122 protein-coding genes and 1 tRNA gene (1 of these 123 cut by a window edge) are annotated in these 108652 nt (G+C 63.8%); 38 read left to right on the forward strand and 85 right to left on the reverse strand.

The window, feature by feature from the left end:
• Positions 1–336 precede the first annotated feature (336 nt).
• The 6 genes from AC2FLM_RS03145 to AC2FLM_RS03170 all read left to right on the forward strand — a co-directional run bounded on the left by AC2FLM_RS03145 (position 337) and on the right by AC2FLM_RS03170 (position 6522).
• Positions 337–2028 (forward strand): bifunctional helix-turn-helix transcriptional regulator/alpha/beta hydrolase, encoded by a 1692-nt coding sequence (locus AC2FLM_RS03145; RefSeq protein ID WP_496855494.1) that lies wholly within the window; start codon positions 337–339, stop codon positions 2026–2028.
• Between the two features lie 236 nt (positions 2029–2264).
• Entirely contained in the window at positions 2265–2864 is a 600-nt protein-coding gene (locus tag AC2FLM_RS03150) for a rhodanese-like domain-containing protein (RefSeq protein ID WP_234184534.1), read from the forward strand.
• 61 nt (positions 2865–2925) lie between these two features.
• Entirely contained in the window at positions 2926–3159 is a 234-nt protein-coding gene (locus tag AC2FLM_RS03155; RefSeq protein WP_496855496.1) for a helix-turn-helix domain-containing protein, read from the forward strand.
• A gap of 212 nt (positions 3160–3371) precedes the next feature.
• A complete protein-coding gene (locus AC2FLM_RS03160) occupies positions 3372–4625 on the forward strand; it encodes an adenylate/guanylate cyclase domain-containing protein (RefSeq protein ID WP_496855498.1) in 1254 nt (417 codons plus the stop codon).
• Positions 4626–4680: 55 nt separating this feature from the next.
• Positions 4681–5946, forward strand: coding sequence for an adenylate/guanylate cyclase domain-containing protein (locus AC2FLM_RS03165; RefSeq protein WP_496855500.1), 1266 nt, complete (start codon positions 4681–4683; stop codon positions 5944–5946).
• Between the two features lie 87 nt (positions 5947–6033).
• Positions 6034–6522 carry a thermonuclease family protein gene (locus tag AC2FLM_RS03170; protein ID WP_496855502.1) on the forward strand — a complete coding sequence of 163 codons (489 nt, stop codon included), beginning with the start codon at positions 6034–6036 and terminating at the stop codon, positions 6520–6522.
• A 31-nt stretch (positions 6523–6553) separates the two neighbouring features.
• On the opposite strand, the gene AC2FLM_RS03175 is transcribed toward AC2FLM_RS03170, so the two are convergent.
• From AC2FLM_RS03175 to AC2FLM_RS03205, 7 genes are all read right to left on the reverse strand, one after another.
• Positions 6554–7402 carry a phage BR0599 family protein gene (locus tag AC2FLM_RS03175; protein ID WP_496855504.1) on the reverse strand — a complete coding sequence of 283 codons (849 nt, stop codon included), beginning with the start codon at positions 7400–7402 and terminating at the stop codon, positions 6554–6556.
• A 4-nt stretch (positions 7403–7406) separates the two neighbouring features.
• Positions 7407–9086, reverse strand: a complete 1680-nt coding sequence (locus AC2FLM_RS03180; protein WP_496855506.1) for a vWA domain-containing protein — start codon at positions 9084–9086, stop codon at positions 7407–7409.
• Positions 9079–11562, reverse strand: coding sequence for a phage tail tape measure protein (locus AC2FLM_RS03185; RefSeq protein ID WP_496855508.1), 2484 nt, complete (start codon positions 11560–11562; stop codon positions 9079–9081). The genes AC2FLM_RS03180 and AC2FLM_RS03185 overlap by 8 nt, the downstream gene beginning before the upstream one ends.
• Positions 11555–11683, reverse strand: coding sequence for a DUF7697 family protein (locus AC2FLM_RS03190; protein WP_496855510.1), 129 nt, complete (start codon positions 11681–11683; stop codon positions 11555–11557). Before AC2FLM_RS03190 ends, AC2FLM_RS03185 begins: the two co-directional genes overlap by 8 nt.
• 98 nt (positions 11684–11781) lie before the next feature.
• On the reverse strand, positions 11782–12219 hold the full coding sequence (locus AC2FLM_RS03195; protein WP_496855512.1) for a phage-derived protein YdaY family protein: 438 nt from the start codon (positions 12217–12219) through the stop codon (positions 11782–11784).
• A 2-nt stretch (positions 12220–12221) separates the two neighbouring features.
• Positions 12222–13166, reverse strand: coding sequence for a phage tail tube protein (locus AC2FLM_RS03200; protein ID WP_496855514.1), 945 nt, complete (start codon positions 13164–13166; stop codon positions 12222–12224).
• Positions 13167–13190: 24 nt separating this feature from the next.
• Positions 13191–13610, reverse strand: coding sequence for an acyl-CoA transferase (locus AC2FLM_RS03205; RefSeq protein WP_496855516.1), 420 nt, complete (start codon positions 13608–13610; stop codon positions 13191–13193).
• Positions 13611–13800: 190 nt separating this feature from the next.
• Between AC2FLM_RS03205 and AC2FLM_RS03210 the strand changes: the two genes are divergently transcribed.
• From AC2FLM_RS03210 to AC2FLM_RS03225, 4 genes are all read left to right on the forward strand, one after another.
• The gene (locus AC2FLM_RS03210) at positions 13801–14964 is read left to right on the forward strand and encodes an MFS transporter (protein WP_496856313.1); all 1164 of its coding nucleotides are present in this window, start codon (positions 13801–13803) and stop codon (positions 14962–14964) included.
• 81 nt (positions 14965–15045) lie between these two features.
• On the forward strand, positions 15046–15906 hold the full coding sequence (locus tag AC2FLM_RS03215) for a hypothetical protein (protein ID WP_234184547.1): 861 nt from the start codon (positions 15046–15048) through the stop codon (positions 15904–15906).
• A gap of 230 nt (positions 15907–16136) precedes the next feature.
• Positions 16137–16439 (forward strand): SH3 domain-containing protein, encoded by a 303-nt coding sequence (locus AC2FLM_RS03220; RefSeq protein WP_496855518.1) that lies wholly within the window; start codon positions 16137–16139, stop codon positions 16437–16439.
• 276 nt (positions 16440–16715) lie between these two features.
• A complete protein-coding gene (locus AC2FLM_RS03225) occupies positions 16716–17507 on the forward strand; it encodes an alpha/beta fold hydrolase (protein ID WP_234184549.1) in 792 nt (263 codons plus the stop codon).
• A gap of 23 nt (positions 17508–17530) precedes the next feature.
• Here AC2FLM_RS03225 and AC2FLM_RS03230 read toward each other — a convergent pair whose 3' ends face one another.
• From AC2FLM_RS03230 to AC2FLM_RS03260, 7 genes are all read right to left on the reverse strand, one after another.
• The gene (locus tag AC2FLM_RS03230) at positions 17531–18163 is read right to left on the reverse strand and encodes a DUF6441 family protein (protein ID WP_496855520.1); all 633 of its coding nucleotides are present in this window, start codon (positions 18161–18163) and stop codon (positions 17531–17533) included.
• Complete coding sequence (locus AC2FLM_RS03235) at positions 18160–18471, reverse strand: head-tail joining protein (protein ID WP_496855522.1); 312 nt, start codon at positions 18469–18471, stop codon at positions 18160–18162. Before AC2FLM_RS03235 ends, AC2FLM_RS03230 begins: the two co-directional genes overlap by 4 nt.
• Positions 18471–19484 (reverse strand): major capsid protein, encoded by a 1014-nt coding sequence (locus AC2FLM_RS03240; RefSeq protein WP_496855524.1) that lies wholly within the window; start codon positions 19482–19484, stop codon positions 18471–18473. The genes AC2FLM_RS03235 and AC2FLM_RS03240 overlap by 1 nt, the downstream gene beginning before the upstream one ends.
• Positions 19485–19515: 31 nt before the next feature.
• Positions 19516–19881, reverse strand: coding sequence for a head decoration protein (locus AC2FLM_RS03245; RefSeq protein ID WP_234222048.1), 366 nt, complete (start codon positions 19879–19881; stop codon positions 19516–19518).
• Positions 19882–19884: 3 nt separating this feature from the next.
• The gene (locus AC2FLM_RS03250; protein ID WP_496855526.1) at positions 19885–20871 is read right to left on the reverse strand and encodes a head maturation protease, ClpP-related; all 987 of its coding nucleotides are present in this window, start codon (positions 20869–20871) and stop codon (positions 19885–19887) included.
• Between the two features lie 4 nt (positions 20872–20875).
• Positions 20876–22312 (reverse strand): phage portal protein, encoded by a 1437-nt coding sequence (locus tag AC2FLM_RS03255; RefSeq protein ID WP_496855528.1) that lies wholly within the window; start codon positions 22310–22312, stop codon positions 20876–20878.
• Positions 22313–22391: 79 nt separating this feature from the next.
• A complete protein-coding gene (locus tag AC2FLM_RS03260) occupies positions 22392–22607 on the reverse strand; it encodes a phage head-tail joining protein (protein ID WP_496855530.1) in 216 nt (71 codons plus the stop codon).
• Between the two features lie 48 nt (positions 22608–22655).
• On the opposite strand from AC2FLM_RS03260, the gene AC2FLM_RS03265 reads away from it, so the two are divergent.
• Positions 22656–23270: a plasmid pRiA4b ORF-3 family protein gene (locus tag AC2FLM_RS03265; RefSeq protein WP_496855532.1), complete on the forward strand. Its 615-nt coding sequence runs from the start codon at positions 22656–22658 to the stop codon at positions 23268–23270.
• 10 nt (positions 23271–23280) lie between these two features.
• On the opposite strand, the gene AC2FLM_RS03270 is transcribed toward AC2FLM_RS03265, so the two are convergent.
• Both AC2FLM_RS03270 and AC2FLM_RS03275 read right to left on the reverse strand, forming a co-directional pair.
• On the reverse strand, positions 23281–25944 hold the full coding sequence (locus AC2FLM_RS03270) for a terminase gpA endonuclease subunit (RefSeq protein WP_496855534.1): 2664 nt from the start codon (positions 25942–25944) through the stop codon (positions 23281–23283).
• Positions 25901–26266: a Hint domain-containing protein gene (locus AC2FLM_RS03275; RefSeq protein WP_496856315.1), complete on the reverse strand. Its 366-nt coding sequence runs from the start codon at positions 26264–26266 to the stop codon at positions 25901–25903. The genes AC2FLM_RS03270 and AC2FLM_RS03275 overlap by 44 nt, the downstream gene beginning before the upstream one ends.
• On the opposite strand from AC2FLM_RS03275, the gene AC2FLM_RS03280 reads away from it, so the two are divergent.
• A complete protein-coding gene (locus AC2FLM_RS03280) occupies positions 26223–26348 on the forward strand; it encodes a hypothetical protein (protein WP_496856329.1) in 126 nt (41 codons plus the stop codon). The two genes, AC2FLM_RS03275 and AC2FLM_RS03280, sit on opposite strands and share 44 nt — an antisense overlap.
• Here AC2FLM_RS03280 and AC2FLM_RS03285 read toward each other — a convergent pair.
• Positions 26325–26921 carry a terminase small subunit, Nu1 gene (locus AC2FLM_RS03285; RefSeq protein WP_496855536.1) on the reverse strand — a complete coding sequence of 199 codons (597 nt, stop codon included), beginning with the start codon at positions 26919–26921 and terminating at the stop codon, positions 26325–26327. The genes AC2FLM_RS03280 and AC2FLM_RS03285 overlap by 24 nt on opposite strands.
• A 117-nt stretch (positions 26922–27038) precedes the next feature.
• Here AC2FLM_RS03285 and AC2FLM_RS03290 point away from each other — a divergent pair, with 117 nt between their 5' ends.
• The 3 genes from AC2FLM_RS03290 (at position 27039) to AC2FLM_RS03300 (ending at position 28801) form a co-directional block, all read left to right on the forward strand.
• Positions 27039–27308 (forward strand): hypothetical protein, encoded by a 270-nt coding sequence (locus tag AC2FLM_RS03290; RefSeq protein ID WP_496855538.1) that lies wholly within the window; start codon positions 27039–27041, stop codon positions 27306–27308.
• A gap of 92 nt (positions 27309–27400) precedes the next feature.
• Complete coding sequence (locus AC2FLM_RS03295; protein ID WP_496855540.1) at positions 27401–27931, forward strand: DUF3489 domain-containing protein; 531 nt, start codon at positions 27401–27403, stop codon at positions 27929–27931.
• A gap of 603 nt (positions 27932–28534) precedes the next feature.
• A complete protein-coding gene (locus tag AC2FLM_RS03300; RefSeq protein ID WP_496855542.1) occupies positions 28535–28801 on the forward strand; it encodes a phasin family protein in 267 nt (88 codons plus the stop codon).
• Between the two features lie 72 nt (positions 28802–28873).
• Here the strand turns inward: AC2FLM_RS03300 and AC2FLM_RS03305 are convergent, their stop codons facing one another.
• The gene (locus tag AC2FLM_RS03305; RefSeq protein WP_496855544.1) at positions 28874–29140 is read right to left on the reverse strand and encodes a DUF7220 family protein; all 267 of its coding nucleotides are present in this window, start codon (positions 29138–29140) and stop codon (positions 28874–28876) included.
• Positions 29141–29168: 28 nt separating this feature from the next.
• Between AC2FLM_RS03305 and AC2FLM_RS03310 the strand changes: the two genes are divergently transcribed.
• Positions 29169–29720 (forward strand): CIA30 family protein, encoded by a 552-nt coding sequence (locus AC2FLM_RS03310; protein ID WP_496855546.1) that lies wholly within the window; start codon positions 29169–29171, stop codon positions 29718–29720.
• Here AC2FLM_RS03310 and AC2FLM_RS03315 read toward each other — a convergent pair.
• The 17 genes from AC2FLM_RS03315 to AC2FLM_RS03395 all read right to left on the reverse strand — a co-directional run bounded on the left by AC2FLM_RS03315 (position 29690) and on the right by AC2FLM_RS03395 (position 43399).
• Positions 29690–30937, reverse strand: coding sequence for a DNA modification methylase (locus AC2FLM_RS03315; RefSeq protein ID WP_496855548.1), 1248 nt, complete (start codon positions 30935–30937; stop codon positions 29690–29692). The two genes, AC2FLM_RS03310 and AC2FLM_RS03315, sit on opposite strands and share 31 nt — an antisense overlap.
• A gap of 499 nt (positions 30938–31436) precedes the next feature.
• Positions 31437–32120 carry a PAQR family membrane homeostasis protein TrhA gene (gene trhA, locus AC2FLM_RS03320; protein WP_496855550.1) on the reverse strand — a complete coding sequence of 228 codons (684 nt, stop codon included), beginning with the start codon at positions 32118–32120 and terminating at the stop codon, positions 31437–31439.
• Between the two features lie 128 nt (positions 32121–32248).
• The gene (locus AC2FLM_RS03325; RefSeq protein ID WP_496855552.1) at positions 32249–32671 is read right to left on the reverse strand and encodes a DUF6362 family protein; all 423 of its coding nucleotides are present in this window, start codon (positions 32669–32671) and stop codon (positions 32249–32251) included.
• Complete coding sequence (locus AC2FLM_RS03330) at positions 32664–32867, reverse strand: hypothetical protein (protein ID WP_496855554.1); 204 nt, start codon at positions 32865–32867, stop codon at positions 32664–32666. The genes AC2FLM_RS03325 and AC2FLM_RS03330 overlap by 8 nt, the downstream gene beginning before the upstream one ends.
• A complete protein-coding gene (locus AC2FLM_RS03335) occupies positions 32864–33211 on the reverse strand; it encodes a hypothetical protein (RefSeq protein WP_496855556.1) in 348 nt (115 codons plus the stop codon). The genes AC2FLM_RS03330 and AC2FLM_RS03335 overlap by 4 nt, the downstream gene beginning before the upstream one ends.
• Positions 33189–35489, reverse strand: a complete 2301-nt coding sequence (locus AC2FLM_RS03340; protein WP_496855558.1) for an AAA family ATPase — start codon at positions 35487–35489, stop codon at positions 33189–33191. The genes AC2FLM_RS03335 and AC2FLM_RS03340 overlap by 23 nt, the downstream gene beginning before the upstream one ends.
• A gap of 56 nt (positions 35490–35545) precedes the next feature.
• The gene (locus AC2FLM_RS03345; RefSeq protein ID WP_496855560.1) at positions 35546–36316 is read right to left on the reverse strand and encodes a PD-(D/E)XK nuclease family protein; all 771 of its coding nucleotides are present in this window, start codon (positions 36314–36316) and stop codon (positions 35546–35548) included.
• The gene (locus tag AC2FLM_RS03350) at positions 36313–36738 is read right to left on the reverse strand and encodes a DUF6511 domain-containing protein (protein ID WP_496855562.1); all 426 of its coding nucleotides are present in this window, start codon (positions 36736–36738) and stop codon (positions 36313–36315) included. Before AC2FLM_RS03350 ends, AC2FLM_RS03345 begins: the two co-directional genes overlap by 4 nt.
• On the reverse strand, positions 36735–38432 hold the full coding sequence (locus AC2FLM_RS03355; RefSeq protein WP_496855564.1) for a DEAD/DEAH box helicase: 1698 nt from the start codon (positions 38430–38432) through the stop codon (positions 36735–36737). The genes AC2FLM_RS03350 and AC2FLM_RS03355 overlap by 4 nt, the downstream gene beginning before the upstream one ends.
• An 11-nt stretch (positions 38433–38443) precedes the next feature.
• A complete protein-coding gene (locus AC2FLM_RS03360) occupies positions 38444–39112 on the reverse strand; it encodes a hypothetical protein (protein ID WP_496855566.1) in 669 nt (222 codons plus the stop codon).
• Positions 39113–39125: 13 nt separating this feature from the next.
• A complete protein-coding gene (locus tag AC2FLM_RS03365; RefSeq protein WP_496855568.1) occupies positions 39126–40019 on the reverse strand; it encodes an ATP-binding protein in 894 nt (297 codons plus the stop codon).
• Complete coding sequence (locus tag AC2FLM_RS03370) at positions 40016–40495, reverse strand: hypothetical protein (RefSeq protein WP_496855570.1); 480 nt, start codon at positions 40493–40495, stop codon at positions 40016–40018. Before AC2FLM_RS03370 ends, AC2FLM_RS03365 begins: the two co-directional genes overlap by 4 nt.
• On the reverse strand, positions 40488–41186 hold the full coding sequence (locus tag AC2FLM_RS03375; protein WP_496855572.1) for a hypothetical protein: 699 nt from the start codon (positions 41184–41186) through the stop codon (positions 40488–40490). The genes AC2FLM_RS03370 and AC2FLM_RS03375 overlap by 8 nt, the downstream gene beginning before the upstream one ends.
• Before the next feature lie 65 nt (positions 41187–41251).
• Positions 41252–41740, reverse strand: a complete 489-nt coding sequence (locus AC2FLM_RS03380; RefSeq protein ID WP_496855574.1) for a hypothetical protein — start codon at positions 41738–41740, stop codon at positions 41252–41254.
• A gap of 44 nt (positions 41741–41784) precedes the next feature.
• Positions 41785–42141 carry a hypothetical protein gene (locus AC2FLM_RS03385; RefSeq protein WP_496855576.1) on the reverse strand — a complete coding sequence of 119 codons (357 nt, stop codon included), beginning with the start codon at positions 42139–42141 and terminating at the stop codon, positions 41785–41787.
• A complete protein-coding gene (locus AC2FLM_RS03390) occupies positions 42135–42431 on the reverse strand; it encodes a helix-turn-helix transcriptional regulator (protein WP_496855578.1) in 297 nt (98 codons plus the stop codon). Before AC2FLM_RS03390 ends, AC2FLM_RS03385 begins: the two co-directional genes overlap by 7 nt.
• A 278-nt stretch (positions 42432–42709) precedes the next feature.
• On the reverse strand, positions 42710–43399 hold the full coding sequence (locus AC2FLM_RS03395; protein WP_496855580.1) for a hypothetical protein: 690 nt from the start codon (positions 43397–43399) through the stop codon (positions 42710–42712).
• A gap of 108 nt (positions 43400–43507) precedes the next feature.
• Between AC2FLM_RS03395 and AC2FLM_RS03400 the strand changes: the two genes are divergently transcribed.
• On the forward strand, positions 43508–44185 hold the full coding sequence (locus AC2FLM_RS03400; RefSeq protein WP_496855582.1) for an XRE family transcriptional regulator: 678 nt from the start codon (positions 43508–43510) through the stop codon (positions 44183–44185).
• Between the two features lie 73 nt (positions 44186–44258).
• Positions 44259–44963: a DUF1194 domain-containing protein gene (locus AC2FLM_RS03405; protein WP_496855584.1), complete on the forward strand. Its 705-nt coding sequence runs from the start codon at positions 44259–44261 to the stop codon at positions 44961–44963.
• A 49-nt stretch (positions 44964–45012) separates the two neighbouring features.
• Here the strand turns inward: AC2FLM_RS03405 and AC2FLM_RS03410 are convergent, their stop codons facing one another.
• Complete coding sequence (locus tag AC2FLM_RS03410; RefSeq protein ID WP_496855586.1) at positions 45013–45621, reverse strand: ferric reductase-like transmembrane domain-containing protein; 609 nt, start codon at positions 45619–45621, stop codon at positions 45013–45015.
• Positions 45622–45640: 19 nt separating this feature from the next.
• The gene (locus tag AC2FLM_RS03415) at positions 45641–46129 is read right to left on the reverse strand and encodes a peptidase associated/transthyretin-like domain-containing protein (RefSeq protein WP_496855588.1); all 489 of its coding nucleotides are present in this window, start codon (positions 46127–46129) and stop codon (positions 45641–45643) included.
• A 445-nt stretch (positions 46130–46574) separates the two neighbouring features.
• On the opposite strand from AC2FLM_RS03415, the gene AC2FLM_RS03420 reads away from it, so the two are divergent.
• From AC2FLM_RS03420 to AC2FLM_RS03440, 5 genes are all read left to right on the forward strand, one after another.
• Positions 46575–47027 (forward strand): DUF2924 domain-containing protein, encoded by a 453-nt coding sequence (locus tag AC2FLM_RS03420; protein ID WP_496855590.1) that lies wholly within the window; start codon positions 46575–46577, stop codon positions 47025–47027.
• Positions 47024–48331 (forward strand): recombinase family protein, encoded by a 1308-nt coding sequence (locus tag AC2FLM_RS03425; protein WP_496855592.1) that lies wholly within the window; start codon positions 47024–47026, stop codon positions 48329–48331. The genes AC2FLM_RS03420 and AC2FLM_RS03425 overlap by 4 nt, the downstream gene beginning before the upstream one ends.
• Positions 48328–48720 carry a hypothetical protein gene (locus tag AC2FLM_RS03430; protein ID WP_496855594.1) on the forward strand — a complete coding sequence of 131 codons (393 nt, stop codon included), beginning with the start codon at positions 48328–48330 and terminating at the stop codon, positions 48718–48720. Before AC2FLM_RS03425 ends, AC2FLM_RS03430 begins: the two co-directional genes overlap by 4 nt.
• A 183-nt stretch (positions 48721–48903) precedes the next feature.
• Complete coding sequence (locus AC2FLM_RS03435; RefSeq protein ID WP_496855596.1) at positions 48904–49515, forward strand: ankyrin repeat domain-containing protein; 612 nt, start codon at positions 48904–48906, stop codon at positions 49513–49515.
• On the forward strand, positions 49512–49991 hold the full coding sequence (locus AC2FLM_RS03440; RefSeq protein WP_176828217.1) for a YHS domain-containing (seleno)protein: 480 nt from the start codon (positions 49512–49514) through the stop codon (positions 49989–49991). Before AC2FLM_RS03435 ends, AC2FLM_RS03440 begins: the two co-directional genes overlap by 4 nt.
• A gap of 19 nt (positions 49992–50010) precedes the next feature.
• On the opposite strand, the gene AC2FLM_RS03445 is transcribed toward AC2FLM_RS03440, so the two are convergent.
• Positions 50011–52215 (reverse strand): adenylate/guanylate cyclase domain-containing protein, encoded by a 2205-nt coding sequence (locus tag AC2FLM_RS03445; RefSeq protein ID WP_093037787.1) that lies wholly within the window; start codon positions 52213–52215, stop codon positions 50011–50013.
• A 545-nt stretch (positions 52216–52760) separates the two neighbouring features.
• Positions 52761–52850 (reverse strand) — tRNA-Ser (locus AC2FLM_RS03450).
• Between the two features lie 207 nt (positions 52851–53057).
• Here AC2FLM_RS03450 and AC2FLM_RS03455 point away from each other — a divergent pair.
• The 8 genes from AC2FLM_RS03455 to AC2FLM_RS03490 all read left to right on the forward strand — a co-directional run bounded on the left by AC2FLM_RS03455 (position 53058) and on the right by AC2FLM_RS03490 (position 60216).
• A complete protein-coding gene (locus tag AC2FLM_RS03455; protein WP_234169480.1) occupies positions 53058–53939 on the forward strand; it encodes an SPOR domain-containing protein in 882 nt (293 codons plus the stop codon).
• Between the two features lie 17 nt (positions 53940–53956).
• Positions 53957–55123, forward strand: coding sequence for a D-alanyl-D-alanine carboxypeptidase family protein (locus AC2FLM_RS03460; protein WP_496855599.1), 1167 nt, complete (start codon positions 53957–53959; stop codon positions 55121–55123).
• Positions 55120–55755, forward strand: a complete 636-nt coding sequence (gene tmk / locus AC2FLM_RS03465) for a dTMP kinase (protein WP_496855601.1) — start codon at positions 55120–55122, stop codon at positions 55753–55755. The genes AC2FLM_RS03460 and tmk overlap by 4 nt, the downstream gene beginning before the upstream one ends.
• On the forward strand, positions 55752–56873 hold the full coding sequence (locus AC2FLM_RS03470) for a DNA polymerase III subunit delta' (RefSeq protein WP_496855603.1): 1122 nt from the start codon (positions 55752–55754) through the stop codon (positions 56871–56873). Before tmk ends, AC2FLM_RS03470 begins: the two co-directional genes overlap by 4 nt.
• Positions 56870–57685, forward strand: coding sequence for a TatD family hydrolase (locus AC2FLM_RS03475; protein ID WP_496855605.1), 816 nt, complete (start codon positions 56870–56872; stop codon positions 57683–57685). The genes AC2FLM_RS03470 and AC2FLM_RS03475 overlap by 4 nt, the downstream gene beginning before the upstream one ends.
• The gene (locus AC2FLM_RS03480; RefSeq protein WP_496855607.1) at positions 57682–58482 is read left to right on the forward strand and encodes an MBL fold metallo-hydrolase; all 801 of its coding nucleotides are present in this window, start codon (positions 57682–57684) and stop codon (positions 58480–58482) included. The genes AC2FLM_RS03475 and AC2FLM_RS03480 overlap by 4 nt, the downstream gene beginning before the upstream one ends.
• 61 nt (positions 58483–58543) lie before the next feature.
• The gene (locus tag AC2FLM_RS03485) at positions 58544–59476 is read left to right on the forward strand and encodes an AEC family transporter (RefSeq protein WP_496855609.1); all 933 of its coding nucleotides are present in this window, start codon (positions 58544–58546) and stop codon (positions 59474–59476) included.
• A gap of 41 nt (positions 59477–59517) precedes the next feature.
• Positions 59518–60216 carry a CbiX/SirB N-terminal domain-containing protein gene (locus AC2FLM_RS03490; RefSeq protein WP_496855611.1) on the forward strand — a complete coding sequence of 233 codons (699 nt, stop codon included), beginning with the start codon at positions 59518–59520 and terminating at the stop codon, positions 60214–60216.
• A 2-nt stretch (positions 60217–60218) separates the two neighbouring features.
• On the opposite strand, the gene AC2FLM_RS03495 is transcribed toward AC2FLM_RS03490, so the two are convergent.
• From AC2FLM_RS03495 to AC2FLM_RS03525, 7 genes are all read right to left on the reverse strand, one after another.
• A complete protein-coding gene (locus tag AC2FLM_RS03495) occupies positions 60219–61499 on the reverse strand; it encodes a peptidoglycan-binding domain-containing protein (protein WP_496855613.1) in 1281 nt (426 codons plus the stop codon).
• Positions 61500–61645: 146 nt separating this feature from the next.
• The gene (locus AC2FLM_RS03500) at positions 61646–62722 is read right to left on the reverse strand and encodes a diguanylate cyclase domain-containing protein (protein ID WP_496855614.1); all 1077 of its coding nucleotides are present in this window, start codon (positions 62720–62722) and stop codon (positions 61646–61648) included.
• On the reverse strand, positions 62719–63306 hold the full coding sequence (locus tag AC2FLM_RS03505) for a heme NO-binding domain-containing protein (RefSeq protein ID WP_234143519.1): 588 nt from the start codon (positions 63304–63306) through the stop codon (positions 62719–62721). The genes AC2FLM_RS03500 and AC2FLM_RS03505 overlap by 4 nt, the downstream gene beginning before the upstream one ends.
• 87 nt (positions 63307–63393) lie before the next feature.
• Positions 63394–65169 carry a DUF4153 domain-containing protein gene (locus tag AC2FLM_RS03510; RefSeq protein ID WP_496855616.1) on the reverse strand — a complete coding sequence of 592 codons (1776 nt, stop codon included), beginning with the start codon at positions 65167–65169 and terminating at the stop codon, positions 63394–63396.
• Between the two features lie 85 nt (positions 65170–65254).
• Complete coding sequence (locus AC2FLM_RS03515; protein ID WP_496855618.1) at positions 65255–66814, reverse strand: trimethylamine methyltransferase family protein; 1560 nt, start codon at positions 66812–66814, stop codon at positions 65255–65257.
• 116 nt (positions 66815–66930) lie between these two features.
• The gene (locus AC2FLM_RS03520) at positions 66931–67620 is read right to left on the reverse strand and encodes an HAD family hydrolase (protein ID WP_496855620.1); all 690 of its coding nucleotides are present in this window, start codon (positions 67618–67620) and stop codon (positions 66931–66933) included.
• Between the two features lie 24 nt (positions 67621–67644).
• Positions 67645–67926 (reverse strand): DUF3572 domain-containing protein, encoded by a 282-nt coding sequence (locus tag AC2FLM_RS03525; protein WP_234143516.1) that lies wholly within the window; start codon positions 67924–67926, stop codon positions 67645–67647.
• 96 nt (positions 67927–68022) lie between these two features.
• Here AC2FLM_RS03525 and AC2FLM_RS03530 point away from each other — a divergent pair, with 96 nt between their 5' ends.
• A complete protein-coding gene (locus tag AC2FLM_RS03530; RefSeq protein WP_496855622.1) occupies positions 68023–69411 on the forward strand; it encodes a diguanylate cyclase in 1389 nt (462 codons plus the stop codon).
• Between the two features lie 13 nt (positions 69412–69424).
• Here AC2FLM_RS03530 and AC2FLM_RS03535 read toward each other — a convergent pair whose 3' ends face one another.
• From AC2FLM_RS03535 to AC2FLM_RS03550, 4 genes are read right to left on the reverse strand one after another with little or no spacing between them, the layout of a single operon-like run.
• Positions 69425–69895, reverse strand: a complete 471-nt coding sequence (locus AC2FLM_RS03535) for a periplasmic heavy metal sensor (protein WP_496855624.1) — start codon at positions 69893–69895, stop codon at positions 69425–69427.
• Entirely contained in the window at positions 69896–70261 is a 366-nt protein-coding gene (locus AC2FLM_RS03540; RefSeq protein WP_234138992.1) for a hypothetical protein, read from the reverse strand.
• Complete coding sequence (locus AC2FLM_RS03545; protein WP_496855827.1) at positions 70251–70853, reverse strand: RNA polymerase sigma factor; 603 nt, start codon at positions 70851–70853, stop codon at positions 70251–70253. Before AC2FLM_RS03545 ends, AC2FLM_RS03540 begins: the two co-directional genes overlap by 11 nt.
• Before the next feature lie 5 nt (positions 70854–70858).
• The gene (locus tag AC2FLM_RS03550) at positions 70859–71347 is read right to left on the reverse strand and encodes an EF-hand domain-containing protein (RefSeq protein WP_496855829.1); all 489 of its coding nucleotides are present in this window, start codon (positions 71345–71347) and stop codon (positions 70859–70861) included.
• Positions 71348–71581: 234 nt separating this feature from the next.
• On the opposite strand from AC2FLM_RS03550, the gene AC2FLM_RS03555 reads away from it, so the two are divergent.
• Both AC2FLM_RS03555 and AC2FLM_RS03560 read left to right on the forward strand, forming a co-directional pair.
• Positions 71582–71974 carry a DUF983 domain-containing protein gene (locus tag AC2FLM_RS03555; protein WP_234138989.1) on the forward strand — a complete coding sequence of 131 codons (393 nt, stop codon included), beginning with the start codon at positions 71582–71584 and terminating at the stop codon, positions 71972–71974.
• Between the two features lie 23 nt (positions 71975–71997).
• Positions 71998–72705, forward strand: a complete 708-nt coding sequence (locus AC2FLM_RS03560) for an NUDIX hydrolase (protein WP_496855831.1) — start codon at positions 71998–72000, stop codon at positions 72703–72705.
• Positions 72706–72787: 82 nt separating this feature from the next.
• Here AC2FLM_RS03560 and AC2FLM_RS03565 read toward each other — a convergent pair whose 3' ends face one another.
• From AC2FLM_RS03565 to AC2FLM_RS03715, 31 genes are all read right to left on the reverse strand, one after another.
• Positions 72788–74455, reverse strand: a complete 1668-nt coding sequence (locus AC2FLM_RS03565) for a ribonuclease J (RefSeq protein WP_496855833.1) — start codon at positions 74453–74455, stop codon at positions 72788–72790.
• Entirely contained in the window at positions 74452–75231 is a 780-nt protein-coding gene (locus AC2FLM_RS03570) for a type III pantothenate kinase (protein WP_234138986.1), read from the reverse strand. The genes AC2FLM_RS03565 and AC2FLM_RS03570 overlap by 4 nt, the downstream gene beginning before the upstream one ends.
• 13 nt (positions 75232–75244) lie before the next feature.
• Positions 75245–75994: a biotin--[acetyl-CoA-carboxylase] ligase gene (locus AC2FLM_RS03575; protein WP_496855835.1), complete on the reverse strand. Its 750-nt coding sequence runs from the start codon at positions 75992–75994 to the stop codon at positions 75245–75247.
• A gap of 57 nt (positions 75995–76051) precedes the next feature.
• Entirely contained in the window at positions 76052–77494 is a 1443-nt protein-coding gene (gene nuoN / locus AC2FLM_RS03580; RefSeq protein WP_234138984.1) for an NADH-quinone oxidoreductase subunit NuoN, read from the reverse strand.
• Positions 77495–77509: 15 nt separating this feature from the next.
• Positions 77510–79051, reverse strand: coding sequence for an NADH-quinone oxidoreductase subunit M (locus tag AC2FLM_RS03585; RefSeq protein WP_234138983.1), 1542 nt, complete (start codon positions 79049–79051; stop codon positions 77510–77512).
• Positions 79051–81195: an NADH-quinone oxidoreductase subunit L gene (gene nuoL, locus AC2FLM_RS03590; RefSeq protein ID WP_496855838.1), complete on the reverse strand. Its 2145-nt coding sequence runs from the start codon at positions 81193–81195 to the stop codon at positions 79051–79053. Before nuoL ends, AC2FLM_RS03585 begins: the two co-directional genes overlap by 1 nt.
• A gap of 6 nt (positions 81196–81201) precedes the next feature.
• Complete coding sequence (gene nuoK / locus AC2FLM_RS03595) at positions 81202–81507, reverse strand: NADH-quinone oxidoreductase subunit NuoK (RefSeq protein ID WP_011048465.1); 306 nt, start codon at positions 81505–81507, stop codon at positions 81202–81204.
• A 78-nt stretch (positions 81508–81585) separates the two neighbouring features.
• Complete coding sequence (locus AC2FLM_RS03600) at positions 81586–82188, reverse strand: NADH-quinone oxidoreductase subunit J (protein ID WP_164128682.1); 603 nt, start codon at positions 82186–82188, stop codon at positions 81586–81588.
• Positions 82185–82607 (reverse strand): carboxymuconolactone decarboxylase family protein, encoded by a 423-nt coding sequence (locus tag AC2FLM_RS03605; RefSeq protein WP_234183185.1) that lies wholly within the window; start codon positions 82605–82607, stop codon positions 82185–82187. The genes AC2FLM_RS03600 and AC2FLM_RS03605 overlap by 4 nt, the downstream gene beginning before the upstream one ends.
• A complete protein-coding gene (gene nuoI, locus AC2FLM_RS03610; RefSeq protein ID WP_234138978.1) occupies positions 82604–83098 on the reverse strand; it encodes an NADH-quinone oxidoreductase subunit NuoI in 495 nt (164 codons plus the stop codon). The genes AC2FLM_RS03605 and nuoI overlap by 4 nt, the downstream gene beginning before the upstream one ends.
• A gap of 2 nt (positions 83099–83100) precedes the next feature.
• Positions 83101–84138, reverse strand: a complete 1038-nt coding sequence (gene nuoH, locus AC2FLM_RS03615) for an NADH-quinone oxidoreductase subunit NuoH (RefSeq protein WP_234143507.1) — start codon at positions 84136–84138, stop codon at positions 83101–83103.
• A gap of 6 nt (positions 84139–84144) precedes the next feature.
• Positions 84145–84531: a YNQ4 family lipoprotein gene (locus AC2FLM_RS03620; protein ID WP_496855841.1), complete on the reverse strand. Its 387-nt coding sequence runs from the start codon at positions 84529–84531 to the stop codon at positions 84145–84147.
• Entirely contained in the window at positions 84528–86552 is a 2025-nt protein-coding gene (gene nuoG, locus AC2FLM_RS03625) for an NADH-quinone oxidoreductase subunit NuoG (protein WP_496855843.1), read from the reverse strand. The genes AC2FLM_RS03620 and nuoG overlap by 4 nt, the downstream gene beginning before the upstream one ends.
• Before the next feature lie 3 nt (positions 86553–86555).
• Positions 86556–86960, reverse strand: a complete 405-nt coding sequence (locus AC2FLM_RS03630) for a DUF5333 domain-containing protein (RefSeq protein ID WP_234219456.1) — start codon at positions 86958–86960, stop codon at positions 86556–86558.
• Positions 86961–87058: 98 nt separating this feature from the next.
• Positions 87059–87433, reverse strand: a complete 375-nt coding sequence (locus tag AC2FLM_RS03635) for a hypothetical protein (RefSeq protein WP_234138973.1) — start codon at positions 87431–87433, stop codon at positions 87059–87061.
• A 5-nt stretch (positions 87434–87438) separates the two neighbouring features.
• Positions 87439–88737 carry an NADH-quinone oxidoreductase subunit NuoF gene (gene nuoF, locus AC2FLM_RS03640; RefSeq protein ID WP_234138972.1) on the reverse strand — a complete coding sequence of 433 codons (1299 nt, stop codon included), beginning with the start codon at positions 88735–88737 and terminating at the stop codon, positions 87439–87441.
• Between the two features lie 9 nt (positions 88738–88746).
• Positions 88747–88974, reverse strand: coding sequence for a DUF5337 domain-containing protein (locus AC2FLM_RS03645; protein WP_044028549.1), 228 nt, complete (start codon positions 88972–88974; stop codon positions 88747–88749).
• Between the two features lie 21 nt (positions 88975–88995).
• Complete coding sequence (locus AC2FLM_RS03650; RefSeq protein ID WP_496855846.1) at positions 88996–89460, reverse strand: hypothetical protein; 465 nt, start codon at positions 89458–89460, stop codon at positions 88996–88998.
• Between the two features lie 22 nt (positions 89461–89482).
• On the reverse strand, positions 89483–90715 hold the full coding sequence (locus tag AC2FLM_RS03655; RefSeq protein ID WP_496855848.1) for an NADH-quinone oxidoreductase subunit E: 1233 nt from the start codon (positions 90713–90715) through the stop codon (positions 89483–89485).
• A gap of 25 nt (positions 90716–90740) precedes the next feature.
• On the reverse strand, positions 90741–91052 hold the full coding sequence (locus AC2FLM_RS03660) for a hypothetical protein (RefSeq protein ID WP_496855849.1): 312 nt from the start codon (positions 91050–91052) through the stop codon (positions 90741–90743).
• Complete coding sequence (locus tag AC2FLM_RS03665; RefSeq protein ID WP_496856317.1) at positions 91049–92263, reverse strand: NADH-quinone oxidoreductase subunit D; 1215 nt, start codon at positions 92261–92263, stop codon at positions 91049–91051. Before AC2FLM_RS03665 ends, AC2FLM_RS03660 begins: the two co-directional genes overlap by 4 nt.
• A gap of 79 nt (positions 92264–92342) precedes the next feature.
• On the reverse strand, positions 92343–92480 hold the full coding sequence (locus AC2FLM_RS03670; protein WP_496855851.1) for a hypothetical protein: 138 nt from the start codon (positions 92478–92480) through the stop codon (positions 92343–92345).
• Between the two features lies 1 nt (position 92481).
• Entirely contained in the window at positions 92482–92655 is a 174-nt protein-coding gene (locus AC2FLM_RS03675) for a hypothetical protein (protein WP_234138966.1), read from the reverse strand.
• Positions 92656–92658: 3 nt separating this feature from the next.
• On the reverse strand, positions 92659–93261 hold the full coding sequence (locus AC2FLM_RS03680) for an NADH-quinone oxidoreductase subunit C (RefSeq protein ID WP_496855853.1): 603 nt from the start codon (positions 93259–93261) through the stop codon (positions 92659–92661).
• A gap of 12 nt (positions 93262–93273) precedes the next feature.
• Positions 93274–93807, reverse strand: a complete 534-nt coding sequence (locus AC2FLM_RS03685; protein WP_030003237.1) for a NuoB/complex I 20 kDa subunit family protein — start codon at positions 93805–93807, stop codon at positions 93274–93276.
• Entirely contained in the window at positions 93798–94163 is a 366-nt protein-coding gene (locus AC2FLM_RS03690) for an NADH-quinone oxidoreductase subunit A (protein WP_011048485.1), read from the reverse strand. Before AC2FLM_RS03690 ends, AC2FLM_RS03685 begins: the two co-directional genes overlap by 10 nt.
• A gap of 185 nt (positions 94164–94348) precedes the next feature.
• Positions 94349–95137: a crotonase/enoyl-CoA hydratase family protein gene (locus tag AC2FLM_RS03695; RefSeq protein WP_496855855.1), complete on the reverse strand. Its 789-nt coding sequence runs from the start codon at positions 95135–95137 to the stop codon at positions 94349–94351.
• Between the two features lie 66 nt (positions 95138–95203).
• Positions 95204–96058, reverse strand: a complete 855-nt coding sequence (locus AC2FLM_RS03700) for a hydroxymethylglutaryl-CoA lyase (protein WP_496855857.1) — start codon at positions 96056–96058, stop codon at positions 95204–95206.
• A gap of 65 nt (positions 96059–96123) precedes the next feature.
• Entirely contained in the window at positions 96124–98061 is a 1938-nt protein-coding gene (locus AC2FLM_RS03705; RefSeq protein WP_496855859.1) for an acetyl/propionyl/methylcrotonyl-CoA carboxylase subunit alpha, read from the reverse strand.
• Between the two features lie 112 nt (positions 98062–98173).
• Positions 98174–99778, reverse strand: coding sequence for a carboxyl transferase domain-containing protein (locus tag AC2FLM_RS03710; RefSeq protein ID WP_496855861.1), 1605 nt, complete (start codon positions 99776–99778; stop codon positions 98174–98176).
• Positions 99775–101307, reverse strand: a complete 1533-nt coding sequence (locus AC2FLM_RS03715; protein ID WP_496855863.1) for an AMP-binding protein — start codon at positions 101305–101307, stop codon at positions 99775–99777. Before AC2FLM_RS03715 ends, AC2FLM_RS03710 begins: the two co-directional genes overlap by 4 nt.
• Positions 101308–101474: 167 nt before the next feature.
• Here AC2FLM_RS03715 and AC2FLM_RS03720 point away from each other — a divergent pair, with 167 nt between their 5' ends.
• The gene (locus tag AC2FLM_RS03720; RefSeq protein ID WP_496855865.1) at positions 101475–102080 is read left to right on the forward strand and encodes an OmpW/AlkL family protein; all 606 of its coding nucleotides are present in this window, start codon (positions 101475–101477) and stop codon (positions 102078–102080) included.
• 60 nt (positions 102081–102140) lie between these two features.
• Here the strand turns inward: AC2FLM_RS03720 and AC2FLM_RS03725 are convergent, their stop codons facing one another.
• From AC2FLM_RS03725 to AC2FLM_RS03735, 3 genes are all read right to left on the reverse strand, one after another.
• Positions 102141–103304, reverse strand: coding sequence for an isovaleryl-CoA dehydrogenase (locus AC2FLM_RS03725; protein ID WP_234219433.1), 1164 nt, complete (start codon positions 103302–103304; stop codon positions 102141–102143).
• A gap of 154 nt (positions 103305–103458) precedes the next feature.
• The gene (locus tag AC2FLM_RS03730; RefSeq protein WP_496855867.1) at positions 103459–104649 is read right to left on the reverse strand and encodes a DegT/DnrJ/EryC1/StrS family aminotransferase; all 1191 of its coding nucleotides are present in this window, start codon (positions 104647–104649) and stop codon (positions 103459–103461) included.
• A 73-nt stretch (positions 104650–104722) separates the two neighbouring features.
• Positions 104723–105385: an HAD-IA family hydrolase gene (locus AC2FLM_RS03735; RefSeq protein ID WP_234143491.1), complete on the reverse strand. Its 663-nt coding sequence runs from the start codon at positions 105383–105385 to the stop codon at positions 104723–104725.
• Positions 105386–105503: 118 nt separating this feature from the next.
• On the opposite strand from AC2FLM_RS03735, the gene glmU reads away from it, so the two are divergent.
• Together glmU and AC2FLM_RS03745 are read left to right on the forward strand one after the other, a co-directional pair.
• Complete coding sequence (glmU, locus tag AC2FLM_RS03740; RefSeq protein WP_234143490.1) at positions 105504–106856, forward strand: bifunctional UDP-N-acetylglucosamine diphosphorylase/glucosamine-1-phosphate N-acetyltransferase GlmU; 1353 nt, start codon at positions 105504–105506, stop codon at positions 106854–106856.
• Between the two features lie 76 nt (positions 106857–106932).
• On the forward strand, positions 106933–107619 hold the full coding sequence (locus AC2FLM_RS03745) for a DNA alkylation repair protein (RefSeq protein ID WP_496855870.1): 687 nt from the start codon (positions 106933–106935) through the stop codon (positions 107617–107619).
• Here AC2FLM_RS03745 and AC2FLM_RS03750 read toward each other — a convergent pair.
• A complete protein-coding gene (locus AC2FLM_RS03750; RefSeq protein ID WP_496855872.1) occupies positions 107607–108068 on the reverse strand; it encodes a hypothetical protein in 462 nt (153 codons plus the stop codon). The genes AC2FLM_RS03745 and AC2FLM_RS03750 overlap by 13 nt on opposite strands.
• Positions 108069–108159: 91 nt before the next feature.
• Between AC2FLM_RS03750 and moaA the strand changes: the two genes are divergently transcribed.
• Positions 108160–108652 carry the start of a GTP 3',8-cyclase MoaA gene (gene moaA / locus AC2FLM_RS03755; RefSeq protein WP_496855874.1) on the forward strand. It continues 515 nt past the right edge of the window, so only the first 493 of its 1008 coding nucleotides appear in the window; the start codon lies at positions 108160–108162; its stop codon lies off the right edge, out of view.

Consider the following 108652-nt stretch of genomic DNA (forward strand, 5'->3'; position numbering starts at 1 on the left):
CGCGGCGCCAGCACATAAGAGATCGCCGTCAGCACAAGGCTGGCGACAATCTGGACGACAAAGTTCCAGACCATGGGAGAGAGGCTTTCGGGGTTGGGGGGTTTCTGTGCAGCTGGCCTGACGGCAGCGTTCCAAAGAGGATCGAACGGGGGAAGGAATTTTCATTTTTGGGTTGGCAAACTAACACCCAAAATTCTGCTGCTTACGTCCAAGTCGCTTATGTTTGGATAACGGGAAGATTAATGTATGAATTATTGAATGGATGCTTCGCCTCTCGAAACCGGTAAGAGCGAGGTAGGCCCGGACGGTACTTGTCCTGTGCCTATCAGAGACTTGTTGATCGCCGCGATCTATGAAGCAGCGATCAATCCTAACGCGTATGGCAGTTTCGTGTCCGCGCTCGCGGATTATCTTGAACACTCCGCTGTAAATGCATGGAAAATCCGCAATCTGTCCGAAATTGATATCGATGTCATCGAGGCAGATCGAGGACTTGCCTTACACTTCACAAATTTGAAAGCACGACTCGCGAACCAACCAAACCGGATCATCCCTGGTAGTTTACGCGAACGGATCTCTGATCGGCGAGGCCTTGCCATGCTGATCGATTCGAAGGGCAGGATCGTCAGCACTAGCCACGCGACGTGTGCAGCGCTGGGTGTTGCTCAGCCAAATGTGGATGTACTAGCCGGAAGACTGCATGCTGATGATGCAATACAGCTTCGCAAAGCGGTAACCGACCACGTTGTACACGGTCGTTATGTAGGCATACGCATTCTGCGTGGTGACGCGTTCCATATCATTGCGAGAACATTGCGATGTGAATCTGATGGCGAGAATTTCTTGTGTCTAGAGGCTCTCGTGGTCGATTGGTCCGAAGAACTTGAAAATGTATTGCAGACCTCTTTCGGCCTCACCTCAGCAGAGCTGAGGGTCCTTCAACCGTTGGCGTTTGGTGAAAGCATCAGCGCAATTGCTCTAAAATTCGACCGGTCGGAGGGGACTATCCGCAACCAGATCAAATCCATTCTCGCAAAGACAGAAGCTGGCAGGATCGCGAACCTCAACCGGATCGTCGCGCTGGTCGGAGAGACCGTAGCAGGGGCGCCGGCGCTGCACAGTGTCCCAAGCGACAAAGTACCCGAACTCGATATTCTCACGCTTCCAGATGGCCGTATGCTTGAAGTGCGCAAACAAGGGCCAAAGGGTGGCGCACCCATCCTTTTCATCCATGGCATGCTATTTGGAAGCGAATTGCCGAAAATAGCGATGGATCATATTGAAAAACTTGGAATTCGGCTCCTCGCGCCAGCCCGGCCGCATTTTGGTATGTCAGATCCATCGCCGGGTGTGCCAGAAAATGAGCCGGACCGACTAGTCGAGGATCTGGTTTTCGTTTTGGACCATTTCGGAATCGAGAAGACCGTTTGTCTCACCAATATCGTCGGCTCCATTTACGGCTATGCTTTGGCTGCTGCTGTGCCGAACCGCTTCTCAGGCCTTGTGCATGCTGCGTCAAGCATACCGGTTCTCAAAACCAAGCAATTCGCTGCCATGCCACAGACTCAGAGACTGATCGCGTTTCTTATGCGCTTCGCACCGGATCTTCTTCCACCTTTACTACAATCCGGCATTGCACAAATCCGGGCAGCGGGGGAACAGTCCTTTCTCGCCACCCTTTATGAAGAAGGTACGTGCGATCACGCAGTCGCGCAGCGACCAGAATTGCGCGATCTGTTAAAGCGCAGCGTGCATTTCGCTACAGATCAAGGGTATTTAGGAGCCTTTACTGATACCCTTCATGTAGTGAGGGATTGGTCTGGCTACGTACAGCAGGTGAGCGCGGCTGGTATTCCAAGTATCCATGTTCACGGTCTCGAGGATCCACAGTATCCAATCCGCGATGTGATTGAGTTCACGAAACGTTTCGACAACGTGCACACACGATCCGTGCCCGAGGCGGGGCAACTCCTTCTTTTTGAAAAACCCGCCTTGGTGTTCGAGGCGGTTTCAACTCTGCTGGTCTGACCCGCGACGGAATTCCGAAAGAGCACCGCCTGCCGGACCATGATGCCGGGCCAGTTGCCGGAGATGGATTCTTACATAAGACAAAGTCATGTCCAATCTGGGACATGACGTTAGGTAAGCGACACGATTGAGTGATCGCAAAGCCTCATATTGCGCCCGCAGCCAATGCATATGCTGAGACCCAAGACTTATCCGATATGCCCTATCGTTCTTTTAGTTCCAGGAGGTTCCAAAAAATGAATAATTTTCGCTTTCTTGGCGCAATATTTGGCGCCTTTTTTCTGTACGTACCATCGATATCCTTCGCCGATGACCCAGTCCATTTTGTCTCGGCAATCAAGCCTGCAAGCCTGCCGGACGAGAAGCGCACAACCCTTGGTCTTTACCTGACAGCTGTGGAGACCGGGGAGTTTCTTTCCGTCCGGAAGGACGCACTACTGATCGATATCCGGACCCGGGCAGAGGTATCGTTTGTCGGCATAGCGGAGGAGGCAGACAAGAACATTCCCTACATGGTGATGGACGAATTCTGGGACTTCGACGACGAAAAGGGCACCTATAAGATGACGGTGAATTCCAATTTCACGACAGAAGTGAACGATCTCGTTCGCGAAAAAGGACTGTCGAAGGAAGGCACAATCATCCTCATGTGTCGCTCTGGCAGTCGCAGTGCGCGAGCAGCCAATTTGCTGGCACAACTGGGCTACTCCAACGTCTATTCCGTAGTCGATGGGTTCGAGGGCGACAAAGACCCGCAAGGCGCGCGAACCGTGAATGGTTGGAAAAACGCTCATCTGACCTGGTCATACAAGATCCGGGGCGATCAGGCATACTGATTGGTCTTTTTGCGGAGGCGTAGCGGAGTTGATCCGGTCCAGATCTTCGGGGAAGAAGTCGATGCGAGACACTCTGGACTATCAGCAATGGATCGGTTTCGGAAGCCGACTACGCGACTTGCGCCTCCGTAGAGGCATGACACAAACAGCGTTGGCGAAATCGCTGGGTTTCGCGCATCCGTCTTCGATCAGCAATATCGAAAAGGGCCGTCGCCCTGTGGTAGAAGCGGAGTTGTCGCGCATCGCGGAAGCTTTGAACTGCAGTCTTGAAGAGCTTTCGATCGGGCGCCAGTGACCGTCTTCGGCCGCGGCGCCAGCACATAAGAGATCGCCGTCAGCACAAGGCTGGCGACAATCTGGACGACAAAGTTCCAGACCATGGGGAGCGGGCTTTCGGGGGTTGGGGTATGTGCACGTGGCGGCGCAGTACGACGCTAGGGTCGTTGCCGTTTGAAGAATTCTCGATTGCGGCTAGGCTGGACGCATTCGATCAAGGAGGCGCCGGATTTGGCGGAGGTTCAGCCCGAGTTCACATCGCGATTGCCGCGCTGGTTGCGGTGGTATCTGGAGTATGGGTTGGAAGGACACGAAAAACGTCAGAGACGAAGACTGTTCGCCCTCAATTTGATCGCGTTCTTCGCCGTACAGACATCCCTGACATATGCGGCGTTTTATCTGGTCTATGACCTTGATCTATGGCCGGGCGCACTTGGCGCGACATTCAACGCTGTGATGTTCGGGGCATTGCCCTTTCTTTACCGAAAGAGCGAGTTTTTCGGCTTCTTCATCGGGGCCATTCTGAGCTGCGCCAGTTTTCTTTTCCTGACCTACCTGATGGGGATCGGATCGGGCATTCACTTGTTAATGTTTGTCGCGCCTGCGGCGGTCCTGGTCATCTTCGGCCCCCAGCGATGGGGACTGCTGCTCTCGTCCATTGTGGCGTCGACACTGGGCGTCGGCTGCGCGGTGCTCCTGATCAAAGAGCCTGCTCTGTCCGCGGCTGATGATCCGACCTTGCAGACCGGTCTCATGTTGGTGTCAGCCACTTCGGCATTGTGGTTGGTGCTCATTCCCGGCTATGTCGGCTTCCTCCGTGCCGAACGCGCCGAAGACGCCCTCGAAGCCGAACATGCCCGCTCCGAGGCGCTGCTGTATAACCTCTTGCCCACCGAGATCGCGGCCCGCCTCAAGGACGCCCCCGACCAGACCATCGCCGACAGCCTCGACCACACCGCCATCCTGTTCGCCGATATCGTGGACTTCACGCCGCGCTCGGCCCGGATGACCCCCGAGGAACTGGTGAGCTTCCTCAACAGCATCTTTTCGACCTTCGACGAACTGGCCGCGAAACACGGGCTGGAGAAGATCAAGACCATCGGCGATGCCTACATGGTCGCCGCCGGTCTGCCCCAGCCCGTCGACCGCCCCGTCCACCGCGTCGCCGAAATGGCTTTCGATATGCTCGCCGCCCTGCGCACTCTCTCGGTCGAGATCGACGAAGAAATCGAAATTCGCATCGGCATCCACTCCGGCCCGGTGGTCGCGGGCGTGATCGGGCACCAGAAGCTGTTCTACGATGTCTGGGGCGACACGGTAAACACCGCCTCCCGAATGGAAAGCCACGGAGCCGCAGGCCGCATCCAGGTCACCGCCGCCGCACGCGAGGCGCTCAAGGGCGACTATAATTTCGAGCCGCGCGGACCGGTCGAGATCAAGGGGATCGGCAGGCTGGAGACCTGGTGGCTGACGCAAAAGACCTGACTTGCCAAGCGAGACTGGGTTAGGCTGGACGCATTCAATAAAGGAGGCGCCGGATTTGGCGGAGGTTCAACCCGAGTTCACATCCCGATTGCCGCGCTGGCTGGCGTGGTATCTTGAGTATGGGGTTGAAGGAAAAACAAAGCGTGATCAGCGACGGCAATTCACGGGCAATGTGATAATGGCTTTGTCGGTTCTCACGTCTGTTCTCTATTCTGGCGGCTTTTTCCTCTATGATCCGGAACTATGGCCAACTTGTGCGGTAGCGGTGGCCTTGGGAGTGCAGTTCTTCATTCTGCCGTTTGCCTTCGATCGCTACCCAAATGCAACAATTGCGCTCAGCACGGTGTTTTCCTGCGCTGCCTTTTCGTTTCAGACTTACCTGGTCGGGACTGAAACAGGGCTTTACCTTTACCTTCTGCTGATACCTGCAATCTGGCTTGCGGTTCTGGGACCCAACAAACCACTTCATCTTGTCTCGACAACATTGACCGGGATCGCAACCATCCTGTTCAGTGTGTTCTGTTTCGGCGCACCAGCACTTCAAGCGGCACAGCAGCCGATTCTACAGGCGCTGCTGATGTCAACTTCAGTCATTTGGGTCGGCCTGCTTATTCTGGCGTTCGGATATGTCGCGTTTCAGCGCGCCGAAACCGCCGAAGACGCGCTCGAAGCCGAACATGCCCGGTCCGAAGCGCTGCTCTACAACCTGCTGCCCACCGAGATCGCGGCCCGCCTCAAGGACGCCCCCGACCAGACCATCGCCGACAGCCTCGACCACACCGCGATCCTGTTTGCCGATATCGTGGATTTCACACCACGATCCGCCCGGATGACGCCTGAGGACTTGGTGAGTTTCCTCAACCGCATCTTCTCGACCTTCGATGGACTGGCCGCAAAGCACGGGCTGGAGAAGATCAAGACCATCGGCGATGCCTACATGGTCGCCGCCGGTCTGCCCCAGCCCGTCGACCGCCCCGTCCACCGCGTCGCCGAAATGGCTTTCGACATGCTCGCCGCCCTGCGCACTCTCTCGGTCGAGATCGGAGAAGAAACCGAGATTCGCATCGGTGTCCACTCCGGCCCTGTGGTGGCGGGCGTGATCGGGCACCAGAAGCTGTTCTATGACGTTTGGGGCGACACGGTGAACACCGCCTCCCGAATGGAAAGCCACGGAGCCGCAGGCCGCATCCAGGTCACTGACGCCGCACGCGAGGCGCTGAAAGACGACTATGATTTCGAGTCGCGTGGGGCGGTCGTGATCAAGGGTATCGGCGCGTTGGAGACATGGTGGCTGACAGGTCGAAAGGCTCTGACAGTTTAGAATAGCCTTCCGCAACCTCGAGCCAAATCCACCACCTGATCAGGTGCCCGCCGAATTTTCGCCACGCGCGCGGGCTAGTCGTGGATCATGGGCAGAAGCATCAGATACAAGCGGTACTACCGCCGAAACGCCATGGTGTTTGCGATGTTCGTGTCCTTGGGCGCCCTGATCCTTTTCGATGTCGATATCGATGACCCGTTCAGCAGCTTCAAATCCGCGGGACGCAACACCGTCCGTATCCTGAACGGTGGAAACGCCAGGACGGGGATCCGGCCGCAGTCTGGCTCTGGCGCGCGTAGCCTGACGGGTCCTGTGACGCATGTGCGGGATGGTGATACGATCGAAGTCTCGGGCACCCCGATCCGCATCGCCAATCTTGACTGCGCCGAAAAGGGTTCGATGTCCGGGAACAGGGCCACTGCACGGATGAAAGAACTCGCCCGTTCGGAAACCCTGACCTGTTCCTCGTCCGGGAAACGGTCCTATGATCGTGTCGTCGGAACCTGTGCCTTGCCGGACGGACGGGATATTGGCGCGGTGCTGATCGCCGAAGGGGTCTGCGGCCGCTGGCGGTGACCCAAGAAGCGGTTCAGGTCCGAACACGCCCTCAAATGATACTCGTCCCCCCGAACGGGTTCCTGCCCGGGATATCCGGGAACCCGCCGAAGTTCAGCAGGTTGCCGAAGCGGTTCGCGCAGGTGTCGCGGCGCAGGTCGCAACCGGGGGCGATCTGGATGCTGGCGGTGAGACCGGGATCGTCGATCTCTGCTTCGAGCGCCGGCATCCGGCCGGAGAGCGTCAGGGTGACACCGGTGTGCCCGGTGATGAAGCCCGGAATGCCTGCGTGGCGCAATATGCCCCCACGATACCAGCCGTCTGGCTGTGTTGCAGCCTCGGGCACGGTGATCTGTTGTCCTGAGCGGGCGGTCGCCGTCGCCGGGACCAGAAAGCTCTCGATATCGAGCCGGCAGCCGCCGGCATAGAGTACATGACGGCAGAGCCGCTGGTAACGGGCGCGCACGCCCTGGCGGCGCATGGCGGTGAAGAGCGACTCCGCCCTGAGAACGATCCTAACCCCTTCGACCCGGGCCGAGACGATGCGCCCCTTCCAGTGCGCGACCAGCTCGCCCGGCACCTGCTCATGGCCGCGGAAGATGGTGAGCGTGGTGACCGACGATCCCCGCGGCCCGAGCCAGCGGCGGGCGAAGGGATCGGAGAGCGGAAAGGTGAGGCTCAGATCGACCCGGCGCGGATCGCCGCTCTGGACCACGTTGCCATGGGACAACGCCGAGGTAGCCCATGCGGTATCGCCCGGCTCATCGGCAAGCGTGCCACCGGGAACGACCCAATCCGAGGACCGGCTGACAAAGCGCCAGGTCTGCAGGCCTTCTGCGAAGCGATACAGAAAGAGTGGCCGGCCTTCGGCGGTTGAGGTCTCGAGGTCGTCATAGGTCATGGGCTCAGATCGGATCGGGGATTTCCAGAACGGGGAAGCTGACCTCGGTCCCTGCCGGCCGATGCTCCATCTCGATCCGATCGGTATCGAGCCGCACCAGGGTCAGGAGATGCCCCGGCGTGGTGATCGGAACATCCCGGTCGAGTGGGTCGATCCCGAGGCGCAGGCCGAGGGGATCGAGGCTGGCGCTGATGATGACGCGGAAGATCGGCTGTCCCGGCAGGTCCAGGAGAACATGCCGGCCGATCCAGTCGGAGGGATCCAGGCGCGGCGCTACGATCAGGACATCGTCTCCGGCAAGTGCCTCCTGCTGCAGGGCAAATTCCCGTCCCCAGGAGGGGAGCCAGAAGGCCCGCGCCCGACCGCGCAGATGATGCAGCCAGCGGCGTCGCGACCAGCTGTTTCTCGGACCGATGTCCTTCAGCGTCAGCACAGAGCCATGTTCCACCAGATCGCGCAGGGGTTCGAACACGACTGGCCCCAGCCCGCTGTCGACACCTTCGAAGCTTTTCGACAGGGTCTCGGCCAAGGGCTGACGCAGGACACTCGGGTCCATCAGCACATCCCGGCCGTGGTAGCGTGGACTGCCGAAGAGCGTACCGAGCAGCGTGTCGCGCAGGCTGTCGGTATCGCCGGGCGCAATCACCGGCACGCCATCGGACGGGGTGTTGTCCAGCGTCGCGGTCCAGCTGGTATTGGTGAGCCCGATGTTGAACCCGTAGACCTCCACATCCGCGATCGTCTCCAGCAGGGCCACGGCAGCCGTGGCCGAGCTCAACGGATAGGGCTCCCCATCGGTCAGAAACAGGATGATCCGTCGCTTGGCTCCAGCGCCGGCAAAGAAGCCCTGGGCTTCACTGAGCGCCATGGCAAAATCCGTACCGCCCCGAAGGGCCGGCGGCTGGGCAAGCCAGTCGGATAGTTGCGTGAGGTCCTGGCGATCGGCGTCGCGTCGCACCTGCATGTCGGCGACCGTTTCGTTCCAGAGCAGGATGCAGATGTCGTTGCGCAAGGCGGGTGGCACACTGCCGGCCAGTTCATCGACCAAGGCCCGCACCGCCGCCATGGCCGCGGTGATCTTGGTCCCCGACATGGACGTGCTTGTATCGATGGCAATGTAAAGCGCGGTGCCGCGCAGTCCGGAGAGATCGGCACTCTCCTGCAGCAGGAACCGCGCGGTGACAAAGCCGAGATCCGCATGCCGGCGTTCAATTTCCAGCGGCGCCAGCAAGCGGGCCCGCCGCGCCGGTGCGATCACCGGGTGGGTCAGATCGACCCCGGTTGCGGATGTCAGGTCAATTCCGTCTGGATGCACCGCGGCCACGGAAAGCAGATGCGCGCCCCCACCATCGCTGGCGGCAACGGCAAAGCCCGGCGCCCGGTAGTCGGTGTAGCGCGCCGCGATGCTCAGGCTGGTATCTCCGAGGGAAATATCACCGTTGCCGCTGTCGGCCATGTGCCAGAGCGGCACGATCCAGTCGCCCGACAGACCCCGGCGGGCCAGCGCCACAGCTTGCGCCAACCCCGGACCATCCAGCCTATGCCGAAGGGTCAGCACCTCGCGCGGGGTATCTCTGAGTGAAAGCCGCTGTTCACCGGCCTCGCTCTGTAACACGTCGGTACGCCATTCCAAGACTTCGGTTGCCGGACCATGCGCGGCAAAGGGCCAGAGGAGATCAGCCATCGAATGCGCCCCGGTTGCGGCGGATCACGTTGAGAATGGCGCGTTCCCCGGCGGGCGTGGCGAGATAGTCCCCCACCAGCCCGGGATCGAGCACGTTGATGATCCGTGGTGTGATCTGCGGCGCGGGTTGCGTTGTCCCGGCTTCCACCCCCAGCCGTCCGCCGGGTCCCCGGCGCAGTGGCAGGATTGCTTCCGGCCCGGCCTCGCCCATGAGACCGATGCCACGAGCAAAGGGAAACACGGTCGGGCGATCCACAATGCCGCTCCCCAGAACCCCACCCCGGGCAAAGGCGGTGATCTGCCCAGATTGTGCAAAGACACCGCCCTTGGCAAAGCCGCCGCCGAAGAGGCCGCCGATGGCCTTGGTGATCCAGCCGAAGAGGCCGCCCCCGCCGCCGCCAGACACCCCACCACCGGAGAAGGCGCGGAAGAGTGCGTCCTCGATCGGCTTGAAGGCCGCGTCGATCAGGCGGTTGGCAAGGTTCCGGGCAATGCCGGACACCGCCTGCGCGAAACTGCGCCAGCTGAGCTCGCCGGACTTGAGCGCCTCTTTCAGCGGACCGGTGATGTCCTCTGCCAGACCCTTGGCCAGTTCCTTCGTGCGTTCGATGGCACTCTTCGCCCCGTCCCAGGCCTTGCTCCCGGCCTCGGCCGCCTGCTTCAGCGCGCCGCCCGCGCCACCGGCGGCAGATCGCGCCCGCCCCAGTGCGGCTTCGGTCTCGCCGAGGGCCGCGTTCAGTCGTTCCGTGGCCGCTGCGGCCTCGGTGGTCACGTCGCCATTCTCGCCGGACCCGGAGACGGAAGCGCGCAAGGCGTCCAGCGCGGTGAGCGGTGCCGTGGCCTGACTCGCAAGATCGAGGGATCTGGCCCGCGCGGCATCCGCACGTCCGCGCGCCGCATCGGCAGTTGCTGCCAGCCCAAGATCGGGCACGGTGAGCGGATTGTCGGCAAAGGCACGGTCGAAGGCGGCTTGGGCAACGCTTGCGGCATTGAACGCGGCCCCTTCGAAGCTGTTCTCGATCCGGCCCAGGTCGAGATCGGGCACGACCGGGATGCGGCGTTCGACCCCGAGGGCCTCGAGCCCGGCATTCACACCGGAAATGAACCCGTTGATCCGGGCAACGACACCGTTGAGCATCGCCTCGACGCCCGCGATCAGGCTGTTGGCCGCCTGGAAGGCGATATCGCCCATCGCAGCGGGCAGCAGGCCCCAGATCGCCTTGATTGCTTCGAATGCTCCTTCGAAGCTGTTCGCGGCGGCATTGGCAAAGCCGACCACCGATTCAAGGGCGCCCTGCAATGCGGAAGCCGTCACGGCCTGGACCCCGGCAAATCCGGCCTCGAAGGCTGCAACGACACTCGCCAAGCCCAGCCCAATCCGCTCCCAGACCTCGGCGGCCAGATCGCCGAGCAGCGTCATCGCGTTGGCAAAGCCGCCCGCGCCGGAGACCAGCTGGGTGAACTGGTGTACGAGTTCGCCCGCGCCGACGATCAGCGCGCCGATACCGGTGCGAATGAGTGCGCTGCGTAGGACGACGAGCGCCGTGGCGAGACCGCGCACGGAGAGGGCTGCAACTGCCAGCCCGGCGACCCAGCGGCCCGCGAGGAAGGTCGCGAAGGTCACGGCATAGGTGGTCAGGCGGCCGATATTCTCGAAGAGGCCCGTGATGGCTTGTCCAAGCGGCCCGGTGCGGTTCGCGAGCGCGGCCATGGCGTTGGTCACCGCTTCCAGCGCGGGGGCTGCGGCAACGGCCAGCTGGTTGGACAGCCCGCGCCAGATGAGCCCCAACCGCGAGATTGCATCGTTCGTGCGCTCGATCTGGTCGGCGTCCTGTTCGGAGACCACCACCCCGAAGGCGCGCACGTCTTCTGTCGCCTGGCGCAGCGTCGCGGTGTCGATGCGCGACATGGCGATGGAGCCTTCCTCGCCGAAGAGCTGCCCCGCGACCGCGGCGCGCTCGGCGGCGGGCACGAAATTCTCGATCGCGGCGTTGATGGCACCCACACGCTCGTCCAGTGGCAGGGCAATCAGGTCGCTGGCGGACAGGCCAAGTCGGTCGAGCGCGTCGGCCGCGGGGCCAGTGCCGGCAGCGGCCTGGCTCAGGCGGCGCGTCAGATCCTTGGTCGCCTGCTCGATGCCGGACATCGAAACGCCAGCCAGTTCGCCCGCGCGTTCCAGCGTCTGGATCGAGGCGACGGTGGTGCCGAGCGACTGGGCGAGCTTCGCCTGCGCATCGACGGTCTGCAGGCCGGAGCGGATCATCGCCACGCCAGCGGCGGCAGCAGCTGCCACGGCGGCGGCAGCCGCGACACGGACCCGCCGCGAGAAGGCCGCGAGCCTTGCGTTGGCCGCTTCCATCTCCCGGCTCAACCGTCCGAAGCCGCGCGCGCCAGCCTCGCCGACGCCTTCGAGTTCGGCGCGAACCTGTCGCCCGCCCACGGCCGCGAGGCGGACGCTGACCCTCTTCTCAGCCATGGGAGTGATCCATCTGTTCGTTGAATTTGGCCACCATCACCGCTTCGATGACGGGCAGAAGTTCGGCCGCGACGGCGGGCGGCACGCCAAGAGCATCCCCGAGCGCCAGTGCTGCCGACATGTCCCAGCCGACGACGGCGCCAGGGATCACCCGCAGCTGGCCGCCGAGGCGTCCGACGAGATCCCAGACCTGCCACCCCTCATGGGTCAGCGGATGGTTCAGGCGCGCGGGGCAGTCTTCGCACGTTTGCGCGCAGACTTGGCAATATCGCTCACCCCCGCCGAAGGACCATTCGGCAAGGGCGCGGAGGCGTTTTTTTCCTGTTCCAGCAACAGACCCTTGGAGACATAGGTCAGCTGAAAGGCCTCGAAGATTGGCCAGATGTCGAGCAATGCGTTGATGGCCTCGGGGCTCGGGGCGATCGCGTTGCCGTCGACATCACCAATCCCCTCCCAGGCGAGCACTGCGCGGCGCGCAAGCGCCTTGGCGAAGGCGACGGCTCGTTCCTCGTCCGATGCGCCCTCGGGCACCGCCTCCACGGCTGGATCACTGCGCGTCGCCACCATCAGCGCGGTGGTCAGTGGGCGCAGCTGCACCCGAACGCCGGGTGCAAGGTCGCGCCAGCGCGGGGCGTTACTCAGGTCGAGCGTCAGCATTCTCAATATACCTCGATGTCGTTGATCAGGGTTGCTGTGCACATTCGGCCGACCACGCTGTCGCGGGCGGCCTGCCAGTCGAATGTGGCCTGCACCCCCTGTGGCCCGGAAATCTCGATCCGAGGGCGCGGCAGGTAGACAGCGTGCACCGTGAAGGTGAAACTCTCGCCCGAGGGCAACGCGTAGCCGAACTCGAGCTCGCAGGCCTCGCCATAGATGGCCTGCGTCACCAGCGTGCTGTCGGCAAAGCGCACCTCGATGGAGCCCGTCAGTGCGGCGATGGACGGGTCCGCCCCGTCAATTCGGCCATCGCTGCGGATGGTCTCGATCCGATCGAGGTTGTTGGCATAGGTAATGTCGGCCGAGACCACGTTGCCGAGGGCGCTGCCGTTCCGGGTGACCTGTCCGTTGAAATGGCCGAAGCGCTTCAGGGCAATGTCTGCCAGCGCACCGGCACTAGACGCCGTGCCCACCGTCTCTCCCTGCGCCACCAGCCGCGCCGTCGCGGTCAGCAGGCCGGACCGCTGCATCTGCCAGGTGATCTGGTCGAGCACGCAGCCGGAATACATGGCAAAGCGTGGCACCTCCGGCATGCCGGTCTCGATGGAGAGGCTCGGCAGCGTCCAAGACCCCGACTGGAACTCGTGGGTGAACGGTCCAGGCGCCGTACCGCTGGTGACAGGCTGACCGAAGGCTGCCTTCAGCCAGAACCCGAAGGCCTCGGCATCGAGCGGCACAACCACGTCCCCGTCGGCCGTCACCGTGTCCTTGATCGGCGCCAGCGGATCGCGGCCGTAGCCCAAGAGCTCGGAGTTCAGGAGCGGCTGCTCGGCGCCGAGCGTTGTGCTGGCGAAGGGCATCTTCGTGTAGCCACTCGCGGGCGGCGTGCCATAGGTCGTCTCGAACGCAAGCGCCATCTGCGCCCGCGCCCCCTGGGCTCGTGCCATGGTATTCTCCTCGGGTTGTCGGGATCAGCCGAGCGGATCGGCTGTGGAATAGTGCAGGACCACCGGGATCACGGCCGCCTTCAGACCCGCCGCGCCCTCGATCGGCAGATCAAACGGGCGCGGCGCTTCCGCTTCGACCCAGTCGCAAAGCCCGCCGAGCGTGCGGTCGGTTGCGAGCGCGGCACCGATGCCGGCGGTCAGCATGTCGAAGGCCGCGTCACGGTCGTCGCCCTGCACGACAGCCTCGATGTCGGCGCGGTGCTGGTAGTGGTAGGCCAATGGCGACAGCGTCACCTCGGGCTCGCCCGGCTCCCCGTCGCGCAGGATCAGCAGTCCATCGGCGGGCACACGTTCGGGCAGCACCTCTCCGCGCAGAGCGGGGGCGGGCAGCACTGAGAGCCGCGCGTGCAGCGCGGCGAGGATGGTTTCGCGGGAGGTGGGCATTGTTGTTCGCTAACCTGCAGAGACATAAAAAGTCGGGGCGGAGGCTGAAACGGACCTATGGGAACTCAGCCTCAATAGTGCACGAGGCCAAAACGCTTGCATGGTTCTCGACTTTGGACTTAGCGTGGCAGAGACACGCCGCAGATCACTTCACATCGCATCGTTGTCTTGGAGGATTTCTTTCGTGCCGATGCGATGGGTCGTTCTGTTTGTGCTGTTTTTCGCCCGAACGGTCATGGCCATCCAGTTTCAGTCCGTGGCAGCACTGTCTCCGTTCATCATGGACAGCCTCGCGATAACGCTCACGGAGATAGGGAGCCTGATCGGCCTCTTCTCGGGACCCGGTATCATTGTCGCGGTTGCAGGTGGTGCGGTTGCAAGCTGGTTTGGCGACAAGCGGACCGTCATCGCAAGTCTGGTGCTCATGGTCGTCGGCGCAGCGATCTTCACGACAACGACAACTCTTGCATGGGCCGTTACCGGTCGGATCACTTCAGCCGTCGGTGGGCTGGTTCTCAACGTTCTGATGACCAAGATGGTGATCGACTGGTTCGCCGGGAGGAATGTTTCAACGGCTCTGGCGATCTTCATCAGCTCCTGGCCGGTCGGGATCGCACTTGGTCTGCTGATACTGCCGCCAATCGCTGCCAGCGCGGATTTGCGGACAGCCTGGATCGCCCTGACGATCCTCACCGTGGCGGCGCTTCTGCTCTTCGCCTTCGTCTACAAGGTTCCGCCCGGTGCGGTACCCGGTAATGCGCGGATCAGCTTCTCCGCTCTGCCCTGGACGCCACTGGCATTCGCCGCGGTTCTGTGGGGCCTCTACAATTGCGCATTCGCGATGATCTTCAGCTTCGGCACCCTTGTTCTCGCCGACCGCGGCATGCCAGTCATCGCGGCCAGTTCCGCGATCAGCTTCTACATCATTGCCGGCGCGATATCGATTCCGGTCGGAGGATGGCTGGCGGATCGGACCGGACAGCCCGATCGGATCATCCTCGTCAGTCTGATTGGCGGCATGCTCGTATTTCCAGCAGTTCTTTACCTGCCAAACAGCTTCTTGCTCGCCGCACTTGTGTTGGGCGGCCTGCTGGCCGGGCTGGCGCCCGGGCCCGTGGTCGCCATGCCCGGCCTTATCCTTTCGCCCGAAATGCGCGCCTTCGGGACCGGCGTATTCTACTCCATCTACTATGTGCTGATGATGATCGCCCCGGCTTTGGCGGGCGCCCTTGCCGATTACGTCGGGGATGTGAGCGTCGCCTTCGTTCTGGGTGCCGGGATGATGCTGCTCGCGATTTTTGCGCATTGGGCGTTTCGGCAAACAGCCTCTCCGCCGCAGGTTGCGGGATCATGATCCGGCCATCGCGACAGAGGAAGACAAAGCCGCGTGGCTCACAGGCCTGGCCCGAGCAATGACGGCCTGCGAGGAAAGGCTATGACAGACCGTGGTTTCGCAGAGACCGAGAATGGCAGGATCCTGGCCGGGATGGCCCGAGACTGCCGCATGATCTTTTTCACCGGGCTGCCAGCGTCCGGCAAATCATTCTTTCTCCGTGCGCTCCTCTCGATTGCAGGGAATGCCGGACGCCGCGTCCATCTGATGCGATGGGATGCGGGCCTGGCCTCGTTTCAGACGGATGAAATCCTAGCACGCTACCCGGATGTCGCGGACGGAAGCCACCCGATCGTCCGAAAGGCCGCGGGATTATGGGGACGGCAGGCCGTTGCGCGCTGCCTGGACATGCATCCGGATCACGCGAACCTTCTTGTCGGGGAGGTCCCCATCGTCGGAAACAGGTTTTCCGAGTTGGTGAAAGTGCTTCCCGATGAGGTTGAGGCCGCCTTGGCATCGCAGGAGACGGTTTTTGTTTATCCGGTGCCGACCAGGGAGATGCGGGGAAAGCTGGAAGCCCTCCGAAGAGAGACCTTCGCGAACCCAAGGCACCCGGATGAGGCCAGGGATGCTCCTCCCGCCACCATGGACCTGGCCTGGAAGCTGACCTGCACGAAGTCCATCGAACTCGGACTGGTCCAAGCGCCGGACGCCGAAAGCACGCCCGCGTATGACGCGGCATTGTACCGCCGGTTCTTCGACCATCTGCTCCGGCATCGGAACGCTCGGGCGCTGCACGTGGAAATGTTCTATGCGAGCAGCGGATCAGCCCACAATATTCAGGGTGGCGTTTCGGAAATCTTCGCGAAGCCCGGAGAAGTCGAGGACGCGATAGCAGCGATCGAAGCTGTCATGGACCCCGAAGCCGCCGCCCGAGCAGTCGAAAACTGGTATCGAATGTGATCTGTCTGCGGTAGCCGACTTGTCCCGCAAAGCCGACGTCACCAGTTTTGCCCTCCGCCCAGTTCGCCAGAATCAACTCCGGTAGGCAATCGAGCGCCCGCTCGGCATGCGGCAAAGCCGCTTGGAGAACCGGATTGGTCGTGAAAGTCGAACCCTGCAATCGTGCCGCTGTTTCTTTCAGCGGGCCGACAAACTACGCTCCCCGTCGAGGCAGATTACAGGAGAAGACGATGCACAAAGCCATTTTCGTCGCAATTGCAGCGGTTTTTATCGGAACTCTACTGAGTTCCAACCCTGCAACGGCCGGGTCGCTCGGACGCTTCGAGGTTTCCGGCGTCGAAGGAGATGACATGCTCAAGATGCGTGCAGGCCCAGGAACCGGGTACCGCGTGATCCTTGGTCTGCCGAACGGTACCGTGCTGCGCGTCCACACATGCGAGCAAACCGGAGGCATGCGCTGGTGCCGCGTGTCCCTGGAGCAAGCACGTGGGCTCCAGGGGTATGTATCCTGGGCATACCTGCGGAAACTGTGACCGAAAGCCTCCGGCTCACCTTCGTGCAGACAAGCGGCTTTTGGCCAGCACGCGCTCGGGCAGCATAGGACCGCGCAGGGCAGTGGCGAAAGCCGCGCGTGCAGCGCGGCGTGGATGGTTTCGCGGGAGGTGGGCATTGTTATTCGCTAACTAGCGGTGGCAGCCAAGGTCTGGTCAGAGCGCAAAGTTTCCCTTCCTAGATGAGGCGCAAATGATGGCTTCTAGAGCGACGTTTTGTGATACGGGTTCTTGGGAGCTCCACAGGATACTGAAATCATGCTGCATCACAGGATTATTGGAACCGGCACACCCGTCATTGTGCTGCACGGTGTGACGCTGGACCTGAGATACATGATGGACGTCATGGAACCCGGCTTTCGCGGGAGCGGTGACTGGAAGCGCATCTATGTGGATATGCCCGGACATGGGCAAAGCCCCGCACGCGAGGACATCAGATCGCAAGATGATCTACTGAACTCCGTGCTGGACTTCGTGAATGTGATATTGCCAGGTGAGCCGTTTGCCATCGTTGGTTTGTCGCGTGGCAGCTACATTGCTCGTGGGCTGATGCATTTCATTCCGGACCGGATTTTAGGCATGGCATTGATCGTCCCGGGCGGCAACCCTTCCGCCGATCCCGCAAGGCTTCCTCCTGCGCAGGTTATTGAACGGGACACATCTATCGGACCGGAATTGTCTGACAGTGAGATCTGGGCACATGAAAACCTTTTTGCCGTCCAGCGATGGGACATTGTCGAAAAGAGGCGACAGATCGTTATCCCCGGTCTCGACGGTTTCGACGTGGAACAGGAAGCACGTGTGAAAAGTGCCTTTGACTTCAGCTTCGCCGAAGAAGAAGAGGCAACGACCGTTACGGTGCCCAGCCTAATTGTCGTCGGGAGACAAGACAGCGTCAGCGGCTATCTCGATGGCATCGATCTGATGCACAGGTATCCGCGAGGGACGCTCGCAGTATTGGATACCGCTGGCCATGGTCTTGGCTGGGAACGTCCAGAAATATTTCAGGCACTGGTGCGGGATTGGCTGGATCGGTTGTCGCGCGTCTGACTGCTTGGTCCGCAGAGCCACCATCACCGAATTTTCCCCTCCACCCACCTCGCCACGATCAACCCCGGCACACTGTCGAGCGCCCGCTCGGCATCCCGCCCCAGATCCAGCCGCTTCGGCAACCTGACCTGCGGCACCAGTAGAAAGATCGGCACCGTCGCGCGCCCGCGGCCGGTCTTCGACCGCGACGCCACCCCCAGCCCTCGACTGTTCAGCCGTCCTTCGGCGACGAGCAGGCTCGGGCCCCGACGCCGATAGACGAACCGCAACCGCAACCCGCGCCGCCGCTCCCATTCGCCCGGCGTGATCCGCCCACCCCGCAGCGAGTTGCCCGCCGCGGGCAGCGGGATCGCCAGCCAGAACCCGTTCTTCGAGCGGATCAGCGGACCTGTGTCATGGGCGCCGACGATGACCGGGGCTTTCGACCAGACCAGCGCCGCGGCGTTCAGGCTCTCGCCGGCCTTGGGGAAGGTCTGGCTCCGGATCGAGTTGGCGAGCCGCCGACCGAGCCCCGCGCCGGTGATCTGTCCCCTCCAAGCGGTCTTCAGTCCGGTCCCGGCCTCGCGCATGGCAGCGGTGACGGCCTTTTCGCCCGCTTTCACCTCTGCCGCCATCATTGCGACGATGTCGGGATCGATCTCGAGTTTCAGTTTCATATCGGACGCAAATCCACGGTCCAGATCAGCCGCTCGCGGTCCCGAACGGGCTCGCCCTGGACGAGGAAGGCCTCGCCATCGATCTCGATGCGATCACCGGGTCGCGGGTTTGTCACCTCGGCGAGGCGCAGGTCGAGCCGGGTGGTTTCCGACCAGAGCCGCGCCTCGCCGAAGGCGGTGATGTCGTCCGGCCGCCGCAGGATGGCGCGGACCAGTGACGGCGCGCCCCCCTCGGCGGTATAGACAACATCGCGCGCGAGATGCGCATCCGAGAAGAGCGCATCGAGGGCGGCAGCAAAGGCGCTCATCAGGTCCGCCGGGCCTGTCGCAGCACCTGCGGCCGGGTGCAGATCGGCAGAGGGTTCGACTCGATCTCGAGCCGCACCCATTCATCGCGATCCCGGTCAGGGATGGTGCGCGCATAGAGCGGTAGACCGAGGGTGTTGACCGTCTCGAAGGTATCCGCCGGGGCGTGGTAGATCTCGAAGAGACCCTCGACGCCTTCCGGATAGAAGAAGGCCTTGTCGGTCGGCACGCCAAAGGCGGAACTCCCCCGGTAGCGGCGGAAGGTGATGCCGCCAAAGCTGACCTCGTCGGCAACCCGGCCCCGCAGATCGGCCGCGGCGGCGGTGTTGAGGTAGGTCTCCCGCACTTCCTTGTGGGCCACGAGATCGGCGAAGAAGGCCGAGCCACATTCGGCGCGCACTTGCACCGCGCCCGCGGCCAGTCCGCCCAAGGATTCCTCGACGCTCTCGATCAGCGCTTGGCAGCGTTTCCTGAGCGCGCCGGATCCCGGGCTCGCGTTGTCGAGATCGAAGTCGAGCTCGGCCACGGGCGTGATCCCGAACTCGGCGGCATAGTCGATCACCGTGGCGCCATCCTTGGGGTCCTTCACGATCCCCTGGATGCCGTTCAGGAAGTGATATTCGAAGGTGGCCTCGGCATCCTGGCGCAGACGGCGCAGCCGGTGGGCCACCTCGGTCTGCACCTGCTGGGTGGCTGATTCCAAGCCGAAGTCGCGCACCGACTGGATCTCGGAGGCCCAGAGCACGTCCTGCTTCTTGAACTGGCGGCAGACGAAGGCGCGCATGTTGCGCCGCTCGGGCACCTGTTGCTCATAGGCCGAGCCGCGTTCGGAAAACGGGATCAGCGACAGCGTGCCGTCGCGGCTTTCGATCACAACGGTGCGGGAGCGCACGCCGCGGGGCGAGAATAGGCCGGAGCCCGAGAGCAGTGCGGGCTTGAACGGGATGTTTTCCAGCGCGCGGGTAAGCTCGATGACCGAGAAGGCATCGGCCTCGAAGATGTCCATGGTGGCCATGGTGCGATCCTTTCGGGGGAAGGGTGTGAGGTCAGCGGGTGAGAATGCCGGCCGCCAGCAGCGCGGTGTGCGCGGCGTTGATCTCGGGTTCGGTCGGCGTGCCCGCGAAGACGAGGTCGTGACGGTTGACGATGGCGGGGCCTCGGACGAGTGCCACGGCCGGGACATCGCCCCCGCTGGCATCCGCCTTGCCCCAGAGCACGGCGACTGCGGTCTCGGTGCCATCGACGGCGGCCGGGTCGTGGGCGGCGTATTTGCCCGAAGCGGTGATCTTTCCGAGCACGGTGCCGGGCTCGAGCGTGCCCGCGGCAATGGTGATGGTTTCCCTTGTGTAGTCGCGGAAGGCCTCCCAGACGAGAAAGCCGCCGGGATGGGTGGTCTCGGTGAGCATGGGCATGTGTCACTGTCCTTTGCGTTTGAAAGTCTGGGCGATCACATCGCCCCAGGGTTTTGCGGATGGTCCCGGCCCGGGCTGGGCATGGGCGGGGAAGATCTCGGGGTCGGTCTGCGCCCTGGCGGCCAGCAGCGCCGCCCGCACGGCGTCGAGTCCGGCATCCTCCTCGAGGAAGTGCCCCGCCCTCTGTGGCTGGCCCGCGAGCCGACAGAGATCGATTACGGCGCGGGCATGGGCGATGACCTCCGCCCGGACGACAGCAGCGTCGGAAGATGCGTTGCCGTCTGCAACGGAGCTTGCGGGCTTGGGCGTCGGACTTGCGGGTGTCAGTTGGGTGTTTCCGTCTGCAACACCCTCGGGCGGGGTCTCGGCTGTCTCGGCGGGTTCCATTGGGCCTGCCGCGGCCTCGACCAGTTCCGGCGGCGCATTGCGGAAGCGCGCCACATCGAAGGCGGCGGCGAGTTTCACGGGCGCGGCGATGCGGTCGATGAAGCCCAGGTCCAGCGCCTCCTGCGCGTCGAGCCAGGTCTCGGCGGCCATCAGCACGGCAATCTCGTCCTCGGGCTTGCCGGACTTGGCCACGTAGCCCGAGACGAGACTGCCCTTCACCTTGTCGAGCGCCTCGGCCATGGCGCGCATGTCCCCGGCTGTGCCCATCACCAACCCCGAGGGATCATGGATCATCAGGAAGGCGTTTTCCGGCATCACGATCTGGTCGCCGGCCATGGCGATATAGCTTGCGGCCGAAGCCGCGATCCCGTCGATCCAGACGGTGATCTCTCCGGCATGGCGCTTCAGCGCGTTGTAGATGGCGACCGCATCGAAGACCGAACCGCCGGGGCTGTTGAGGCGCAGATCGACCGGCGTGCCCTCGGGCAGCGCGCCCAGCTCGGCCAGGAAGCCCTTGGCCGTGACGCCATAGGCGCCGATCTCGTCATAGATCAGCACTTCCGCGCCGGACGCCCGGGCGCGGATCGTGTACCAGGATTTCATGGGATCACTCCTGTTGAATGTCGGTGTCCGGGTTACTTTCGGACGGTCCGTCACTGGAATTTGGATTGGGCTCTCGAACTGGCGTGGCCCGCGCGCCCTGCGTCTCGCCCGGGCTTGTGCGGTAGCGCAGCCCAAGACCGGCCGCCCGCGCGGCATCCGCGGCATTCTCGCGATCGACCTCTTCGATGTCATAGCCGGTGGCCTCGACCACCTTGCGCCGGGAGGTGAGCCCCGCCTCCATCGCCAGCACCTGCGCCTGGATGTCCTTGAGCGGATCGACCCAGTCCCAGCGCGGCGGGATCCATTGCACCGGCAGTACGGTTGCCGTGTCGCCCACGTCGATCGCCCCGGACAACACGGCTGTTTCCAGCCAGCGCCGCCAGATCGGCCGGCAGAGCTGATGCGCCATGACCCCGTGCTGCAGCTGTCCGATGCGGCGGCGGAACTCGACGAGCTCGGCTCTGAGGCTTGAGTAGTTCGCCTGCCGGACATCACCGGTCACGAGGTGATAGGGCAGACCCAGCGAGGCCGAGACCGCCAGCAAGGTGCGATACTGGAAGGCCTCGTAGCTGCTGCCGACATCGGCGGGGGCCGAGAACTTCACGTCCTCGCCCGGTAGCAGCACCTGCATCGTGCCGGGCTCGAGGCTCGCGATGGCCGACCCATCAAGATCCGCCGCGCTCTCTCCCATCATGGGATCTTCGGGCGCAGTCTTGGTGATGAAGCCCGCGAACATCGCAGCCGTTTTCTTCCGGTCGAGCTCGGCGTCGTCATACTGGTCGAGCAGGAAGAGCCGCACCATCGCCGGGGCCACATGCGGCAGGCCGCGGATCTGGCCCGCGTCGATGGGCCGGTAGATGTGCAGCACATCCGCGGCCGGTACGCGCACCGTCTCAGGGATGACCGCGCCCATGTCGGTGCTGTCGCCGGGATGCCGGCGGCGGAAGTGATAGGCCACGCGCTTACCCGTAGCATCGAACTCGATCCCGCAGCGGATCCGGTTGCCATTGGCCGCCGTTTCCGTTTTCTCGAAGGGCAGCATCTCGGATTGCAGGAGTTGCAATTGCAGCGGCACCAGCAGCCCGTCCTCGGCCCGGCGCGGGCGCAGGCGGACGAAGCATTCACCGGCCACGAACATCTCGCGAGCCACCATGGCCTGCAGGCCGTAGAAGTCGGTCAGACCGTCCGCATCCGCCTCGTCGGTCCAGGCGAGCCACAGCCGCTGCACCCGGTCGCGCAGGTCGGCCTCCCCGATCAGCGAGGAGGGCTTGATCCCGTCGCCCACCAGGTTCGCGGCAAAGGCCTCACAGGCGTTGGCGGCATAGCCGTTGGTCACCACCAACTCGCGCGAGCGCGCCAGCAGCCGCGGGCCGCCCGAGGCGACCAGCGCGTTGATGTTCTCCAAGGGCGGGTTCCAGCCGCGCAGCCGTCGTTTCGCCATGGCGCCTTCGAGGCGAGCGTGCACGGTAGAGGGGCCGCCGGCGGACCAGCGCCAAAAGCGATCGAAGAGGCCCATGGGATCAGAGCCCTTTCCCCGTAGTCACACGGACATGGCGCACCATGCGCCGACCCTCGGCCGCGGCAATCTCGCGGTCGAGCGCCTCGATCGCCCGGTCGATCTCGGCCAGGCTGCGATAGTCGACCGTCTTGCCGTCATAGCTGACGCGCGCCACGCCGGAGGAGCGTTGTGCGGTCAGCGTGTCGCGGCGGGCGCGGAGGTCCGTGATTGTGGCCATGGCCGTCACCTTGTTATGTTGCCGCCAAACCCAAGCTCAGGTCGTGCCATGTCCCAGAAAATCGCCAGGATCAGAATCGAGCTCGCGCATCTTGAACCGACGATCTGGCGGCGGGTCGAGGTCAGCCTGACGACCAATCTCAGGGCGTTGCACGAGATCATCCAGGCGGTCATGCCCTGGGAGAGCTATCATCTCTATGACTTCCGGATCGGCGACCGTGTCTATGGCGAGCCCGATCCCGAGGATGCGCTCTGGGGCCGCAAGATCTACCAGGCCCGGAGCATGCGCCTCGGCATGCTCGTCGATCGCGGGGTTGCGGAATTCCTCTACACCTACGATTTCGGCGATGACTGGCAGCATCGGATCCTGATCGAGGAGGTCACCGACGCGGTTCCCGGCACCGACTATCCCACCTTCGTTGACGGAGAACGCACCGCGCCTCCGGAAGACGTTGGCGGTCCGAATGGGTTCATGGACTTTGTCGAAGCCATGGCCAAGCCCCGCCATCCGCAACACCGGGACATGGTCCGCTGGTATGGCGGTCCGTTCAATCCGGTGGATTTTGGCGCGGAACACATCGCGGCCAACCTTCGCACCATCGCGCTGAAGCGAAAGGCGTCCCTAAAGGCCTTCGAGCGCAGCCGCAACAAGCGGCTGCACTGACCTCTAGCGCTCACCCCATGTAACTCGACCGCGCGACGCGCCGGACCTGTGCTTTTCGGGCAGGCTGTGAACCCGTCGCATTGGCTGGACGATCGCTATCATTGACCGCGAACTGCGCCGCCAGTTCCTCCCACCGGGAGTCCGACCAGCGATCCGCTCCGAGGATCCATGCGGCCGCCCTTGCATAGACTCGGCAATCGAGCGCCTCGTTGCGCTCGCGCAGCTTCTGCCATTCGAGTTTCGCGAAGCCGCGTTTGGTCTTCACCGTGACCAGTTGCTCGGCGGTCAGCTGTTTCAGCCATTCGGCGTCGATCCAGCCCGGCAGATGGATGACGCCAGGAAGAAACCGCTCTCCATCCGCCGGGCTGGTTTCCGGCGGCTCAAGCCGCAGGAAACGATATGTCTCCGCCTTGAAGGTGGATGTTGCCACAGACCAGAGCCGCGCGCCACGGCGCAGGCGTTTGCCGGCAATGGTCGCATCGACATAGGTCGGACCTGTCACCGGGCTCGCGCGGTTGAAGCCTTCGAGGCCCTTGACCGGCGCAACCTGCGCAAAGCCAACCTGGCGCGCCCAGGCATAGACAGCGGCCGTCTCGTAGCCCGTATCGATCGCCAGCCGTGCGATGGTCATCGACGTGCCGCTCGCGTGTTGCCAGGTGCGGCCCAGCAGCTCCGAGAGTTTCTGCCAGCAGGCCGGATCGCCGGGCCCACCCTCGATCACGATGTGGTCGATGAGCCAGCTCTGCAGGCCCTTGCCCCAGGCCCAGACATCGACCTCGATCCGGTCCTTCTGCACATCGGCCCCGGCGGTGAGGAACAGACCACCGATTGGCACCGTGCCTGCGCGCCAGTCTTCCTTCAGCCCCTGCAGCCGTTGCCAGTCCGGGGCCTCGCCGCTTTCCATCCATGTCTCGCCCAGCGAGGTGTTGACGAAGGTCTTCATCGTCTCGTCTCCACCGGCGCGTGCCGAGAGAAACGCCTTGGCCATGGCCTCGAGCCGCACCCAGGGCGAATAGATCTCGTTCAGATGGAACCCGGCGGTTCCGTCAAACGGGGCTTCCGCAATCCAGCGGCCCTTCGAGATCGCAGACCAACGTACCTCATCTTTCCAGGGCGCACCACAGTCCACGCAGTGGTAGCGCGCCGTTTCCGGAAGATGGCTGCCATCCTCCGCCTTGTCCCATTTGACCTGCTCCCAGGTCAGAACCTGTTCCGCCCCACAGGCGGGGCACGGCACCCAGAACCGGCGCTGGTCGCTTTCCTCAAAGGCCACCTCGATCCGGCTCGCGCCCTTGTTCGTCGGCGTCGAGACCAGCACGATCTTGCGGTTCCAGAAGGTCACCGTGCGTTTCTTCGCGAGGTTGACCGGGTCCCCCTCGGCGCCCGCACTGAACGGATAGCGGTCCACCTCGTCGCAGAGGAGCAACCGGATCGGCCGGCTTGCCAGACCCGAGGGCGCATTGGCTCCGACGATGGTCAGATGCCCGCCCGGGAACCGCTTGTGCAGGATCTTGTTGTTGCCATCGCGGGATTTCGGGTTGGCGATCTTGTCCTGCAGACAGGGCGTGTCCCGCGCCATCGGCGAGAAACGGTCCTTCGACCAGGTCTCTGCATCGCGCTCGGTCGGCATCACCACCATGATCGGTGCCGGGTCCTGGTCGATATGGTAGCCGACAGCGTTGTTGAGCATCTCAGTGTTGTGCGTCGGGATCATCGTTCGACCGGCCAGATAGAGCCGGTTCGGGCTGTCGACCTGAATGCAGCGCACCGGCACACTGTCAACTGGCTCGACCGCAACGATGCGGCGACGTTCGGTCTCAGAGGTCCGTCGCCCGTGCCGCGCAACCTGACGCGCGCGCTTTCGTGCCAACCGGAAGACCGGCGTATCGTCATAGATCATGAACGAGAACCGCGTCGCCGGTTTGCCAAAACGCCGTTCGCCATCAATGACCACAGTCGGTTGCTTGTCTACGACAGAAAACTTTATGCCGAGAGAGGCCAGTAATTCGCCAAAACCATCGGCCAGACTCGGATGAACCGTGATGAACTCACAGCGGCCGGATTCAGCTATGTAACCGTCGGTGTCCATCAGCCCTTGCAGAAGGGTCAACCTCTGATCTTTCGACGCACGCAGATAGGCTGGCGGAATATGCTTCCCGGTGGCCGGTGTTTTCCGCGACTTGATAAGACCAAGCTCACGAAGACGCAGGCTGAATGGTTTCCACACCTCGAGCACAGGATCCACGGTTGAGCCGTTTTTCCAAGCCAGCGCAAACTGACGTCCACATTCGGCACATTGGCCGTTTCCATGGCGACCAAGCATATCCGTGTCATGCCCACGGCGACAGACATGGGCCGGCCAAGGGAGCGTCGGTTTCAACGTCAGGATATGCGGAACGCGCTTATCCTTCGACTTGACCTCAACCTCCATTCCACAAGCGCGCAGATGATCGGCTATTTCCAGATCATCCTGATGCATTGTGATTTGTGAGCCGTAGCTGTGCCCGTCACCAAGCCAGACGCCGAGGGCATAAGGCGGGATGGGCAACTCGGCCTTGGGAAGCTGCAGCGCACCCGCCACTGGGATGGCATACCGGTTTCGTTTCTTCGACCCAAAGTAATGCGCTGTTTCAGCAATCTCCTTCGTCGTCAGGACCATGCGATGGCCGTTCATCAAACAGATCCCCCATCGCGTGGCAGGCGTGAACATCGGTATCGGACTCAACCGCCCAGAGGTGGTCGGCATCGGCGATGATCGAACTCCCGTCCGAGAACCGCACACGGTAACAGCGTCGGTTGAGCATCACCTCCGTGGCGGCGGTGACGCGGCAGGGCGTGCCGGTTTCGTCGAAAAGGATGTCGCCGACCTGCACCTCTCCCATCGTTGTCCAGCCGGTTGGTGTGGCAAGCGGTGTATCCAACGCCAGCGCCTTACCCACCTGTGAACTGGACATGATCACGACCGTTTCGGTGCCCGCGTCTGACACCGCCTCCATGATGCCGCGCTGGTATTCGGCTCGGCTGGTGCGCCATTGGCCGGGTTCGGCGCTGGCCTCAGAGCTCAGCCGCCTGTTCTGATCCGCCCAGGCGCTGATCGTCAGATCCGGTGGTGGTCGCAGCACCGCCAGGGCCTTCTCCACCGTCCGCTTCAGGATCGGCGATCCCATCAAGATCAGTCTCGGTCTCAAGTTCAATGTCAGGCTGCGCGAGATCATCGAGCACCTCGCGGATCGCAGTTCGGATCAGGTTCCGGGTGTCTCCGACGGTTGGTTGGTCAAAAGCCTGCGGCGCCAGCCGGTCCGGCAGCGCCAGCAGGCGGGTTCTGAGAAGCGCAAGCACGGCAATCCAGGCCGCCTCGATCTCATCGGCCGCGATCAGCGCCCGGCGCTTTTCTTCCGCCTCCATCTCGGCGAGATCGGCCCGGGCTCGAATGAAGCGGGCCCGCTCGGCCGCATAGTCCGGCGCGCCGGCCTGCGCCTTCAGCGCCTGGTCCCGCAGGTAGCGGACATAGCCGCGCACCGAGCCGATCAGGTCATATTGCCCGCGCTCGGCCTTCGGGATCACGCCCTCCCGGCTCAGCTGCTGCACCCGGCGTTCGGAGAGATCGAGGAGCCGCGCGATCACGCCGATGGGTTGGGCCGCCGATGACATGAGATGATCCCAACGCTCCGATCAAAGCCATGATATTGCTGCGATTATACTGGATGCACCTGCGCGCCAGAGCGAAGCTGGTGACAGGACAACGACACACCTGACGGAGCCAAACCGATGACCCGCCTGAACCCGCAAACAACACCCCGCCACGAACTCCACGCCGAAAAGGCGCGGCGGAACCGGGAAGCGGCACTCGCAGCCTTCGTCGCAAAAAAGGCCGAGATCGACGCAATGCTCGCCCGCCTGCAGGCGCTGAGCGATGACCACTTCGGCTTCGACCCGGACGCCATCAACTGGGGCAGCGTCGGCTCCATCGCCAGCGTGGCCGAGGACCTCGGACAGATCACCGACTTCCTGTTCGGCGAGGGCGAACACGCCGAGTGACGAACCAATACCCCGGGTCGGCCCGCCGGTTGGCGGGCTTTGACCGGTAGTGGGCGGCGCATTCCGTGTCGCCCGATAGCCGGAGACCCGACATGACACAGATCCAGTTGTCCCAAGCCCAGACAGTCCTCCTGTCGACCGCCTGCGCGCGCGATGACGGCGCCATCTTTCCCGTGACAGCCAATATCAAGGGCGGCGCTGTTGGCAATGTCTGCAAGAGCCTCCTCAAGCAGGGCCTGATCGAGGAGGTCGCGGCCACCGATCTCGACTCCGTCTGGCGGCACGACGAGGAGCGCGGGCCGATCACATTGCAGGCCACATCGCTGGCTTACATCACGCTCGGGATCGCGGACGGCCAGAGTGACACCTCGCAGACCAAAGCTCTGACCCCGCCCAGCCAGCGCCGGAAAGGGACCAAGCAGGAAACCCTGATCGAGATGCTACAAGCAGAGGGCGGCGCGACCATCGAGGAGATCGCAAATGCGCTCGATTGGGCGCCGCATACAATTCGCGGGGCGATGTCCGGGACGCTGAAGAAACGGCTCGGGCTGCTCATCACCTCCGAGAAGATCGAAGCTCGGGGCCGAGTGTATTCGTTGCGCTCGGACCACACTGGTGGATGAAGTCTGCAACCGCCGGTTTCTGAGGCGAAGACGCCTGATACTAAGTACTCGAGGAGACTGTGAGTGGTTCCTCGACTGTTTTGCAAGTAAGGTTGATTACGTTCCCCAACTGAGTGCCGGGCCGGTCGAGCGCCGGCACTTTTTTCTTCCCCCCTGAGGAGCGACGAAGTCATTTGTGTAGGCCCGTCTTCGGAGGCCGACCTGGTTTTGGTGGAAAGCGCGTATGCCTTTCGGAAGAGGGAGAAACGGCTCGACCATCAGCGAGATTGCCGCGGCCCTGAAGTGGACACCATGTACCGCTCGTGCGGCGGCTTCTGCATGCTGAAGAAACGACTCGGCCCGGTCGTCAGCTCCGAGAAGGTCGAGAGCCGCGGCAGGGTCTATCTACTTGCCGAATCCGAAGAAGTCTGATCAACGCCAGCAACATAGAATGTCGGTCCAGACCAGGCTGCGTGAGCATTCCGCGAGGAACGCGATTGCTCGAAGCAGGTTCGGTGAGAAAGGTGGCAGGAAACCGATCATGAGGTCGGCAAACTGTATACTGTCACCTCATTTACCACCGCCCCTTGGACCGCGTTCGATGGGAATGGAGACAAACTCGACATGACAACTTGGTATGACATCACAACCGAAAGCTTTCGGTTTGCAACGGCCCGCTTTCAGCACGCACTGGAGACACAACAGGCTCTGCTTACCTGCAAAAAACCGGAAGACTTCATTCGGCTGCAATCCGAGTATTTTCAGAATGCTTTTGAGCAGTACTTGTCAGAGGCAGGCCGCTTTGCCGGAATGATGTCCAATTCGACGGCGCAAGCCCTGGGTAGTGCAAAATCCGCTTATTCGCGCTCTTACGACGATGTTCCTCTCTGATGCCTCTGTCGGCATCTTGAGCGAATACGGATCGCGGAATGCCTGAAGCACTGGGTGCAGCTGTCAATTCGCTCACCACAGCAAGAACCCTGTTGTCCATACCCTGATCGCCTCGAACAGGCGGCGCAGCGCTAAGGATCTCGCGATGCTGACGACCGTAAATATCCCGCCCATCGAAAGGTTCTGTGCCAAGGTGGTGTGCAAACCGAAGTGCGGAAAGATCAGGATTTGCGTGACGACAGCAATGCCATAGCCGATCACCACATTCGCTATGGCCTCAACCAGTGACATCAGGCGCGACTGTCGCTGCGCCGAGGGACTTGCGCAGGCGTCAGCCATTCCTAATTTCCCATTCATGCAAGACGACATGCTTTCCCCGACCGTCGCCCCAGAGATCATCGACGATCTCCGCTTTGACCCGCCACTCGCCGTGACCGGCAATGGCTGGGTGCTGGTGTCCGATCGGGTCATGGGCGGGGTCTCCAATGGCGCGGTGACCCGGGAAACCATCGCCGGCCGGGAGGCCATCCGCATGACCGGCGGTGTGAGCCTGGAGAACAATGGCGGCTTTCTCCAGGTCGCCCTTGATCTCGGCGAGGCAGGCGGTGTCGTGGATGCGAGTGCCTGGGACGGCATCCGGCTCGATGTGTTTGGCAACAACCAGACTTACAACCTGCATCTTCGGACGTCGGATATCCGCCGCCCGTGGGAGTCCTACCGCCAGGGCTTTCATGCCCGCCCCGAATGGACGACCGTGTTCCTGCCGTTCGGCAACTTTGCACCACATCGAACCGAGCGGCCACTGAACCTCAGCCGACTGCGGCGCGTGGGTCTTGTTGCCATTGGCCGGGAGTTCGAGGCGGACGTGGCGATTGCCGACATTCGCTTCTATGCCGCGTCTGACGCACCAGGCGGCTGAGCGGTCGAGATTTCGTCGAAGTTGCGCCCATCCCCATCCAACACGGCCTGTTTCCCGGTGAACTTCTGCCAACGCTGGACGGCCACATCGACATAGGCCGGGTTCAGCTCGATGCCGTAGCAGACGCGGCCCGTGGTTTCGGCTGCGATCAGCGTGGTGCCCGAACCCATGAAGGGCTCGTAGACCGCCTGACCCGGGCTTGAGTTGTTCAGGATCGGCCGACGCATGCATTCCACCGGCTTCTGGGTGCCATGAACGGTCTGTTCGTCCTGGTCCTTGCCCGAGATGTGCCAGAGCGTCGTCTGCTTTCGGTCGCCTGCCCAATGGCCCTTGCCGGATTTGCGGACGGCGTACCACGCCGGTTCATGCTGCCAGTGATAATCACCCCGGCTCAGGACCAACCGGTCCTTGGCCCAGATGATCTGCGACCGGATGGTGAAGCCGGCGAGTTCGAGGCTTTCCGCCACGGTCGCTGCGTGCAAGGCGCCATGCCAGACATAGGCGACATCGCCGGGGAACAGCGCCCAGGCCTCGCGCCAATCAGCGCGATCATCGTTCAGCACCTTGCCGGTGCGCCTGGTCTTCGCGGCGCCCGCCTGGTTGCGCCAGGACGGGTCATATTCCACACCGTATGGTGGATCTGTGCACATCAGGAGCGGCGAAACGCCGTTCAGCACCCGTTCGACATCCGTGGCGACCGTGCTGTCACCGCAAAGAAGCCGATGGTTGCCGAGGACCCAGAGATCTCCGGGGCGGCTGATGGGATCCTCCGGGGTTTCCGGGATCTCGTCTTCGCCCTCCTGCGGGCCGGTCCCTTCCTCAAGGCTCGACATCAGCCCGTTCAACTCGTCCTCGGTGAAGCCGGTCAGCCCGAGGTCGAAATCCGCCTCCAGCAAGTCGACCAGTTCGAGGTTCAAGAGGTCCTTGTCCCACTCGGCATTCTCGCTCGAGCGGTTGTCCATGATCCGGAACGCCCTGGCCTGGGCCTCGGTCAGACCCTTGGCGACATGTACCGGGGCTGTCTTGAACCCAAGCTTGCGCGCCGCTTCCAGTCGGGTGTGCCCGGCCAGAACGACCATCGCCTCGTCCACGACGATAGGCTGGCGCCAGCCAAATTCCTGGATCGAGGCGGCGACCGTGGCAATGGCCTGCTCGTTGCGCCGCGGATTGCGCGCATAGGGAATGATCTGCTCGAGCGGCAGGTCGACGACGTCCATGGGAATGTCCTTGGAGATGCCCGAAAGCGAAATGGGGTCCACACCCCGTTTCGGTTCAGGCGGGGGTTCTCAGGCCTTCAGGCCCTTGTTTTGTTGGCTTTGAGCGCAAAGCGAAACGAAACGGGTGTTTTCGGGGGCGTCACTGGGAAAGCGTCGCGCCTCGCCCGCCCGAATACAATCCCCGGCAGGAAGGACCCGTTCAATTTCAGTGGGTTAGTTGTCTCACGAAATCGTCTGGAGAACGGTTTGTGTGGTCAATTGCTCCCCGTTCGCCTTCTTCGAACCCCTCATTCGATCACACCCTCGTGTCTCACACGCTTCTTGCGAGTATGCCAAGTTTGTAGCCCTCAGAGTCGGGTTCTGTAACCCCTCTCGATGTCTCGCAAAAAAATGTCTCGCGCGACAGATTGGGGTTGACACGACGTGCGCCCACCAACCCGGCGATGAGCGAAAATACCTGCCGTAACGGCTCGCCTCATATGCAATCGGTCGCTTCAAGTCAGTCACGAAGAGGCGCCAGTTCGTCGATCGGCAGACCGGCGATGCAGAGGGCAACCGCAATGAAAAAGAGCACGCTGCCTGCCAGCACGAACACATGCCAGATGGTGTTGTGGAAAGGGAGCCGCTCGAACAGATAGAAGGCAACGCCACCCGTGTAGACGATCCCGCCGACAATCATCAGCCCCAGAACTGTCCCTGAAAGTGAGGCGAGCACCGAGCCACCAACGAAGACAACCGCCCAGCCCATCGCGAGATAGAGAGTGATTGCAAACCACCGAAATCGCCCGGGTGCGAACATCTTTAGGAATGAGCCAATGGCCGCCGAGCCCCAGAGACCTGCAAGAACCCCAGTCATTGGCGCACCCGACAAGAGCATGAACGGCGTGTAAGTGCCGGCAATCTTCAGATAGATTGCCGAGTGATCCAGACGCCGCAACAGGCCGTTCCATCTCACACTGTCGATCATGTTGTAGAGGGCAGAAAACGTTAGCATCAGGATCAGGGTTGTCCCATAGATCGAGGCTCCCAGGACGGCGGCAGACTCTGAGCGGTAGATTACCGTGAGCGTGATCAGAACCGGCACCGCGATCAGCGCCAGAGTGACCCCGACGATGTGAATAACGCCATCGCTGAGCCGCTCGGCGCGGGTATAGGCCGGACGGATATGTCCAAAATGTCTCATAAAAAACATCCTACGCCACGCATTTTCTGTGCGCCAATGAAAACCGATCACAACCCCCTGCAGACCAATCCGCAAGGCGCGCCGCCCCCTTTGGAGCTTTGACTCCATGATCCTTTGCGCTTGTTCAGTCACCGCGCCCCGCTAATCACGAACTCCATCGACCGCTTCTGCGGCACCCGTCTCCCGTTCAGTCGCCACACGATCACCGCGATGCCATACTGCCAGCGCCGGTTGGCAGTCGCGCGGCTGATGCCCAGTTCCCAGCAGATCGGCTTCCAGGGCTTTCGGTTCGCTCGGAGCCAGACGATCCGGGCGTCATCCTTCTCGAGCCAGCGCAGCCAGAGCAACGCCTCCTCGGCCTGAGTGATCTGGCGCGGGCTCGGTCGTGGCCGACGCATCTGCGGTTCCTGTCCGACCTGATCGGCGAAGCTGTGGAAATACTCGGGCCAGGCGTTGAAGTAGCCCTGCGGTTTCACAGCCGGCAACTGCGAAAAGACGTCAGCCGCCAGCTCCAACCGGTCCTGGACCATCGCGGTTGTCCAATCAGCCATTTTGACTCTCCTTCTGCCCCTGGCCGTAAAGTTTCTCACCGAGTTGTCGAACCAGCTCACGCTCGGGCCATGTCAGCCGATGATCGTCGACGGAAACCGCAAGGACACCTTGCTCCTTCCAGCCCTCACGTTTGACCTCATCCGGGCTGCGGCGGGTGCCGCCAAAGCCACGAGGAGCAAAACTCATGCGCTTCATGCCACACCTCCCTGCGTCTCGATGGCCCAGAGCAGCAGGGCGATGGCATCAGCCTCGTTGTCATCGGCCGGGCTGTAACCACGCGTGCGGGCGGCATCGATCATCGCCTGTTTGGGTGCGTTGCCCTTGCCGGTCGCGTGGCGCTTGATCGTGCCAACGGGAACGCCTTCGTAGGGCACGCCGCGCAATTCACCCCAGCAGGTCAGCGAGGCCATCAGCCCGCCATAGACATGGGCCGCATACGTGCCGGCATGGCGGCGGACCTCCTCGAACCAGATGGCCGCGATCGGGCCGGACAGCCGGTCCAGTTCCGTCAGCCAGTTAGTGAAACGTAGGTAGCGCATGCCGCCACCGTCGTAGCGACCGGGCTTGAAGCTCGCCGTGCCGCTGGTGATGAGACCGTCTGCGGACCGGAGCGCCCAGCCTGTCGTGGTGCCGAGATCGAGGGCAAGGATGGTGCGTGCCGGTTCGGACAGCGGCGGCGTTTTCTGGGTTGCGTCGGAGACCCGACGCAGCCTCACCCTTGACGAACTTGATCACACCTTTGGTGGTCAGGACGTTCAACCGATCACGAATGCTCGTCTGGCCGCTGAGGCCGCTCTGGTTCTCAAAGGACTGGGCAAACAAGGTCATCGTGTACATGCGGCCTGCGCGCGCTTCACGCTCCAGAATATCGGTGATGACTTCACCCTTGCGTTCGCGCTCGGCATCGTGCCGTGCCCCGAGTTCCGCCCGCACAAGCCGCTCGTTCATGGGATTGATTTCGACCCATTCTCCCTTGACCTTGTCGATCAGTTTCGGGTCCAGCGCCGGTCCGTTGCGCAGCTCGATCTCCAGCTTGCGCTGCGGACTGTCCTCATCGGGGCGGTGCAGGATGAGGCCAGAGGTATAGAACCCGCGCAGCGCGCTGGCGCCCGAGAGGGCCAGAAACGGGTCGTCCTTCACCTGCTGCTTCGAGAGTTTCTTGGTGTGGTGAACGAGGATCACCCCGCAGTCGGGGTTGATGTGATCGCGCAGAACCTCAACCCGATCTTTCAGGAAGAACATCATGGCGGTGTTATCGTTCTCGCCACCGCCGTCGGGGCCGCCGTCAAAGAGGTTCCGGATCGGGTCGATGCAGATGATGTCGACGGGTTCTGTGCGGAAGGCGCGCCGGATGGCTTCCGCCACGCGGATACTGCCCTCGGTGTCGAGGAGCATCTTCAGCTTCGGCGTGGCCACGAGATTGTCGCGCGCGGCGGCTAGGAGGTGCGGCGACAGGCTAATCTGCTGCATCCGTTCGCGCAGGTAATGATACTGGATCTCGGCCTGCAGGTAGAAGACCCTGAGCGGCCGGGGTGGCGTGAAGCCAAGAAACGGCTGCCCGGCGGCCATGTGTACGAGCCAGGAGATCAGGAGGTCACTCTTGCCCACCTTTGGCGCACCGCCCAGCACCAGGAGCCCACCAGGCGTCAGCACACGCGGCGCGATAATGTCGGCCGGCATTGGCGTGGTGTCATCCAGGAGCGCGCCCAGCGTGAAGGTGGGCATCTCGTTCGGTGCAGGGGCCGCGCTGTCGAGGCGGATGAGCGGGGGCCCATGCTTCTCGACATGGAGGGCCCAGAGCCGCTCGGACTCGCGCTTCAATCGTTCCACCGGCCATTGGGGGCGTAGCATGGCGGCGTTGTAGCCACAGATCGCTTCCCAGCCCTCATCCTTCGAGAGGCGACCGTCGTGGACCATGCGAATGAAATACCCAATGGCAGCCGAAGCGCCCTCGAACCGCGACCAGTCATCCTGACCGCCTTCGCGCACGGGCGTGACCAGCACGTCGTCGGTACGCGGCTTCTCCGGCGTTGCAAAATCCGGCGCAAGATTGATCCCCGGCGCGGGCGGCATGTCGGCGACGGCCTCGATGAACTCGCCCAGATCCCGTTCGAGGGTCGCGTGCAATTCGACGATCTGCACCTGGGTCTTGAGGTTGTTCTTGTAATAGACCGAGCCCGCCACCCGGATTGGCTGGTGGGCAGAGCGGAAGTGCAGGTCACCCCCCACCTTGGCCGCGATATCACCCCGCAGGCGCGTCACCCGCGCGATATCGCTGCCCTCGGCGGGTTCGGTGAGTTTCCACCAGACATGCGCCTTGCGCTGACCCTCGGGCGTGATGCCACCGCTTTCCACCACCATGGTAGGCGGCCCGAGGTGGCGCTCGAGATGGGCGCGCTTTGCGGCAATGTCGCCATTGTCGATATCGACCACCACGGCCTGCATCTGCAGCACCTCAGCGGCCTTGGCTTGCCCTGCGGCGGCGACCGTGCCGGGGATCACATAGACGGCCGCACCCTCGCGCGACGCCCAATGGGCAAAGGTCGCCATCTTCTCGGAGACAGCGCCGCTGGCCTCGATCCAGATGTTATGGGGGCGCCCATCGATGCCCTGGCCCTTGTCGATGAAACTCCGGACCGGGATCAGCCCGTCGCAATAACCGAAGACCACCTCCATGAATTGGGCGATCTGCTCGGGATCGGGCTCATCGCCGAACACATCCTCCACGGGTGCCGCATCGTTGAAGTCGCGCCATGGGTTGAAATGGATCAGGTTTTCCTTCGGCAGCTCAGCGCGGTCTTCGGGATCGTGGGTCATTGCGGCATCCTCGGGTGTCTCGGGTGTCTCGGGCGGCGGGGCCATTGGGACGTCGGTCATGTGGGCAGGCTCCAACAGCGCTCGGCCCAGGAGCAGAACCGGCATTCGAAGAAGTCGGGATTGGCCGCGACCCGTGGCAGCAACTCGCCCGCGTCGGTCGCCTGCAGGATCCGCACGCCCCGGTCGGACATGCGCTGCGCAAGATCGGCGTCGAAGGCGACCTGCTCATGGTGCAGTTCGGCCGTGTCCTTGTTGATCGCGGTGAAGAGCGCCGGGTTCGCGGAAATCCCCGGCACCTGCGCCTCCATGTAAGCCTGATAGACGGCGATCTGGGCGGCGTAGACCGGCTTCGATTTGGTCACACCGTCCTTGACGCAGGCGCGCCAGTTCTTGGCGTTCATGGTCTTGCATTCCCAGAGCGCGGGAACGGCGAGACCGAACCCCTCAGGCCCGGCGGCGATGATGCCATCGACATGACCGCGGATGCGCCCGCCTGCGACCGAGAAGCCAAACTGACAGCCTTCGGGGCGGTTGCCCTTGCGGGTGTAGAGATCGAACCCCGCCTGGCGAAGCCAGGCCACAGCGAGGTCCTCGAGCGCATGGTCGATCGCGAAGATGCGCAGCGACTTACCCGAGAAGTCCTTGCCGTCGTCCTTCGGCGTCGCCGTGAACTCGAACTGCAAAGCGCGCTCACAGGCATGACCAAGACGGGAACCCCCGAGATAGTCGCGGGGCGTTCGGGTAGCGTTTTCGGATGTCAGCGCATTATCGACGGCGTCGTTCACGCAGTCCGCGAAGCTGGGAGTGCGGTTGTAATTGAGGGTCAAAACGGCACCTCCTGAGATTTGGCGATGCGCGCCATTTCCGCGCCGTAACCCTCGAGAATTTCCTCAATCAGCGCCGTCACATCGGTCTCAGAGAGATCGCAAAGACGCTTCTGCCAGCCGATACCCTCCATGGTCTGGCCGAGGCGCTTCATCACCAGCGCGATCGCAAGCCGCTCTTCCTCGGTCATGCCGATCATGATCCGTCCTTTCTTGAAACGTGTGGCGTAGAACCCTTGGCAGGGCATGGAGCAGAACCAGCGGTAGTCCCGTGGGCGCCGCTTGTTGGGGCCGAAGAAGCCGAACCCCTGTGCCGGGCGCAGGCAGATCGCGCAGGGCTGAAACCGCGGATGCCAAAGGCGGAGGCGATCCGCGCAATCAGCAGCCAGCGGGGCTGTGGGCGTGGATGATGCGACATGGATCACGCGGCCTCCCGTACGGTGGGGCCCGCACTCAGGATCAACTCCCGGATCGCCCGCTTGTTGAACCCGAAGGTCATGAGCGCCGAGGCCTTGTAGCGGGTGAGGCCAAAGTCACTGCGCGCGGCGGGCGTGAGGTACTGCAGCTGCTTTTCGGTGGCGGGCTGGTTCAGCCAGCCGCGCGTCTTGAAGGCGCTTTCGTCGGTCTCGTGGGTGTTCAGCCAGTCGTCAGCCTGAGCGAGGCAAATGGCGCGTTCACCGACGCCGAGGAGATGGGGCGTCTCACCTTTGCCACCACCAACTGCATACCAGAGGCCCTCCATCCAGAAGATGCCACCCCAGGCCGTGAAGCCCGTGGCCATCAGCGCATCCTCGGACCCGAAGAGATCAACCCATTCGAAGCTCGAGCGCTTCAAGAGGTCGATTTCCGTCATGACGAAGCCAGACAATGCCCCGCCAAGTGCGCTCTCGCGGGTTTCAGCTTCATCCTCTTCGTCGACTAGCACTTCGCCGCAGATCGGACATTCCCGGCAGCCCAGCGGAATTTCGGCGTCGCACCCCGGGCAGGTCTTTGTCGGGGCGGCGCCGGTTCCAGCGCTGCCGTCGAGATCGACATCCTGTTCCAGCGTGCCATGGGTCAGGCTCGAGGTACCGAAGTCGAGAACGATGCAGTCGGTTTTCACAACGCCGGGGAACTCGGTGGGATCGACGGTCCGCAAGCCCCGGCCCACCATCTGGATCATGGTCGATTTGTAGGAACTGGGGCGCAGCAGCACGACGCAGGAGGTGGGCGGATGGTCCCAGCCTTCCGTGAGCACCGCCACGTTGGTGATGACGCGGATTTCGCCGCGGGCGAAGGCGGCAAGGATATTGCGCCGTTCCTCTCCGGGCAGATCGCCATGGATCAGGCCAGCGGGGATGCCGGCCGCATTGAAGGCTTCGGCCACATGGGCTGCATGCGCCACGGTCGAGCAGAACACGACTGTCGGGCGGCCTGCCGCCTTTTCTTGCCAGTGGCGGATCACCTCCTCGGTGATCGGCGCGCGGTCCATGATTTCGGCCACTTCCGCCATGTCGAAATCCGACACGGTCTTGCGCACGGCTTTGAGCTTGTCCTGCACGCCCACGTCGATGACAAAGGTGCGCGGCGGCACCAGGTGCCCGGAGGCAATCAACTCGCCAAGCCTGACCTGATCCGCGACATTGTCAAAGACCGCCCGCAGGCCCTTCCTGTCGCCCCGGTTTGGCGTGGCCGTCACCCCGAATATCCGGGCATCGGGATTGATATCGCGCACCCGGCCGATGACGCGCCGATAGCTGTCGGCCACCGCGTGATGGGCCTCATCGATGACCAGGAGGTCCAGCTTCGGCATGGCGGCGAGATTGCCCTCGCGCGCCAGTGTCGGCACCATGGCAAAGGTGACCTGACCGCCCCAGGACTTGGTCGTCGCGTCCAGCACCGAGGTTGTGATCGCGGGGTTCACCCGGCCGAACTTCTCACGGTTCTGCGCCGTCAGCTCATCGCGATGGGCCAGCACGCAGGCCTTGGCGTCACTGTTGCAGATGCTTTCGCCAGTGACCGCCGACAGCATGATCGTTTTGCCCGCCCCCGTCGGGGCGATGCCGAGCGTGTTGGCTCGGGTGGCGAGCGCAGCAAGGCTGCGCTCGACGAAGAGTTTCTGGCGGGGACGCAAGCGCATGGGGCTTGGCCTCACTCAGCCCAGCTCGGGCGGCCGGTAAATCCGGGCGCCGGCGCGTGTTGCGGCTGATGCGGCTGATGCGGCTGTGCCTGTTGCACGGGCACGCCATAGTTGGGCGTCGAGGGGGCATGACCCGGCTGGACGTGGGGCTGAGCATGGGAGGGGGCGGAGGCCATGGGGGCCGATCCCCCCATGATCCGGGCGTATTCCTTGTGATCGGGCGTCACCGCATTGCGGATCTCGTTCTTCTCGTCCCCATTGGTGTCGGTGCCGATATCGATCCGCGCGACAAATTCCAGACCATCGAGATCGGCAAAGCCGTTGATGCGCCGTGCCGCCTGCGCTTCGGGAGATTTGTCCTTGTCCGAGAGCCCACGCGACGAGTTCAGGATGCCCCGGATGAGGCTGCGCCCCATGTTGGCCCAGTCCGGGCCTTTCGGGCTGTAGAGCCCGATCATCGACCAGATCTTGCGCTTGGCATATTGACCTTCGAGCACGGTGTATTCGGCATCGAGGAACACCGCCCCGGTGCCACCGCGCTTCGCATAGCCGCCGGTCCAGCCCTGGGAGGCATCGTCAAATCCGCCCGGACGGATGGTCAGGCGCACCTTGGCCAGCGTGCCCTTCGGGATGACATTGGCATTCGACTGCGCGTCGTTGAAATCGTTCCAGAGAGACATGGCTCGGGTCCTTTCAGTTGGAGGAAGCGTTGGGGGTGTCCGCCGTCGCAGCGGGCGGCCTCGGAAGCTGGGGCGGCTGATAGGTCAGGCGGCGCTCGGCGGGCACAAGCGGGCCGCGGATCTTGTCCATCAGCTGGCCAAGGTGCGGCGGCTCGATCATATCGAGGCGGCCGGACCGGTCCTTGGCAGGGTAGCCCCAGGGGTTCAGGGTCTGGCACACGAAGCCGCGTTGCAGCTGATCACCGTCGCCCTTGATCTCGGCCATTGTAATGACCTGATCGACGATCCCCGGCAGTTCGAGACCGGTCTTGGAGCCATCGATCTGGGGGACGAAGACCTTGCGATTGAAGTCATCAAGCTTCTCGTCGAGGATGCCGACAAACCAGATGTTCTTGCCGCGGGTGTGCTGCAGATGCGTCAGCCACGCGATCATCTCGCGCCCATGCAGCCCATAGGCCCCGCGCACGTCAGGCTTGCCGGTTTTTTCCGAATGCGCCTCGGGCTGGCCCTTGCACCATTGAAAGCAGAGCCGCCCGGCCACGGTGATCGAGTCGATGAACACCGTGTCGTATCTGTTGAGCGCAGCAGGATCGCCGAACTTCTTGCAAACGGCGGCATAATGGGCGGCGCTGTACACCTGATCGTCGCGCAGCGCCGGGTTCGGCCCGCCGATGAACACCGCGAAGTCCCGGCATTCCGTCCAGGTGCGCGGCCGAATTGCGTCGATTGCCAGACCCTCGATGGCCAGATCACCGGCTTCGAGGTCGAAGAACAGCGTGGTGGAGTTCCGCAGTGTCCAGAGAAGGCTGGTTTTGCCAATCCCCGAGCGGCCAAAGATCACGCCCTTGATGCCGCGGGATTCCGCCATGCGCTGATCGGCGGTGATGATGGGGAGCGCGCCAGTCATGACTGCACCTCGCCGTTGGCGTCGGAAGTGCAGGCGGTACCAGTGACAGCGGTATATAGCGCATCGAGCCGGTCGGCTTCGGCGAGACATTCGCGGCCCTTGCGGCGCATGAACTGGCGCGCGTCATTGAGCAGATCGGGGTCTTCGATCAGGTCCGGGACCACGACGTATTCCTCCGCGCTTTCGACGAAGTAGGACTTCGAGCGCAGGTCGCTCACGAGAGGCGCAAAGGCATCGCAGCGGTCAGCGAAATCCGTCTGGGTCAGCCCATCACACCGGTTGCGCAGGATCCGTTTCACTTCGGAAATGATCCCGGTGCGCAGCATGCGCATCGCGCCTTCCGCCCGTGCCTGCGCGCAGGTCAGCGGGAAGGCCGCGCCCATGATGTCGTCGGCTATTTTCGGGGCATTGTTGCCGAGTTGGGAGGCCACCTCCCAGACGCGTTCGGCAAAGGCTGCTGACTGGCTGTCAAGCATCGAACCACTCCTTGATTTTGGTGAAAGCTTTCGACCCCGCCGCGATGGCAGCGATGTCGAGATGGTGAAACTGGCTGCCCTGGGCCTCGTTCATGCCCTCGCGGGCCAAGGCGAGCGTGTCGTCCGAGGCCCATTCGGCGAAGGCGCGGAACGTACCGGTGACATGCTGCCAGGCGGCCTGCTGCGGCGTCGGCGGGACATAGAGCGGGTTCCGGCGACTTGGTTTGCGCTCAGGGCGCATTCCCCGCATGGCAGCATCGACCACCATCTTGCGCAGCGCGGCCCGGCTCGGCTCTTCACCACGCTCGAGTTTTTCGTCGAGCGTGCGGCGCACGATGCCCGGATCAGCAACCTCTGCGTTCCTGATCAGCCGCGCTTCATGGATTTGATCGCGGCGGAGACCGAGGTCGGCGGCGGTTGCAGGTGCGTTGTCGGCGCCAACGCAGCTCCGAGACCGGCCCGCAACCTCGCCGCGGTCCTGGGCCGCATCATATTCATCGGCCAGTCGCCGCTTGGCGGCGGCTTCGATTTCCAGCGCGTCGGCCTGCGCGCGATGGGCGGCGGCGATCAGATCATCATGCGCAGACTTGGCGTTTTTCAAACGTGCGGCCCGTTTGGCGACATCGTAGGCAAGCCCGGCAGCTTCACGGGCTTCGAGCACCTCGGCAGCCGTCTTGGCGTTGGCCAGCATGGTTGCCGCCCGGTCAATCAGTCCGGGGAGATCCGGAACACTCGATGGAATGGGAGCAGGCGCGGTCATTTCGCGGCCTCACTCGGCTCGATCGTGACCTTGAGTGCACCGACCTTCACGGTACGCGCGGGCTCGAACCCGGTACGGATCGCATCCGGCCAGGCAGTGTATTTTCGCTCGGGCACCTTGAAGCTGATGTCGACATATTCGGTCGGGTCATCCCCGGCGGCGCGAATACGCTCGACCATGGCGGCGAGGCGATCCTGATCCCATTCGACCCGCTTCGGCAGATCCGCGACGATGGTGAAATCTCCATCATCGAAGCGGACAGTGCCTGTGTCCTTCGTCAAAGCCTGCCGTTCCGCGGCTGCGCGGGCGGCGTAGCGGACGGTCAGAGCGCTGTCGAACCGGGTCTTGGCCGTCTTTACAGCCTTCAGTTGCTCGTCGATCTCTCGCTGCAGCACCGCGAGCAATTCGACCGGAAGGTCAGCTATCTCGGTCGAACTCAGTGACAAGAGATCGTCCGCCGTAGGGGCATTCTCGGGAAAGGGCATGTACGAGTCTCCAGGGGTGGCAAACAGGGATTGAAAAGTGGACATCACGCAGCCTCCGGGTCCGGCAGAAGCAACCGCGACAGCGACGCCTCCGCGCTGCGGGACCGCCGGCGGGCGATGGCGAGATAGGCGAACCGATCCGGGCCGAGGCGCACCTGCACCAGGTGGACAAGACCGGCCTCGAAGGCCCGCAGCGCCATTTGCGCGAGATCACAGAGGCTACGACGCTCTGTCTCCGGCAGCAGCGAGATCACGGGTGTGACGTCGATGCCGAGAAAGCCCCGGTGATACTCGAGGCATTCCCCGGGGCCTGCCTGGCTGATCCAGGCACAGAAGGCGATGTCGCTGAGGCGTGGTTCGGACACGGGTCGCCCGATATGGCTCGGGGTTACCATCAGCATGCCCGCGCGACCCGATGGAACGGATCGGCAGGACCGGTCGCTCTGGCCGGATCGGCGGTCAGACGCCGCGGCGCCTGCTCCACTCGAGCGACGGCCTTGCTGATCGCGACGGCGCGCTGGAGCTGGCTCTGCTCGAAGGCCTCGATATCCGGCAGCCGGTACAGCACACGACCGCCGAGCTTCAGGAAGGCCGGTCCCAGGCCGGTGTAGCGCCAGCGTTCCAAAGTGCGGTGAGAAATTCCCCAGCGCCGGGCCAGCTCCTTCTGGTTCAGACAATGCTTCTGCGGCATCGATATCTCCTCTCGTTATGCTGAGAAGAGACTGCATCAGGACAGGGTAGGACGTCGGCGGACACGTGGCAGACAAACGCGATTTCTTTTCTCTGGCAAAAACAATGCGTGTCGGCCTGAAGAGGAGACGCGTCGCCCCCGTGTCCCCCCGGCGTCGCCCTTTACGTCTGCCCTGCAGCACACACCCGAATGGTCAAAACCTGCCGCACCACGAATCAAAAAGCCCGCCTCCTCGGCGGGCAAAGATAAATGGGACAGGCTTCAGAAAGGCGGTGCGCTCAGGCCGCCTGTCGGTGCAAGAGAGCCGGCTCCAAGCGATAACTGCCGCGGCCGTCATGCTCGACGATATCGCGCCATTCCGGTTGGCGCTTGAACAGATCGCCCATTTTCAATGAACTCGATCCAGCGGCGGTCAGAGCCACCTTTCCGCGCTGCCATGGCTTGCCGGACTGACCCGCTTCGAAAAGAAATGCCAGAACCCTGGCCTGGGTCGGAGTGAAGCGATAGGTTCGGCCTTGATAGGTGAAGTTTTCGAATAGCTTAGGAGTTTCTACCGGAGCCATCAGAGACGGCATCACCTCGGCTTCGAAGCGGTGCCGTTCCTCGGAGCGGATCAGCACATCGACCCGGTTCACCACCACGAATTCCTCATCGCGCAGCAGAGATGCATAGCCGTCGGGGCGAATTACGAAATGCGCAACCTCTACCCGACCATCCCGCAAGAGCGCGATCGCATCGCGCTTGTGGAGATCCACGAGCCCGTCATAGCGGAGGTGTTCATGTGGTATCGAGAACCAGTGCCCCTCGTCGGTGGACTCATACTCGCCCACCTCCACCCAGGAGCCGACGAGGCGGAACGAGAGCCCGAGCAGATCGTTCTCCACGACATAGCGGAGATCCGCTTCGGGGAATCGCCAGATCTCGACGAGTTCGTCGAGTGTGTAATATGCCTTCCGGATAAGCCCCATTCAGATTCCAATCGCGGCACTTTTGTTTGCCTTTTGTTCCTATCTTCTTGACAGAGTCGAGGCAATCCTATTTTGTCCTAATATTATCCACAGACTGCTGGGGACAGCATGACCGCACATCATACTCTCGCCGATCGTCTGCGTGCCCGGGCGCGGCAATTGGACATCACCCCGGCGCATCTCGCCGAGAAGGCCGGCGTGAACCGATCCTTCGTCTACGACATCCTGCGCGGGCGTTCGGCGCATCCCAGCCGGGAAAAACTCGCGACAATCTCCGAACTGCTGAGCGTCGATCTCGACTGGCTGCTGCTTGGGATCGGTGAAGTGGAAGGTGTCTCTCCCTTCATCGAAAACCCTGACCAGGCATTCGTGGCCATCGCCCATGCCGGTGCCCGCCCGTCCATGGGGGGCGGCGCGGTTGTCGACGAGTTCCAGGAAGACAGTGGTCGCGCCTATCATTTCCGGCGCTCCTGGATCAAGGAGAGCCTCAAGGCCAGCCCGTCGCAGCTGCGGATGATGCATGTCGAGGGCGACAGCATGGAACCGACGCTGCGCGATGGCGATACCGTGCTGGTCGACCTGACCCGGCGGACGCCAAACCCGCCCGGCATCTTCGTGCTGGACGACGGTGTGGGGCTCGTGGCCAAGCGGCTCGAACATGTGCCGAGCAGCGATCCGCCGGCAGTGCGGATCATCTCCGACAATCGGCTCTACAGCCCTTATGAGCGGTCCTCCGAGGAAGTTCACATCGTCGGGCGGATCAGGTGGTTCGCGCGGGAGATTTGAAGGGCGGGAAGCTGAGGCTACGTACAAGCCCGTTACTGGTGGCTCGGGTTCATAGTTGTGATACCCTTCCAAAATGCGTGTCTTTTCCTGCCTGTTGACCTTCCTTTTTGCGGTCCCGGTCGCTGCACAAGACGTCGACCTTGAACTGGTTTTGCTGGCCGATGCCTCCGGATCGATCTCAGAGGAAGAAATCCGGTTTCAGAGGCAGGGATATGCCGAGGCGTTGACCGATCCACGCGTTCTTTCCGCTATCGGCAACACCGCTTACGGCGCAATCGCCGTGACCTATGTTGAATGGGCGGCAAACACTGCGGTTGTTGTCGATTGGACCAGGATTGATGGTCCCGAAAGTGCACAGGCATTTGCGGACGCGTTGATTGCACCGCCGAGACAGGCTTATGGCCGCAATGCAATCGGTACGGCCCTGCTCGATGGAAAGCGGCTGATCGAACAAAACGCGTTCGACGGATGGCGCAAGGTCATCGATTTCTCGGGCGACAGCCCCAACAGCTTTTCCGGGCCCTCCATTCAGTCTGCACGCGACGCGGTGGTCGCGGCCGGGATCACGATCAACGGGTTGCCCATCCTTTGCAGGTTCTGCGACACGCCGGCCCGCTACCCGGACCTCGGCGCCATTTATGAGGAGCAGATCATCGGCGGCCTTGGCGCCTTTGTCGTGACCGCAACCAGCGAAGCCGATCTGGCCGAGTCCATTCGGCGGAAGCTGATCCTGGAGATATCGGGGGAACTCCCGTCCCATGACGTTGCAAGCAGGTAGGTGAACGGCTTCGCCCGAGGCCAAGGCAGATGATGCCCGGGAAGAAATCTCATCGGGGTAATGAGCGTTTCGACCAGACCCCAAGGCTTGCCACGGCTTTTAGCGCCGCCGCCAGAACCAGCGCGCATAGCATCAGTTTCGATAACGGTTCCATTGTTCCCTCGATCTGCACGGCGTGGATCACCGTCGACACCACGACCAGCAGGACAAGCGACGTATGACACATACGCCAGATGCGCGGCCGCAGGCGCAACCGGCGCCGGAGCACCGCCACCAGTGCCGCGGCCATCAGCGCCCACATCGCAATGACGCCCCACGCTGAAAACGGCGTCGGCGACCGGAACAGCAGAGCGTCAACCATGTCTGGTGGGCTGGTGATCCAGAGCCCAACCACGTGGAACGCAACAGTCGCGACAAGAAGCCCCCCGATCCATTGGTGGATGCGCCGACCCCGCATCATCGACAGGCCTGGCAGATACCCCGCCGCGAGGAGCGGCTGAACCAACATCAAGGCCATCGCGGCAATACCAGCAAAGCCGGCCGCAATGTAGATCGGCTGGCGCCAGGCGAGAAGCGGGCTGGTTGCAGCCAATGCCATCGGCAAGGCAATAACAAAGGCAAGCCCCGCCCAGGTCATGTTGTTTCGTGCGCGGCTCATCCGCTTGCCTGCCCCCAGATCAGACCGGCTGAAGCACGAAATGCGCCTCCAGGCTGATATCCTTCGCGCTCCGCATGACAGGGCGAAGGAAAACCGTCTCGTAGTCGCCGCTGTCATAGGCGAGATGGCCATGAGGTTGTCCGAATGCTGGTACGATCTGCGGCATCTCCAGACGAAACACGCCGTTTGCATCCGTCAGGGTGGCGCCATGGCTATGCCAGTCGCGCTCGTGGCCCTCGGTCGTGTGTGCCCAGATCTGGATCCGCTGTCCGGCGAGCGGCATCCCGTCACCGGCGCGACGCACCGTTCCCGACATCCAGAAACCGCCACCTCCGATCCGCTCCACGATCGGAGCGCCGGGACGGTAATTGTTGGACCCACCCCGCATCGATGTCGTGGGGGCCAGACCTTTCGCCGTGGCGGGCACAAGTAAACCGGAAGCTGCGGTCACCAGGCCGGCACCGAAAGTGGCCAGCAACGTACGGCGGTTCAACAGTTTCGTTATCATCTGCCTTTTCCCGTCACACTACCGGCGGCTCGGCTGATTTCTGACGACCAAGCGCGCCTCTTTCAGAATTGTAGCGCGATTTGCGTCCGTTCCAAACCGTCAGAAGCCGCGTGTACGGCGATTTTCTGCTCGCAATTCTAATGATACCGCAGGACTGCGCTGGGTTACGTTAAGCTCTTGTTTTGTATTGTTAACGGCGAACGTTTCGATAGCGTTTTCCCATGCGAAACACGATCAACACATCGCGACTGGGGTCAAACCCACTGCCGCCCGACCGGATGACGCCAACCGAACGCCGCGCCGAGCTGTGCCGCATCTTGGCGTTGGGCCTGGTCCGGTTGCACGTCCGGCAGTCAAGCGGACAATCTGCAGGTATCGGAGACATTTCGCTACACAACTCAGCCGACCAGAGCGGTCATGCAACCACCGAGAACCGGAGAACCGCATGACTAATCACGATCCCATCCCCGCGCGCCTGGCCGCCCTGAAGACGGCAAAAACATCCGAGTTGAAGGCGCAATGGCGCGACCTGTTCGACAGCGAACCGCCGCCGTTCAACCGGCGCTACCTCGAGAGCCGCCTGGCCTATCGCATCCAGGAACTGACCTATGGCGGGTTGAAGCCTGAGACCGTTCGGCGGTTGGAACGCCTCGGGGAGGAGCTCGACGGCGGTGATCGCAAGAAGAGCAGGATGCGCGCGGACTTGATACCGATCACAGGCACTCGACTGATCCGCGAGTGGCAGGGCGTCGAGTATGTGGCAACTGTCACCGCTGACGGCTTCGAATGGCAGGGGCGGCCCTACAAGTCGCTGTCCGCCATCGCCCGCGCCATCACCGGCACCCGCTGGAACGGCTGGGTCTTCTTTGGCCTGAAAAACCACCGGAGGGGCGCATGACCAAGCCGATTATCCGGAAACTGCGCTGCGCAATCTACACGCGCAAATCCTCCGAGGAAGGGCTCGAGCAAGAGTTCAATTCGCTCCACGCCCAACGAGAGGCCTGCGAGGCCTATATCGCGAGCCAGCGCTCCGAGGGCTGGGTGCTGGTCCGCGATCAATACGACGACGGGGGCATTTCCGGCGGCACGCTGGAGCGGCCCGGTATCAAGCGTCTGATGGAAGATATCGAGGATGGGCTCGTCGACGTGGTCGTGGTCTACAAGATCGACCGCCTCAGCCGCTCGCTGGCGGATTTCGCAAAGCTTGTCGAGGTGTTCGACAGGAATGGGGTCACCTTCGTTTCGGTGACCCAGTCCTTCAATACGACCACATCGATGGGGCGGCTGACGCTGAACATCCTGCTCAGCTTCGCCCAGTTCGAACGCGAGGTCACGGCCGAGCGCATTCGCGACAAGGTCGCCGCCAGCCGCAAGAAGGGCATGTGGATGGGCGGCGTGCCGCCCTACGGCTATTGCGTCGAGAACCGGAAGCTGGTGGTCGACGACGAGCACGCGGCGCATGTTCGCTGGATCTTCGACCGGTTCCTCGAGATCGGCTCGGGCACGGAACTGGCGCGCGAGGTCGCGAAGCGCGGTATCCGCACGCCCAAGGGCAACCGGATCGACAAGAAGTACCTATACCGGATGCTGAACAACCGCGCCTACATCGGCGAGGCGGTCCACAAGGGCGACAGCTATCCCGGCGAGCACGACGCCATCATCGATCCCGAGATTTGGGTCCGCGTCCACGCCATCCTGCAGGAGAGCCCCCGCAAGCGCGCCGCCCGCACCCGCGCCGAGACGCCCGCGCTGCTGAAGGGCCTGCTGTTCGGACCCGACGGCGCGGCATTCTCGCCGACCCACACCCGCAAGGGCGCCAGGCTCTACCGATACTATGTCAGCCAGACGGTGCTGAAACATGGCGCCGGGTCGTGTCCGGTCGGCCGCGTGCCCGCTGGCGAGATCGAGGCGGCCGTCATAGACCAGCTGCGCGCCGTGTTCCGACAGCCAGAGATCGTTGCGGGCACATGGAAAGCCGCGCGCGCCCACGCCAACGACATCAGCGAGGCCGACGCTCGCAGCGCCCTGCAGCAACTCGACCCGCTGTGGGACGAACTGTTCCCAGCCGAGCAGGCGCGCATTGTGGCCCTATCGGTCGAACGGGTCGAGATCGGCAGCAGCGGTCTCAAGGTCCGCCTGCGCATAGACGGGCTGGCGGCACTGGCGCGCGAAATCACCGCCGATGTAGGTGCAGTCGCATGATCCGCGCCACGCCCATCCCCGACACAGTCACCATCCATGTCCCGTTCCGCGTCGTGAAGCGCGGCGGGCGGAAGGAGATGCAGCTGCCAGACGGCTCTGCCCAGCCGCGCCGAACCGACAACACGCTGGTCAAGGCTCTTGCGCGCGCGTTCCGCTGGAAGCGAATGCTGGAGTCGGGTGAGTTCGCCACCATCGCCGAGCTGGCCGAGCGTGAGGGAATCGCGCCGTCCTATATGACCCGGGTAATGCGGCTCACTCTGCTCGCGCCCGACATTGTCGACGCGATCTTGGACGGGAAGCAGGGGCCAGAGGCGACGCTGGCCCAGGTGCTGGAGCCATTCCCGGGGGATTGGAGCGCTCAGCCGGAGTACTTTGGGCATATCGCTTGAAGCAGTCGTTCGTGAACGGTGCGGCGAATGGCTGGAGCGAGCCCATTCCTGAAGCCAAGCAACGCTGGTGTTCGCAGGTGCAGCAACCCACATGGCCGACCTCGTGATATGCACCGCAGCAAATAACCCGTCGTTGCGCGCAAGTGCGGCTCATTGTACTGTTCAGTCTGAGGAGTTGGATCCATGCGGTGGATTGGTGCCATCCTTGGCATGTTATTTTTGATTTTTGGGCCCGCTCAAGCGGGTCCGTTGTTCGACGCCGCAAAACAGGGAGATGCTCTGACAGTTAAGGCTCTGTTGGAAAGCGGTGCCTCGGTCGATGAGCGCGGGCCGAACAAGGCTACGCCTTTGATAGCCGCATCATTAGAGGGGCACACCGATACGGTAGCGGCTCTCATCAAGGCAGGGGCTGACGTGATGGCGCGAAACCGCAGCGGCTTCACAGCACTTCATGCAGCAGCCTTTAGCGGACATGTTGAGACAGCGCGACTGCTTCTTGCCAGTGGGGCAGATGTGAATGGGCGCATCAATAGGGCCGAAAAATCACCCATCTTCATGGCGGCTGATGAGGGCCATATCGAGATGATAAAGCTTTTGCTCGATCATAATGCGGACATCGTGACCCTCGACAACGATGGCTTTTCAGTTCTGATCCGAACGATGTTCCGTAAGCATTATGATATCGTGGGTCTGCTCAAGCAAAACGGAGCCACATGCCCCCCGCAAGACGCCTTCGGTCCGGAATTTCGTCGTCTGTGCATGGAGGCAGGCACATACGGGAAGGTCAAAATATGAGCTTTCGACTTCTGATGAGTGGCCTGTTTTTAGTAGGCATGAGTATTGCCGCGCTGGCCGATGAGCCCATCAATACTGGACCCTTCGGCGACGTTGCGATCAAGGGCTATGACACCGTTGCCTATTTCACGGAAAACCGTGCCGTTAAAGGATCAAGTGACTTCGCTTATGAGTGGCTCGGCACGCCATGGCACTTCAATAGCGCCAAGAATCGCGACCTCTTCAAGTCTGACCCAGCCAAATACGCGCCGCAATACGGTGGATATTGCGCTTTGGGTGTCGGGCTTGGAGCCAATGCGTCCGAAAACATCGACCCCGTAAATTCGTGGCGGATCATAGATGGTAAGCTTTACTTCATATCGGACCCAACCGGTGCAGAAATGCTCGACCATCCAGAGGGGGAAGCGGTGCTCGCCAAGGCGGATGCGAACTGGGAAAGCACCAAGCCGCTGGCGACTAAGGATTACTCCAACTGACGCGCACCGTGGTTGCGGATCACCCGCCCGGGCCGAAGTGAAACAGAATATGAGCGTTGACGTAACTATAGGGGAGGGCCGCCCCAGATGGTTCTTCGGCTTGTTTGTAGATCGGGCCACAAGCCGGGCGGCCAAGTGCGAGACCAGGTTGTTGGATGCATAAGGTGTCGTCCTTTACATAGGCCGATCCAGTAATAAACATAGTAGATGTTCGCATCGCCACGCTTCCGTTGTCTGATATCTGCATCAAGCCAGGGCCGCGACCTTCGAAATTTCCCTGCCACACACTCCCATCGATAAGGGCGGCAACTTCGTCCGCAGACAGTCTTTCGCGCGCACCAGGTTGAAAACCGAAGGTCCATTCTTGCACGCCAGCGTGCAACATTGCACCAATGATCCGATCGAGCTCCTCCTGACGCTGAAAATGCGCAAAAATGACCCTGTATAGTTGCGCCGAAGTATGCGGCGCAAATCTGGCGACCTCTTCTGCAGTTGCTTGCGCCTTCTGCATCTGGTCGGCCGCTGCATAGGCGGCGGCGAGGATATTGAAGTAATCCTCAATGCCTTGAGAACTGTCCTTTATTTCTTCAAGGATTTCGACAGCCCGTTGTGGATGCCCTGCAAGTATATAAGACAAGCTTGCGATCTGCCGCGCATAGCCCGGCAACAGCGGGTTGAGACGCAGCGCCTTTTCGAAATTCTCGATTGCGTCTTCATGGCGCCCGTAGAATGTCTGCGCAAAGCTCAGTGCAAGATAGGCCGAAGCTTCACCGGGAGCCTTCTCGACGGAAAGCCGCGCGGAGCGCATCGCTTCTTCATATCGTCGATCCACAGTTTGCAGTTCGCTCAACACGGCAAAAGGCATCGCAGCATCGGGATCAATTGCTAAGGCACGTCCGGCATGTTCGTAGGCGCGTTTCCGAGCGACCGGAAACGGCAGCACATCGTCGTAATTTCGGCGCATAACCAATGCCTCGGTACGCGCCTGTGATGCGAAAGCAAGTGCAAAGTTCGGATCGATTGCGGTCGCGTCCGAATAGAGACCTAACGCCTCGCGCAGCCTCGGCCGAAAGCCGCTGCGTGCGGCCTCTTCCGCCCTGAGGAACAAGTCGTATGCTTCCAGGTCTGTGGTTGGGAGACGCTCGATACGCTCCCGCTCGAAAACACTGACATCCACACCTAGTTGGTCGATGATCTCGTTTATTAGGCTGACTTCAATAGAGAAAATCTCGGCTTCGTCTCGCTCCAACCGTTCGGCCCAAAGCGTTTGCCCGCTGTTCACATCTGTCAGCCGTGCGTTGACCAGCAGCCGTGCCCCTACTTTTCGAACGCTGCCTTCGAGAACGTAGCGGACACCCAACTCGCGGCCAACGGCTCTGCTGTCAATTGTCCGGTCTCGGTAGGAAAACGCCGTATTACTGCCGATCACCATCAACCCCGCCACTTTCGAGAAATCGGTGATCAGGTCGTCCGTGAGGCCATCGGCGAGGTAACGCTCCGCTTCTGGCAGACCCAGGTTTTCAAAGGGCAAAACGATGATAGAGGGACGCGCGTCCTCTGCTGCTATCATTTCACCCTTCGCGCCGCTGAACAGGTCCATTAGGTCTTCGCGCAGAACAAAAGCGGCGCTTGGAAGAATAGCAATCACGGCCATCGCCGTGACAGCGAAGCGAACATTCAAGCGAGACCAGATCGGGTCTGTTTGGCCATTCGGGTCCGCCATCCGGAAGACGACAAGAGGCTCAGGTATGTTTTTGACCCGGTGGACACCTGCAGGCTCGAATGGTCTGCTGACCTTGCCGCGCGTATTTTCGTATACTTGGCGCGAGATGCAAATGCCTCCCGGCCTCGCAAGGGGCTCTAGGCGCGCGGCGACATTGACGCCGTCTCCGTAAATGTCGTCACCATCGATAATCAGATCGCCCAGATTGATACCGATCCGCAACTCGATTTGCTCGCCGGGATCAGTGGTGGCGTTTTTGTTGGAAACTGCCTCCTGTATCTGGATTGCGGCTTCTACAGCATCGACGACACTTGCAAATTCGGCCAGTAGCCCGTCGCCGACTAGCTTGACGACCCGTCCGCTCTTTTCCTCTATCAAACGAGTTATGATGTCTTGGCGCAAAGCGGTCAAACGTTCGAAGGTGCCCACCTCATCCTCAGCCATCATACGGCTGAAACCAACCACGTCTGCGGCAAATATGGCGGCAAGCCTGCGTTCCAAGGTCTGCCCCTCTCCTTCGAAATTGCGGGCGGTACTGCATAGCGTAACACTGAAGAAACGTGACGAAAACTGCTCTCACTTGAAATGTTTAGTTATGCCGCCGCGCGTCATTAGACGGTCCGATCGAGCAACCATTCTAATTGTCGCTGCATCAGCATAAGGCCGCAAAGTCCGCATAGTGTGAGTTCGGACATCGCAAAACGAACGGCAGCTTCACGTGAAGAACCTGTTCCGTCTTGCTTGGATGCCGCAATCACAAACGCGGCTCCGAGTACTGGCGAACATTCGATTTCTGTTCCATCTCGGCGAGCGCCACTGAGGTCGAAGTGTTCAGCTTGAGTCTTCGAAAAATTATGTAATCCCATAGTCTTACAAGAAATTCACCAAATCGATGCAGTCATCAGGTTCAGAGAATTTGGGTCTGAGAGAACGGTTTCCGGCCTATTTCAGCAGATCGAGGTGAATAGCCCATTCGCTATAACCCTCAAAAACAAAAAGAAATTCTGGCGACTCCTGAAAGCGGAGAAACATTTCGCGGGGGCAAGTGGCGGGGAGACAGGGATTCGAACCCTGGGATGGCTCTCACCATCAACGGTTTTCAAGACCGCCGCATTCGACCACTCTGCCACCTCCCCGGTCGCATTCCCTCTATGCGTTCGCCCCGGACGAGGCAAGAGGCCAGCCGGGAAAACTTGCCGAAGCCCGTGCAGCAGGCTTTCAAAGGGCGGGTCTGCGCGTTATGATCCGCCCGAAACCGGGCCGCGGCGCCCGCAGCAGCGTAATGACCGGACAACCGGCAAAGGGGCCGCACAGGCCCCGATACAGGCAAGGAAACGATCGATATGCACCGCAAGACGCCATTGTCCAGCCCACTGACCCGGTTGTCGGCCGTGGGCCTCAGCCTGTTGCTGCTTGCCGGGTGCGAAGAAGGTGCGAACCTGTCCTTTCTTCAACCCAAGGACAAGGACGCCGCCACCAGCGCCGAGACCCGCAGCACCAAACTGGTCGAACGCGATGTCGAGGCGCCCGAGGTGTTCCAGGTGACAGAGGCCGGTCTGTGGGACGGGCGGCCCTCGCTGGGTGGTGTCTGGGTGGCGCATCCCGACGTCAAGGAACCCGAGCGTGTCATCATTCGCAACGCCACCAACGACAAGTTCGTGATCGGCGCCCTGTTCCGGCGCGAGCGCGACATTCCCGGCCCGCGCATTCAGGCCTCGTCCGATGCCGCTGCCGCGCTGGGCATGCTGGCCGGTGCACCGGTGGAACTGAACGTGACCGCGCTGCGCCGCGAAGAAGTTCAGGAGGAGCCGCCGCTCGAAGAGACGCTGGCCGAGGCCGACGCGGTCGAACCGCTGCCCGAGGTGGCTGAAACCACGCTTGATCCGGTTGCCGGTGCCGCCGCAGCGATCGAGGCCGCCGCGCCCAGCCCGGCCCCGGCGGCAGCCCCCGCCCCCGCCGCACCGCCCAAACCGAAACCGCAGACCTCGTCGCTGGACAAGCCCTATATCCAGATCGGCATCTTCAGCGTCGAGGCAAATGCCAAACGCGCCGCCGACCAGATGCGCGCCGCAGGCATGGTGCCGACGATCCGGCAAGAGGCCACCAGCGGCAAGAGTTTCTGGCGGGTCGTGGTTGGCCCGGCGCAGTCGAAATCCGAACGCACGGCGCTGCTGAAACAGGTTCAGGGCACCGGTTTTTCGGACGCTTATGCAGTGAAGAACTAAGACGGGAGGGTATCCCAGTGCCGACTTTCATCCGCTCCGCCCTGCTGGCCCTGGGCCTGGCGCTCGCCGCCCTGCCCGCGCTGGCCTATGACACCTCGGCGCGCGCCGCCTATGTGCTGGATCAGAGCACCGGCACCGTCCTGCTCAACAAGAACGCCGACGAGGCGCTGCCGCCTGCGTCGATGTCGAAGCTGATGACGCTCTACGTCACCTTCGAGGCGCTGCGCGACGGACGGCTGACGCTGGACGAGCGGTTGCCGGTCTCGCAGCACGCAATGAGCTATGGCGGCTCGACCATGTTCCTCAACACCACCGACCGGGTACGGGTCGAGGACCTGCTGCGCGGCATCATCGTGCTCAGCGGCAACGACGCCTGCGCGGTGATCGCCGAGGCGCTCAGCCCCGATGGCACCGAGGCCGGGTTTGCCCGCTTCATGACCAAGCGCGCCGAGCAACTGGGCATGACCCGCTCGACATTCGCCAATTCCAACGGCTGGCCGGCGGCGGGACATCTGATGTCGGTGCATGATCTGGCGGTGCTGGCCAACCGGCTGATCACCGATTTTCCCGAGTATTATCCGCTGTTTGCCGAAACGGAATTCGCCTTTGACGGCCGCGCGCCATCGAATGTCCGCAACCGCAACCCGCTGCTCAAGCTCGATATCGGGGCAGACGGGCTCAAGACCGGGCACACCGCCGAGGCGGGCTATGGTCTGGTGGGCTCGGCCCGGCAGGGCGATCGCAGGGTGATTTTCGTGCTCACCGGCCTCGAGAGCGAAGCCCGCCGCGCAGAGGAGGCCGAAGCGATCGTGAACTGGTCCTTTCGCCACTTTGCCACCAAAACCGTTGCCCGCGCCGACGACCCGGTCGCCCGCGCCGAGGTCTGGATGGGAGCAAAACAATCGGTAGGACTGGTTCCGGCCGAGGATCTGAACCTGCTGCTGCCAGTTCTGTCCGACACCAAGGTCGCAGCCGAAGTGGTCTATGACGGTCCGATCAACGCGCCCATTGCCAAAGGCCAGCAACTGGCCGAGCTGGTGATCAAGCCCGACGACCTGCCCGAAATCCGCCGCCCTCTGGTTGCGGCCGAGGCGGTGCCGGCGGGTGGCTTTGTGGTGCGGATCAAGACCGCCGCCAACCTGCTGCTGCGCCAGCTCAACGCCGGACCGGCGGAGGCGATGTGAGCGGCACGGGGCTGTTCCTGACCTTCGAAGGCATCGACGGATCGGGCAAATCCACCCAGGCGCGGCTGCTGGCCGAAACCCTGCGCGCGGCGGGTCATGACGTGGTGCTGACGCGCGAGCCGGGCGGCTCGCCCGGGGCCGAGGAAATCCGCCGTCTGGTGCTTGAAGGCGATCCAGACCGCTGGTCGGCGGAAACCGAGATCCTGCTCTTTACCGCCGCGCGGCGCGACCATCTGGAACGCACCATCGAACCGGCGCTGGCCGCGGGCCGCGTGGTGATCTGCGACCGTTTCGCCGACAGCACCCGCATGTATCAGGGCCTGTCGCGCGGCGATCTGCGGCAGCTGGTCGATCAGTTGCACGCGCTGATGATCGGGCGCGAGCCGGACCTGACGCTGCTGATCGACATGGTTCCCGAAACCGGCCTGAGCCGCGCCAAGGGCCGACAGGGCAGCGAGGAACGGTTCGAGGATTTCGGTCCCGAGCTGCAACAGCGCATGCGCGCCGGGTTTCTCGACCTGGCGCGGGAATATGACCATCGGTTCCGCATCGTCGACGGCAATCGCGACATGGACAGCGTGGCGGCGGATGTGACCGAAATCGCGCTGCGCCACCTGAACCCAGCCCAATGAGCGACGACCTCCCCACCCCGGACCAGGCGCCCGGTGCACCGCATCCGCGCGAGACGCCCCGCCTGTTTGGCCAGGACGCCGCGGAACGGGCCTTTCTCTCCGCCTATGGCTCGGACCGGCTGCATCACGGCTGGCTGCTGACCGGGCCCGAGGGGGTGGGCAAGGCTACGCTGGCCTGGCGCATCGCACGCTTTCTGCTGGCCACGCCGCCACAGTCCGACGATGGCCTGTTCGGCGCTCCCCCGCCGCCACAGTCGCTTGACATCGACCCCGAACACCCGGTCGCGCGCCGGATGCAGGCCGGGGCCGAACCCGGGCTGGCCGTGATCACCCGCTCGATCAACGACCAAGGGCGCTTGCGCTCCGAGATCGTGGTCGAGGATATCCGCAAGCTGGGCCGCTTCTTTGGTCTCAGCTCGGCCGATGGCGGGCGTCGCGTGGTGATTGTGGACAGCGCCGACGAGATGAACACCAGCGCCGCCAACGCGCTGTTGAAGATGCTCGAGGAGCCGCCTGCGCGAACGACGCTCTTGCTGGTCTCGCACCAGCCCTCGCGCCTGTTGCCGACCATCCGCTCGCGCTGTCGCACCCTGCGCCTGACACCGCTGTCACCCGCCGACATGCAGGCGGCACTGGAACAGGCGGGCGCCGGGACCGAGGCGATGCCGGAGCATCTGGCCGCGCTCGCCTCGGGCTCGGTCGGGCGGGCGCTGCGACTGTTGAACCTAGACGGTCTGGCCCTCTATGCCGAGTTGATCGCGCTTCTGGACACGATGCCCCGGCTCGACCGCCCCCGCGCGCTGGCGCTGGCCGAGGCTGCGGCTGGGCGCGGCGCGACCGAACGGTTCGATCTTCTGCTGGGCCTTGTCGACATTGCCTTGGCCCGACTAGCACGTACCGGCGCCACCGGCACGCCCCCCCAGCCCGAGGCCGCGATGGGAGAGGCGCAGGTTCTCTCTCGCCTCGCCTCCGACCCTGACAGCGGCCGCCGCTGGGCCGACGTGGCGGCCACCATCTCGGCCCGGGCCCGTCACGGGCAGGCGGTGAACCTTGACCCCGCAGCGCTTGTCCTAGATACGGTGTTCAAGATGCAGGATACCGCCAGCTGGGGCCGATGAGCACGACCGACACCACACCCGAGATCACCGACAGCCATTGCCACCTCGACTTCCCCGATTTCGAGGGGCAGCTGTACGAGATCGTGGCCCGCGCCGCGCGGGCCGGCGTCACCCGGATGGTGACGATCTGCACCCGGCTGAAGAACGAACCCGCCGTGCGCGCCATCGCCGAGGCGCATGCGCCCGTCTTCTATGCCGCTGGCACCCACCCGATGAGCGCCGCCGAGGAACCCATGGCGACGGTCGAGGAACTGGTAGCGCTGGCCCGGCACCCGAAATTCGTCGGCATCGGCGAGACCGGGCTCGACTATCACTACACCGCCGACAGCGCCGAGGTGCAGCAGCGCTCGCTGCGCATTCACATCCGCGCGGCGCAGGAAACCGGCCTGCCGCTGATCATCCACGCCCGCGCCGCCGATGACGACATGGCCCGCATCCTGGCCGAGGAGTACCAGCGCGCGCCCTATTCCTGCGTGATGCACTGTTTCTCCTCCTCGCCCGCGCTGGCGCGGGCCGCCCTTGATCTGGGCTTCTACCTGTCGATGTCGGGCATCGCCGCATTCCCCAAAAGCCAGGATCTGCGCGATATCTTCGCCGCAGCGCCACTCGACCGTATCCTGGTCGAGACCGACGCCCCCTATCTGGCACCGCCTCCGCATCGGGGTCGGCGCAACGAGCCCGCCTACACTGCCCATACCGCACGGGTCGGGGCCGAGCTGTTCGGGCTGGATTACGCCGAATTCGCCGCCCGCACGCAGGCCAATTTCGACCGGCTGTTCACCAAGGCCGCCCGCTTCAAGGCCGCCGCATGAGCGGCGAGCTGCGCTTTACCATCCTGGGCTGCGGCTCGTCCGGGGGGGTGCCGCGCCTAGGCGGGCATTGGGGCGACTGCGACCCCGAGAACCCGCGCAACACCCGCCGCCGCTGCTCGATGCTGGTCGAGCGTGAAAGCGAGGCAGGTGTGACAACCGTACTGATCGACACCACGCCCGACATGCGCAGCCAGCTGCTGGATACCGGCACCGGTCGGCTTGACGCGGTGGTCTATACCCATTCCCATGCCGATCATGTGCACGGGATCGACGATCTGCGCATGATCGTGTTCAACATGCGCGCCCGCATCCCGGTCTGGGCCGATGGCGACACCCAGAACGCGCTGTTGTCGCGCTTCGGCTATGCCTTTGTGCAGCCCGATGGCTCGCCCTATCCGCCCATCCTGAAGATGAAGACCATCTCGGGCCCGTTCGAGATCGACGGCCCCGGTGGACCGATCGACTTTCGCCCGTTCCGGGTCGGCCATGGTTCGATCGACAGCCTGGGCTTTCGCATCCACGATCTGGCCTATCTGCCGGACGTGGCCGAGATCTATGACGAGGCCTGGGCCGAGTTGCAGGATCTCGATTGCTGGGTGCTGGACGCGCTGCGCCGGACCCCGCACCCGACGCATGCGCATCTGGACAAGTCACTGGACTGGATCGCACGCGCCGCGCCGCGCCGGGCGGTGCTGACCAACATGCATATCGATCTCGACCACGACACCGTGGCCGCCGAAACCCCCGATCACATCACCCCCGCCTATGACGGGATGGTGATCCGTTACGCGCTCTGAGGTCGCTCTGTCTGCGCGTCGCCATATGCTCCCGGCCCCGCAACAGGGGGCCGGCTGAACCATGTTTCAAGCGCTGATAGATGTTGTTCTGCCGGTTTTTCTGGTGATCGGCGCGGGATATGGCACAACGCTGGCGGGCTATTTCAAGCCTGAGCATATCGACGGGGTGATGCGGTTCACCCAGGGCTTCGCCATCCCCTGCCTGCTGTTTCGCGCCATTGCCAATCTGGATCTGAACGCGGGCTTTGACCCGGCCCTGCTGGCCAGTTTCTACATGGCGGCGTTCTTGTGTTTCGCCGCTGGCCTGCTGGGCGCGCGGTTCCTCTTTAACCGCGATTGGGAGGACAGCGTCGCCATCGGCTTTTGCTGCCTGTTTTCCAACTCGGTCCTCTTGGGCCTGGCCATCACCGAGCGCGCCTATGGCCCCGAGAACCTGGTCGGCAACTATGCCATCATCGCCATCCACTCACCCTTTTGCTATGCGCTGGGCATCACCACGATGGAGGTGATCCGCAATCGCGGGCGCGGCGGGCGCAAGATGGTGACCTCGGTCCTGAACGCCATGTTCCGCAACGTGCTGATCCTGGGGATCGCACTGGGCTTTGTCGTCAATCTCACCGGTATCTCGCTGCCCCAGATCGCAGATGACGCGCTGTCGCTGATCATCCGCGCGGCGCTGCCGGGGGCGCTGTTTGCGCTGGGAGGTGTGCTGGTACAGTACCGGCCCGAGGGCGACACCCGCGTGATCGCCTATATCTGCGCCATCTCGCTGCTGCTGCATCCCGGCCTGGTCTGGCTGTTCGGCTCGGCGCTGGCGCTGCCGCAGGACCTGTTTCGCTCAGGCGTGCTGAACGCGGCCATGGCGCCGGGGTTCAACGCCTATATCTTTGCCAATATCTATGGCCGCGCCAAACGGGTCGCCGCATCGTCGGTGCTGGTGGCGACCGCGGCTTCGATCCTGACCGTGTGGATGTGGTTGATGCTCTTGGGGTGAGTTGGGTTGACTTCGCCGTCCCGCGCCCCACAACTCGGACCATGACAGAGACAACCGCCCTGATCGTCGCCCATGGCCAGCCCTCGGACCCGGACCCGGCCGAAGCCGCGCTGACCCGTTTTGCCGCACAGGTCGCTGCATCCGCCCCCGGCCTGACCGTACATTCTGCCACCCTGGCCGCTCCGGGCCGGCTGGAGGCCACGCTGGAGAGCTTGCCCGAAACGGTGCCGATCTATCCCCTCTTCATGGCACGGGGCTGGTTCGTCACCTCGGCCCTGCCGCGCCGGTTGGGCGCGCGGGGCAATCCGATCCTCGATCCGCTGGGCATCGACCCCGACCTGCCCGCCCTGATCGCCGCGCATCTGACAACGGAGCTGGAGCAGCGCGGCTGGCCGGTGGCCGAAAGCGAGCTGGTGTTGGCTGCCCATGGATCGGGGCGCAGCCGCAACCCGAGTGCCGTGGCCCGTGGCTTTGCCGAGCACCTTCGGGCGCATCTGCCCGTGGCGCGCCTGTCCGTGGGATTTGTCGAAGAGGCGCCCTCGATCACCGAGGCCGCAAGCGGGCATGGCGCGATGTCGCTCTGCCTGCCCTTCTTTGCCTGCGCCGGTGGCCACGCCAACGAGGACGTGCCGCAGGCGCTGGAACAGGCGGGCTATGCCGGGGCGCTGTTGCCGGTTCTGGGTGACCTGCCCCCGGTTCCGGCGCTGATCGCGCGCCGGATTTCCGAGGCGGGCCGCTAGGCTCAGTTGCCGCTGGTCGAGGCCGAGAAGACCGGGATCGCAGGTGCCCCTGCAGCCGAAGTCGAGGCCTCGGTCAGCACGGCGACCCGTTCCGGCGTCTGTCCCAGCACGCCGGACCCGCTCTGCGCCGCGTTCAGTGCAAGCCGCATCCACTCACCGGCGCGTGCCATGCCGACCGGAGCGCCAAAGCCCTGACGCAACTGGTGGCTCACCACCTCGCCATAGCCAAGCTGCCCGGCCGAGGCCAACAGCGTCGCCGAGGCCAGCGCCATCTCGGCGTTGTCGGTTCGGTATCCGACACCCAGACAGATCTTGCCGCCCGAAATCAGGCTGGCCATCGGCTGACCCGAGGCCTGCAAGAAGGCCGAAGTGGCGGAAACCACCTCGGAGGGGGCCTTGGTGTCGATGCCCACCATCTGCGGCGCCATCGCCTGGGCGAGGCCATCGCATTGCTGCTCGACCTGCACGGCGGTCATGTTGGGAATCGTGACCTCGATCTGGCTTGCCTCGGTCATCGCCTGACTGCGGGCCTGGCAGAACTGTTCGTTCAATGCAAAGACCGGCTCGCGCACCTGGCCCGGACGGCTGGGACCGCCATTCGAGGTGGTCAGCAGATTGACCTCGTTGCAATGGGCGTTGATCGAAACAGGTGTGGTCTGGGCGAAGCCGAAATTGGGCAGGGCCGCACCGGTCGCCGCCCGCGCGGTCACCACCTGCGACGTCTGCGGGGCCGTTGCCGCCATATGGGTCTGGGGCTGCACCGGTTGCACGGCCTGCGGGGTCTGTATTCCCAACTGTTCATTGCGATAGGTGCGCAGCAGCCCGCCCTGCCCCTGGCTGGCCAGAATCTGATTGTACGGCGCAACATGGACGCTGGCCAACGCGCGCTGGTGCGAGGCGAGCAGGAACCCGCGCTCGTGATCGTCCAGATACCCGTCGATCGGATAGCCCATATCAGCCTGGAAATGCGAGATACCTGCCCGGCTGCGGCGGCCCAGCGAGCCATCGACGCTGCCGACATTATAGCCGAAATAGTTGAGTGCGGTCTGCACTTCGCGGTTCTGCTGGCGCTGGGCCGAGGAAACACCGGTAGACTGATAGGTCCTGCGTTGAGTCTGGGCCTGCCGCTGGCGCTGCTTGTTCTTGTGAACCTCGTTCACGATCAGACCGCCCAGCAAGGCGCCACCGATCAGCGCGGCAGCCTCGTCGGCCATGGCGCGCTGAGCCGGCACCATCACCATGCTCGCGGCTACGAAAGATGCACATAGGCGTCGCTTCATCATGTCAATGACCTTTCCTTGCTGCCATTGACCGCGCATGTTCGGGCGCGCAACGGCCCGGTTTCGAAAATGACCTAAACTGGATCAATGCGACCAAACCCACGGCGGAATGTCAAGGTTGTTGTAGCGCAGCCTTTGGACCGCTGGCGTCAACCCGCCAGGTTGCGGGCCGTCCTCTGGCTGATTTCGGCCTCGTCTCCGGCAAGCAGCGTACCCGCCCGTTCAAGCGGTTCGACGCGCGCCGAGGACAGGTCCGCGTCATAGAACCGATGCGTTGCCCGACCTGCCCTCTTGGCGGCATAAAGCGCCAGATCGGCCGCATGCAGCAGGGCCGAGGCCTCGGGCCGGGCGAATTGCAAGGACAGCACCGTTCCGACGCTGGCCGAGATACGGCATTCCTCGCCGTTAAAGGGAATGGGCTCCTCCAGCCGGTCGATCAGACGGCGGGCGATGCTGTCCAGACGTTCACGCTCTTGCAGGTGATTGAAGATCAGCACGAACTCGTCACCGCCGATCCGCGCCACCGTATCGTCGCCGCGGGTCTCTTCGACCATGACCCGGGCCACGTGTTGCAGCACATGGTCACCTGCGGCATGGCCCAGCGTGTCATTGACCGATTTGAAATAGTCGAGATCCAGATGCATCAGCGCGAACGGGGTGGTCCCCGACAGCAGCCGTGACAGGATATGATCCATCGCGCGGCGGTTCTTGAGCCCGGTCAGCGTGTCGGTAAAGGCCTGCTCCTCGGCAGCGATCATCGCGCCCTGAAGCCGCAGGTTTAGCTTGCGCGAGGCCTCCATCGCCGCCGATTTCGCCTCGACCAGATAGAGCAGTTCGATGGCCAGATCGGTGCCCGAGAAATCGGCGCTGGTCAGTGCATAGTCACGCACCGCGTCCAGGATCGAGATGCCGAAGGACAGGTTGACGATGGCCCCCTGTTCGCCCGGCAGGGGCACGATCAGCCCCTTGAGCGCGGTGCGCGGTTCGTCCCGCAGGCTCAGATGCAGCTTGGCCCCGGAACTGGCCATCAGTGCCGGTACCGTCGCCACCGATCGGGGGCGCAGCAATTCGAAGGTCTCCAGAAACTTCTCGCCCTGCATCGGCTGCTCCGGACGCAGTTTCTGCAAGGTGGGCCCGACGCGGGTCATCCGGCCAGAGCGGTCCAGCAGCACATACATCGGACAGAGCCGTTCCAGCAGAAAGGCAAGGTCTTCCAGATCAATCATCCCGCGCGCGCCCCCAGTTCGAAACTGCGCCCCTCGGCAAAGGCGGTTTCGATCAGCGTGATCTCGATCACCTCGGCCCGGCCGCGCGTTCCGGCATGTTCCAGCATCACCAAGGCACCGTAATCGTCGGCCATGGCCCGCAGCACCCCCATCATCACATTGGCATAGCCGGGCAGGCCCGCATGACAGGTCAGGCTGAACCGGCCTCCCGCCTCCTCGCGCAGTTCCAGCGCTGGCAGATACAGGTCCGACACCGCCAGCCGTGCCCGGTCGGGCAAGTCATCGAGCGAATGCAGGAACTCAAGATAGGTCACGCCACCGAACCGCAGCAGCCGGCGGAGCGCCTCGGTATTGGGGTTCGACACCAGGTAGGTACCCAGATCCTCCAGCACTTCGCGTTGCGGGCGACCCAGTTCCAGGCACAGTTCCTGCAAGACCCGCAACGAGGTTTCATCCTCATAGACAAGCATCGCCTCGAATTCGACAAATCCGAGATGCGCCGCCTCCGTCACGCGGATCCAGCGGCTCTGCCCGTAGGTATTGCATACAAAGGATTGTATGGCCCTGTTGATCAGCCCATGCATGGATGGTCCCCTAACGCTTGCCCGTACTGTCGCATCCGAAACATTAACAAAGCGCCAACAGCGCCCTGTCTTTACCTTGAATTGCTCCTAATCTCGGGGTGAGATCAGCATTCCGTCGATCTCCAGCGCCTGCTGGCCCGAGGGCACGATGGCAAAGCCGCCATCCAGCGCCTGCATCAGCAGCTCTGGCGCCGCGGACAGTCCGCCGCTCTGCCGCGGGTCTCCGGCAGGGCGCAGGAACAGATCCCCCGCCGCATTCCGCCGCAGATGCGTGGCCCGGACCCGGCCCAGTTCGTCGAGAAAGAGCACGATGGCCTGATCTTCGGCGGCAACCGCCGGGCTGAAGGCGCCCCGGATCAGCGCGCATCCCGGTCGCCCATCGGGCAGCGGACGGGCGCATCCATCGCGCCAACTTTGCAACTCGTGTTGCGGAATGCCGGCCAGATCCGCCGCGCTCAGCCCGGCACTGTCCGGGCGCACCTGCATCCGCGCCACCAGTTCGGGCACCAGATCCTCGGTCAGCGGCAGTTCCGGCGTCTCGAAAAGATAGCGGCTGTCCACCTCGCGGGCCCGCTCCAGCGCTCGGATCAGCCCGGCGTCCTCGCGTGCCATGGCCAGTTGCCGCAGCTGCTCCAGCCCGGCCTGCCCGGCGCGGCCCCAGTCATGGGTCATCTCCCAGATCGGCAATTCGCCCCGCTCCGCCCGCGCCTCGGCATAGCGCGCGACCTGACTCGCGGTCGAGATCCGCAGGCTGTCGAGCAGCGGTGTCAACCACAGGGCCGAGGCCACCAGCAACAACACCGCCATCGTCACGTTGAACCGGCGCAGGCGCGCGGTCCAGTCGCCACCGCGCAGCGCCAGCAGGCAATAGCCCAGCCCATAGATGGCCATCAAGCCAGCGCTGAGCGCGGCGAACAGGCGCGCGGGCGTCCAGCCATAACCGGTGACCCGGATGCCCAGCGCCCAGACCGCAAGCGCGATTGGTACCGGCAGCAGGATGGCCAACGCCCGGGTGCTGCTGCGCAGACCAGGCGAGTTGACCGCATGCGCCTCGTCCCGGTCGAGCGCGGTCGAGATCAATGTGATCGCCGCAGCGGCAGTGGCCAGCAGGATCGCGGCCGAGGACAGATCGCCGAACAGTCCGCTCAGCCCCCTCAGCGGCAACGCCGCCAGAAACAGCACCATGACGGTCAGCAACACCGGCAGCAGCAGCCGCAAGAGCCGCAACACCGGATAGGGAGAAACCCTGCTTCGCGCCTCGTGGATCACCGCAAGGGCGAAACCCAGCACCGCGCCGCTGAGCGCGTAAAACAGCACCCCCTCTTCCAGTATCCTGTCGATCACCCCCACCCCGACAAGGTCAAGCAGTGCATCCGACAGCAACAGCACGCCCCAGAACAGGCCGACAAAGACCCAGGCCAACACGAAGCGCAGGGCGGTTTCCCAGGTGGCAGCAAACAGGCTGGCATAATCGAACATGCGGCCCCGCCCCTCGGCCCGGACCACCAGGAAGGGCAGCGCGACAAAGACAAAGCCCGCCAGCGCCAGCACCAGTTGCGGATGCTGCAACAGGCGCGAGGCCGGGTCGAACCTGCTGGCCACCGACCAGGTCAGCAGGGTCGCGGGCAGCGACAGCCACAGGCTCATGACCGCGCCCCGCAACAGGCCCACCGGACCCGCCAGCGCCAGCGTGGCGCCCGATTGCACCAGAACCAGGCTCAGCAGGCAGAGCCAGACCCGTTCGGGAAGCACCTCGCGGCCCCAGACCTCGGCCAGCGCCCAAAGCGCCAGCGCGGCCAGCGTCCCGGCGGCGGCCTGCGCCAGCCGGTCCCGTATCGCAACCGTCACGTCCAGATCCGTCATGCCCGCCTCTTGCGCCACCTGCCCTGCCCCAGTCTATGAGGCGCGTGTGGCGAATGCCAACGGCAAAGACGCACAGGCAGAGCGGTCAGAAATCCGTGGGCGCGCCGCCCTCGGCCTTGCGGCGGGCCACGAAATCGGCCAGCTCCTCGCGGATCCCTTCGTCCATCTCCGGCGCCTCGAAACTGCCGATGATCTCCTTGAACAGGTGATGCGCACGTTCGGGCGTCCAGATGGCGCCTGCCGCCTCCCAGCCCTCGTAATTCTTCCAGTCGCTCAGGAACGGCTGGTAGAAGGCGGTGGTATAGCGGTCCTGGGTGTGCTGGATACCAAAGAAATGCCCGTCATTGCCCACCGCGCGGATCGCCTCCAGCGCGATATCGTCCGGCGTGGTGGCATAGGTGGCGGGCTCCATATAGCGCTGGATCTGCTGGAGCACCTCGCAATCCATGATGAACTTCTCGGGGCTGGCGATCAGCCCGCCCTCCAGCCAACCGGCGGCGTGATAGACCATGTTGGTGCCCGACTGCACCGCCGCCCAGAGCGAGTTCGACGTCTCCCACATGGCCTGGCCATCGGGCACGTTGGCGGCGCAGACCCCGGAGGACCGCACCGGCAAGCCGTAGAACCGCGCCATCTGGCCGGTCATCTGGGTGGCGCGCATGTATTCCGGCGTGCCAAAGGCGGGCGCACCGGATTTCATGTCCACATTGCTGGTAAACGTGCCGATCACGCAGGGAATGCCGGGGCGCACATATTGGAACAGGGCAATGGCACATAGCGCTTCGGCCAGCGATTGCGCCACGGCGCCTGCCATGGTCACCGGCGCCATCGCGCCCGCCAGCGTAAAGGGCGTCACCACGATCGCCTGTCCCCGCCGCGCCAGCCGCAGGCAGCCGTCGATCATCGGATGGTCGTGTTTCAGCGGCGAGGTCGAGTTGATGTTGGTATACATCCGCGGCGTCGCCTCGAACTCCTCGTCACTGAGGCCCCCGGCGATGCGCACCATCTCCATCACGTCCTCGACCCGCTCCTTGCCCAGGCTATAGGCATGCATGACCTTGTCCGAGATCGTGAGCTTGTCATAGAGCACGTCGAGATGCCGGACCGAGGCGTGGATATCCACCGGCTCGACCGGATAGCCGCCCGCGAAATGGATACAGTTGAAATACTGCGTCAGTTTCAACAGGTTGCGGCATTGCTCGCGATTTCCGGGCACCTTGCGGCCGATCTCCATGTCCCAATAGTTGGGCGGTGAGGAGACATTGCCGAACAGGATCACATTGCCGCCGATCCTGAGCGTGCGGTCCGGGTTGCGCGGGGTCAGGGTGAACTCGTGCGGCGCCTTGGCCACCATCTCCATCACCCAGTCGCGGCCCATGCGGACGATCTCGCCATCCACGCTGCACCCGGCCTCGCGGAACAGCGCCAATGCCTCTTCGTTGTAAAAGGCGACGCCGATCTCTTCGAGGATGCGCATGGCGCCGTCATGGATCGCCTCGACGCCCTCGGGGGGCAGCGGCTCGGTCGGGCGGTCGGTATTGACCGGCAGGCGCCACGGCATCTGCTCGATGACGGCCTTGCCCCTGCGGGCGGCGGCGCCGGCGCGGCCTCCGCCGCGGCGTTTGCGGGTATCGGTATCAGCCATGGAACCCTCCTGACATTTTGGTCAGGTTCCCATCTTGTCGGGGCAAAGCCGCTCTATCCACGACACGTCATGTCGCTTTTGGTCAGCGCAGCGGCGTATTGACGCAAAATTTCGCGTCAGTGCCCCAACCAGTCGCCAATATGGCCGATATGGGGCAGGACGACATCGGCATGAGGGGACAGATCCTCGACCCCGGCCAGACCGGTGAGCACTGCCACCGTGGTCATGCCGGCCGCGCGCCCGGCCATCATGTCATGGGTACTGTCGCCCACCATGGCCACGCGCGCCGGGTCAAGCCCGATCCGGTCGGCAAAGGCCAACAACTGCCCCGGCCCCGGCTTCGCCCCATGGCCGCTGTCGAACCCGGCGATGAAATCGAACCGGTCCGCCACCCCGACCGAGCCCAGATGCGCCCGCGCCGGGGCCTCGCCATCATTGGTGGCAACGCCCAGCCTGAGGCCGCGCGCGCGCATCGCATCAAGAAAGGGCGCCAGCGGCACCGCCTGAACCTGCGGCGCGCGGGCGCTTTCCTCGTTGATCATGTCGACCAACGCGCCGTGGCTGACCCCCGGAAGCTCTGGCAGCAAAACCTCGGCGATCTCGCCCGGCGTGCCTGCGATCACCACACTGTCACGGGCATAGCGCGCGGCATCGAAATCGAAACCGATCATGGCGCCCAACTGCGCCGCACGTGCCGCATCGCCATCGCCGATGCGGATCAGAAAGGCACGCCCGAAGGCCCCCCAGGTGGCGGCAAAGTCAAAGAGTGTTCCGTCCTTGTCGAACAAGAGCGCGTCGATCGGCATGTGATATGGCTCCGTCTGTCTGGGTCAGGTCCAATGCATCTCGCCACCACCCAGAACGGCGCGCGCCTGCATCGGCTGATCATAAGCAATGCCCTGTTCATCGCAAAAGGCAATGACCCAGGCGTCATCCATCGTCAGGAAATCCAGCACCGAGGCCAGAAACTGCCTGTCTCCCGCCCGCGCGCGCAGATCGCCGATATCGGCGCCGGTCGACCCCAGAAACACAGGTAACAGCTCGTCATTGGTCACCAGCCAGGTCAGCGCCTGCAAGGCCAGCGTTTCGGCGGCATCGGCGGAAATTCGCATGCAAGCTCCGGCTGGGAGAGGGTTGGAAAGGGTTTGTTAACCTGTCTCATAAACACTTTGACAAGAATTGGAAACAATAGTCGAAAGGCTGGGACCGTGCAGGGAACGATACTGATCCTCGACGGTGTCTCCACCAACCGGATCATGCTCAAGGTGCAGCTGTCGGCAGCCTGGTACCATGTGGTGCAGACCGACCGGCTGGAGGGGATAGGCGCGTTGCTGCGCCGGGTGCGCCCGGACCTGATCCTGTGCGCGATGACCCTGCCAGATGGCACCGCGATGGATGTCAAACGCGTCCTGCTCGCCGATGAGAGCCTGGCCAATATCCCGATGATCGCCATCGCCGGGCAGAACGACCATACCGCCCGGCTGAGCGCGCTGGAGAGCGGGATCGAGGACGTGCTGTCCCAACCCTATGACGACGTGGTGCTGCTGGCGCGGGTCCGCAGCCTGATCCGCGCCTATGCCGGGATCGAAGAATTGCGCCTGCAAAGCGGCGCTCGCGACATGGGCTTTTCCGAGGAGACCGCCGCGTTCCGCGGTCCTGCCCGGATCGCCGATATCGCGCTGGTCACCCAGACCCCCGGCACCGGCGCCATCTGGCGCAGCCGCCTCAAGGGGCATGTGGCCCATCGGATCGACCTGCATCGGATGGAGGATATCCAGCACCTGCTGCGTGACCGCGAGCCCGATGTGATCGTGGTCGAGTTGAGCGACGGCACCACCGGCCTGCGCCTGCTGGCCGATCTGCGCGCCCGCGGCAGCACACGCAATGCCGCCATCCTGGCCATCCCCAATCCCGCCAACGCGCATCTTGCCGCCGATGCGCTGGACCGGGGCGCCGACGATGTGATGCCCGGCGGCTTTGCCCTGCGTGAACTGGTGCTCCGGCTGGAAACGCTGCTGCGGCGCAAGGCCCGCGCGGACCGGTTCCGCAGCACGCTGAACGCGCGCCTGCAGGCGGCACTGACCGACCCGATGACCGGGCTGCACAACCGACGGTACGCCCTGCCCGCGCTGGACCGCATCCTGAACGAGGCCGCCGAGACCGGGCAGCCCTTTGCGGTGATGCTGGCGGATCTGGACCATTTCAAGGGCATCAACGACCGCTTTGGTCACCCCGCCGGCGACGCCGTTCTGGTCGAAACCGCCCGGCGATTGAGCTGTCAGATGCGCGCGGGCGACCTGTTAGCCCGCATCGGCGGAGAGGAGTTTCTGATCGTGCTGCCGGGCGTTTCGCAGACACAGGCGCTTGGGGCCGCCTCGCGGCTTTGTGCCCGCATCAATGGGGAACCCTTCGTGGTGCCGGGTCAGGCCCAACCGATCACGGTCACCACCAGTATCGGGCTTGTCACCGTCACCCCCGCCGGAACCGAACCACCGCTCAGCCCCGGCGAATTGATCGCACAAGCGGACCGGGCGCTCTATCGGGCCAAGGATACCGGGCGCAACCGGGTGTCGCTGGCCGAGGCGGCAGCGGCCTGAGCCACCCTTCGCCCTAGTCCCGGTCGCGCCGGGGATGTCCGTGCATCCGCATCCGTTCGATGCGGCCGGCATAGGCGGCACGCGCACCGGTATCCATCGCGGCGATCCGGTCGATCAATGCCGCGCGCATGACCTCATGCCCCTCGGCCCGCCGCATTTCATGCTGTTCCAGAAGCGCGGCGAACCGCGCGGCGTCGAAGGGCGAAGCCCTGAGTGCCGCCGCCAGTTCGGCCATATCCTGCGCGCGACGTGTCTGCCGGGCATCCAGCCGCCCATGCGCATGCTGGCGCAGATAGTCGCGGTCGGCATCCGGCAAGGCCCTGTACAGCGTTGCCGCCATCGGCAGCGGTGGCCGATGACCATGATCACCGCCAAAGCGCCAGATGGCCCCCACCGCCAGACCGATCACCAGCAGGTTGAGGGCCAGCGAGCCCAGCAACAACAGGCGGAGCGGCCAGCCCAGCGTCTTTTTCTCCTCTGTCATTCACCCATCCTCGCTGATGATGTCGGCCAGGTCGTAGAACCCCAGCGTCTCGGTTTCGGTCTGCGCACCCAGCACGAGCTGCGCCGGATCCGGCAGGAATTCGGGTGGTGCGACGCCGATCCAGACCCCCGCCGCGCAGGCGGTGGCCAGCCCGCCCATGCCGCGCCAGCCCCCCAGCGCCGCCAGCAGAGCACGCCAGGCGCCATGCGCATGCAGATCGCGCCCCGGCACGGGCCGTGGGGTCAGGCTGGCCTGTACCCCGGCCGCGTCGGCCAGCATCCGCTGCGCCAGCGCCTCGGGCAGGTCGTCCCGCCCGGCGCGCGCCGCGTGCAGCATCCGGTCCAGATCGGTCATGTCATCCGTCATCGTCATACCCCAAAGCTGCGCGCTGACCGGCCAGTTGCCCGGCAAGCGCCCGTTTCCCCCGTGCTGTCAGGCTTTCCACCGCCTCGACCCCGATCCCCATGATCTCGGCGATCTCGGGGTTCGAGAGTTCCTCGATATGGCGCAGGACCACCGCCTGCCGCTGCCGGTCCGGCAGGTGCATCAGTGCCGCCTGCAACGCATCGACCCGCGCCGCCTGTTGCAGCACCTCGATCGCTGGTGGCGCCTCGTCCGGCGGTTCGGGCACGGTGCCCAGATCGACCGCCTGCGCCCGCCGCTTGCGGTCAAGGCACAGGTTCAGCGTCACACGGTAGAGCCATGTACTCACCTGCGCCCGGCCCGGCTCCCACTCGGGCGCCATCCGCCACAGGCGCAGCATCGCCTCTTGTGCCACGTCCTCGGCCTCGGCCCGGTTGCCCAGCACCCTGAGCGCCACGGAGAAGGCCCGAGGCCCCAGGCGACCGGTCAGATCCCGCGCCGCCTGGGGATCGCCCTTGGCAAACAGTCGCAACAGCGCCTCGTCCGCCGGGCCGGCGGCCTCTGCCGGCCCGTCTGTCGAAGCGCGTCGCTCCATCGGTCTCAGTTTTTCCGTTTACCGTCGCAACCGTGTTTCATGCCATGGCCGCCATGGCGGTCATGCCCCCGAGCCTGCATTTCCGAAAACTCCTGCTCCGAGATCGCCCCGTCGCCATCGGCATCCATATGTTCGAACATACGCTTGGATTTGCCCTCTTTCCGGTGCTTTGGCATCTCGTCCTGACTCAATGCTCCGTCCTTGTTGGCGTCATGCTGCTCCAGCATCCTTGCGACATGCTCCTTGGCGCGGGCCATGGCCTGCGCCTCAAGCTCGGCCTGGCTCAGCTTGCCGTCGCCATCGGTATCGGCACCGGTGAACATGGCGGCCCGATGGCCTTCCATCTCTTCAGGAGTGATCTTGCCATCGCCATCGGCATCGATCTCGGAAAAGGTGTGGCGCATGCCGCCCCCCGGACCCATCGCCAGCGCCGAGGTGGCTGTGACCGCGACACCGGTCAAAAGGAGGGCTGCGATAAAGCCTGCATGTTTCATATCGGTTTCCCTTGCTCGCCAGCGGCCCCGTGCCGCCGTTCGTATCCTTGTAACGGCCGGGCGGTGAAACTCCGTCGCGGGCGGCGACAATATTTTGCCATTGCTGGCGCGCCGGGGTAAAGATGCCCTGAACCCGCCCCTTTTTGCGACATGCCGACGCAAGGCCCGCAAGTGGCCTTTTCCCGGCGACGAAACAGGCCCAGATTGACGGGCAATCCCAGACCGAGAGACCCCATGACCGATCAAGCCCTCTGCGCCGAGACCGACCGCCCGACCTGGCCCGCCATCCTGACGGGCTTTCGCGGGCGTTGCCCCAATTGCGGCGAGGGGCGGCTGCTGCATTCCTATCTCAAGGTGAACGACCATTGCAGCGAATGCGGCGAAGAATACATGCATCACCGTGCCGATGACGGCCCGGCCTATCTGACCATCCTGCTGGTGGGCCACCTGATGGCACCGCTGTTGCTGGTGGTGTTCGAGACCTGGCGGCCCAGCCCGATGACGCTGTTCACCATTTTTGCGCTTGGATGCCTGAGCCTCTCGCTCTACCTTTTGCCTCGGCTGAAGGGGATGGTGGTCGCCTATCAATGGGCACGCCGTATGCACGGGTTCGACAAGAACCGCTGATCCCCGGCCCGGCAGGAGGGGACATGACAGAGCAGCAGGACAAGACGGCAATCCGCAATGCGGCCACGGTAATCGTGCTGCGCGACCGGCTGGACAATCCCGCCATCCTGATGGGGCAGCGTGGCGCCAAGGCGGCGTTCATGCCCAACAAGTTCGTATTCCCCGGTGGCGCGGTGGATGCCGAGGACGCGCAGGTTCCGCTGGCAAGCCCCCTGCCACCTGTCTGCGCCGACCGGCTGACCGAAAAGGCGCCTCAGGGCTTGGGTCATGCGCTGGCGGTGGCCGCGGTGCGCGAGTTGTGGGAAGAGACCGGCCTGATCCTGGGCCGCCCCGGTGACTGGCCCGGCGCGGTGCCCGCCGATTGGCAAAGCTTTGCGGCGACCGGCTACCTGCCGGCGGCCGAGGCGCTGCAATTCGTGTTCCGGGCTCTCACCCCACCCGGCAGACCGCGCCGGTTCGACGCGCGGTTCTTTCTGGTCGATGCCGGGGCGATCTCGGGCGACCTGGACGATTTCACCCATGCCTCGGACGAGCTGTCACACCTGCAATGGATCCCGCTGAAAGACGCGCGCCGGTTCGATCTGCCCTTCATCACCGAGGTGGTGCTGGCAGAGGTCGCGGGCCGGGTGGCCGACCCGGAACCGCCCGCCTCGGTGCCCTATTTCCACAACAACGAAGAGGCGAGCCTGTTCCTGCGCCTGCGCGGCTATCCGATGCCCGAGACCGGGTAACCCGGCCTTGGCCTGGCGCGGCAAGATTTGAAGTCAAATCTTGCCCACAAGGTCTTTTTCAAGACCTTGTCCCGCGCCCGGCTCAGCGCATGCGGCTGATTACCACCGTTACTTCCGGCTTCTTGCCGATCTCCGCCTGAGCAGTCTGGCGTGCGATGCGGCGCAGCGCCTCTTCCAGCCGGTCGTCGTCGCGCAGGGTCTTCTGGTTCGAGCGCATGAGGAACTGGTTCAGGTCCTCCTCCAACACATCGACCAGCGGCGCCTTGGAGCTTCCGATCTCGGGCAGACCCATGATGTCGCACCAGGGTTCGCCCAGCGGTTCGTCCTCTTCGTCCAGGATCACCGTGACCGTCACATGCCCGTTCAGGGCCATCCGGATACGGTTGCGGATCACCCCGTCCAGCGCGCCCACCTGCACCGTGCCGTCAAGATAGGTGCGCCCGGTCTCGATATGGGCGGCCACCACGGGCGCATTGCCGCTGAGGTCCAGCATGGTGCCGTTCACCGCCACCACGCCCTGACGCCCGCCCGCCTCGGCCACGCGCGCATGTTCGCGCAGGTGCCGGTGCTCGCCATGCATCGGGATCACCATCTGCGGGTCGATCAGCGCATGTACCCGCTCCAGATCAGGTCGGTTGGCATGGCCCGATACGTGATACCGGCCCGAGCTGTCATCGACCACGTCAACGCCCTTTTCGCTGAGCTGGTTGATGATACGGATGACTTCCTTTTCGTTGCCCGGGATGGTCTTGGACGAGAACAGGAACAGATCGCCCTCGGCCAGTTCCAGCCCGCGATACTTGCCGCGCGCCAGCTGGGCGCTGGCGGCGCGCCGTTCGCCCTGACTGCCGGTCACGATCAGCATCAGGTGATCGCGCGGGATGTCCTGCGCCTCTTCCGGGCTGATCACAGGCGGAAACTCGGTCAGCACGCCGGTTTCCATCGAGGCCTCGATCATCCGCCGCATCGCGCGACCGAGCAGCACCACCGAGCGCCCGGCCCGGGCGCCCGCCTCGGCCAGGGTCCGCACCCGCGCCACGTTCGAGGCGAAGGTGGTCGCCACCACCATGCCGGTGGCGCCCGCCACCAGTTTCTCGATCTCGGGGCCGACCTCGGATTCCGAACGGCCCGGATTGGGCGAGAACACGTTGGTGGAGTCGCAGACCAGTGCCCGCACCCCGCTTTTGCCCACCGAGCCCCACAGTTCGGGATCAAAGGCCTCGCCTACCACCGGGTTGGGGTCGAGCTTGAAATCTCCGCTATGCACGATCCGTCCTGCCGGCGTGTCGATGACCAGCGCGGCGCTTTCCGGGATCGAATGCGACACCGGCAGGAACCCGACGGTAAAGGGTCCGGCCCGCACCTGCTCGGGCCAGGCCGAAACCGTCTGTACCGCCTCCTCGGGCAGGCCCAGTTCGGACATCTTGCGCCGGGCGATATTGGCGGAAAAGGCACGCGCGTGGATCGGTTTGCGCAACTGGTCATAGGTATGGGCGACCGCGCCCACGTGATCCTCATGCGCATGGGTGATGAACACCGCCTCAAGCCGGTCGACATTCTCGCGCAGCCACGAGATGTCGGCCCAGATCAGATCCACCCCCGGCGTGGTGTCCATATCGGAGAAGGCAACACCGATATCGACCAGGATCAGCCGCTCCTTGCCCGGCTGGCCATAGCCATAGACATAGGCATTCATGCCGATCTCGCCGGCGCCCCCCAATGGAAGGTAGATCAATCTCTCACGGCTCATACGGTCCCGTTTTCCTTGTTATAGCGATGGATCACGGTCAGCCCGTGCATCGTCAGATCGTCTTCGAAGATATCGAACAGAATTTCGCTTTGCTGAAACAGCGCCGCCAGCCCGCCGGTGGCAATGACCTGCATATCCCGGTCGCGTTCGCCCTTGATCCGGGCGCAGATTTCCTTGACCAGACCGACATAGCCCCAGAACACGCCCGATTGCATGCAGGCCACTGTATTGGTGCCGATCACCGCCTGCGGCTTGGCGATATCCACATGTGGCAGCGCCGCCGCCGCCATATGCAGCGCCTCGAGGCTGAGGTTCACACCGGGCGCGATCACGCCACCCACATAGGCGCCATCGTCATCGACCACGTCGAATGTGGTGGCGGTGCCGAAATCGACCACGATCTTGTTTCCGCCATGCCGGTCATAGGCACCGGCGGCATTGACCAGACGGTCGGGGCCGACGGCGGTGCCCGCATCGACGCGCGGTTGAACCGGCAACAGGCAGTCGGGCTTGCCCACCACCAGCGGACGGCAGCCAAAGAACCGGTCGGCAAAGACGCGCAGGTTGAACACCACGCGCGGCACCGTGGACGAGATGATCACATCGGTGATGTCGGTCTCGATCCCGTAATGTTTGATCAGGGTGGAATACCAGGTGAAATAGGCATCCGCCGTGCGCGCGTGATGGGTCGAGGTCCTGAGCGTGCACAGGAATTTCTCGCCATCCCATATCGAGAAGACGGTATTGGTATTGCCGCAGTCAATGGCCAGAAGCATGGCCTTGTCTCCCCTAGAAATAGACCTCTGCCGCCGGGATGCTGACCCGGCCCTGGGCGGTGTTTAGGACAAGGTTGCCGTCGGCGTCCACCGTTTCAAAGGTGCCCACGGTTTCAGACGTTGCGGTACGGGCGGTGATCACCTCGCCCAGGCGGGCGGCGCGGGCCAGCCAGGCACTGCGGATAGGGGCAAAGCCATAGGTCAGGAATTGCGCCTCATACCGGGCAAAGGCGGCGGCCAGTTCGGTCAGGAACAACTCGGGCTCGACCTGCGCACCGGTCTCTGACAACAGCGAGACCGGGCGGACCGCGCCCGGCTCGACCGCGTCGGCGCCGGGGGCATCGGCCAGGTTGACCCCAACGCCTATGGCCAAGTGCGCCACACCACTGCCGAGGCCGGAGCTTTCCAGCAGGATACCCGCCAGCTTGCCGCCGTTCAGCAGCACGTCATTGGGCCATTTCAGCGACAGCCCCTCGGCCCGTCCGGTCACCGCCACGCAGGCATCGAACAGCGCCAGCGCCGCGACAAAACTGCGCAGCGCGGCCTGCTTGGCCTCGCCCACCGGGCGCATCACCAATGTTGCCGCCAGATTGCCCTGCGCTTGCACCCAGGCCCTGCCCCGCCGCCCTCGGGCGGCGGTCTGGCGCCGCGCCATGATCCATTCCGGACCCGACAGCGTGGGCGCGATCCGGCCTGCCTCGTTCAGGGTACTGTCGACCTCGTCCAGCACCCGCTTGCCATAGCCTTGGGGCCAATCAGTCATTGCGCAAAAAGGCCCGGTCCTAGGACCGAGCCCCCCTTTGTCGGTTGTGTTGCAGGATCAGTTGACAAGCGTCGCCGCCGCGGCCGCAGCCGCCCCTTCAACCCCGAACTGATAGAACAGCCCCACCAGCATCATCGCGGCCGACCCCATCAGCGCCACCCAGAGCACGGGCGAGGAATGGGTGTCGATCGGTTCCTCGTTCTCGGCGCCGAAATACATGTAGAACACGATGCGCAGATAGTAGAAGGCACCAATGACCGACGCGATGGCCGAGGCCACGACCAGCCCCATCAGCCCGGCATCGATACCGGCCTGCCAGACGCCCAGCTTGGCGAAGAAGCCCAGCATCGGCGGCACGCCCGCAAGGCTGAACATCAGGATCAGCACCGCCAGCGCCTTGCCCGGATCACGGCGCGAGAACTGGCGCAGGGCGTCGATATCCACCACCGGCTGGCCGTCCCGCTCCATCATCAGGATAAAGGCAAAGGTGCCTACGTTCATGGTGACGTAGATCGCCAGATAGACCAGCATCGCCTGCACGCCCGCCTGGGTGCCCGCCGCCAGACCGATCAGGGCATAGCCCATATGCGCGATGGACGAGAACGCCATCAGCCGCTTGATGTTGCGCTGGCCGATCGCGGCCACCGCGCCCAGGAACATGCTGAGCACCGAAAGCACCACCAGAACCTGTTGCCAATCGCTGACCGCGTTGCCGAAGGCATCGAACATCAGCCGCGCGAACAGGCCCATCGCCGCCACCTTGGGTGCGGTGGCAAAGAAGGCGGTGATCGGGGTGGGCGAGCCTTCGTAGACATCCGGCGTCCACATGTGGAAGGGCACCGCCGAGACCTTGAACGCCAGACCCGAGATCAGGAAGATCAGACCAAAGAGCAGGCCGATCGAGACCTCGCCATGATGGGCGCTGGTCAGGATGCCCGAGAACAGCGTGGTGCCGGTATAGCCATAGACCAGCGAGGCGCCATAAAGCAGCAGGCCGGAACTCAGCGCACCCAGCACGAAGTATTTCAGACCCGCCTCGGTCGATTTCACGCTGTCGCGACGCAGCGAGGCCACGACGTAGAGCGCCAGCGATTGCAGTTCGAGACCCATGTAGAGAGACATCAGGTCGCCGGCGCTGACCATCATCATCATGCCGACAGCGGCCAGCGCCACCAACAGCGGATATTCGAACCGCAAGAGCCCGCGCCGGGCCATGTAATCCTGGCTCATCAGCAGAACGGCACCGGCCGACAGCAGGATCGCCACCTTGGCAAAGCGGGCGAACGCGTCATCGACGAACATGCCGCCGAATGCCACGCGGGTGCCGCTGTCCTGGGTCGCGATCCAGATCGCCAGCACCGCCATCAGCGCCGCCGTGGCCCAGACCAGCGCCGGGCCCATCCCGTCCTTGGTCGTATAGACCGCCCCCAGCAACGCCGCCATCGCATAGAGCGCCAGAACGATCTCGGGCAGGATAATGTACAGATCAGCCTGGATCATGTTCCCAAAGCTCCCTTAATGCGATGCGACCTGGGTCGCGGCTTCGGCCGCGGCCAGGGCCGTGTCAAAGTTCGAAATCAGCGCGGCGGTCGAGGGGCCGATGATATCGGTGACCAGCGCGGGGTAGACCCCCAGCAGGATGGTCATCACGATCAGCGGCGCAAAGATGGCGCGCTCGCGCGAGGTCATGTCTGTGATTGCCTTCAGGCTTTCCTTGATCAGGTCCCCGAACACCACCCGGCGATAAAGCCACAGCGCATAGCCCGCCGAGAAGATCACGCCCGAGGCGGCCACCGCCGCGACCCAGGTGTTCTTCTGGAAGGTGCCCATCAGGGTCAGGAACTCGCCGATGAACCCGCTGGTGCCCGGCAGGCCGACATTAGCCATGGTGAACAGCATGAACACGCGGGCATAGGTCGGCATCCGGTTCACCAGACCGCCATAGGCGTCGATGTCGCGGGTATGCATCCGGTCATAGATCACGCCCACGCACAGGAACAGCGCCGCCGAGATGAAGCCGTGGCTGAGCATCTGGAAGATGGCCCCGTCGACACCCTGCTGGTTGGCGGCAAAGATGCCCATGGTGACAAAGCCCATATGCGCGACCGAGGAATAGGCGATCAGCTTCTTCATGTCCTCCTGCACCATCGCCACAAGCGAGGTGTAGACAACCGCGATGGCCGAGAGCCACAGGATCAGATCGGTCATCACCTCTGCCCCCACGGGGAACATCGGCAGGCTGAAGCGCAGGAAGCCGTAGCCGCCCATCTTCAACAGGATCGCAGCCAGCACCACCGAACCGGCGGTCGGCGCCTGCACGTGCGCGTCCGGCAACCAGGTATGCACCGGCCACATCGGCATCTTGACCGCGAAGCTGGCGAAGAAGGCCAGGAACATCAGGGTCTGCGCACCGCCCAACACATGCACGCCCAGCACGCTGAAGCTTTCGGACGAGAACTGATGCTTCATCAGCAGCGCGATATCGGTGGTACCGGCATCCACATACATGGACACCATCGCCACCAGCATCAGCACCGAGCCGAGGAAGGTATAGAGGAAGAACTTGAAGGACGCATAGATGCGCTCCTTGCCGCCCCAGATACCGATGATCAGGAACATCGGGATCAGGCCCGCCTCGAAGAACAGGTAGAACAGCACCAGATCGAGCGCCATGAACACGCCCAGCATGAGCGTTTCCAAGAGCAGGAAGGCAATCATGTATTCCTTGACGCGGGTCGTGACCTCCCAGCTGGCCAGGATGGTCAGCGGCATGATGAAGGTGGTCAGCAGCACGAAGAGCACGCTGATCCCGTCAACGCCCATCTTGTACTTCAGGCCCATCAGCCATTCGGCCTCTTCCACCATCTGAAAGCCGGTGTCGGCCGGGTCAAAGCCGGCATAGATACCGATGGACACAAGGAAGGTCACGGTCGTCGCAAACAGCGCCACCCATTTGGCATTGCGCTGGGCTGCGGCATCCTCGCCCCGCAGGAACACGGCCAGGATCGCCGCGGCCAGGGCCGGGATGAAGGTGACAATGGAAAGGATGTTGTCCATCAGTGTGCGCCCCCGCCGATCGACATCCAGGTGACCAGGGCAGCGATGCCCAGAACCATCCAGAAAGCGTAAGTGAAGATGTAGCCCGACTGAGCCTTGCCCGCGAGGCGGGTGAAATAGGGCACCACGCCCATGGCGACGCCGTTCAGGAAGCCGTCGATCGTGCCGCCGTCACCGCGTTTCCACAACAGCCGGCCCAGGGCCAGCGCCGGACGCACAAAGATGGCGTCATAGATCTCGTCGAAATACCACTTGTTCTTGAGGAACAGGTAGAGCGGACGCTGATTGGCCGCCAGCCGCTTGGGCAGCTCGGGATTGACGATGTAGAACAGGTAGGCCAGCGCCAGACCCAGCACCATGGCGATGAAGGGCGAGACCTTGACCCATTTCGGAGCCGCGTGGGCATCGTCCAGCACATGGTTGTCGGGACCGAAGTAAAGCGCCCCCTCACCCGGTGCCCCGGCAAAGGCTGCGTGATGCTCGCCCTCGGCCTTGCCATGCGCCGCGTCATCGCCGTGACCGGCGTCCGCGTTGCCATGGCTTGCATCGCTGCCACTGACCGTGTCGCTGTCCGAGGCGCCATGGGCCGCGTCCTGACCACCCGCCGCGGCCTCGGCCACCGGGATGCCATAGAACTTGCCCACCTGATCGGCATGGCCAAAGAAGTTGCCGTACCAGATCATGCCTGCAAACACCGCGCCCAGGCTGAGCACGCCCAGCGGCACCAGCATCACCTTGGGGCTTTCATGGGCGTGGTCATGGGTATGCTTGTCGCCCCGCGCCTCGCCATAGAAAGTCAGGAAGATCAGTCGCCAGCTGTAGAACGAGGTCATGAACGCAGCGATCACCAACAGCCAGAAGCCGTAGGCGGACCCACCCGCATAGGCGCTCTCAATGATCGCGTCCTTGGACAGGAACCCGGCAAAGCCGATGGTAGTCAGCGGGATGCCGACTCCGGTGATGGCCAGCGTGCCGATCATCATCGCCCAGAAGGTATAGGGGATCTTCTTGCGCAGCGCGCCATAGTTCATCATGTCCTGCTCGTGATGCATCGCATGGATGACCGAGCCTGCGCCAAGGAACAGAAGCGCCTTGAAGAACGCGTGCGTGAACAGGTGGAACATCGCCGCCGAATACATGCCCACGCCGGCGGCCACGAACATGTAACCCAGCTGCGAACAGGTCGAATAGGCGATCACGCGCTTGATGTCGGTCTGCACCAGCCCCACGGTCGCGGCAAAGAACGCGGTGGTGGCGCCCAGCACGGTGATGAACCCGGCAGCCCCCGGTGCAAATTCGTAAAGCGGCGACATCCGGCAAACCAGGAACACGCCCGCCGTCACCATGGTTGCGGCGTGGATCAGCGCCGACACCGGGGTCGGGCCTTCCATTGCGTCGGGCAACCAGGTGTGCAGGATCAGCTGCGCCGATTTGCCCATTGCGCCGATGAAGAGCAGCACGCCGATCACCTCGGCCGCGTTCCATTCACGCCAGAGGAAAGTCATCTGCGTCTCGGCCAGCGTCGGCACAGCGGCGAAGATGTCCGAGAAGTTGATGCTGTCGACCAGGAAGAACAGGGCAAAGATACCCAGGGCAAAGCCGAAGTCGCCCACCCGGTTGACGATGAACGCCTTCATCGCCGCCGCATTGGCGCTGGGTTTGCGATAGTAGAACCCGATCAACAGGTACGAGGCGACGCCCACACCCTCCCAGCCAAAGAACATCTGCACCAGGTTATCCGCCGTCACCAGCATCAGCATGGCGAAGGTGAAGAAGGACAGATAGGCAAAGAAGCGCGGCTTGTAGCTTTCGCCGGTGCGCCACTGCGGGTCGTGATCCATGTAGCCAAAGCTGTAGAGATGCACGAGCGCCGAGACGGTCGTCACCACGATCAGCATGATCGCGGTCAGCCGGTCGAGGCGGATCGACCACGAGGTCGAGAGCGAGCCGCTCTCGATCCAGCGCAGGATCTCGATCTGCTGGGTATGGCCGTCAAAGCCCAGGAACACGATCCAGCTGAGCGCGCAGGCCAGGAACAAGAGGCCCGTGGCGGTCCACATGGCGGCTTTTTCGCCGATGAACTTCCAGCCGAACCCGCACAGGATGGCGCCCACAAGCGGGGCAAAGAGGATGGTTGTTTCCATGATCCCTTACCCCTTCATCACGTTGACATCTTCGACGTCGATGGTGCCGCGGTTGCGGAAGAAACAGACGAGGATGGCGAGGCCAATGGCGGCCTCGGCAGCAGCGACGGTCAGGACAAAGAGCGTAAAGACCTGCCCGACCAGATCGCCCAGGAACGAGGAGAAGGCCACAAGGTTGATGTTCACCGCCAGAAGCATCAGTTCGATGCTCATCAGCAGCACGATCACGTTCTTGCGGTTCAGGAACAGACCGAAAATGCCGATGACGAACAGCGTCGCCGCGACCGTTAGATAATGTTCAAGTCCGATCATTCGTCCATCCTGTCCTTCGCGCGGCACCGAAATCTTGCAAAGATTTCGGGCCGATTTTTTTGCAAAAAATCGGGTCGCTCACAGCCCCTGCCCCGGTTTCACGTCCTTGAGTTCCATCGCCTTGGCCGGGTCGCGCATCATCTGTGCGACGATATCCTGGCGCTTGACGTCCTGACGGTGGCGCAGGGTCAGCACGATGGCCCCGATCATCGCCACCAGCAGGATCAGACCGGCAAGTTGGAACAAAAGGAAATACTGGTCATAGATGATGAGGCCAAGCGCCTCGGTATTGTGGCGATCCGCCGGCACCGGCTGGGCCAGATGCCCGGCGGCACCCTCGGCGGTTTCCCAGGCGCCATAGGCCATGACGAACTGCATCAGGATCACCAGCCCGATCAGCAAGGCCAGCGGCATATAGCGCGCCATTTCGGCCTTCAGCTCGGCAAAATCCACGTCCAGCATCATCACGACGAAGAGGAACAGAACCGCGACCGCGCCCACATAGACGATGACCAGCAGCATGGCCACGAACTCGGCCCCCAGGAGCACGAAGAGGCCCGCCGAAGAGATGAAGGCCAGGATCAACCACAGCACCGAATGCACCGGCTGGCGGCTGATCACGGTGAACAGCCCGCCGGTGATGGCGCTGATGGCAAAGAGGTAAAAGGCAAACACGCTCATTTATCATCGTCCCCATTATCGCCCATGACCTCTTGCGCCAGGTTCAGCGCGCGGGTCATGGCCGGAATGCCGGCAAAGACCGACATCTGTCCGATCGTTTCCACGATCTCTTGTTTTCTTGCCCCCGCTTCCAGCGCGTGGCGCACCGTCTGGCGCACGGCGGTATCGGCCTGAGCGCCCTGACAGGTGAGCCCCGCCAGCGTCAGCAGCAGCCGGGTCCTGGCATCCAGCCCGTCCTTGTTGACGGTGTTGCCGAACATCAGCTCCATGACCTCTTTGGGCATGGTGGGCCACATCGCCTCGAACCCCTTGAAGGCCTCGGAGGGCGAAAAGTTCTCCAATGCCGGATTGAACGCCTTGGCCATGTCATGGGCCTGGGCGAGCATCATCTCGAACGGGTTTTTCGGCGCATCGGTCATCGGTAGGGCGCATCCAGTTCCAGGTTGCGGGCAATCTCGGCCTCCCAGCGGTCGCCGTTCGACAGGAGTTTCTCCTTGTCATAGAACAGCTCTTCGCGGGTCTCGGTGGCAAACTCGAAATTCGGGCCTTCGACAATGGCATCGACCGGGCAGGCCTCCTGGCAGAAACCGCAATAGATGCATTTCGTCATGTCGATGTCATAACGCGTGGTGCGGCGGCTGCCGTCCTCGCGCGGTTCGGCGTCGATGGTGATGGCCTGCGCCGGGCAGATCGCCTCGCAAAGCTTGCAGGCAATGCAACGCTCCTCGCCATTGGGGTAACGGCGCAGCGCGTGTTCACCGCGGAACCGGGGCGACAGCGGCCCCTTTTCATGCGGATAGTTCACGGTCGCCTTGGGGGCGAAGAAGTATTTCAGCCCCAGCTTCATGCCACCCCAGAAATCCTGAAGCAGGAAGTATTTGGCGGCGCGGGTATAGTCGATATTCGCCATGATCAGCCCCCCACGGTCCAGCGGGCGAAGAGGCCCCAGAACCAGTCGAATTTCGCCGCAAAGGCCACGAACACCACCCAGACCAGGCTGAACGGCAGGAAGACTTTCCAGCCCAGCCGCATCAGCTGGTCATACCGGTAGCGGGGCGTGATCGCCTTAACCATTGCAAAGAGGAAGAAGAAGAACGCCATCTTGGCAACCATCCACAGCACCCCGTCGGGCAGGCCGGGAATGGGCGACAGCCAGCCGCCGAAGAACAAGAGCGAAGTCAGCGCGCACATCAGGAAGATGGCGATATATTCCCCGGCCATGAACAGCAGGAAGGGCGTGGCGGAATATTCCACCTGATAGCCCGCCACCAGTTCCGATTCCGCCTCGGGCAGGTCAAAGGGCGGGCGGTTGGTCTCGGCCAGCGCCGAGATGAAGAACAGGAAGACCATCGGGAAATGCGGCAACCAGTACCAGCCGAAAAAGCCCCAGCCGGTATCCTGCGCCCGCACGATATCGCCAAAGTTCATCGAGCCGGTCGACAGGATCACCCCGATGATGATGAGGCCAATGGAGACCTCGTAAGAGATCATCTGAGCGGCAGACCGCAGCGAGCCCAGGAACGGATACTTCGAGTTCGAGGCCCAACCGCCCATGATCACGCCGTAAACCTCAAGCGAGGAGACGGCAAAGACATAGAGGATGGCGACGTTGATGTCGCTCAGCACCCAGCCGTCGTTGAACGGGATCACCGCCCAGGCGATCATCGCCAGCACAAACGAGGTCATCGGCGCGAGGATGAACACCGTCCGGTCGGCGCCGGCGGGAATGACCACTTCCTTGACCACGTATTTCAGCGCGTCGGCCACCGATTGCAGCAGGCCATAGACGCCCACCACGTTGGGGCCCCGGCGCATCTGGACCGCGGCCCAGATCTTGCGGTCGCCATAGACGAGGAAGAGAAGCGAGATCATCACAAAGGCAACGACCGCAAGCACTTGTGCCAAGATGATCAGGGCTATGCCGCCTGGGGTGTCAAAGAATTCAGCCATAGGTCCTCACACCGTGGGTATTCCGTTTTCCGCGCAGTGCGCGACCACGACTTCGGCGTCGATGGTCTTTGCCCCGCGCGGCAGGGATGGCGAGATGGTGTAAACAGCATCCGCCGCCCACACGCCACCCTTTTCATTCACATTCGTGCGCAAATGACGCGCAAAGCCATAGCCCCGGATCAGGGCATATTGGGCCGCCGCGCATTCGGCATAATCGTCCAGATCGGCGGCGCTGCGCGCGCCGCTCATCCGCACCCCGAATTGCACCAGATCACCTTCCAGCAGCGCGGTTTCGACGCCCATGTATTGGGGCGCGAAACGCGACACCTGATCCTGCACCGGTTCGGCGCAGGCCATCAGGGCCAGGGGCGATATGAGCACGAGGCGGGTCATTCGGCGGCGATCTTCTCCGCCCGGCGCGCCTTGGCGGCGGCCGACAGTTCGGCCATCAGGGCGCTGGCCCGGGCAATCGGGTTCGAGAGATAGAAATCGTCCACCGCATTGCGGAAGCTGGCCGCGCCCAGCGGCCCCTGTTCCAGCGCCTCGACCGTGTTTTCCGGCACTTGGTCGATCTGCGCCAGATGCGGCACCTCTGCCACCAGTGCCTGACGCAGTTGCGCCAGCGAATCGTAGGGCAACGTGGCGTCCAGCTCGGCACTCAGCGCCCGCAGGATGGCCCAGTTTTCCTTGGCCTCGCCCGGAGCAAAGCCCGCGCGCATGGCCAGTTGCGGGCGGCCTTCGGTGTTGACGAACAGGCCGTTTTCCTCGGTATAGGCGGCACCCGGCAGGATCACGTCGGCACGATGCGCGCCCCGGTCACCATGGCTGCCCTGATAGATAACGAATGCACCGGCGTCGATTTCAACCTCGTCGGCACCCAGGTTATAGATCACCTCGGCCCCGTCGATGGCGGCCTCGATGCCGCCCTCGGCCACTGCGCCGATATCCATCGCCCCCACGCGGCCCGCCGCGCTGTGCAGCACCAACAGGCCCGAGCCCGAGATTTCGGCCATCTTCTGCGCCGCTGCCAGAACCGCCAGACCATCGGCCTCGCGCAGGGCGCCCTGCCCCACGATCACCAGCGATTTCTTGTTCTCGCGGGTCTCGTCCGAGACGCCCTCGGCGATCATGTCGGCCAGCGCCTGCCGGTCGGTTCCGGCGTGGAAATAGTCATAGGTCAGATCGGCGGCGGGCCCGATCAGCGCCACTTCGGCGCCCCGGGTCCAGGCCTTGCGGATACGTGCGTTCAGCACCGGCGCCTCGTCGCGCGGGTTGGTGCCGATCAGCAGGATCATCTCGGCACCGTCGATATCCTCGATGGCGGCGGTGCCCACATAGGCGCCCCGATTACCGATCGGCAGGCGGGCATTGTCGACGCGGCATTCCACCTTGCCGCCCTGTCCCTCGACCAGCTGTTTCAGGGCAAACGCGGCCTCGACCGGGACCAGATCGCCGATCAGGCCGGCGAGTTTCTTGCCCTTCATCGCGGTAGCAGCAGCACTCAGCGCCTCGGGCCAGGTCGCGGGCTTCAGCTTGCCATCGACGCGCACATAGGGGCGGTCAAGCCGCTGGCGGCGCAGCCCGTCCCAGACAAAGCGGGTCTTGTCGCTGATCCACTCTTCGTTCACGCCGTCATGGTTGCGCGGCAGGATACGCATCACCTCGCGCCCCTTGGTGTCGACCCGGATGTTCGACCCCAGCGCATCCATCACGTCGATGCTCTCGGTCTTGGTCAGTTCCCAGGGACGAGCGGTGAATGCATAGGGTTTCGAGGTCAGCGCACCCACCGGGCACAGGTCGATGATGTTGCCCTGAAGGTTCGAATCCAGCGTCTGGTTCAGGTAGCTGGTGATCTCGGCATCCTCGCCCCGGCCGGTCTGGCCCATCTGGGTGATGCCCGCCACCTCGGTGGTGAAGCGCACGCAGCGGGTGCAGGAAATGCAGCGGGTCATCGCGGTACCGACCAGCGGGCCCAGATTCAGATCGTCCACCGCGCGCTTGGCCTCGCGAAAACGGCTGAAGTCGACGCCATAGGCCATGGCCTGGTCTTGCAGATCGCACTCGCCGCCCTGATCGCAAATCGGGCAATCCAGCGGGTGGTTGATCAGCAGAAATTCCATCACGCCTTCGCGGGCCTTCTTGACCATGGGCGAGTTGGTCTTGACCACCGGCGGCTGGCCTTCCGGCCCCGGGCGCAGGTCGCGCACCTGCATCGCGCAGGAGGCCGCCGGTTTCGGCGGACCGCCCACGACCTCGACCAGACACATCCGGCAATTGCCCGCGATCGACAGACGTTCGTGGTAGCAGAAGCGCGGCACCTCGATCCCGGCCACTTCGCAGGCCTGGATCAGGGTCATTGCGCCCTCGACTTCGATCTCGTGCCCGTCGATGTTGATCTTGCGGAGGTCAGACATGATCTAATTCGCCCTCAGTAGCGCGCCGATTGCGCTGTTGTTCGAAATTTCCAGCCGGCCCAGTCGGCACAGGTCGCCCGGCTTGTCATAGTTGAGGCCCAGTTCGGCCATGTACTTGCGCCCACGGTCGCGGAACCGTTCCTTTTCGACGTCGCTGTCCAGCACGGCGCGGATCTCGCTGTCGGAATAGCCCAACTCGTTGGCGCGGGCGCGCAGGCGGCGGATCTCGCCGATCCCCTTGAACAGGCGCCCGTCGATATCCTCGCAATTCTTGCGGATCTCGTTGGCCACCACGATGGTAAAGATACCGTCGGCGATCTCGGGCACCTCGCGCAGCGGCGGTTTGGCCGCAGCGGTCGAGGCAGCAACGGCCAGGCTGGCGGTGGCGGTCAGGATGGATTTGAACATGACATGTCCTTTCGGTCTGGAAGAACCAGACCGATGCATGCCGGGCCTGTTATGCAATAACAGCGCGCCCGACCGGCAGGGATATGCCGACCGTCCGCTCATGGCCGCTGACAGGTGCCTTGAAAGGTCATCTTGTCGCCCTCGATCCGCAGTTGCGCGGGGTCGCTGTCGGGGCCGACCTGCCAGTCGATCCTGGAGTTGCCGTAATTGGCGATACAGTACGAGACACCACCATGCCGCCCCGCCTCGCGCGCGTCGTCAAAGGACTGGCTGACCTTGTCCACCGTCACCGTGAACACCGACAGCGTCGCTTTCTTGTCGACCGGCTTGGCCTTGACCGGAAAGTAATGCCCGCCGAACAGCAGCCGGTTCTCGCGCTTGGTGCTGTTGCAGGCCGCCGTCACGGCGACCGCACCGATCAAAAGGGCCAGCGCGGCCCGTTGGGGGAAACGAGAGGCAGTGGGTTTGCTCATCGCGTTCACTCCGCCGCCATCGCGCCCATGCGGCCCGATTTCTGCGCCTTGATGCGATCCTCGATCTCTTCGCGGAAGTTGCGGATCAGGCCCTGGATCGGCCAGGCCGCCGCGTCGCCAAGGGCGCAGATGGTGTGGCCCTCGACCTGCTTGGTCACGTCCCACAGCATGTCGATCTCTTCCAGTTCCGCCTCGCCGCGCACCAGGCGGTCCATCACCCGCATCATCCAGCCGGTGCCTTCGCGGCAGGGGGTGCACTGGCCGCAGCTCTCATGCTTGTAGAACTTGCTCAGCCGCCAGATCGCCTTAACGATGTCGGTGGATTTGTCCATCACGATCACCGCCGCCGTGCCCAGGCCCGAGCCCAGTTCGCCGCGCAGGTAATCGAAATCCATGATCGCGTCCTTCATCTTTTCCCCGCGCACGCAGGGAACCGAGGAGCCACCCGGGATCACGGCCAGCAGGTTGTCCCAGCCGCCGCGAATGCCGCCGCAATGGGTCTCGATCAGTTCCTGGAACGAGATCGACATAGCCTCTTCGACCACGCAGGGGTTGTTCACATGGCCCGAGATGGCAAACAGCTTGGTACCCGCGTTGTTCTGGCGGCCAAAGCCCGCGAACCATTCCGGCCCGCGCCGCAGGATGGTGGGCACAACAGCAATGGATTCGACGTTGTTTACCGTGGTCGGGCAGCCATACAGCCCCGCGCCCGCCGGGAACGGCGGCTTCATCCGGGGCATGCCCTTCTTGCCTTCGAGGCTTTCGATCAGGGCGGTTTCCTCGCCGCAGATATAGGCGCCCGCGCCGTGATGCAGATAGAGGTCGAAGTCCCAGCCCGACTTGGCGGCATTCTTGCCCAAGAGGCCCGCGTCATAGGCCTCGTCAATCGCGGCCTGCAGCGCCTCGCGCTCGCGGATGTATTCGCCGCGAATATAGATATAGCAGGCGTTTGCGTTCATCGCGAAACTGGCGATCAGGCAGCCTTCGATCAGCGTGTGCGGATCGTGGCGCATGATCTCGCGGTCCTTGCAGGTGCCCGGCTCGGATTCGTCGGCATTGACCACCAGATAGGATGGGCGGCCATCGCTTTCCTTGGGCATGAAGGACCATTTCAGACCGGTGGGAAAGCCCGCGCCGCCGCGCCCGCGCAGTCCGCTGTCCTTCATCTGCTGGATGATCCAGTCCCGCCCCTTGGCGATGATTCCGGCGGTTCCGTCCCAATGGCCGCGTGCCATCGCGCCTTTCAGCGTGCGGTCGTGCATCCCGTAGAGATTGGTAAAGATCCGGTCCTGATCCTTCAGCATGCTTCCTGCCTACCTTTGGCTATCCTGACGCAGGCGCCAGAGTTGAAAAATGTTGATCACCGCATAGATGAAACCCGCAAGCGCTGCGAAATCTATTAGCAGCGCATACCGGCCCGGCAGCCCCAGCGCCGGACCGATGAACATCGACAGGACAAGCCACAGCACCATGGTCACGGCGATGACCAAGGCTATATGGCGCCCCTTGCGGGCAATGACCTGTTCCAGTTTCTCGTCCATGTTTCCAGTGCGCGCCACGGATCATGCCGTGGCGCTGTTTCCTTCGTATCGCCACGTGCCCTTGCGCGCGGCAAGTTCAGCTTCGCCCGGCAAGACCTTGGAAGGCTGAACCAATTTCATCTCTTCTTCTACCTCGGGCTCTGCCATGGTCGCGACCGGCTCGGGCTCTGCCACGGTCTCGACCGGCTCGGGCTCTGCCACGACGTTGACCACCTCAGGTTCCGCCATCGGCGCCGGCGCACTCTGGGCGACATCGGCACGAATGTCCTCGGCCAGATTGCCCCGCGCCTCGGCCTGCTGCGCGGCCGCGGTCATTCTGCCCCCTAGGTAGCCGCCCGCGGCAAAGGCCACCAGTCCGGCGACAACAGCTGTCATGAAGCTTGTCTGACCGAATACCAGGATCACACCCGCGACCACGAGCCCGCCATAGGCCGCCCGTTTCCAGACACGCGCCGTGTCTGCCGATTTGTCCGTTGAGGTCGTCATGATGTGGTCTCCCTGTTATCAGTTATTCGTCGTAAATTCCGTCCTTCTTCGCCCTTTTGGCAAATTCCGTTTCTTCGCCCGCTGCCAGTTGGCGGGCCTGATCGATCCAGCCGTCCCGTTCGATCCGGCCCTTGAACTTCAGCCGCGCATCGACCCAGGCAACCTGGGCCGGGGTCCAGGCGGCAATCTGGTCGAAATGATAGAATCCCAACTCGTTGAGCAGACCTTCGAGCTTGGGTCCCACACCCTTGAGCAGCTTGAGGTCATCGGCCCCACCTTCGCGCGCCGCGCTCAGGGACAGCGGCTGTTCCTCGCCCGCCTCGTCGGTCGTGGTCTCGGCACCCTCGGCCTCATAACGCCAGGTGCCCTTGCGGCTGGCCAGTTCCTCCTGCCCCGGCAGTGCGGTCGAGGGTTTCAGCACCGGCTCCGCTGCGGGCTTGGGCGCAGGTTTCGTCTCGGCCTTGGGGGTCTGCTTGACCGCCGGTTTCGGCGCGGCGGGTGCGGGCGGCGGGCTGACCTTGCCCGCGCGGCTGGCAACCGTGCCATCCTTGCCGATCCAGGGGGTCAGGAGCGGCACCTCGGTGCCATCGATCCGCTTGACCGTGTCACCGATATCGGTGGCCAGTTGCACGCTGGCATTATAGCGGGTCTTGCCGCTGTCATATTCAGTCAGGCTGGTCAGACCCTTGAGAGGCTCGGACGCGTAACGCCCATTCTGCGGACCCGGAACCGGTACCTTGCCAGCGGCCAGCTCGTCCAGAAGCTCGCCGAACCGCTTGGCGGTCAGATCCTCGTAATAATCCTTGCCGATCTGCGCCATGGGCGCATTGGTGCAGGAACCGAGGCATTCCACCTCTTCCCAGCTGAACTTGCCATCGGCGGACAGGGTATGCGGCCTATCGGCGATCTTTTCCTTGCAGACCGCGATCAGATCCTCGGCGCCGCAGATCATGCAGGAGGTGGTGCCGCAAATCTGGATATGAGCCACGGTTCCAACCGGTTGCAGCTGAAACATGAAGTAGAAGGAGGCCACTTCCAGAACCCGGATATAGGCCATGCCCAGCATGTCGGCGACAGCTTCGATGGCGGGCCGGGTCAGCCAGCCCTCCTGCTCTTGCGCGCGCCAGAGCAGCGGAATAACCGCGCTGGCCTGGCGGCCTTCGGGAAACTTGGTGACCTGCGCCTCGGCCCAGGCCTGATTGGCGGGCGTAAAGGCAAAGCTGTCGGGCTGTTCGGGATGCAGACGGCGTAGCATTGTGTTCTTGTCCTTCTATTTCCCGTTACGCGGTACAGGGCCCGGTGTTGATCCGGATGGAGTTCCCATCCCCCACCCGTTCGGCCTTGCCTCTCGACAGATAACTCGCGGTGATCGCAAGCGTCTGCTCGCGGCTCAGACCGGCCTGAAAATCGACCGCGCCATATTGGCGCTCGTCCCGCAGCACGCAACCGACGCTGGCCACGGCGTCCAGATAGTCGGCGCGCATTTCACCGGTGATCACGCCGGTGCTGCCCTCGCCCGTCGGCGCCACGTCACAAGCGGCCAGCCCGGCCAGCACGCCCATCCCTGTCAAAGCGGATCGCATCGGGCTCATCTGTCGATCTCCCCGAACACAACGTCCATCGTTCCGATGATGGCGGCGACGTCGGCCAGTTGGTGGCCCCTGGCGACATGGTCCATCGCCTGAAGATGCAAATAGCCCGGCGCCCGGATCTTGGAGCGATAGGGTTTGTTGGTACCATCGGCCACCAGATAGACGCCAAACTCGCCCTTGGGCGCCTCGACGGCGGCATAGACCTCGCCCGCGGGCACATGGAACCCTTCGGTATAAAGCTTGAAGTGATGAATCAGGCTTTCCATCGAGGTTTTCATGTCGCCGCGTTTCGGCGGGGTCAGCTTGCCGCGCGCCAGCACGTCGCCGGGGCAATCGCGCAGCTTGGCGATGGCCTGGCGGATGATCGAGATCGACTGGCGCATCTCTTCCATCCGGCACAGGTAACGGTCGTAACAGTCGCCGTTCTTGCCCACCGGCACCTGGAATTCGAATTCGTCATAGCATTCATAGGGTTGTGCACGGCGCAAATCCCAGGCCAGGCCCGAGCCGCGCACCATCACGCCCGAGAATCCGTATTGCAGGATCTCTTCTTCGTTCACCACGCCGATATCGCAGTTGCGCTGCTTGAAGATACGGTTCTCGGTCAGCAGGCCGTCGATATCGTCGAGCACCTTGGGAAAGGTATGACTCCACGCCTCGATATCGTCCAACAGTGCGTCGGGCAGGTCCTGATGCACGCCGCCGGGCCGGAAATAGGCCGCGTGCAGACGCGCGCCACAGGCCCGCTCGTAAAAGATCATCAGTTTCTCGCGCTCTTCGAACCCCCACAGCGGCGGCGTCAGCGCGCCCACGTCCATCGCCTGGGTGGTCACGTTCAACAGGTGGTTCAGGATGCGCCCGATCTCGGAATACAGCACCCGGATCAGGCTGGCACGGCGTGGCACCTCGACACCGGTCAGCTTTTCGATGGCCAGGCACCAGGCGTGCTCCTGGTTCATCGGCGCCACGTAATCGAGCCGGTCGAAATAGGGCAGGTTCTGCAGATAGGTGCGGCTTTCCATCAGCTTTTCGGTGCCGCGGTGCAACAGCCCGATATGCGGGTCGCAGCGTTCGACGATCTCGCCGTCCAGCTCCAGCACCATCCGCAGCACGCCATGCGCCGCCGGGTGCTGGGGACCGAAATTGATGTTGAAGTTGCGGATCTTCTGCTCGCCTGTCAGCGCGTCCTCGAAGCCCTTGCCGCCATCCATCATCTGTCTCTCCTGTCCGGGCGCCCTGCCCGGCTTGTCGTGTCGTACCGGCCCCAGCGGGGCGCGGCCCATGCGGGCGTCAGCGACGCGCCCGCGCATTCCGTATTGCCGTGGCCCGCACGCGGGCACGTTCCGCCTGCGCCGCCTTGGCCGCAGCCCCCGCCAGGGCCAGTCCCAGAGCCGCCAGCGCGGCCAGTTCCCCCAGGATCGTCAGCATGTCAGCGCCGCTCCATCTCTTGCAGCTTCATGGCCATGATCCACAGCAGCACGATGACCACCGGCGAGATCACGCAGGCAAAGGCCCAGTTCCGGTTGATCCCGAAATGCGGCAGCAGCTTGATCATCGGAATGATCGTCGCAGCCGCCAATGCAATCCAGATCAGGAACTCCATGGCTTAGCCCTCTTTCTTCTCGTCTCCCGGAAGGATGTAATCGGCGCCTTCCCAGGGGGACATGAAATCGAACTGTCGGTATTCCTGCACCAGGCTCACGGGTTCATAGACAACCCGCTTTTCCGCCTCGTCATAGCGGACCTCGGTATAGCCGGTGGTCGGGAAATCCTTGCGCAGCGGATAGCCCCGGAACCCGTAATCCGTCAGGATGCGGCGCAGGTCCGGGTGGCCGGTGAACAGGATGCCGAACATGTCGAACACCTCGCGCTCGAACCAGTTGGCCGAGGGGTGCACATCGGTGATCGAGGGCACCATATCCTCTTCGCGGATCGAGACCCGCAGGCGGATGCGCTGGTTCTGATACATGCTGAGCAGGTGATAGACCACGTCGAACCGCTTGGCCCGTTCGGGGTAATCGACAGCGGTGATATCGACCAGCGTCGAAAAGCGGCAGCTGCTGTCCGAGCGCAGGAAATCCACGAAATCGACCAGGTTCGACGGCGCCACATCGACATTCAACTCGCCAAAGGTCACATCCCAGGACAGGATGCAGTCGGCGCGTTTCAGCTCCAGATGGGTGCCCAGTTCTCTGAGTGCGTCGCTCATTTGGCTCTCTCCTCAGCGCACGATGGTGCCGGTGCGGCGGATCTTGCGTTGCAACTGCAACAGACCGTAGAGCAGCGCTTCGGCGGTCGGCGGGCAGCCCGGCACGTAGATATCCACCGGCACGATCCGGTCACAGCCGCGCACCACGGAATAGCTGTAGTGGTAATAGCCGCCGCCATTGGCACAGGAGCCCATCGAGATCACGTAGCGCGGCTCGGGCATCTGGTCATAGACCTTGCGCAGGGCGGGCGCCATCTTGTTGGTCAGCGTGCCGGCCACGATCATCACGTCCGACTGGCGCGGAGAGGCGCGCGGCGCGATGCCGAACCGTTCGGCGTCATAGCGCGGCATCGAGGTATGCATCATCTCGACCGCGCAGCAGGCCAGACCGAATGTCATCCAGTGCAGCGAGCCGGTGCGCGCCCAGTTGATGATGTCCTCGGTCGAGGTCAGCAGGAAACCCTTGTCCTGCAACTCGGCATTCAGGGCCTGGGTGGCGACTTCCTTGTCGACGCCCGCGGTATTGGCACCCGTCATCACTGCCATTCCAGCGCCCCTTTCTTCCATTCATAGGCAAAGCCGATAGTCAGCACGCCCAGGAACACCATCATCGACCAGAATCCCACATCGCTCATGTCCTTGAAGCCGACGGCCCAGGGAAACAGGAAGGCGATTTCCAGGTCGAAGATGATGAACAGGATCGACACCAGATAGAACCGGACGTCGAATTTCATTCGCGCATCGTCGAATGCGTTGAAGCCGCATTCATAGGCGCTGACCTTTTCGGGATCGGGATTGCGGACCGCCAGCACGACGGCGGCGAGAATCAGGACAAGTCCAAGGCCAGCGGCGACGGCCAGAAACACCAGGATCGGGAGGTATTCCCGCAACAGCTCTTCCACGAGTGGCTCCTTTCCTGCGCGCCCGCCTCGGGACGCGCCGTCAATTGGCGTGTTGACTGGACCTTCTCTACCCGTGCCCGCTCAGAGGGTCAACTGAACGAACGCGTCCTGCCGCGCATATTTCGACGCAGCAGGTATCGGTTTTCAGGTATATTTTCGGTCAGGCACCGGCGATCGACAGGAGATCAAACCTGAGTGTTCCATGCAGGTTTGCGCTTGTCGAAAAAGGCGCCGATTCCCTCGCGGGCCTCATCCGTCTCCCAACGGTCGACCAGCGCCCGGATGGTGCGGTCGATGACCGCGTCATCGACACGCGGCCCCAGATCGCGGATCAGCGCCTTGGCCGAGGCAACCGCGCCGGGCGCGCAGGCCAGATAGGGCGCGACCTCGGCCTCGATCGCGGCGGCGAGATCAGCGGCGGGTACCGCGCGGGCGAGCAGACCCAGTTCCACCGCTTCGGCGGCCCCGAAGAGACGCCCCGACATGAAGACCCGGCGCGCGCGCGCCTCGCCCATGCGGGCAATGACATAGGGGCCGATGGTGGCGGGGATGATCCCCAGCCGGGTCTCGGTCAGGCCCATCTTGAGCGTGTCGACACCGATCGCGATATCGCAGACGCTGGCCATGCCGACGCCGCCGCCAAATGCGTTGCCCTGCACCGCGCCGATCAGCGGCTTGGGCAGGCTGTTGAGCGCCTGCAACATCTCGGCCAGCTTGCGCGCCTCGACAAAGCGGGTTTCGGCATCGGCGGCCATCTGCGCCTGCATCCAGCCCAGATCGCCACCCGCGCAAAAGCTTTTGCCCGCGCCGGTCAGCACCACGACCCGTACCGCGTCGTCCGCGGCCAGTTGCGCTGCGGCGGCGCTGAGATCGGCCAGCATCTGCGCCGACATGGCATTGTGTTTCTCCGCCCGGTCGAGCGTCAGGGTGGCGACCCCGCGCGCGTCGGTGTCGATGGTGATGGTTTCGTACATGACCTCTCCTTCAGAACCGTTTTCCGGCACGGAAAACGGGCCGGAATTCTTGCAGAATTCCGGGTCTCACCCGGTACGCATGGCGCGTGCCATATCCGCCGCTTCGGCGATCACATCCATGTCGAGCCCGGTCTGGTAGCCCAGCCGCTCCAGATGCGCCGCAACTGCCTCGGTCGCCACATTGCCCGCCGCACCCGGTGCATAGGGGCACCCGCCCAAGCCGCCCACGGCAGCATCGAAGACCCGCACACCCAGCGCCAGCGAGGCGTCGATATTGGCCAGCGCCCGGCCCGCCGTATCGTGGTAATGCCCCGCCAGCCGCGAGACCGGCACCCGCTCGCGCACTGCCAGCAGCATGCGCGCGATCTTGTCCGGGGTCGCCTGCCCGATCGTGTCGCCCAGCGAGATCTCGTAGCAGCCCAGCGAGAACAGCCTGTCGGCCACTTCGGCCACCTTCTCGGGCGCCACCGCGCCATCATAAGGACAATCGGTCACGCAGGACACATATCCCCGCACCGGCAGGTCGATATGGCGCGCGGCCTCCAGGATCGGTTCGAACCGCGCGATGCTCTCTTCGATGGTGGCGTTGATATTGGCCTTGGAAAAGCCCTCGGACGCCGAGGCAAAGACCGCAATCTCGTCTGCACGCGCCGCCAGCGCATCCTCGTATCCGCGCATGTTCGGGGTCAGCGCCGCATAGCGCACCCCCTCGGCGCGGGTGATCCTGGCCAGCACCTCGGCAGACCCGGCCATCTGCGGCACCCATTTGGGCGAGACAAAGCTGGCCACCTCGATCCGGCGGAACCCGGCCCGGCTGAGGCAATCGACCAGCGCCACCTTCTCGGCCACCGGTATCTCGCGTTTCTCGTTCTGAAGCCCGTCGCGCGGCCCCATCTCGAAGATTTCGACCCAATCGCCCATCGCCGCACTCCTGTCCCGTTGCGCTCAGTTCACCTGCCCCACCGCCGCATGTCCGCGGCGGCGCGTCAAGCCTCTTCCTCTTCCAGACGCACCAGCGCGGCACCGGCCTCGACCTGGGCGCCGGCCTCGGCCAGCACCTCGGCCACCACCCCGTCACGGGCGGCCAGCAGCGAATGCTCCATCTTCATCGCCTCCAGGATGGCGAGGCGGTCGCCCTCCTTCACCGACTGACCGGCGCTGGCAAAGACGGCCTTGACCAGGCCGGGCATCGGGGCCAGCACCACATTGGTGTCACCGCCCGCGCTGCTGTCGCGATCAAGCGGATCGATGATGTCGAAGGGCAGACCATAGCCGTCGAACACGGTGGCCACCCCGCCCGCGACCGAGACATCGGGCATCGCCCGCCCGCCGATGCGCCAGCGCCCGTCGCGCCGTTCGGCCACCACCTGATCCGCGCCGATCTGCCAGAGCTGGCGGTCACGTCCCTCGACCTGCACATCGACGGCAATCTCCTCGCCCTGCCAGCCAAGCGTGATCGCCCGGTGCAGCGGCGCCCAGAGGGTAAAGCCCTGCTCGGCCTGATCCTCGTCCAGTCCCAGCACCACCATGGCGGCGGCGGCCACATGGCGCGGCTCGGGCGCGGGGGCCGCGACCAGCGCGTCGATATCACGGCCAATGAGGCCGGTATCCACGTCACCGGCGGCAAAACCCGCATGCCGGGTCAGCGCACCAAGGAAGGCCAGATTGGTGACGGTGCCGCCCACCTGCGTCCCCGCCAGCGCCCGGTCAAGCCGTGACAGCGCCACCGCGCGGGTCGGGCCGTGCACGATGACCTTCGAGATCATCGGATCGTACCAGGGGCTGATGGTGTCGCCCGCACGCACGCCGCTATCGGCGCGGCAGCCTTCGGGAAAGGCCAGATGGCTGAGCGTGCCGGTGGCGGGCAGAAAGCCCTTGGGCACGTCCTCGGCATATAGCCGCGCCTCGAAGGCATGGCCGGTGATGGCCAGTTCCTCCTGTCTGGCGGGCAGGCTCTCGCCCGCGGCGACACGCAGCTGCCATTCCACCAGATCGACGCCGGTGATCGCCTCGGTCACCGGGTGTTCGACCTGCAGGCGGGTGTTCATCTCCATGAACCAGAACCGGTCGGCGCGCAGCCCGTCGGAGGCGTCGACGATGAATTCAACGGTCCCCGCACCCTTGTAGCCGATGGCCTCGGCGGCACGCACGCCCGCCTGCCCCATCGCGGCGCGCATCTCCTCGGTCATGCCGGGCGCGGGCGCTTCTTCGATCACCTTCTGGTGGCGACGTTGCAGCGAGCAGTCGCGTTCGAACAGATGCACCGCATGGGTGCCGTCGCCGAACACCTGCACCTCGATATGGCGCGGCTTGGACACGAATTTCTCGACCAGCACCGCGTCATTGCCAAAGGCGGTCTTGGCCTCGCCCCGCGCGCTGTCGAGCGCGGCGGCAAAATCCTGCGGCCGTTCGACCAGGCGCATGCCCTTGCCGCCGCCGCCCGCGACCGCCTTGATCAGCACCGGATAGCCGATGGTATCGGCGGCGCCCGCCAGATGCTCGGGGTCCTGATTGTCGCCGTGATAGCCGGGCACCACGGGCACGCCCGCCTCGTGCATCAGCGCCTTGGCGGCGTCCTTGAGGCCCATGGCCCGGATCGCGCTGGCCGAGGGACCGATGAAGGTCAGGCCCGCCGCCTCGACCGCATCCACGAAATCGGGGTTCTCGGACAGGAAGCCATAGCCGGGATGAATGGCCTGCGCACCGGTTTCCAGCGCGGCGGCGATGATCACATCGCCCTTGAGGTAACTGTCGGCGGGAGCCGGACCGCCGATATGCACCGCCTCATCCGCCATCGCCACATGTTTGGCGCCGGCATCGGCATCGGAATAGACCGCGACACAGGCCACGCCCATGCGCTGCGCGGTTTCCATAACGCGGCAGGCGATCTCGCCGCGATTGGCAATCAGGATCTTGTCGAACATGGGATCGGTCCTTTTGACTCAAGGGTCGGTTCGGGAGCTTTGCCCGTCGCCATTGGGGGCAACCCAACGGCGCGGCACTGGCGCCCCCGGAATATTTTCTGCGAAACGAGGATCACATGCGGAACACGCCGAACCGCGTGTCCTCGATCGGTGCATTGAGCGCGGCGCTGAGCGACAGGGCCAGCACATCGCGGCTCTTGCGGGGGTCGATGATGCCATCATCCCAAAGCCGGGCGCTGGCATAAAGCGGGTGCGACTGGCGCTCGAACATCTCGAGCGTCGGGCGCTTGAACTCGGCCTCTTCTTCGGCCGACCAGCTGCCGCCCTGCCGCTCGATCCCGTCGCGCTTGACGGTGGCCAGAACGCCGGCCGCCTGTTCGCCGCCCATCACCGAGATGCGGCTGTTGGGCCAGGTCCACAGGAAGCGCGGCTGATAGGCGCGGCCCGCCATGCCATAGTTGCCTGCACCAAACGAGCCGCCCACCAGCATGGTGATCTTGGGTACGCTGGTGGTGGCGACCGCCGTCACCATCTTGGCACCATGGCGCGCAATGCCTTCGTTTTCATATTTGCGGCCCACCATGAAACCGGTGATGTTCTGCAGGAACACCAGCGGGATCTTGCGCTGGCTACACAGTTCCACGAAATGCGCAGCCTTTTGCGCCGCCTCGCTGAAGATCACGCCATTATTGGCGATGATGCCGATCGGGCAACCCTTGAGATGTGCGAACCCGCAGACGATGGTCTCGCCGAAACGCGGTTTGAACTCGTCAAAGCGCGAGCCGTCGACCAGCCGCGCAATCACCTCGCGGATGTCATAGGGGGTTTTCAGGTCGGCGGGCACCACGCCCAGAATCTCCTCGGGGTCATAGGCCGGTTCCTCGGGGCTGGCCCAGTCCACCGTCAGCGGCTTGCGCCGGTTGAGCGAACGCACCGCGCGCCGCGCCAGCGCCAGCGCGTGGGCGTCATCCTCCGCCAGGTAATCGGCCACGCCTGACAGGCGGGTATGCACGTCACCGCCGCCGAGGTCTTCGGCGCTGACCACCTCGCCCGTCGCGGCCTTGACCAGCGGAGGACCGGCCAGAAAGATGGTGCCCTGTTCCTTGACGATGATGGTGACGTCCGACATGGCCGGGACATAGGCGCCGCCTGCGGTGCACGAGCCCATCACAACCGCGATCTGCGGGATGCCCTTGGCGCTCATCCGCGCCTGATTATAGAAGATGCGGCCAAAGTGGTCGCGATCCGGGAACACCTCGTCCTGGTTGGGCAGGTTGGCGCCGCCACTGTCCACCAGATAGATGCAAGGCAGGTTGTTTTCCTCGGCGATCTCCTGCGCGCGCAGGTGTTTCTTGACCGTCATCGGATAATACGTGCCGCCCTTCACGGTGGCATCGTTGCAGACGACCATGACCTCCTGCCCCTCGACCCGGCCGATCCCGGCGACGACACCGGCGGCGGGGGCCGCGTTATCATACATGTCATGGGCTGCGGTGGCGCCGATCTCCAGGAAGGGAGAGCCCGCATCCAGCAGGTTGGCCACCCGGCGGCGCGGCAGCATCTTGCCCCGGCTTTCATGGCGGGCCCGCGATTTCTCGCCGCCGCCCAGGCGCGCGGCCTCGGCCGCCGCCCCGATCTGCGCCAGCGCCTCCAGATGCGCGGCGCGGTTCTGCTTGAAGCCCTCGGAGGCGGGCATGGCCTTGGATGTGAGTTTCATGGATTGGCCTCCAGTTCTGCCGCTGCGCGGCGCTTCAATTCCTTGCGGATCACTTTGCCTGTCACCGTCAACGGCAGCGCGTCCAGAAACGCCACCTCTCGCGGGTAGGAGTATTGGGCGAGCCGGTCCTTGACCCAGGCTTGCAGCTCTTCGGCGCTGGCCCGGGCGCCCGGTTTCAGCACCACATAGGCCTTGACGATCTCGGTCCTGAGCGGATCGGGCTTGCCCACCACGCCTACGGTTGCGACGGACGGATGGGTCAACAGGCAATCCTCGATCTCCGCCGGGCCGATGCGGTAGCCGGCCGAGGTGATCACATCATCCTCGCGTCCGACAAAGCGGAGGTAGTCGCCCTCCCACACGCCGCGGTCACCGGTCACCAGCCAATCGCCCCGGAACTTCTCGGCGGTGGCGGCCGGGTTGCGCCAGTATTCCAGCAGCATCGAGGCCGAACCGCGCCGCACGGCGACATCGCCCTCTCCTGTCGTGGGCTGGCCCGCATCGTCGATCACCGCAACCTCGTGCCCCGGCACCGCTTTGCCGATACAGCCCGGACGCACCGGGAAATCGGCAGCACAGGAGGACACGGTCATGTTGCATTCGGTCTGGCCGTAAAATTCGTTGATCGTCAGGCCAAAGGCGCCCTCGCCCCAGGCCAGCATCTCGGCCCCCAGCGGCTCGCCGCCCGAGGCGACCGAGCGCAGGCCGGGTATGGCCTGATCCGCTGCCTTGAGCATGCGGAGCGCGGTAGGCGGAAAGAACACGTTCCGAACCCCGCCGCGCGCGATCACATCGGCGCAGGCCTCTGCGCTGAACTTGTCCAGCCGCGCGGCCACCACCGGAATGCCCAGCGCCAGCCCCGGCATCAGCACATCAAACAGGCCACCGATCCAGGCCCAGTCGGCAGGCGTCCACAGGCAATCGCCCGGGCGCAGGTGGTTGTGACTGATCGAAACGCCCGGCAAATGGCCGGTCAGCACCCGGTGGCCATGCAGCGCCCCCTTGGCCCGGCCGGTCGTGCCCGAGGTATAGATCAGCACCGCCGGATCCTCGGGCCTTGTATCGGCTTGCGGCACCGGCTCGCCGGGCAGCCCGATCTCGGCCGCCATCAACGGCGTCGCCAGATCGCCCAGCAGGGTCGCGCCCTCGGCATCGGTCAGCACCAGACGGGCGCCGGAATCCTCCAGCCTGCTGCGCAATGCGTCCTGCTGGAACAGCTTGAAAAGCGGCACCGAAATGGCACCGATATGCCAAAGCGCCAGATGCGCCGCCGCGCACCAGGGAGAATGGCTGAGCAGTACGCCGACCCGGTCCCCCGGCGCCACGCGCCGCATCAGCGCCCGCGCCAGTCCCTGCACCATGCCCGACAAGTCGCCATGGGTGACATCGCGCCGCGTGGGCCCGGTCAGGTCGATGATGGCCAGCGCATCGGCAGGTTGGGACAGGCATTGCCGCGCCATGTTCAGACGCTCGGGCAGGTCCCAGGCGCCATCAGGGCGCAAACCCGGTATGCGCGCCGCGAATGTCATAGGACCCGACCCCGCAAAGCCCCTTTGAAAGAAGGGGTTTGAAACGTGTTTCTCAAATGAACGTAATTGGTTACGGGGTGAAATTCGCCTGCATTTTGATCCAGATCAGGGAATTTGCATATGTCCGTGCTCAAAACCGGAGCGTCAACTAAACCAAAGGTACCCACATGACACGTATCGCTGCTGCCTTGGCGCTTTCCACAGCTCTCGTCACCCTTGCCGGACCACTCGCGGCCCAATCTCAGGGCGATTGGACCGTTGGTGTCGGTGTGGGCTATGTGAACCCCAAATCCAACAACGGCACCCTGGCCGGTGGCGCGGCCACGGTGGATGACAGCACCCAGGGGATCTTTACCGTCGAATATTTCATCCGTGACAATCTGGGCATCGAGCTGCTGGCTGCCACACCCTTCAAGCATGACGTCTCGATCAGCGGCATCGGCTATGCAGGCAATGTCAAGCAACTGCCGCCCACCCTGTCGCTGAACTATCACTTCCCGACCAATTCCGCATGGAAGCCCTATCTGGGTATCGGTGTGAACTATACCACCTTCTTCGAGGAAAGCTCGCCGCTGGGCACGCTCAAGCTGGATGACAGTTTCGGTGTCGCCGTCAACGCGGGCCTCGACTATCAGATCAGCGATCGGGGCGCGCTGCGTCTGAACGCGCGCTGGATCAACATCGAAACCGACACCACCCTGAACGGCGCCGCCATCGGCACGGCCGAGATCGACCCGCTGGTGATCGGCGTCCAGTACGTGCATCGGTTCTGATCCCTCCTCGGCAAGACAGGCGGCCCGCAAGTTCCCTCGGCTTGCGGGCCGTTTGCGTTTTCAGAGCACCGTGTTCATCAGTTCGCGGCCGATCAGCATGCGGCGGATCTCCGAGGTGCCAGCGCCGATCTCCATCAGCTTGGCATCGCGGAAGATGCGGCTGACCGCGCTGTCGGACAGGAACCCGGCACCGCCCATCGCCTGCACCGCCTGATGCGCCTGCACCATCGCCTGTTCGCTGGCATAAAGACAGCAGGCGGCGGCGTCCTGACGGGTCACGTCGCCCCGGTCACAGGCCTTGGCCACCTCATAGATATAGGCGCGGGCCGAATTCATCGCCGTGTACATGTCGGCGATCTTGCCCTGCATCAGCTGGAAGGAGCCGATCGGTTTGCCGAACTGCTTGCGCTCGGCCATATAGGGCATGATCTCGTCCAGGCAGGCGGCCATGATGCCGGTGCCGATGCCCGCGAGCACCACGCGTTCATAATCGAGGCCCGACATCAGCACGGCAACGCCGCGCCCCTCTTGACCCAGCACGTTTTCAAACGGCACTTCGACATCCTCGAACACCAGCTCGGCCGTGTTCGAGCCACGCATGCCCAGTTTGTCGAAATGCTTGGAGGTCGAGAAACCCTTCATCGACTTTTCGATCAGAAAGGCGGTGATGCCCTTGCTGCCCGCTTCCGGGTCCGTCTTGGCGTAAACCACCAGCGTATCGGCGTCGGGGCCGTTGGTGATCCAGTACTTGTTGCCGTTCAGGCGATAGTGGTCGTTGCGCTTTTCGGCACGCAACTTCATCGACACCACGTCCGATCCGGCGCCCGCCTCGGACATGGCCAGCGCGCCCACATGCTCGCCCGAAACCAGGCCCGGCAGGTATTTGCGCTTTTGCTCGTCATTGCCGTTGAGCTTGATCTGGTTGACGCAGAGGTTGGAATGCGCGCCATAGCTTAGGCTGACCGAGGCGCTGGCGCGCGCGATCTCTTCGACCGCCACCACATGCGCCAGGTACGACATGCCGGCGCCGCCGAACTCCTCGGGCACGGTGATGCCCAACAGGCCCAGTTCGCCCATCTCGCGCCACAGCTCGTTGGGAAACTCGTTGGTCTGGTCGATCTCGGCGGCCATCGGGCGAACCCGCTCCTGCGCCCAGCGATGCACCATGTCGCGCAGCGCGTTCACGTCCTCGCCCAGATCGAATTGCATGGTAGCTGCGAACATCGCGCTCTCCTCTCCGCATTAATGAACAACTGTTCAATAAAGGCGATACCAGCGTTTTCCCCACCCGTCAACGATTCCTGCATATGAAGCAGAACAGCAAAGGCGCCGCCCCTTGCGGAACGGCGCCTTTGCGGCTTTGCGGCGTTTCGCGATGTCAGGACTGGTGGACCGCCCCTACCTCGGCCCGGATGATGCGCGCGATCAGATCGCAATCCTCGAGGCTGAAGGTCAGCGGCACCCGCATGTCGACGATCCCGGCCAGCACCCGATCGCTGGCAGGCATCGGCGCGCTCTCGGCATAGCGCCAGCTGTCATAGCGCGAGGTAAAGCCCACAGGTTCGGGCGTGCCGAACCATTTCAGTTCGACCCCACGGGCAATACAGCGGCGCAGCACCTCCTGCACCTTGTCCGCCGCCCAGTCGAGCAGCAGGAACTGGATGGACGAGCCGACATAAGTCTCGGCCTCGGGCCGCTCGATCACCGTGAGGCCGGGTGTGCCGCGCAAGCCCGCCTCGATCCGCTGATAGCGTTCGTTCCAGCGCGCCACCTGCGCATCCAGCGCACGCAACTGGGGCCGCAGAATCGCGGCGCGAAGATTGTCCATCCGGCCCGAGATATTGGGGGTGTGATACTTGATGCGCTCGAACACCTCAGGCCCCGGCGCCGCCAGGTGACGTTCATAGAGCATGTAGGATCCTGACAGCATTACCGCCCGCGCCGCGATCTCCTCGTCATCGGTGATCAGCAACCCGCCTTCGCCCGAGTTCACATGTTTGTAGGTCTGGCAGGAGTAACAGCCGACCGCGCCCTGCCGCCCCGAAGGCACCCCGTTCCACGCCGCGCCCATCGTATGGGCGCAATCCTCGATCACGGTGATCCCGGCGTCGTCGCAGATCTGCATCAGCCGGTCCATGTCGCACAGATGCCCGCGCATGTGGCTCAGCATCAGCACCCGCGCCGTGCCCGCCTTGGCCGCCAGATCGTCAAGGTCGATGGTCAGGCTTTCGGTCACGCCCACGAACACCGGCCGCGCCCCCACCGAGGCGATGGCACCGGGCACCGGTGCCAGGGTGAACGCGTTGGTCAGCACCGCATCGCCGGGCCCCACCCCCACAGCGCGCAACGCGGTGGCCATCGCATAGCCGCCCGAGGCCACCGCGAGACAATAGCGCGCGCCGGTCTGGGCCGCGAATTCCTGTTCCAGCAGGGCGGTCTCGCCCAACTCGCCCTTGGCCAGATTGTACCGGTGCAACCGGCCATGACGCAGCACCGCCAGTGCCGCCTCGATCGCCTCGTCCGGAATGGGTTCCTGCTGGGTGAAACTACCCGAGAATGTCTCTGTCATGGCTGGTATCTGAGGCGGCGCCCGACAGGTGGTCAAGAGCCGAGATGCAGTTTTGCAAAGGCCAAATCGGGTTTTATCCGATCAGCCGGGTCACCACCTGCGGCAGGTCCTCGAACCGGTCCAGCAGTGCCTCGGGTTCCAGCGCCGCCATATCGGCCCCCGAAGGGCCGAAGGTGACAAGGATCGAGGGCACGCCAGCGGCACGCGCGGTGTTGCGGTCGGTATCGCTGTCGCCCACCAGGACGCAGGCCGCCGGATCGCCCCCCGCCGCCCGCGCGGCGGCGCGCAGCGGTTCGGGGTCGGGCTTGCGCACCGGCAGCGTATCGGCGCCGATCAGCGCGGCAAAGACGTCGCGTACCCCCAGCCGTTGCAACAGCAGGTCGGCCAGCGCCTCGGGCTTGTTGGTGCAGATGCCGACGCCGTAGCCCAGACCGCGCAGATCCTCGACCGCCTCCATGGCGCCGGGATAGAGGAAACTGTGATGGTCGATCGCGCCGCGATAGGCCTCCAGCAGCACCGGGTAATAGCGTTCCACGGTAGCCGCGTCATAGGCGCCCGCACGCTCCAGCCCGCGCGTCAGCATCATGCGTCCGCCCCGCAGCGCGATGCCCGCATCCTGCCCCGGCACAAGCACATCGCCCAGCCCCATGTCGCGGAAACAATGATTGGCCGCAGCCAGCAGGTCGCCCGAGGTATCGGCCAGCGTGCCGTCCAGATCGAAGATCACCGTGCGCATTCCGCCCCTTTCCGGGCGCTGCACCGCCCACTCTGCCACTGCCCGCCCGCACTATCGCTTGCGCCTGTGTGTCCAGCGGATAAAACGGGCGCCAGGAAAACTAAAGAGAAAACGCATTATGAGCACTGCATTGGTCATTCTCGCCGCAGGCAAGGGAACCCGGATGAAATCCGATCTTCCCAAGGTTCTGCACCCCATCGCCCACGCCCCTATGCTGGTTCATGCCATGCGCGCGGGCGCCGTGCTGGAGCCCGAGCGCACCGTGATCGTGGCCGGTCATGGCGCCGACGCCGTGCGCGCCGCCGCCCTGGCCGAGGACGAGGGTGCAGCGGTTGTCCTGCAAGAGGAGCAGCTGGGCACCGCCCATGCGGTCGATCAGGCGCGCGCCGCGCTCGAAGGGTTCGCGGGCGATGTGGTCGTGCTCTATGGCGACACGCCCTTTCTGCAACCCGACACGCTGGAGCGGATGCTGGCCGCCCGCAAGACCCACGACCTGGTCATCCTCGGGTTCGAGGCCGCCGACCCCGCCCGGTATGGTCGCCTCGTGATGCAGGGCGACAGCCTGGAGCGGATCGTCGAGTTCAAGGATGCCACCGAAACCGAGCGCGCGATCCGCTTCTGCAACTCGGGCCTTTTGGCCTGCAACGCGGAAACCCTCTTTGGCCTCATCGCGGCGGTGGGCAACGACAATGCCTCGGGTGAGTATTACCTGACCGACGTGGTCGAGATCGCGCGCAAACAGGGGCTGGCGGTGACCGCGGTGGCCTGTGACGAGGCGCAGACGCTGGGCGTCAACTCGCGCGCCGATCTGGCAGCGGCGGACGCGATCTTTCAGGAGCGCGCCCGGGCCGAGTTGCTGGATCTGGGCGTCACCCTGATGGCGCCGGACACCGTTTATCTGGCCGCCGATACGGTGATCGGACGCGACACGGTGATCGAGCCCAACGTGGTGTTCGGCCCCGGCGTCACGGTGGAAAGCGGTGCCACCATCCGCGCATTCTCGCATCTCGAGGGCTGCCATGTCAGCCAGGGCGCGGTGGTCGGCCCCTATGCCCGCCTGCGCCCCGGTGCCGAACTGGCCGAAAATGCCCGCATCGGCAATTTCGTCGAGATCAAGAATGCCGAGATCGGCGAAGGCGCCAAGGTCAACCACCTGACCTATATCGGCGATGCCAGCATCGGCGCGAACAGCAATATCGGCGCCGGGACCATCACCTGCAATTATGACGGCGTGATGAAGCACCGCACCACCATCGGCGCCAATGTCTTTATCGGCTCGAACACGATGCTGGTGGCGCCGGTCACCCTGGGCGACGGTGCGATGACCGCGACCGGCACCGTGGTGACCCGCGATGTCGAACCCGACGCGCTGGCCGTTGCCCGCACCAAGCAGGAGAACAAGCCCGACCGCGCGCGCAAGCTGTTCGACATGCTGCGCGCAAAGAAGGCCCGCAAGCAGAAAGACACCTGACGCGCCTCTGCCTGCGACAGGTTCACGACGACCGGCGCCCGCGCCGGTTGTCACTACCCCGCCCGTGGAGGACGCCATGCTCAGCCCCTATCTCGACCAGATCCACGCCCATGCCGACCCCGAACGCGCCGCCGAGATGGCCGCCTATCACAAGGCTCCGCGCGTCTATCTGGGGGTCGCCAACCCGGTGCTGAACGATCTGAGCCGGGACTGGCGGCAACAGTTGGCTGTTCCCGACCGGGTGGCGCTGGCCAAGGCGCTTTGGCAGACCGATATCCACGAGGCGCGGGTGGCTGCCGCCAAGCTTTTGACCCAGGCCCGCATCCGCCCCGACGACGCGGTCTGGGACCTGCTGCTGTCGTGGCTGCCCGATTTCGATGCCTGGGCAATTGCCGATCATGCGGCGATGGCGATGCAGAAACGGCTGGTGGCCGATCCGGCACGGCTGGACCAGGTCGAGGGCTGGATCCGCTCGGACCACATGTGGACCCGGCGCGCCGCGCTGGTGGCCACCCTGCCCTGGGCCAAGATGAGCAACCCCAAACCCGCCGATACCGCCGCGCGCGACCGTATCCTGGGATGGGCCGCGGGCTATGTGCCCGACCGAGACTGGTTCATCCAGAAATCCGTGGCCTGGTGGCTGCGCGACCATTCCAAGCACGATCCCGAAGCGGTGCGCGCCTTTCTGGCCGAACACGGCCCCGCCATGAAGGCATTTGCCCGCAAGGAGGCGGGCAAATACCTGAAAGCTCAGTTGGAATAGACGTCAAGCTCGACCAGTTCGTCGATCGGCGCCAAGAGCGCCCGCATGGCGTCAAGCGACAGGCGGCTGCCGCTGCCCGGATCGCCCCCTGCGGGAATCAGCGTGACATGGGCGGTGGCGCCGGTCTTGCGCACCACCACGCGGCCGTTGCGCTCCTGCTCGACCAGCGCAGTCTCCATCCAGCGGCCCGGAATCGCGGGATCGCCCAGACCGGCCACGGTCTGGCGCGCGCCCTCCCATCCGGGCTGGATGTCATCGCCGGGTTGCGCGGCCGGCGCGGCCTCGACCTCGGGCGCGGCGGTTTCGGGTGCCTCTTCGGGCGCGGTTTCGGCCTGCGGCGCGGCGGTGGTTTCCGGGGCCTTGCCGCCCCCGAACAGCTTGTCGGTGGTGGTGCGCACGCGGTCACAGCCCGCCAGCGCCACGAGGGAAATCAGAACCAGGTATCTCATGGCCCGACCCTAGCGCCAGAGAGCGGGCCTGCGCCAGCCCAAACCCACATCGCCCTTGCCGCTGGCAGCGACCCGCTTTACCTATGTCGCCATGACAGCTCCGCTTATCGACCCGTTCCAGCGCGCCATCACCTATCTGCGCGTCTCCGTCACAGACCGCTGCGATTTCCGCTGCGTCTATTGCATGTCGGAAAACATGACCTTTCTGCCGAAGAAAGAGCTTCTGACGCTGGAAGAGCTGGACCGCATGTGCTCGACCTTTGTCCGCATGGGAGTGGAGAAGCTGCGCATCACCGGTGGCGAGCCGCTGGTGCGTCGCGACATCATGACCTTTTTCAACGGCATGACACGGCATCTGGACAGCGGCGCGCTGAAAGAACTGACGCTGACCACCAATGGCTCGCAGCTGGAACGCTTTGCCGATCAGCTTTATGCCGCAGGCGTGCGCCGGGTGAATGTCTCGCTTGATACGCTGGACGATCAGAAATTCGCCGACATCACCCGCTGGGGCCGCCTGCCGCAGGTGCTGCGCGGCATCGACGCGGCCCAGCGCGCGGGCCTCAGGATCAAGATCAACGCGGTGG

The sequence above is a fragment of the Ruegeria sp. SAZD011 genome (genome assembly GCF_059612545.1).

Bases quoted from the DNA above. Each gene is read 5' to 3' on its own strand.
- AC2FLM_RS03150 (WP_234184534.1), top strand. From the start codon at position 2,265: ATGAATAATTTTCGCTTTCTTGGCGCAATATTTGGCGCCTTTTTTCTG.
- AC2FLM_RS03155 (WP_496855496.1), top strand. From the start codon at position 2,926: ATGCGAGACACTCTGGACTATCAGCAATGGATCGGTTTCGGAAGCCGA.
- AC2FLM_RS03170 (WP_496855502.1), top strand. From the start codon at position 6,034: ATGGGCAGAAGCATCAGATACAAGCGGTACTACCGCCGAAACGCCATG.
- AC2FLM_RS03175 (WP_496855504.1), bottom strand. From the start codon at position 7,402: ATGACCTATGACGACCTCGAGACCTCAACCGCCGAAGGCCGGCCACTC.
- AC2FLM_RS03180 (WP_496855506.1), bottom strand. From the start codon at position 9,086: ATGGCTGATCTCCTCTGGCCCTTTGCCGCGCATGGTCCGGCAACCGAA.
- AC2FLM_RS03185 (WP_496855508.1), bottom strand. From the start codon at position 11,562: ATGGCTGAGAAGAGGGTCAGCGTCCGCCTCGCGGCCGTGGGCGGGCGA.
- AC2FLM_RS03190 (WP_496855510.1), bottom strand. From the start codon at position 11,683: ATGTCGGCAGCACTGGCGCTCGGGGATGCTCTTGGCGTGCCGCCCGCC.
- AC2FLM_RS03195 (WP_496855512.1), bottom strand. From the start codon at position 12,219: ATGCTGACGCTCGACCTGAGTAACGCCCCGCGCTGGCGCGACCTTGCA.
- AC2FLM_RS03200 (WP_496855514.1), bottom strand. From the start codon at position 13,166: ATGGCACGAGCCCAGGGGGCGCGGGCGCAGATGGCGCTTGCGTTCGAG.
- AC2FLM_RS03205 (WP_496855516.1), bottom strand. From the start codon at position 13,610: ATGCCCACCTCCCGCGAAACCATCCTCGCCGCGCTGCACGCGCGGCTC.
- AC2FLM_RS03210 (WP_496856313.1), top strand. From the start codon at position 13,801: ATGCGATGGGTCGTTCTGTTTGTGCTGTTTTTCGCCCGAACGGTCATG.
- AC2FLM_RS03215 (WP_234184547.1), top strand. From the start codon at position 15,046: ATGACAGACCGTGGTTTCGCAGAGACCGAGAATGGCAGGATCCTGGCC.
- AC2FLM_RS03220 (WP_496855518.1), top strand. From the start codon at position 16,137: ATGCACAAAGCCATTTTCGTCGCAATTGCAGCGGTTTTTATCGGAACT.
- AC2FLM_RS03225 (WP_234184549.1), top strand. From the start codon at position 16,716: ATGCTGCATCACAGGATTATTGGAACCGGCACACCCGTCATTGTGCTG.
- AC2FLM_RS03230 (WP_496855520.1), bottom strand. From the start codon at position 18,163: ATGAAACTGAAACTCGAGATCGATCCCGACATCGTCGCAATGATGGCG.
- AC2FLM_RS03235 (WP_496855522.1), bottom strand. From the start codon at position 18,471: ATGAGCGCCTTTGCTGCCGCCCTCGATGCGCTCTTCTCGGATGCGCAT.
- AC2FLM_RS03240 (WP_496855524.1), bottom strand. From the start codon at position 19,484: ATGGCCACCATGGACATCTTCGAGGCCGATGCCTTCTCGGTCATCGAG.
- AC2FLM_RS03245 (WP_234222048.1), bottom strand. From the start codon at position 19,881: ATGCCCATGCTCACCGAGACCACCCATCCCGGCGGCTTTCTCGTCTGG.
- AC2FLM_RS03250 (WP_496855526.1), bottom strand. From the start codon at position 20,871: ATGAAATCCTGGTACACGATCCGCGCCCGGGCGTCCGGCGCGGAAGTG.
- AC2FLM_RS03255 (WP_496855528.1), bottom strand. From the start codon at position 22,312: ATGGCGAAACGACGGCTGCGCGGCTGGAACCCGCCCTTGGAGAACATC.
- AC2FLM_RS03260 (WP_496855530.1), bottom strand. From the start codon at position 22,607: ATGGCCACAATCACGGACCTCCGCGCCCGCCGCGACACGCTGACCGCA.
- AC2FLM_RS03265 (WP_496855532.1), top strand. From the start codon at position 22,656: ATGTCCCAGAAAATCGCCAGGATCAGAATCGAGCTCGCGCATCTTGAA.
- AC2FLM_RS03270 (WP_496855534.1), bottom strand. From the start codon at position 25,944: ATGAACGGCCATCGCATGGTCCTGACGACGAAGGAGATTGCTGAAACA.
- AC2FLM_RS03280 (WP_496856329.1), top strand. From the start codon at position 26,223: ATGATCACGACCGTTTCGGTGCCCGCGTCTGACACCGCCTCCATGATG.
- AC2FLM_RS03275 (WP_496856315.1), bottom strand. From the start codon at position 26,266: ATGGAGGCGGTGTCAGACGCGGGCACCGAAACGGTCGTGATCATGTCC.
- AC2FLM_RS03285 (WP_496855536.1), bottom strand. From the start codon at position 26,921: ATGTCATCGGCGGCCCAACCCATCGGCGTGATCGCGCGGCTCCTCGAT.
- AC2FLM_RS03290 (WP_496855538.1), top strand. From the start codon at position 27,039: ATGACCCGCCTGAACCCGCAAACAACACCCCGCCACGAACTCCACGCC.
- AC2FLM_RS03295 (WP_496855540.1), top strand. From the start codon at position 27,401: ATGACACAGATCCAGTTGTCCCAAGCCCAGACAGTCCTCCTGTCGACC.
- AC2FLM_RS03300 (WP_496855542.1), top strand. From the start codon at position 28,535: ATGACAACTTGGTATGACATCACAACCGAAAGCTTTCGGTTTGCAACG.
- AC2FLM_RS03305 (WP_496855544.1), bottom strand. From the start codon at position 29,140: ATGGCTGACGCCTGCGCAAGTCCCTCGGCGCAGCGACAGTCGCGCCTG.
- AC2FLM_RS03310 (WP_496855546.1), top strand. From the start codon at position 29,169: ATGCTTTCCCCGACCGTCGCCCCAGAGATCATCGACGATCTCCGCTTT.
- AC2FLM_RS03315 (WP_496855548.1), bottom strand. From the start codon at position 30,937: ATGGACGTCGTCGACCTGCCGCTCGAGCAGATCATTCCCTATGCGCGC.
- trhA (WP_496855550.1), bottom strand. From the start codon at position 32,120: ATGAGACATTTTGGACATATCCGTCCGGCCTATACCCGCGCCGAGCGG.
- AC2FLM_RS03325 (WP_496855552.1), bottom strand. From the start codon at position 32,671: ATGGCTGATTGGACAACCGCGATGGTCCAGGACCGGTTGGAGCTGGCG.
- AC2FLM_RS03330 (WP_496855554.1), bottom strand. From the start codon at position 32,867: ATGAAGCGCATGAGTTTTGCTCCTCGTGGCTTTGGCGGCACCCGCCGC.
- AC2FLM_RS03335 (WP_496855556.1), bottom strand. From the start codon at position 33,211: ATGCGCTACCTACGTTTCACTAACTGGCTGACGGAACTGGACCGGCTG.
- AC2FLM_RS03340 (WP_496855558.1), bottom strand. From the start codon at position 35,489: ATGACCCACGATCCCGAAGACCGCGCTGAGCTGCCGAAGGAAAACCTG.
- AC2FLM_RS03355 (WP_496855564.1), bottom strand. From the start codon at position 38,432: ATGCGCTTGCGTCCCCGCCAGAAACTCTTCGTCGAGCGCAGCCTTGCT.
- AC2FLM_RS03360 (WP_496855566.1), bottom strand. From the start codon at position 39,112: ATGTCTCTCTGGAACGATTTCAACGACGCGCAGTCGAATGCCAATGTC.
- AC2FLM_RS03365 (WP_496855568.1), bottom strand. From the start codon at position 40,019: ATGACTGGCGCGCTCCCCATCATCACCGCCGATCAGCGCATGGCGGAA.
- AC2FLM_RS03370 (WP_496855570.1), bottom strand. From the start codon at position 40,495: ATGCTTGACAGCCAGTCAGCAGCCTTTGCCGAACGCGTCTGGGAGGTG.
- AC2FLM_RS03375 (WP_496855572.1), bottom strand. From the start codon at position 41,186: ATGCTGGCCAACGCCAAGACGGCTGCCGAGGTGCTCGAAGCCCGTGAA.
- AC2FLM_RS03380 (WP_496855574.1), bottom strand. From the start codon at position 41,740: ATGCCCTTTCCCGAGAATGCCCCTACGGCGGACGATCTCTTGTCACTG.
- AC2FLM_RS03385 (WP_496855576.1), bottom strand. From the start codon at position 42,141: ATGCTGATGGTAACCCCGAGCCATATCGGGCGACCCGTGTCCGAACCA.
- AC2FLM_RS03390 (WP_496855578.1), bottom strand. From the start codon at position 42,431: ATGCCGCAGAAGCATTGTCTGAACCAGAAGGAGCTGGCCCGGCGCTGG.
- AC2FLM_RS03395 (WP_496855580.1), bottom strand. From the start codon at position 43,399: ATGGGGCTTATCCGGAAGGCATATTACACACTCGACGAACTCGTCGAG.
- AC2FLM_RS03400 (WP_496855582.1), top strand. From the start codon at position 43,508: ATGACCGCACATCATACTCTCGCCGATCGTCTGCGTGCCCGGGCGCGG.
- AC2FLM_RS03405 (WP_496855584.1), top strand. From the start codon at position 44,259: ATGCGTGTCTTTTCCTGCCTGTTGACCTTCCTTTTTGCGGTCCCGGTC.
- AC2FLM_RS03410 (WP_496855586.1), bottom strand. From the start codon at position 45,621: ATGAGCCGCGCACGAAACAACATGACCTGGGCGGGGCTTGCCTTTGTT.
- AC2FLM_RS03415 (WP_496855588.1), bottom strand. From the start codon at position 46,129: ATGATAACGAAACTGTTGAACCGCCGTACGTTGCTGGCCACTTTCGGT.
- AC2FLM_RS03420 (WP_496855590.1), top strand. From the start codon at position 46,575: ATGACTAATCACGATCCCATCCCCGCGCGCCTGGCCGCCCTGAAGACG.
- AC2FLM_RS03425 (WP_496855592.1), top strand. From the start codon at position 47,024: ATGACCAAGCCGATTATCCGGAAACTGCGCTGCGCAATCTACACGCGC.
- AC2FLM_RS03430 (WP_496855594.1), top strand. From the start codon at position 48,328: ATGATCCGCGCCACGCCCATCCCCGACACAGTCACCATCCATGTCCCG.
- AC2FLM_RS03435 (WP_496855596.1), top strand. From the start codon at position 48,904: ATGCGGTGGATTGGTGCCATCCTTGGCATGTTATTTTTGATTTTTGGG.
- AC2FLM_RS03440 (WP_176828217.1), top strand. From the start codon at position 49,512: ATGAGCTTTCGACTTCTGATGAGTGGCCTGTTTTTAGTAGGCATGAGT.
- AC2FLM_RS03455 (WP_234169480.1), top strand. From the start codon at position 53,058: ATGCACCGCAAGACGCCATTGTCCAGCCCACTGACCCGGTTGTCGGCC.
- AC2FLM_RS03470 (WP_496855603.1), top strand. From the start codon at position 55,752: ATGAGCGACGACCTCCCCACCCCGGACCAGGCGCCCGGTGCACCGCAT.
- AC2FLM_RS03475 (WP_496855605.1), top strand. From the start codon at position 56,870: ATGAGCACGACCGACACCACACCCGAGATCACCGACAGCCATTGCCAC.
- AC2FLM_RS03480 (WP_496855607.1), top strand. From the start codon at position 57,682: ATGAGCGGCGAGCTGCGCTTTACCATCCTGGGCTGCGGCTCGTCCGGG.
- AC2FLM_RS03485 (WP_496855609.1), top strand. From the start codon at position 58,544: ATGTTTCAAGCGCTGATAGATGTTGTTCTGCCGGTTTTTCTGGTGATC.
- AC2FLM_RS03490 (WP_496855611.1), top strand. From the start codon at position 59,518: ATGACAGAGACAACCGCCCTGATCGTCGCCCATGGCCAGCCCTCGGAC.
- AC2FLM_RS03495 (WP_496855613.1), bottom strand. From the start codon at position 61,499: ATGATGAAGCGACGCCTATGTGCATCTTTCGTAGCCGCGAGCATGGTG.
- AC2FLM_RS03500 (WP_496855614.1), bottom strand. From the start codon at position 62,722: ATGATTGATCTGGAAGACCTTGCCTTTCTGCTGGAACGGCTCTGTCCG.
- AC2FLM_RS03505 (WP_234143519.1), bottom strand. From the start codon at position 63,306: ATGCATGGGCTGATCAACAGGGCCATACAATCCTTTGTATGCAATACC.
- AC2FLM_RS03510 (WP_496855616.1), bottom strand. From the start codon at position 65,169: ATGACGGATCTGGACGTGACGGTTGCGATACGGGACCGGCTGGCGCAG.
- AC2FLM_RS03515 (WP_496855618.1), bottom strand. From the start codon at position 66,814: ATGGCTGATACCGATACCCGCAAACGCCGCGGCGGAGGCCGCGCCGGC.
- AC2FLM_RS03520 (WP_496855620.1), bottom strand. From the start codon at position 67,620: ATGCCGATCGACGCGCTCTTGTTCGACAAGGACGGAACACTCTTTGAC.
- AC2FLM_RS03525 (WP_234143516.1), bottom strand. From the start codon at position 67,926: ATGCGAATTTCCGCCGATGCCGCCGAAACGCTGGCCTTGCAGGCGCTG.
- AC2FLM_RS03535 (WP_496855624.1), bottom strand. From the start codon at position 69,895: ATGACAGAGGAGAAAAAGACGCTGGGCTGGCCGCTCCGCCTGTTGTTG.
- AC2FLM_RS03540 (WP_234138992.1), bottom strand. From the start codon at position 70,261: ATGACGGATGACATGACCGATCTGGACCGGATGCTGCACGCGGCGCGC.
- AC2FLM_RS03545 (WP_496855827.1), bottom strand. From the start codon at position 70,853: ATGGAGCGACGCGCTTCGACAGACGGGCCGGCAGAGGCCGCCGGCCCG.
- AC2FLM_RS03550 (WP_496855829.1), bottom strand. From the start codon at position 71,347: ATGAAACATGCAGGCTTTATCGCAGCCCTCCTTTTGACCGGTGTCGCG.
- AC2FLM_RS03555 (WP_234138989.1), top strand. From the start codon at position 71,582: ATGACCGATCAAGCCCTCTGCGCCGAGACCGACCGCCCGACCTGGCCC.
- AC2FLM_RS03560 (WP_496855831.1), top strand. From the start codon at position 71,998: ATGACAGAGCAGCAGGACAAGACGGCAATCCGCAATGCGGCCACGGTA.
- AC2FLM_RS03565 (WP_496855833.1), bottom strand. From the start codon at position 74,455: ATGAGCCGTGAGAGATTGATCTACCTTCCATTGGGGGGCGCCGGCGAG.
- AC2FLM_RS03570 (WP_234138986.1), bottom strand. From the start codon at position 75,231: ATGCTTCTGGCCATTGACTGCGGCAATACCAATACCGTCTTCTCGATA.
- AC2FLM_RS03575 (WP_496855835.1), bottom strand. From the start codon at position 75,994: ATGACTGATTGGCCCCAAGGCTATGGCAAGCGGGTGCTGGACGAGGTC.
- nuoN (WP_234138984.1), bottom strand. From the start codon at position 77,494: ATGATCCAGGCTGATCTGTACATTATCCTGCCCGAGATCGTTCTGGCG.
- AC2FLM_RS03585 (WP_234138983.1), bottom strand. From the start codon at position 79,051: ATGGACAACATCCTTTCCATTGTCACCTTCATCCCGGCCCTGGCCGCG.
- nuoL (WP_496855838.1), bottom strand. From the start codon at position 81,195: ATGGAAACAACCATCCTCTTTGCCCCGCTTGTGGGCGCCATCCTGTGC.
- nuoK (WP_011048465.1), bottom strand. From the start codon at position 81,507: ATGATCGGACTTGAACATTATCTAACGGTCGCGGCGACGCTGTTCGTC.
- AC2FLM_RS03600 (WP_164128682.1), bottom strand. From the start codon at position 82,188: ATGAGCGTGTTTGCCTTTTACCTCTTTGCCATCAGCGCCATCACCGGC.
- AC2FLM_RS03605 (WP_234183185.1), bottom strand. From the start codon at position 82,607: ATGACCGATGCGCCGAAAAACCCGTTCGAGATGATGCTCGCCCAGGCC.
- nuoI (WP_234138978.1), bottom strand. From the start codon at position 83,098: ATGGCGAATATCGACTATACCCGCGCCGCCAAATACTTCCTGCTTCAG.
- nuoH (WP_234143507.1), bottom strand. From the start codon at position 84,138: ATGGCTGAATTCTTTGACACCCCAGGCGGCATAGCCCTGATCATCTTG.
- AC2FLM_RS03620 (WP_496855841.1), bottom strand. From the start codon at position 84,531: ATGACCCGCCTCGTGCTCATATCGCCCCTGGCCCTGATGGCCTGCGCC.
- nuoG (WP_496855843.1), bottom strand. From the start codon at position 86,552: ATGTCTGACCTCCGCAAGATCAACATCGACGGGCACGAGATCGAAGTC.
- AC2FLM_RS03630 (WP_234219456.1), bottom strand. From the start codon at position 86,960: ATGTTCAAATCCATCCTGACCGCCACCGCCAGCCTGGCCGTTGCTGCC.
- AC2FLM_RS03635 (WP_234138973.1), bottom strand. From the start codon at position 87,433: ATGAGCAAACCCACTGCCTCTCGTTTCCCCCAACGGGCCGCGCTGGCC.
- nuoF (WP_234138972.1), bottom strand. From the start codon at position 88,737: ATGCTGAAGGATCAGGACCGGATCTTTACCAATCTCTACGGGATGCAC.
- AC2FLM_RS03645 (WP_044028549.1), bottom strand. From the start codon at position 88,974: ATGGACGAGAAACTGGAACAGGTCATTGCCCGCAAGGGGCGCCATATA.
- AC2FLM_RS03650 (WP_496855846.1), bottom strand. From the start codon at position 89,460: ATGACGACCTCAACGGACAAATCGGCAGACACGGCGCGTGTCTGGAAA.
- AC2FLM_RS03655 (WP_496855848.1), bottom strand. From the start codon at position 90,715: ATGCTACGCCGTCTGCATCCCGAACAGCCCGACAGCTTTGCCTTTACG.
- AC2FLM_RS03660 (WP_496855849.1), bottom strand. From the start codon at position 91,052: ATGAGCCCGATGCGATCCGCTTTGACAGGGATGGGCGTGCTGGCCGGG.
- AC2FLM_RS03665 (WP_496856317.1), bottom strand. From the start codon at position 92,263: ATGGATGGCGGCAAGGGCTTCGAGGACGCGCTGACAGGCGAGCAGAAG.
- AC2FLM_RS03670 (WP_496855851.1), bottom strand. From the start codon at position 92,480: ATGCTGACGATCCTGGGGGAACTGGCCGCGCTGGCGGCTCTGGGACTG.
- AC2FLM_RS03675 (WP_234138966.1), bottom strand. From the start codon at position 92,655: ATGGAGTTCCTGATCTGGATTGCATTGGCGGCTGCGACGATCATTCCG.
- AC2FLM_RS03680 (WP_496855853.1), bottom strand. From the start codon at position 93,261: ATGAGCGACGCACTCAGAGAACTGGGCACCCATCTGGAGCTGAAACGC.
- AC2FLM_RS03685 (WP_030003237.1), bottom strand. From the start codon at position 93,807: ATGGCAGTGATGACGGGTGCCAATACCGCGGGCGTCGACAAGGAAGTC.
- AC2FLM_RS03695 (WP_496855855.1), bottom strand. From the start codon at position 95,137: ATGTACGAAACCATCACCATCGACACCGACGCGCGCGGGGTCGCCACC.
- AC2FLM_RS03700 (WP_496855857.1), bottom strand. From the start codon at position 96,058: ATGGGCGATTGGGTCGAAATCTTCGAGATGGGGCCGCGCGACGGGCTT.
- AC2FLM_RS03705 (WP_496855859.1), bottom strand. From the start codon at position 98,061: ATGTTCGACAAGATCCTGATTGCCAATCGCGGCGAGATCGCCTGCCGC.
- AC2FLM_RS03710 (WP_496855861.1), bottom strand. From the start codon at position 99,778: ATGAAACTCACATCCAAGGCCATGCCCGCCTCCGAGGGCTTCAAGCAG.
- AC2FLM_RS03715 (WP_496855863.1), bottom strand. From the start codon at position 101,307: ATGACATTCGCGGCGCGCATACCGGGTTTGCGCCCTGATGGCGCCTGG.
- AC2FLM_RS03720 (WP_496855865.1), top strand. From the start codon at position 101,475: ATGACACGTATCGCTGCTGCCTTGGCGCTTTCCACAGCTCTCGTCACC.
- AC2FLM_RS03725 (WP_234219433.1), bottom strand. From the start codon at position 103,304: ATGTTCGCAGCTACCATGCAATTCGATCTGGGCGAGGACGTGAACGCG.
- AC2FLM_RS03730 (WP_496855867.1), bottom strand. From the start codon at position 104,649: ATGACAGAGACATTCTCGGGTAGTTTCACCCAGCAGGAACCCATTCCG.
- AC2FLM_RS03735 (WP_234143491.1), bottom strand. From the start codon at position 105,385: ATGCGCACGGTGATCTTCGATCTGGACGGCACGCTGGCCGATACCTCG.
- glmU (WP_234143490.1), top strand. From the start codon at position 105,504: ATGAGCACTGCATTGGTCATTCTCGCCGCAGGCAAGGGAACCCGGATG.
- AC2FLM_RS03745 (WP_496855870.1), top strand. From the start codon at position 106,933: ATGCTCAGCCCCTATCTCGACCAGATCCACGCCCATGCCGACCCCGAA.
- AC2FLM_RS03750 (WP_496855872.1), bottom strand. From the start codon at position 108,068: ATGAGATACCTGGTTCTGATTTCCCTCGTGGCGCTGGCGGGCTGTGAC.